This is a genomic window from Parabacteroides sp. (genome assembly GCF_977054455.1).
Genome location: NZ_CDRTCT010000003.1, coordinates 57,672 through 173,014, shown reverse-complemented (window position 1 = coordinate 173,014; position 115,343 = coordinate 57,672). Strand labels below are relative to the sequence as shown.

At 46.6% G+C, this 115,343-nt stretch carries 87 protein-coding genes and 3 pseudogenes (1 of these 90 only partly in view); 42 read left to right on the top strand and 48 right to left on the bottom strand.

Translation table 11 applies throughout. The features are described 5' to 3' along the window. Positions 1-132 precede the first annotated feature (132 nt). Positions 133-1,440: a VapE domain-containing protein gene (locus ACW6QF_RS02505; protein ID WP_456086698.1), complete on the bottom strand. Its 1,308-nt coding sequence runs from the start codon at positions 1,438-1,440 to the stop codon at positions 133-135. Between the two features lie 138 nt (positions 1,441-1,578). Between ACW6QF_RS02505 and ACW6QF_RS02500 the strand changes: the two genes are divergently transcribed. Beyond that, on the top strand, positions 1,579-1,905 hold the full coding sequence (locus ACW6QF_RS02500; RefSeq protein WP_456086697.1) for a DUF6922 domain-containing protein: 327 nt from the start codon (positions 1,579-1,581) through the stop codon (positions 1,903-1,905). Beyond that, positions 1,860-2,547 (top strand): annotated as a pseudogene (locus ACW6QF_RS02495) (nucleotidyl transferase AbiEii/AbiGii toxin family protein). The gene ACW6QF_RS02500 and the pseudogene ACW6QF_RS02495 overlap by 46 nt, the downstream one beginning before the upstream one ends. A 115-nt stretch (positions 2,548-2,662) precedes the next feature. Here ACW6QF_RS02495 and ACW6QF_RS02490 read toward each other — a convergent pair. Together ACW6QF_RS02490 and ACW6QF_RS02485 are read right to left on the bottom strand one after the other, a co-directional pair. Continuing rightward, complete coding sequence (locus ACW6QF_RS02490) at positions 2,663-3,013, bottom strand: hypothetical protein (protein WP_186931723.1); 351 nt, start codon at positions 3,011-3,013, stop codon at positions 2,663-2,665. 278 nt (positions 3,014-3,291) lie between these two features. Beyond that, positions 3,292-6,258 (bottom strand): DUF6383 domain-containing protein, encoded by a 2,967-nt coding sequence (locus tag ACW6QF_RS02485; RefSeq protein ID WP_456086696.1) that lies wholly within the window; start codon positions 6,256-6,258, stop codon positions 3,292-3,294. A 1,040-nt stretch (positions 6,259-7,298) separates the two neighbouring features. Between ACW6QF_RS02485 and ACW6QF_RS02480 the strand changes: the two genes are divergently transcribed. From ACW6QF_RS02480 to dgt, 5 genes are all read left to right on the top strand, one after another. Next, on the top strand, positions 7,299-8,282 hold the full coding sequence (locus ACW6QF_RS02480) for a GSCFA domain-containing protein (RefSeq protein ID WP_456086695.1): 984 nt from the start codon (positions 7,299-7,301) through the stop codon (positions 8,280-8,282). A gap of 21 nt (positions 8,283-8,303) precedes the next feature. Continuing rightward, the gene (locus ACW6QF_RS02475) at positions 8,304-10,769 is read left to right on the top strand and encodes a bifunctional UDP-N-acetylmuramoyl-tripeptide:D-alanyl-D-alanine ligase/alanine racemase (RefSeq protein ID WP_456086694.1); all 2,466 of its coding nucleotides are present in this window, start codon (positions 8,304-8,306) and stop codon (positions 10,767-10,769) included. A 108-nt stretch (positions 10,770-10,877) separates the two neighbouring features. Further along, positions 10,878-11,735: an enoyl-ACP reductase FabI gene (locus ACW6QF_RS02470; RefSeq protein WP_298553642.1), complete on the top strand. Its 858-nt coding sequence runs from the start codon at positions 10,878-10,880 to the stop codon at positions 11,733-11,735. 97 nt (positions 11,736-11,832) lie between these two features. Beyond that, complete coding sequence (locus tag ACW6QF_RS02465; protein ID WP_298553639.1) at positions 11,833-12,441, top strand: L-threonylcarbamoyladenylate synthase; 609 nt, start codon at positions 11,833-11,835, stop codon at positions 12,439-12,441. Positions 12,442-12,455: 14 nt separating this feature from the next. Next, positions 12,456-13,781, top strand: a complete 1,326-nt coding sequence (gene dgt, locus ACW6QF_RS02460; RefSeq protein WP_456086693.1) for a dGTP triphosphohydrolase — start codon at positions 12,456-12,458, stop codon at positions 13,779-13,781. Positions 13,782-13,791: 10 nt separating this feature from the next. Here the strand turns inward: dgt and rsgA are convergent, their stop codons facing one another. The 5 genes from rsgA to ACW6QF_RS02435 form a co-directional block, all read right to left on the bottom strand. Next, positions 13,792-14,724 (bottom strand): ribosome small subunit-dependent GTPase A, encoded by a 933-nt coding sequence (gene rsgA / locus ACW6QF_RS02455; protein WP_456086692.1) that lies wholly within the window; start codon positions 14,722-14,724, stop codon positions 13,792-13,794. A gap of 98 nt (positions 14,725-14,822) precedes the next feature. Then, positions 14,823-15,386: a ribosome recycling factor gene (gene frr, locus ACW6QF_RS02450; protein WP_021862989.1), complete on the bottom strand. Its 564-nt coding sequence runs from the start codon at positions 15,384-15,386 to the stop codon at positions 14,823-14,825. Positions 15,387-15,520: 134 nt separating this feature from the next. After that, positions 15,521-16,405: a carbohydrate kinase family protein gene (locus ACW6QF_RS02445; protein ID WP_298553630.1), complete on the bottom strand. Its 885-nt coding sequence runs from the start codon at positions 16,403-16,405 to the stop codon at positions 15,521-15,523. 34 nt (positions 16,406-16,439) lie between these two features. Continuing rightward, entirely contained in the window at positions 16,440-17,612 is a 1,173-nt protein-coding gene (locus ACW6QF_RS02440; RefSeq protein ID WP_374044525.1) for an MFS transporter, read from the bottom strand. Positions 17,613-17,624: 12 nt separating this feature from the next. Further along, positions 17,625-19,475 carry a GH32 C-terminal domain-containing protein gene (locus tag ACW6QF_RS02435; protein ID WP_456086691.1) on the bottom strand — a complete coding sequence of 617 codons (1,851 nt, stop codon included), beginning with the start codon at positions 19,473-19,475 and terminating at the stop codon, positions 17,625-17,627. Between the two features lie 201 nt (positions 19,476-19,676). Here ACW6QF_RS02435 and ACW6QF_RS02430 point away from each other — a divergent pair, with 201 nt between their 5' ends. After that, positions 19,677-22,412 carry a hybrid sensor histidine kinase/response regulator transcription factor gene (locus ACW6QF_RS02430; protein WP_456086690.1) on the top strand — a complete coding sequence of 912 codons (2,736 nt, stop codon included), beginning with the start codon at positions 19,677-19,679 and terminating at the stop codon, positions 22,410-22,412. Positions 22,413-22,433: 21 nt separating this feature from the next. On the opposite strand, the gene pyrH is transcribed toward ACW6QF_RS02430, so the two are convergent. After that, positions 22,434-23,144, bottom strand: coding sequence for a UMP kinase (pyrH, locus tag ACW6QF_RS02425; RefSeq protein WP_005867363.1), 711 nt, complete (start codon positions 23,142-23,144; stop codon positions 22,434-22,436). Between the two features lie 332 nt (positions 23,145-23,476). Continuing rightward, positions 23,477-26,668: a DUF6383 domain-containing protein gene (locus ACW6QF_RS02420; RefSeq protein ID WP_456086689.1), complete on the bottom strand. Its 3,192-nt coding sequence runs from the start codon at positions 26,666-26,668 to the stop codon at positions 23,477-23,479. 691 nt (positions 26,669-27,359) lie between these two features. Here ACW6QF_RS02420 and ACW6QF_RS02415 point away from each other — a divergent pair. Next, positions 27,360-27,584 (top strand): hypothetical protein, encoded by a 225-nt coding sequence (locus ACW6QF_RS02415; RefSeq protein WP_456086688.1) that lies wholly within the window; start codon positions 27,360-27,362, stop codon positions 27,582-27,584. Positions 27,585-27,680: 96 nt separating this feature from the next. On the opposite strand, the gene uvrA is transcribed toward ACW6QF_RS02415, so the two are convergent. The 5 genes and pseudogenes from uvrA to ACW6QF_RS02390 form a co-directional block, all read right to left on the bottom strand. After that, positions 27,681-30,467 carry an excinuclease ABC subunit UvrA gene (uvrA, locus tag ACW6QF_RS02410; protein WP_456086687.1) on the bottom strand — a complete coding sequence of 929 codons (2,787 nt, stop codon included), beginning with the start codon at positions 30,465-30,467 and terminating at the stop codon, positions 27,681-27,683. Positions 30,468-30,602: 135 nt separating this feature from the next. Beyond that, positions 30,603-33,830 (bottom strand): glycosyl hydrolase, encoded by a 3,228-nt coding sequence (locus ACW6QF_RS02405; protein WP_456086686.1) that lies wholly within the window; start codon positions 33,828-33,830, stop codon positions 30,603-30,605. A gap of 221 nt (positions 33,831-34,051) precedes the next feature. Continuing rightward, entirely contained in the window at positions 34,052-34,270 is a 219-nt protein-coding gene (locus ACW6QF_RS02400) for a hypothetical protein (RefSeq protein WP_456086685.1), read from the bottom strand. 230 nt (positions 34,271-34,500) lie between these two features. Beyond that, positions 34,501-35,523: a virulence RhuM family protein gene (locus ACW6QF_RS02395; RefSeq protein WP_298551792.1), complete on the bottom strand. Its 1,023-nt coding sequence runs from the start codon at positions 35,521-35,523 to the stop codon at positions 34,501-34,503. Positions 35,524-35,600: 77 nt separating this feature from the next. Further along, positions 35,601-35,784, bottom strand: a pseudogene (locus ACW6QF_RS02390) (helix-turn-helix transcriptional regulator); the annotation flags it as partial. Positions 35,785-36,145: 361 nt separating this feature from the next. Here ACW6QF_RS02390 and ACW6QF_RS02385 point away from each other — a divergent pair. From ACW6QF_RS02385 to ACW6QF_RS02365, 5 genes are all read left to right on the top strand, one after another. After that, positions 36,146-37,669, top strand: coding sequence for a glycoside hydrolase family 10 protein (locus ACW6QF_RS02385; protein WP_456086684.1), 1,524 nt, complete (start codon positions 36,146-36,148; stop codon positions 37,667-37,669). Between the two features lie 12 nt (positions 37,670-37,681). Continuing rightward, the gene (locus ACW6QF_RS02380; protein WP_298551795.1) at positions 37,682-38,533 is read left to right on the top strand and encodes an AraC family transcriptional regulator; all 852 of its coding nucleotides are present in this window, start codon (positions 37,682-37,684) and stop codon (positions 38,531-38,533) included. 126 nt (positions 38,534-38,659) lie between these two features. Then, entirely contained in the window at positions 38,660-39,589 is a 930-nt protein-coding gene (locus ACW6QF_RS02375; protein WP_456086683.1) for a DUF5119 domain-containing protein, read from the top strand. Positions 39,590-39,644: 55 nt separating this feature from the next. Further along, the gene (locus ACW6QF_RS02370; protein ID WP_456086682.1) at positions 39,645-40,559 is read left to right on the top strand and encodes a fimbrillin family protein; all 915 of its coding nucleotides are present in this window, start codon (positions 39,645-39,647) and stop codon (positions 40,557-40,559) included. 221 nt (positions 40,560-40,780) lie between these two features. Then, complete coding sequence (locus tag ACW6QF_RS02365) at positions 40,781-41,614, top strand: fimbrillin family protein (RefSeq protein ID WP_456086681.1); 834 nt, start codon at positions 40,781-40,783, stop codon at positions 41,612-41,614. A gap of 18 nt (positions 41,615-41,632) precedes the next feature. Here the strand turns inward: ACW6QF_RS02365 and ACW6QF_RS02360 are convergent. The 3 genes and pseudogenes from ACW6QF_RS02360 to ACW6QF_RS02350 all read right to left on the bottom strand — a co-directional run bounded on the left by ACW6QF_RS02360 (position 41,633) and on the right by ACW6QF_RS02350 (position 43,509). Further along, positions 41,633-42,318 (bottom strand): annotated as a pseudogene (locus ACW6QF_RS02360) (hypothetical protein). A 116-nt stretch (positions 42,319-42,434) separates the two neighbouring features. Beyond that, a complete protein-coding gene (locus tag ACW6QF_RS02355; protein ID WP_298548503.1) occupies positions 42,435-42,944 on the bottom strand; it encodes a DUF3868 domain-containing protein in 510 nt (169 codons plus the stop codon). A 7-nt stretch (positions 42,945-42,951) separates the two neighbouring features. After that, positions 42,952-43,509, bottom strand: coding sequence for a DUF3575 domain-containing protein (locus ACW6QF_RS02350; protein ID WP_456086680.1), 558 nt, complete (start codon positions 43,507-43,509; stop codon positions 42,952-42,954). Between the two features lie 146 nt (positions 43,510-43,655). On the opposite strand from ACW6QF_RS02350, the gene ACW6QF_RS02345 reads away from it, so the two are divergent. Next, positions 43,656-44,789 carry a clostripain-related cysteine peptidase gene (locus tag ACW6QF_RS02345; protein WP_456086679.1) on the top strand — a complete coding sequence of 378 codons (1,134 nt, stop codon included), beginning with the start codon at positions 43,656-43,658 and terminating at the stop codon, positions 44,787-44,789. A 217-nt stretch (positions 44,790-45,006) separates the two neighbouring features. On the opposite strand, the gene ACW6QF_RS02340 is transcribed toward ACW6QF_RS02345, so the two are convergent. Next, complete coding sequence (locus tag ACW6QF_RS02340; protein ID WP_456086678.1) at positions 45,007-47,376, bottom strand: lamin tail domain-containing protein; 2,370 nt, start codon at positions 47,374-47,376, stop codon at positions 45,007-45,009. Between the two features lie 132 nt (positions 47,377-47,508). On the opposite strand from ACW6QF_RS02340, the gene ACW6QF_RS02335 reads away from it, so the two are divergent. Both ACW6QF_RS02335 and ACW6QF_RS02330 read left to right on the top strand, forming a co-directional pair. Continuing rightward, positions 47,509-48,519 carry an aspartate-semialdehyde dehydrogenase gene (locus ACW6QF_RS02335; RefSeq protein WP_186928478.1) on the top strand — a complete coding sequence of 337 codons (1,011 nt, stop codon included), beginning with the start codon at positions 47,509-47,511 and terminating at the stop codon, positions 48,517-48,519. Positions 48,520-48,701: 182 nt separating this feature from the next. Further along, positions 48,702-49,955 carry an ATP-binding protein gene (locus ACW6QF_RS02330; protein WP_456086677.1) on the top strand — a complete coding sequence of 418 codons (1,254 nt, stop codon included), beginning with the start codon at positions 48,702-48,704 and terminating at the stop codon, positions 49,953-49,955. Positions 49,956-50,001: 46 nt separating this feature from the next. On the opposite strand, the gene rfbD is transcribed toward ACW6QF_RS02330, so the two are convergent. The 3 genes from rfbD to ACW6QF_RS02315 form a co-directional block, all read right to left on the bottom strand. Then, positions 50,002-50,889 (bottom strand): dTDP-4-dehydrorhamnose reductase, encoded by an 888-nt coding sequence (rfbD, locus tag ACW6QF_RS02325; protein WP_456086676.1) that lies wholly within the window; start codon positions 50,887-50,889, stop codon positions 50,002-50,004. Continuing rightward, a complete protein-coding gene (locus ACW6QF_RS02320) occupies positions 50,889-52,109 on the bottom strand; it encodes a DcaP family trimeric outer membrane transporter (RefSeq protein ID WP_456086675.1) in 1,221 nt (406 codons plus the stop codon). The genes rfbD and ACW6QF_RS02320 overlap by 1 nt, the downstream gene beginning before the upstream one ends. A gap of 226 nt (positions 52,110-52,335) precedes the next feature. Continuing rightward, complete coding sequence (locus ACW6QF_RS02315; RefSeq protein WP_456086674.1) at positions 52,336-53,559, bottom strand: DcaP family trimeric outer membrane transporter; 1,224 nt, start codon at positions 53,557-53,559, stop codon at positions 52,336-52,338. 158 nt (positions 53,560-53,717) lie between these two features. Between ACW6QF_RS02315 and ACW6QF_RS02310 the strand changes: the two genes are divergently transcribed. Beyond that, positions 53,718-55,082, top strand: coding sequence for a TrpB-like pyridoxal phosphate-dependent enzyme (locus ACW6QF_RS02310; protein WP_456086673.1), 1,365 nt, complete (start codon positions 53,718-53,720; stop codon positions 55,080-55,082). A gap of 123 nt (positions 55,083-55,205) precedes the next feature. Here ACW6QF_RS02310 and dinD read toward each other — a convergent pair whose 3' ends face one another. The 16 genes from dinD to ACW6QF_RS02230 all read right to left on the bottom strand — a co-directional run bounded on the left by dinD (position 55,206) and on the right by ACW6QF_RS02230 (position 71,067). Further along, complete coding sequence (gene dinD / locus ACW6QF_RS02305) at positions 55,206-56,069, bottom strand: DNA damage-inducible protein D (protein ID WP_456086672.1); 864 nt, start codon at positions 56,067-56,069, stop codon at positions 55,206-55,208. 159 nt (positions 56,070-56,228) lie between these two features. Further along, positions 56,229-56,639 carry a DUF3836 domain-containing protein gene (locus ACW6QF_RS02300; RefSeq protein WP_456086671.1) on the bottom strand — a complete coding sequence of 137 codons (411 nt, stop codon included), beginning with the start codon at positions 56,637-56,639 and terminating at the stop codon, positions 56,229-56,231. A 189-nt stretch (positions 56,640-56,828) separates the two neighbouring features. Further along, positions 56,829-57,041, bottom strand: coding sequence for a helix-turn-helix domain-containing protein (locus ACW6QF_RS02295; RefSeq protein ID WP_298548522.1), 213 nt, complete (start codon positions 57,039-57,041; stop codon positions 56,829-56,831). 15 nt (positions 57,042-57,056) lie between these two features. After that, positions 57,057-57,359 (bottom strand): hypothetical protein, encoded by a 303-nt coding sequence (locus ACW6QF_RS02290; RefSeq protein WP_456086670.1) that lies wholly within the window; start codon positions 57,357-57,359, stop codon positions 57,057-57,059. Between the two features lie 13 nt (positions 57,360-57,372). Further along, positions 57,373-58,002: a DUF2975 domain-containing protein gene (locus tag ACW6QF_RS02285; protein ID WP_456086669.1), complete on the bottom strand. Its 630-nt coding sequence runs from the start codon at positions 58,000-58,002 to the stop codon at positions 57,373-57,375. 14 nt (positions 58,003-58,016) lie between these two features. Next, positions 58,017-58,487 (bottom strand): DUF2975 domain-containing protein, encoded by a 471-nt coding sequence (locus ACW6QF_RS02280; protein ID WP_456086668.1) that lies wholly within the window; start codon positions 58,485-58,487, stop codon positions 58,017-58,019. Between the two features lie 13 nt (positions 58,488-58,500). Continuing rightward, positions 58,501-59,166: a DUF2975 domain-containing protein gene (locus ACW6QF_RS02275; RefSeq protein WP_298548530.1), complete on the bottom strand. Its 666-nt coding sequence runs from the start codon at positions 59,164-59,166 to the stop codon at positions 58,501-58,503. Positions 59,167-59,346: 180 nt separating this feature from the next. Further along, positions 59,347-61,122: a signal peptide peptidase SppA gene (gene sppA, locus ACW6QF_RS02270; protein ID WP_456086667.1), complete on the bottom strand. Its 1,776-nt coding sequence runs from the start codon at positions 61,120-61,122 to the stop codon at positions 59,347-59,349. A gap of 146 nt (positions 61,123-61,268) precedes the next feature. Next, positions 61,269-61,943 carry a DUF2461 domain-containing protein gene (locus tag ACW6QF_RS02265; RefSeq protein WP_456086666.1) on the bottom strand — a complete coding sequence of 225 codons (675 nt, stop codon included), beginning with the start codon at positions 61,941-61,943 and terminating at the stop codon, positions 61,269-61,271. A gap of 16 nt (positions 61,944-61,959) precedes the next feature. Continuing rightward, entirely contained in the window at positions 61,960-64,173 is a 2,214-nt protein-coding gene (locus ACW6QF_RS02260; RefSeq protein ID WP_456086665.1) for a patatin-like phospholipase family protein, read from the bottom strand. 165 nt (positions 64,174-64,338) lie between these two features. Further along, the gene (locus ACW6QF_RS02255) at positions 64,339-64,917 is read right to left on the bottom strand and encodes a hypothetical protein (protein ID WP_456086664.1); all 579 of its coding nucleotides are present in this window, start codon (positions 64,915-64,917) and stop codon (positions 64,339-64,341) included. Positions 64,918-64,920: 3 nt separating this feature from the next. After that, positions 64,921-66,132: a 6-bladed beta-propeller gene (locus ACW6QF_RS02250; protein WP_456086663.1), complete on the bottom strand. Its 1,212-nt coding sequence runs from the start codon at positions 66,130-66,132 to the stop codon at positions 64,921-64,923. A gap of 16 nt (positions 66,133-66,148) precedes the next feature. Beyond that, positions 66,149-67,294, bottom strand: coding sequence for a 6-bladed beta-propeller (locus ACW6QF_RS02245; protein WP_456086662.1), 1,146 nt, complete (start codon positions 67,292-67,294; stop codon positions 66,149-66,151). 66 nt (positions 67,295-67,360) lie between these two features. Continuing rightward, entirely contained in the window at positions 67,361-68,914 is a 1,554-nt protein-coding gene (locus ACW6QF_RS02240; protein WP_456086661.1) for a tetratricopeptide repeat protein, read from the bottom strand. Between the two features lie 33 nt (positions 68,915-68,947). Continuing rightward, positions 68,948-70,684, bottom strand: a complete 1,737-nt coding sequence (locus tag ACW6QF_RS02235; RefSeq protein WP_456086660.1) for a TonB family protein — start codon at positions 70,682-70,684, stop codon at positions 68,948-68,950. 20 nt (positions 70,685-70,704) lie between these two features. Then, entirely contained in the window at positions 70,705-71,067 is a 363-nt protein-coding gene (locus ACW6QF_RS02230; RefSeq protein WP_005633254.1) for a BlaI/MecI/CopY family transcriptional regulator, read from the bottom strand. Positions 71,068-71,685: 618 nt separating this feature from the next. Here ACW6QF_RS02230 and ACW6QF_RS02225 point away from each other — a divergent pair. Beyond that, positions 71,686-72,594, top strand: a complete 909-nt coding sequence (locus ACW6QF_RS02225) for a HEPN domain-containing protein (protein ID WP_456086659.1) — start codon at positions 71,686-71,688, stop codon at positions 72,592-72,594. Positions 72,595-72,655: 61 nt separating this feature from the next. After that, positions 72,656-73,546, top strand: coding sequence for a glycerophosphodiester phosphodiesterase family protein (locus tag ACW6QF_RS02220; RefSeq protein WP_456086710.1), 891 nt, complete (start codon positions 72,656-72,658; stop codon positions 73,544-73,546). 249 nt (positions 73,547-73,795) lie between these two features. Here ACW6QF_RS02220 and dprA read toward each other — a convergent pair whose 3' ends face one another. The 7 genes from dprA to ACW6QF_RS02185 form a co-directional block, all read right to left on the bottom strand. Beyond that, positions 73,796-74,917, bottom strand: coding sequence for a DNA-processing protein DprA (dprA, locus tag ACW6QF_RS02215; protein WP_298548558.1), 1,122 nt, complete (start codon positions 74,915-74,917; stop codon positions 73,796-73,798). Next, entirely contained in the window at positions 74,914-75,321 is a 408-nt protein-coding gene (locus ACW6QF_RS02210) for an acyl-CoA thioesterase (protein ID WP_298548662.1), read from the bottom strand. Before ACW6QF_RS02210 ends, dprA begins: the two co-directional genes overlap by 4 nt. Further along, positions 75,321-76,592 carry a peptidase U32 family protein gene (locus ACW6QF_RS02205; RefSeq protein ID WP_456086658.1) on the bottom strand — a complete coding sequence of 424 codons (1,272 nt, stop codon included), beginning with the start codon at positions 76,590-76,592 and terminating at the stop codon, positions 75,321-75,323. Before ACW6QF_RS02205 ends, ACW6QF_RS02210 begins: the two co-directional genes overlap by 1 nt. A gap of 136 nt (positions 76,593-76,728) precedes the next feature. After that, entirely contained in the window at positions 76,729-77,925 is a 1,197-nt protein-coding gene (locus tag ACW6QF_RS02200; RefSeq protein WP_456086657.1) for a 6-bladed beta-propeller, read from the bottom strand. A 67-nt stretch (positions 77,926-77,992) separates the two neighbouring features. Continuing rightward, complete coding sequence (locus ACW6QF_RS02195; RefSeq protein ID WP_456086656.1) at positions 77,993-79,228, bottom strand: tetratricopeptide repeat protein; 1,236 nt, start codon at positions 79,226-79,228, stop codon at positions 77,993-77,995. Positions 79,229-79,376: 148 nt separating this feature from the next. Further along, positions 79,377-81,149, bottom strand: coding sequence for a M56 family metallopeptidase (locus ACW6QF_RS02190; protein WP_456086655.1), 1,773 nt, complete (start codon positions 81,147-81,149; stop codon positions 79,377-79,379). A 12-nt stretch (positions 81,150-81,161) separates the two neighbouring features. Then, complete coding sequence (locus ACW6QF_RS02185; protein WP_298548569.1) at positions 81,162-81,518, bottom strand: BlaI/MecI/CopY family transcriptional regulator; 357 nt, start codon at positions 81,516-81,518, stop codon at positions 81,162-81,164. A gap of 159 nt (positions 81,519-81,677) precedes the next feature. Here ACW6QF_RS02185 and dusB point away from each other — a divergent pair, with 159 nt between their 5' ends. Then, complete coding sequence (gene dusB, locus ACW6QF_RS02180; RefSeq protein WP_456086654.1) at positions 81,678-82,709, top strand: tRNA dihydrouridine synthase DusB; 1,032 nt, start codon at positions 81,678-81,680, stop codon at positions 82,707-82,709. A gap of 317 nt (positions 82,710-83,026) precedes the next feature. On the opposite strand, the gene ACW6QF_RS02175 is transcribed toward dusB, so the two are convergent. The 3 genes from ACW6QF_RS02175 to ACW6QF_RS02165 are packed head-to-tail and all read right to left on the bottom strand — an operon-like array spanning position 83,027 to position 86,506. Next, positions 83,027-83,782, bottom strand: a complete 756-nt coding sequence (locus tag ACW6QF_RS02175; RefSeq protein WP_298548573.1) for a succinate dehydrogenase/fumarate reductase iron-sulfur subunit — start codon at positions 83,780-83,782, stop codon at positions 83,027-83,029. 27 nt (positions 83,783-83,809) lie between these two features. Next, positions 83,810-85,753 (bottom strand): fumarate reductase/succinate dehydrogenase flavoprotein subunit, encoded by a 1,944-nt coding sequence (locus tag ACW6QF_RS02170; protein ID WP_298548574.1) that lies wholly within the window; start codon positions 85,751-85,753, stop codon positions 83,810-83,812. Positions 85,754-85,786: 33 nt separating this feature from the next. Beyond that, positions 85,787-86,506, bottom strand: coding sequence for a succinate dehydrogenase/fumarate reductase cytochrome b subunit (locus ACW6QF_RS02165; RefSeq protein WP_298548577.1), 720 nt, complete (start codon positions 86,504-86,506; stop codon positions 85,787-85,789). A 305-nt stretch (positions 86,507-86,811) separates the two neighbouring features. On the opposite strand from ACW6QF_RS02165, the gene ACW6QF_RS02160 reads away from it, so the two are divergent. The 21 genes from ACW6QF_RS02160 to ACW6QF_RS02060 form a co-directional block, all read left to right on the top strand. Further along, positions 86,812-87,828: a sensor histidine kinase gene (locus ACW6QF_RS02160; protein WP_456086653.1), complete on the top strand. Its 1,017-nt coding sequence runs from the start codon at positions 86,812-86,814 to the stop codon at positions 87,826-87,828. 19 nt (positions 87,829-87,847) lie between these two features. Further along, on the top strand, positions 87,848-88,840 hold the full coding sequence (locus ACW6QF_RS02155; RefSeq protein WP_456086652.1) for a sensor histidine kinase: 993 nt from the start codon (positions 87,848-87,850) through the stop codon (positions 88,838-88,840). 21 nt (positions 88,841-88,861) lie between these two features. Next, positions 88,862-89,815 (top strand): DUF6807 domain-containing protein, encoded by a 954-nt coding sequence (locus ACW6QF_RS02150; RefSeq protein WP_456086651.1) that lies wholly within the window; start codon positions 88,862-88,864, stop codon positions 89,813-89,815. A gap of 1,398 nt (positions 89,816-91,213) precedes the next feature. Then, positions 91,214-94,510, top strand: a complete 3,297-nt coding sequence (locus tag ACW6QF_RS02145; protein WP_456086650.1) for a SusC/RagA family TonB-linked outer membrane protein — start codon at positions 91,214-91,216, stop codon at positions 94,508-94,510. 19 nt (positions 94,511-94,529) lie between these two features. Continuing rightward, positions 94,530-96,281, top strand: a complete 1,752-nt coding sequence (locus tag ACW6QF_RS02140) for a RagB/SusD family nutrient uptake outer membrane protein (RefSeq protein WP_456086649.1) — start codon at positions 94,530-94,532, stop codon at positions 96,279-96,281. Positions 96,282-96,357: 76 nt separating this feature from the next. After that, entirely contained in the window at positions 96,358-98,118 is a 1,761-nt protein-coding gene (locus ACW6QF_RS02135) for a DUF6057 family protein (protein WP_456086648.1), read from the top strand. Continuing rightward, positions 98,115-99,566: a TolB family protein gene (locus ACW6QF_RS02130; protein ID WP_456086647.1), complete on the top strand. Its 1,452-nt coding sequence runs from the start codon at positions 98,115-98,117 to the stop codon at positions 99,564-99,566. Before ACW6QF_RS02135 ends, ACW6QF_RS02130 begins: the two co-directional genes overlap by 4 nt. A 4-nt stretch (positions 99,567-99,570) precedes the next feature. Further along, entirely contained in the window at positions 99,571-101,625 is a 2,055-nt protein-coding gene (locus tag ACW6QF_RS02125; protein WP_456086646.1) for an alpha-L-fucosidase, read from the top strand. Positions 101,626-101,725: 100 nt separating this feature from the next. Then, positions 101,726-102,001 carry a hypothetical protein gene (locus ACW6QF_RS02120; RefSeq protein ID WP_456086645.1) on the top strand — a complete coding sequence of 92 codons (276 nt, stop codon included), beginning with the start codon at positions 101,726-101,728 and terminating at the stop codon, positions 101,999-102,001. After that, positions 102,002-103,162 (top strand): DUF4221 family protein, encoded by a 1,161-nt coding sequence (locus ACW6QF_RS02115; protein WP_456086644.1) that lies wholly within the window; start codon positions 102,002-102,004, stop codon positions 103,160-103,162. Between the two features lie 75 nt (positions 103,163-103,237). Beyond that, on the top strand, positions 103,238-103,507 hold the full coding sequence (locus ACW6QF_RS02110) for a hypothetical protein (RefSeq protein WP_456086643.1): 270 nt from the start codon (positions 103,238-103,240) through the stop codon (positions 103,505-103,507). 12 nt (positions 103,508-103,519) lie between these two features. After that, positions 103,520-104,698 (top strand): DUF4221 family protein, encoded by a 1,179-nt coding sequence (locus ACW6QF_RS02105; RefSeq protein ID WP_456086642.1) that lies wholly within the window; start codon positions 103,520-103,522, stop codon positions 104,696-104,698. Continuing rightward, complete coding sequence (locus tag ACW6QF_RS02100; protein ID WP_186928438.1) at positions 104,691-105,128, top strand: hypothetical protein; 438 nt, start codon at positions 104,691-104,693, stop codon at positions 105,126-105,128. The genes ACW6QF_RS02105 and ACW6QF_RS02100 overlap by 8 nt, the downstream gene beginning before the upstream one ends. Before the next feature lie 80 nt (positions 105,129-105,208). Continuing rightward, complete coding sequence (locus ACW6QF_RS02095; RefSeq protein ID WP_456086641.1) at positions 105,209-107,062, top strand: hypothetical protein; 1,854 nt, start codon at positions 105,209-105,211, stop codon at positions 107,060-107,062. A 117-nt stretch (positions 107,063-107,179) separates the two neighbouring features. After that, positions 107,180-108,277 (top strand): efflux RND transporter periplasmic adaptor subunit, encoded by a 1,098-nt coding sequence (locus ACW6QF_RS02090; RefSeq protein WP_456086640.1) that lies wholly within the window; start codon positions 107,180-107,182, stop codon positions 108,275-108,277. Between the two features lie 9 nt (positions 108,278-108,286). Then, complete coding sequence (locus ACW6QF_RS02085; protein WP_456086639.1) at positions 108,287-111,322, top strand: efflux RND transporter permease subunit; 3,036 nt, start codon at positions 108,287-108,289, stop codon at positions 111,320-111,322. A gap of 32 nt (positions 111,323-111,354) precedes the next feature. Beyond that, the gene (locus ACW6QF_RS02080; RefSeq protein ID WP_456086638.1) at positions 111,355-112,674 is read left to right on the top strand and encodes a TolC family protein; all 1,320 of its coding nucleotides are present in this window, start codon (positions 111,355-111,357) and stop codon (positions 112,672-112,674) included. A 19-nt stretch (positions 112,675-112,693) separates the two neighbouring features. Continuing rightward, on the top strand, positions 112,694-113,485 hold the full coding sequence (locus tag ACW6QF_RS02075) for an O-methyltransferase (protein WP_456086637.1): 792 nt from the start codon (positions 112,694-112,696) through the stop codon (positions 113,483-113,485). A gap of 204 nt (positions 113,486-113,689) precedes the next feature. Beyond that, the gene (locus ACW6QF_RS02070) at positions 113,690-114,253 is read left to right on the top strand and encodes a cob(I)yrinic acid a,c-diamide adenosyltransferase (protein WP_456086636.1); all 564 of its coding nucleotides are present in this window, start codon (positions 113,690-113,692) and stop codon (positions 114,251-114,253) included. Positions 114,254-114,326: 73 nt separating this feature from the next. Continuing rightward, positions 114,327-114,548 (top strand): DUF2795 domain-containing protein, encoded by a 222-nt coding sequence (locus tag ACW6QF_RS02065; protein WP_005633363.1) that lies wholly within the window; start codon positions 114,327-114,329, stop codon positions 114,546-114,548. Positions 114,549-114,659: 111 nt separating this feature from the next. Beyond that, positions 114,660-115,343, top strand: the 5' portion of a protein-coding gene (locus ACW6QF_RS02060; protein ID WP_456086635.1) for a PorP/SprF family type IX secretion system membrane protein. The gene runs 267 nt beyond the window's last position; 684 of the gene's 951 nt are visible here — the first part of the coding sequence; its start codon is at positions 114,660-114,662; its stop codon lies beyond the right edge, outside the window.

Below are 115,343 nucleotides of genomic sequence, written 5' to 3'. Positions count from 1 at the left end.
GTGGACGTTATTTTGCGTTTTCAAGACTTTATACACTATGGTTATGGTTAAAAAGAGGGGGTATGACCATAACCATAGTGTATATAAGTTTACAAAACTGCATTTTTACGTCCACCACGTCCACCCCAGCTCTCAATGCTGATGAAACAAATCCGGGTCGTCCACATCCGTATCATCCTGTTTATCTGAAAGATAAACATCTTTATCCGTTTCACGACCTTCCCCGGCATCATCGCCCGATATCCCCATTTGGCGTGCCTTCACCTGTTCAAAAGTTAGCTCAACTACGGCAAAAAGGCGTCTTCCCTTCCGTATTTTGTATTCAAAATCGTCTCTGGTCAGTAGTTTTCCGATGTTATTCACGTTCGTTCCGGTCACCGATAACCGTGCGTAGAGGCTAATTTTGGCCATTATTTCGCTACTTGACAGAAAAAGTGGAACGTCAAAACGTTCCGGACGGCGGAAATAAGTATAGAAAAGTTCCTCTTCCGGGCTGCTCTGCTGGAAGGCTTCGTTGTTTACGTTCAGATCGGTGATATCGGTATCGGAAAACCAGAATTTGAAACCGCCACGATACAACGCCAACGCCTGCGCATAAACACCGGCATGATCGACAGGGGTACTATAGTCTATGGCTTGCGCCTCGAAGCAGAGGAAACGGCGCGATCCGGTACGGTCGGTGAGCATCTGGCTGTCGTTGACCGTTGCGGCAAACGAGGCGCGGCGCACGTAAACCTCCGCATTGCGGGCATACGCCCGGCGTTCGCGCACCACATCCTTCGTGATCATCGCCTTCAGACGGTTCAACTCCATACGGCTCTGCCCCGAAAGCTCGTCGAGGAGGATCAGGAAACAGTCCGAGAGCAGAAACAAGGCGTCTTTGGACGAGGGGTCCACATTACCCGAAAAGACGTATGCGGACAGTGCGGGAGGAACCAGCCGGCGGAACCAGGTCGTCTTGCCGATCCCCTGCTCCTCGACGTGCGAATAGGCGCTTGCCACAGCCTGCCGCAACTCCTCCTCCGGCAGGTCGCCGAAGTTCGACCGGCAATAACCCTCCGTCTCTTCCTTCGGGACTCCGAGGCGGTTGCAATGCCAAGCGAAGAGATGGACATAATTGTTGCGGCTTCCGTCGGCATACTTGTATTTGCTTGTCGTACGCCGTCTGGCCCGCGCAAACAACCTGCTGACGGACATCAAAGGCTTGTCAGGCGGCACAGGAGACAGGACGGGGATGTCGCCCGGCAATTCTCCGGAGCCGTTCAGCCAGGCTTCGAAACGGGGCGAGATATACAGGGCGCTGTCGTACGAAACAAAGCACAGGCGCCCCGCATCGCTGCCCGAAGCGTCGATTTCGACTCCCAGCACTCTCTCGTAGTGGGCCTTGATCCGATCATATCCTTTCCGGTGGTTCGCGGGGTCGAGGGGTGCACAAAGCAACTTCCTTTAGAAGAATAAAATTCACTTGATCGATTTCTCCCAAAGACATATTATTAAGAAGCAATAAAAAACAGTCGCGAAATTGTATATTCCGGTAAAATATAGTAAATTTGTATAGGCATAATAAAAGGATGCAAGATGACTATCTTTGATGAATATAAGACATATACAGGTAACTCTTCGATTTCACCCTCCTTGCTTTGGGAATATGACTTATCCCATTTCGACTGGTGGAAGTCAAGAAAAATTGTAGTTCAACGAGTCATTGAAAGAGGGTGGCTAAAGGATTTCTATGCAGCATTTAATCTATATGGCGGCATAGAGGGATTTAGGGAAATAATAAAGGAAGTTCCAAACCTGTCTCCTATGGATATGAATTTTGTCTGCATCGTTTTTAATCTAAAAAAGGAAGAACTCAAATGCTACACACGGAAACAATTGCGGAACCAACTCTTAAACTCCTGAGAAAACTGGAAGCTGAAAACGAAATGGCAGGCTTTAATTTGGCAGGCGGAACTTCACTGGCTCTATATCTGGGTCACAGAATCAGTATCGATTTGGATTTTTTCACCCCTGAACCATTCAATACGGCACAATTAGAAAAATACCTTTCAGACAAATATGGATTCCGCACCGACTTTTCACACAAAAATACATTGAAAGGTTCTATTGATGGAATTAAGATAGATTGTATCACCCACTCTTATGGATATCTCGAAAAGCCATACACCGAATCCGGCATAAGATTATACAGTATGGAAGATATCATTGCCATGAAACTTTCCGCCATTGCCGACAATGGGTCGCGGTTAAAGGACTTTATTGACATTGCTTCTCTCTACTCGTTTTCCATTCAATACAATGTTAAGAATGTATGAACGCAAATTTCCTCAGTCTAATGTTATTAGGCCTTTCAAAGCCATTACTTACTTTGACGACATAGACTTCGAAGAAAATATTATCATGCTGAATGGGGAATATGATTGGAAATTGATTGAAAGAAGATTGATCGATATGACCAAAATTCAAAATAAGATTTTCGAGTCATTCCCACTCCCTCAAAAGAAACAGGAAAAGGGTACAGCCGTTCCAATCTCGAAAATATAAGAAAGTTATACATTCACTATCCAATAAGGGTGTGCCAAAATCCCGTTTTGTCATGATGGACTTAATTTGGCGCAGTTCCAAGACAGACGCCCGTAGCGACCTTCGCGGATGCCGCTCACTCTTCCGAAAGGAATCGTTTGGCTGCATCCAGGAGGCTGACGAATTTGATCGGCTCGCTTCCTTTTTCCGGCTGTATTTTCACCACGCTGTCGATCACCCTGAGAAAGGCTTCGCGGTTGCTCTTACCGTTCACCTTGCACTGGTTACTACGAAGCAGCGGTTCTAAAAGCAACAGGAACTCCTGGGTCGATCCGGTAAAGACGATCTGCTCTTCCTGCACCATGTCTTTTTCCCATACGGCATGCTCAAGAAGGCGGTTGAGACGGTTACAGTTTTTTTCGAGTTCGTGCAGCTGCCGCCTTGCCAAGAGGCAAGACTCTTTCACTGCCGCCGATTCTTTATTCAATTCGGAGGCTTGGATTTTTTTTCATCTTATAGAATTTATATGCTTACAGGGATAAATAAATAAAAAAAACGAAGCCCCGGAGATGTCGATCACCTCCGGGGCTTGTTTTTTGTATGCCTTCGTCCTTCACAGGGGAAAGGCTACTTGAACTTTTAAATTCAATATACTTTAGTATTATTAATATTAAATCCGGCCGCTTGTTCGCCTGTCGCAGGGTAATTGCCGTTTTCACGGTACGCGGCCAAACATTTTAGAATTATTGATTATAATATCTTTAGTTATTTAACGATAGCTTTTACAGCCTCTTCGCCTTCAACAGCAACTACGACTACACCTTGAGGAGCAGCGATTGCAGCGTTGTCGGAAGTAAGAACCGTATTGGCTACTACCTGGCCCAAGATATTGCTGATAACAACCTTCTTGCCGGCAGCACCAGCGATCGTTACTTGGCCTTCGCCGGCGATAACGGTTACTTCGGATGTTGCGATTGCTTCGTTAGATGTAGCATAATCAGGAGCTTTCAATGTAGCCACCATGTTTTCGTCCGAGTTAGTTTTTACAACCAACAAACCGTTAATACTTACTACATATTTATTATCCTTCAAAGACTTCATCTGATAGTTATCTGTTCCATCAATAGCGATAAACTGGAACTTAAAGTTCTCAATACCACCCAATAACAGACCTTTAGCAGCATCATCAGAATGCTTAGTTCCGTTAGCTTTAGCCGCTACTGTATCAGGAGCCATTACACCGGCTTCTTCATCAAAGTTATTAACAATCAAAGTATCTACACCATGACGTGCAGCAGTACGGAAGTACAGGCGGTTAGCATTCTGCAAAGTATACAAATCTTTCAGATCGGCAGATTTGTTAATAGAATCCTGGCTTGCGACAGTCAGATACATTCTTTCCGCAGAAGCCTCTTCAGCCTTTGTCTCTTCACCAGCAACAGCTTTAATACCCTGAGAAATGAAATATGTTGCTGTCTGATCAGCTACATAATTTACAGTATCGAACCACAATGTGAAGTTATCGTTAACAAACTTGTCAGCATCAGCTTTCAGGTCATTACCCGGTTGAGCCATCACAGCCAAATTGTTTTTACCAATAGCCAAACGGTCGTTGTTATTATAGATGTTCTGGTGAACCGGCATCGTGAACAACATTGAAGGAGCATCCAATTCTGTAACAGTAAACAAGTCGGTGTTCTTAGTATTTGCAGCCAGCTTGATTACGGCAGGAGCAGTAGATTGTGCATTGATACCCACTTTCTGTAAACCGGCAGATGTATAAGAATTTGTAGTATCGATCAAAGCATAAGTCGTTGCAGCACCCCAAGATTTCAGATAGAATACAGCTGTATCTTTAGAGGCATCTTTTGTCAGGGCATAACCGTCTGTTGTCGGAGTTACCCATTCGTCTTTGCTTGTTACCAAGATATAAGACTGACGATACAAAGTATCGATATTAGCTTCTTGAACACCAATAGCACCACCCTTTTTCAGATTGCCATCTTTCTTCGGCAATTTCAAATAGAATGAATATTCCGTTTCATCCAATACCAAAGAAGAGTCAGCTTTAGCTTTCGGTTGCATAAACAATGCATTCAGATAAGGAGATGCAGAAGCGACTTTAAATCTCTTGTTCGGCAGAGATGCTTCATCGAAGTACCCGTAACCAGTCGTAACATAATTCTTAGTACCGATCTTGATTGTTTTTTCTGTAATTTTAGCATCCTCTAAGAATAATGTGTCGCCAGCACAAACAAAAGTATTAGCAACTACTTTACCGGCAGCATCTTTAACAGCATTGAATGAACCAGAAGCCAGTTGTGCGTTGGATTCACGGTTCACAATCTTATAAATGCCCTTAGCACTGCCTGCAACAACAGCCCATTGAGAAGAAGGAATTGCCACACTACCCTTACTTTCCTGGTAAGCGTCAACGTTTGCCAAATCTAATACTTTATATTTACCATAGTTCGCATTGGCAGCACCGCCCTTTTCTTTATTCATATCCTTAATAAAGTAGATGCCTGCTGTGATTTCAGCGTCACCACCGATAGCAGTTGAACGACCGGAAGCAAGGATGTTTGCTTCAGAAAAACCTACGAGATATGCATTATTAGATACTCCTGAGAACTTAGCATCGATACCCAAAGCAACTGTAGTGCTCAACTTCTTTAAGCCGATTACAGGAGCAGCACTTGATGCGGCCAAATTGTGCATAGACAAAGAATCGCCTACAGTCCAGTTACTACCAAGTGTTTCAGCCTCAGAAGAAGCAGAAGAAGAATAAACAGGAAGTGCAATAGGAGCAATAGACAAAGAGTCGTTACCGTATGTATATTTAACTTGGAACATATACAAACTATCACTTTTTGCAATACGCAACCCTGTACTTGTTCCCCAAGCTGTTGCGTCACTACCTTGTTTTAAAGAATCTGTTTTCAAGATATACGTGCCTTTACCTGCAGCAGCAGCTTGGTCTGTACCGGCCATAAATGCTGTATCCACAGACAGATAATTTTCTTTCGCTTTACTATCCTTTACCTGGAAGAACAATGTATCAGTACCCCATTCGCTTGCTTTTGAAGCAACCCATGTTTTGGATGTCAGCAAGTTTGTTTCGCCAGTAGTAGTTGTTGCAGGATCTTTTCTGCCATTTACTGCTGCGAAGTTGAAACCTTTGATGTACTGGTTGAAATCATCAGCATTTAAAGTAATGACATTATTCATCTTACGAGGAACAAAACTTTCAGTAGAAGAGGTTGCACCTTTCGCTGACACAACTTGTACATTAGAAACAGCAACACAATAAGCAGAGTCACCTTTAGTTGCATAAAGTCCCTTATCACCAATAGCCCAAGTGTCAATACCTGTTGCTACTTCAGAAGAAGCGGCCCCTTGCCCACCTAATGCCTTTACTGATAAATAATGGCCAGTCGCTCTATTCTGAAATTTGAAAGTAGGCACAGTACCTGCTACTTTTTCTACACGCCAAGCCATAGAATCCAACACAGCGATAGTTGAATCTGTAACAGAAGTAATGTCTTTGTGCAATTTCAAAGTTCCGTCTACTGTAACGGACAAATCGTTACCGGCAGTTACGGCACTACTTAAAAATACAAAGTCACCCGTTTTCAGGTCACCTGTACCTAAGTAAACGCCATCTGTAGCATTTGCCGACAATCCACAAGCTACCAGTGCGGCAGCCAAAAGAGTAGAAAATCTCTTGTTCATAATTTAATAATTTAATTAGTAATAAAACCTATTTGTTATATAATGTGTACAACTCCGATGAATGTTAACGTATGTATTTTGATAATGAAAACGTACGTTTATTTTAGTCATTTTTGGAGGGGCAACAGGAGGTTCGTGGTAAAAAGGCGGTATGTTTGTACTCGATAAGCTATCTAATTGATAAGAAAGAATATAGAAAAAGAAATTTTCTTGGATAAAAGGGTTGCAGGTTTAAAAAGTATGCGTATTTTTGTAGCTGAAAAATGACGAATCTAAACGTACGTTTTTTTAGTCATTTCGATTTTACCTTCCTATTTCTTTTATTCCCAATAAGTTACAAGCAAAGAACAAGCCATTTTATCCTCTCAAAAACGGCCTTTTTCGTCATTTCCCATAAGCAAGCATATAATTCTCACTCCTAACAATTTACGTCCTTTTGTTCAAGTAATACTAAAAGTAGAAAAACGGCATTTTTGAGAAAACAGCGAAAAAACAGGCTAAAAACGGCAAAAAAACCTTTCCCACTCCCCAACGGTACATTTAAATGAACCGGGGTTCTCTATTTCTATGCGGTCGTCATAGATGGCAATTGCTACCGAACGAGACCGTACCGCCCATACCATTGAGAAAGACACAAAGTGAAAAACGGCTCTCAAAACAGTGTATTAAGAAACATTGATAACCAATCCATTACAGTTTCCCCCTGAAGGAAACGAAAATTCCCCCTGCAGGGAACGAGCGTTTCCTATGCTGGAAACGGTAGTTTCTTCGTTAGGAAACGAGAGTTTCCTCGTAAGGGAACTTCATGAAAGCACAACCTTGTCTATTTGCCACCCATGAATCAGCATTTATGTTTCTGCCTAATTTTGGTAGGGTTGCCCTGAATCAGATAATTTTCGCCATTGAATGGTTATCTTTGCGGCGGATATTCAAAAAACATTCCATCATGGGCATCCACGAATATGTACAGATTGGTTGCTGCAAGAATAAAAACCGAATGTCGAAAAACAGCCGTCATTCCTCAAAAACACATTAACAATATGGAATTTTATACCCGCATCTCCATCCCGAAAGCCCCGTTTGCCTTTTCCCATACGGAGCAAACGGTTCTGCTCGGTTCCTGCTTTGCCGAGAATATCGGAAAGAAGTTGGAGGAAAACAAGTTCAAGACCGACCTGAATCCGTTCGGCACGCTTTATAATCCTTCTTCCATAGCCGGGGCAATTCGCATGCTGCTTCGTCCGGAACGGTTCACAGGGGATGATCTTTTCCGGCATGAAGGGATTTACCATAGTTTCAGCCATCACAGCCGCTTCTCCTCGCCTTCGGAAACGGAATGCCTCGAAAATATCAACGGGCGGCTGTTCGGCTCTGCCGATATCATAAGAAAAGCCCGCCGGATGGTCCTGACCTTCGGCACGGCATGGGTCTACAGGTTGAAAAGTTCGGGAAAGGTCGTTTCCAACTGCCATAAGCTGCCGGAAAAGATGTTCGACCGGCAGCTACTCACCGTCGGCGAGATCGTAGCGGAATGGAAAAGCCTGCTCCTGTCGCTTTGGGAGCAGAATCCGGAGATGAAGCTGCTCTTCACCGTCAGTCCGATCCGCCATTGGAAAGACGGGGCGCACGGCAACCAGCTCAGCAAAGCCGCCCTCCTGCTTGCCATCGACGCGCTGCAAAAGGAATTTCCGGGACGCACCGCCTATTTTCCGGCTTACGAAATCATGATGGACGAATTGAGGGAGTACCGTTTCTATGCCGACGATATGCTGCACCCCTCCCCCGCGGCGGTCGAATATATCTGGGAACGGTTCGCGGACAGCATGCTTTCACCGGATTCGCTGTCGATTCTTAAAGAATGGAAGGATATCCAAAAGGCCATTAACCACAAGCCGTTTCAACCGGAAAGCGAAGCCTATAAACGATTCATCTCGCAAACTTTGTTAAAGATGGAACGACTTAACGAGAAATTCCCTTACTTTGATATGACAAATGAAGTTGAAATGATTAAAAAGAAGTTCTAAACCTAATTATAGAGAAAAAGAATGGAATATTCAATTAAAGAGATCGCCGGAATAATCGGAGCTGACGCCAAGAAATTACATGACGCTCCTGTCAGCATCCTGCTTACCGACAGCCGCCGTCTTTCATTCCCGGAACAAAGTCTATTCTTTGCCCTCCAGACAAAGACCAACGACGGACATAATTATATACAAGGTTTATATAAGTTACGCGTACGCAATTTCGTAGTCAGCACTGTCTTACCGGAGTTCGAGTCGATGCCTGAAGCGAACTTCCTTGTCGTCAAGGATACGCTGAAAGCGCTCCAGAAGTTGGCAGCCCATCACCGGAAACGTTTCAATATCCCGGTAATCGGCATTACGGGAAGTAATGGGAAAACGATTGTAAAAGAGTTTCTCTATCAATTATTACACAACGAGTTCAACATCGTCCGCTCGCCCCGGAGCTACAACTCGCAATTGGGGGTTCCGCTGTCGGTATGGCAGATGAGCGACAAGAATACATTAGGCATCTTCGAAGCCGGCATTTCCCAACCGGACGAAATGGAACGCCTGCAACCGATCATCGCGCCGACCATCGGCGTGGTCACGAACATAGGGGAAGCGCATCAGGAGAACTTTATCTCTTCCACGCAGAAATGCCTGGAAAAGCTGACTTTGTTCAACGACTGCGAAGCGATCATTTATGACGGCGACGATGCCTTTATCGGAGGCTGCGTCGAGTCGGCCTGCTTGTCCCACAAGGCGATCACCTGGAGCCGGACAGACTCGGAAGCGCCTTTGTATATCGAATCGATCAAGAAGCTGGAATCCGAAACCATCATCCGCTGCACGCTTTTGGGTTTCGACCGGACATACACGATTCCTTTTACGGACGACGCTTCTATCGAAAACGTCATCCACTGTATGGCCGTGATGTTATATCTGAAGCCGACAAGCGTAAACGATGTCGAAAAGTTCAAACGCCTCGAGCCGGTCGCCATGCGCTTGGACGTGAAGCAAGGCATCAACAACTGCCTGTTGATAAACGACACCTACAATTCGGATATCAATTCTCTGGATATCGCCCTCGACTTCCAGCAGAGCCGCCGCGTAGAAAAGGACTTGAAATGCACGCTGATCCTTTCGGACATCCTGCAATCGGGAACGCTGCCGAAGTCTCTCTATAAGAAAGTCGCGGACCTCGTGCGCAGAAAGAAGATCGACCGTATTATCGGTATCGGCCGCGACCTGAAAGAGTACGGAGCAGCTTTCGATATCGAGAAAGAGTTTTACCTGACAACGGAGGAGTTCATCAAGTCCCCGTCTTTCAAGAAGTTCAAAGACGAGTTGATCCTGATAAAAGGCTCCCGCCAATTCCATTTCGAGCGTATCTCCGAGCTGTTGGAGAAGAAAGTGCACGAGACGATCTTGGAAGTGAACCTGGATGCCGTTGTCCATAACTTCAACTACTACCGCTCGAAGCTGAAGCCGGAGACGAAGATGGTCTGCATGGTCAAGGCTTTCGGATACGGCGCCGGTTCCTACGAACTGGCAAAGACTCTGCAGGAACATCGTTGCGACTACCTGGCTGTTGCCGTTGCCGACGAAGGGGAGGAACTGCGCAAGGAAGGCATCTCGATCCCGCTTATCGTCATGAATCCGGAATTCAGCAGCTTCAATGTCTTGTTTGAAAACCAGTTGGAGCCGGAAGTGTACAGTTTCCGCCTGCTCGACGCGATGATAAAAGAGACGGAACGCAGGGGCATTACCTCCTATCCGATCCATATCAAGATCGACACAGGCATGCACCGTCTGGGTTTCCAGCCGGAGGATGTTCCGGAGATTTGCCGTCGCCTGAAGGAACAAAGCGGCGTGGTTGCCCGCTCCGTATTCTCGCATCTCGTAGGCAGCGACTCCTATATCTTCGACGATTTCACGAAAAAGCAATTGGATACGTTCACCCGCGCGGCAGCAGAACTGGAAGCCGGGCTGGAATACAAGGTGATCAAGCATATCCTGAATTCGGCCGGCATCGAACGGTTCACCGATTACCAGATGGACATGGTGCGCCTCGGCATCGGCCTGTACGGGGTCAGCGCCTCCGGCCAGAAAGGGTTGCGTAACATCAGCACGCTGAAGACGAGTATCTTGCAGATACAAAACGTTCGGGCAGGCGATTCCATCGGTTACAGCCGGATGAGCTATGTAAAGCGCGATTCCCGCATCGCGATTATCCCGATCGGTTATGCCGACGGCCTGGACCGTCATTTCAGCAATGGCGGCGGCGAAGTCGTGATCAACGGCCACCGCTGTCCGATCATCGGCAATATCTGCATGGATGCCTGCATGATCGACGTCACCGATATCGACGCGCGCGAAGGAGACACCGTCATCATCTTCGGCGAAGAACTCCCCGTCAGCGAACTTTCAGACAAGTTGAAGACCATTCCTTACGAGATACTTACCTCTATCTCGCCGAGGGTAAAAAGGGTTTACTACAGGGAATAAATATCCGGGGCCCGTCCCGCCCCGGACAAAAAGGGGGTTTCGTGTAAGCAATTGCGTATCTTGCACATTTTTACTACCTTTGCGCCGTAACATATTAAAATAAAAGGTATGAGTCATAATTTATTGAAAGGCAAGCGAGGCATTATATTCGGTGCGCTGAATGACATGTCCATCGCCTGGAAGGTGGCTGAAAGAGCCGTAGAAGAAGGAGCAACGATCACACTGAGCAACACGCCTATCGCCGTTCGTATGGGGCAGGTGGATGCCTTGGCCGAGAAGTTGCACGCCGAAGTTATTCCGGCGGATGCTACGAGCGTGGAAGATTTGGAAACGGTTTTCTCTAAATCAGTAGAAATATTAGGGGGTAAGATAGATTTCGTTTTACATTCCATCGGCATGAGCCCGAACGTGCGCAAGAAACGTACTTACGACGATCTGGACTACGGTATGCTGGAAAAGACGCTGGACATCTCCGCCCTCTCTTTCCACAAGATGTTGCAGGTTGCCAAAAAGCAGGATGCCATTGCCGAATACGGTTCGGTGATCGCCCTCTCGTATGTGGCGGCACAGCGTACATTCTTCGGATATAACGACATGGCAGATGCCAAGAGCCTGCTGGAATCGATCGCCCGCAGCTTCGGTTATATCTATGGCCGTGAAAAGAACGTGCGTATCAATACCATTTCCCAGTCGCCTACACTGACTACAGCCGGCAGCGGCGTGAAAGGGATGGACCATTTGATGGATTTCGCCGAAAAGATGAGTCCGCTGGGCAACGCCACAGCCGACGAATGTGCAGACTACTGCGTCATGATGTTCTCCGACCTCACCCGCAAAGTGACGATGCAGAACCTCTATCACGACGGTGGCTTCTCAAGCATGGGGATGAGCCTTCGCGCCATGAACCAGTACAGCAAAGGTCTGGAAGAATATACCGACGAAAACGGACACATCATTTACGGCTAAAGTCGTAATGAATGGACAATTGACAATGGATAATTGACAATTTAAGAAAAGATTGTCGCCTCCTAATTGTCAATTGTCAATTATCAATTGAATAGTCATGCTCGTAAAAATATACCCCGAAAACCCCCATCCCAGGGAAATAGCCAAGGTGGTCGATATCATGCGCGACGGCGGCCTCGTGATTTACCCGACCGACACCGTTTATGCCATCGGTTGTGACGCGTTGAATGTACGTGCAGTCGAAAAGATCTGCCAGATGAAAGGCGTCAACCCGCAGAAAAGCAACCTGTCCATTATCTGTTATGACCTTTCCAACCTGAGCGAATACGCCAAATTAAGCAACGCCGCTTTCAAGCTGATGAAGAAGAACCTGCCGGGCGCCTTTACCTTCATCCTGCCTACCAGCAGCGAGCTGCCCAAGATCTACAAGAACAGGAAAGAGGTGGGGATCCGCGTGCCGGACAATACTATCATCCGCACACTTGTACGGGAACTCGGAAATCCGATCCTGACCATGTCTTTGCATGACGAAGACGACATCATCGAATACAGTACCGATCCCGAACTGATCGAAGAAAAGTATGAAAACCAGGTGGACATCGTCATCGACGGCGGTTACGGAGGCACGGAAGCCTCGACCGTCATCGACTGCACGACAGACGACTTTGAAATCATCCGCCAGGGAAAAGGAGAATTAATCTATTAAGCAAACAAGACAAGATGAACTGGAACCAATTACTCTCCGGCAAACGCTTCGGAATGGAAGAATATCACGAACGTAAACATGAACGCACCGATTTTCAGCGGGACTACGACCGCCTGATCTTTTCCTCCCCTTTCCGCCGCTTACAGAACAAGACGCAGGTATTCCCGCTACCGGGCAGTATATTCGTGCACAACCGTTTGACCCATAGCCTGGAAGTTTCCTGCGTAGGCCGCTCGTTAGGCAATAATGTCGCCAAAGGCCTGATGCAGAAATATCCCGACGGAAGCGTCAATTTCCCGGAAATAGGTTCCATCGTCTCAGCCGCCTGCCTTGCCCACGACATGGGCAACCCGCCGTTCGGACATTCAGGAGAGCGGGCGATCTCCGCCTACTTCGCCGAAGGCAACGGGAAAAAGTTACAGGAAAAGATTCTCGCCGAAGGAGGCCGCTATGAAGATTTCCTCCATTTCGAAGGGAATGCGAATGCCATGCGCCTGCTCACCCACCAGTTCATCGGACGCCGCAAAGGGGGCTTTGCCCTGACATACAGCACGCTTGCCTCCATCATCAAATATCCGTATTCTTCCGTTTATGCCGGGAAGAAAGGGAAATTCGGTTTCTTCCAGTCGGAAGAGGAGGATTACCTGCGCATTGCCGACGAATTAGGCATTTGCCGGAACCCGGAAGACGCGAACAAGTTCGTCCGTTATCCGCTTGTCTATTTGGTGGAAGCCGCCGACGATATCTGCTACCAGATCATGGATATCGAGGATGCCTGCAAACTGCATATCCTGACGACGGAAGAGGCCATCCGGCTGCTCCTCAACTTCTTCGAAGGGGAACGCCTCGACCATATTGTCCGCGTCATGAAGATGGTGGACGATACCAACGAGCAGATCGCTTACCTGCGCTCCTGCATCATCGGCCTCTTGGTGGACGAATGTTCCCGTATCTTCCTCGAAAACGAAGCAGGAATCCTCAACGGGACATACAACACTCCGCTTATCGACAACATTTGCGACCAGGCAAAGACCGCCTATGAAACTTGCTCAAAAACCGCTTACAAAAAGATATACCGCGCCAAAGAAGTCTTAGACATCGAACTGGCCGGTTACCACATCTTCAGCCATTTGATCGATACGCTGACGGAGGCTGTCATGAACCAGGACCACGCCTACAGCAAGCTCCTGTTGCAACGCATCCCGGAACAGTACGACACGAACGCGCCGACCGTCTACGGCAAAGTACAATGCGTCCTCGATTATATATCCGGCATGACAGATGTATATGCATTGGATTTATACCGCAAGATCACAGGGATGAGCTTGCCGGCGGTATAGTCTGGCATTATCAATATTCTTCCCTGTATTTGCTCTCCTGCTTATCATCGAGGATGCTCAGGTAGCTTTTATATCGCGATTCGCTGATATAATGTTCTTCTACGGCACGCAACACGGCACAGCCCGGCTCGTGGCGGTGGGAGCAGTTGTTGAATTTGCAATCGGCGGAGAATTTGAATATTTCGGGGAAATAATGGGCGATTTCCGCACCTTCCATCTCGATCGTGCCAAAACCCTTGATACCCGGAGTGTCGATCAGGTAACCGCCATCCGGCAAAGGGATCATTTCGGAAAAGGTAGTGGTATGCATCCCCTTGTTGTGATATTCGGAGATATCGCCGGTACGAAGGCCCGCACCGGGAACCAGTTTATTGATGATAGTCGATTTCCCCACACCGGAATGACCGGACAACAGGGTGATCTTCCCTCTAAGGTCTTCTTTCAACGCGTCCAGGCCCTCTTCGGTACGGGCACAAAGCATGGAACAAGGATAACCGATCGTCGTATAAAGATTGATCAGGCCGTCCAGCAATTCCCGATCCCCGCCATGATAACGGTCTATTTTGTTGAAGACCAGCTTCACCGGCACACGATAGGCCTCGGCAGTGGCAAGAAAACGGTCGATAAAAACAGTGGTGGTAATCGGATAGTTGACCGTCACGATCAGCATCGCCTGGTCTACGTTCGCGGCAATGATATGCGACTGCTTGGATAGATTGGAAGCACGGCGGATGATGTAATTCTTCCGGTCTTCGATCTCGGTGATGAAGGCGGTCCCTTCGGCGTTGATATCGATATCGACCCGGTCCCCGACCGCAACAGGATTGGTGGTGCGGATATCTTTCAGGCGGAAATTCCCTTTGATCTTACTTTCTATATCGCGACCATCATCGGTGCGTACGGTATACCAGCTACCCGTATTCTTAATAACCAATCCCCTCATGTTAATTGAAAATTGAAAGTTGAAAATTGAAAATTAAAGACTGAAAAGAAGCGGAGTATTCCTTCATTTTCAATCTTCAACTTTCAATTTTCAATTTATTATACTGTCATTATTTCTTTTTCTTTTGCAGCGTAGAGTTCATCCACTTTCTTGATATACTTATCATGAACCTTCTGCACTTCCGCTTCTGCGTCTTTCTCGACATCCTCAGGAGTTCCGTCGGTCTTGATGCTCTTCTTCAATTGTTCGATGGCATCACGGCGGGCGTTACGGACACTGATCTTGGCAGTTTCCGCTTCCTGCTTGGATTGCTTAGCCAACTGGCGACGACGTTCTTCGGTCAGAGGAGGAATGCCCAAACGGATCACTTCACCATTGTTTTCAGGAGTGATACCGACTTCGGAATCCATGATTCCTTTTTCAATATCCTTGATAATCTTCTTCTCCCACGGGGTGATCATGATCGTTCTTGCATCCGGAACAGTTACGGTAGCCACATTTGTCAAAGGGACAGGAGCACCGTAATACATTACTCTCACGCAATCCAAGATTTTCGGATTCGCCTTACCGGCACGGATATGAGACAACTGTTCGTCCAAATATTCGATCGCGAAAGTCATCTTCTCTTCTGCCGCCTTTACATACTGTTTTATATCTGCCATTGAGATTTATTGATTTATGATTTTTGACTGATGATTTTTAATCGACAAACAAAAATAGTAATTTTTTTCGTGGGGCAAAACTGTTTACGGAAATATGTACAAGTTTCTCCGAAAATCCGGTTTACATGTCTGGGCTACCGCATCTGAAGCAACGCTTCGGGCAATACAGGCATCGCCCCTTTTTTCGTACAGACAAAAGCCGAAGTCTGTACCGCAAGGGAATGCGCCTCAGCTACGCTCTTGCCTTTAAGAAGGGAGGAGATGAAAGCCGCCGTAAACGAATCGCCCGCCCCTACGGTATCGGCCACCTCCACCCGTGGAGTAGGCTGGAAAGAGACATTGCCGGGGGTGAACACATAACTGCCGTTGACACCACACGTGAGGATCAGCATCTTGAGATTGTACTTGCCCAATAAAATCCAACATTTGTCCTGAAGGTCGATACCCGGATAACCGAACATACGGCTCACGGTGACAAGCTCTTCGTCATTTATCTTCAAGATGTTGCAACGCTTCATCGAATTGCAGAGAATTTCCTTATTATAGAATCCCTGGCGCAAATTCACGTCAAACACAATCAGGTTGTCCTCCTTGTGAGGCATCGCATCAAGAAAACGACCAATCGTATCGCGCGACACCACGTTCCGTTGTGCCAATGAACCGAAACATACCGCCTTGGTCTGCTTTGCCAACGCTTCGAGCTGAGAAGTGTAAGGGATGTTGTCCCAAGCCACATTTTCCTTGATTTCATATCGCGGTATGCCGGCCTGGTCAATCTCGACCTGTACCGTTCCTGTGGGATAAGGGACTTTCCCGATCAGGCAATTCAGCCCTTTCGACGTGAAGTTTTCCAGGATTTCATGGCCAAGCGGATCATCACCGATGGCACTGACCACACAACTGGACAATCCGAATTGAGAGACATGATAAGCAAAATTGGCAGGCGCCCCTCCAATTTTTTTTCCTTCGGGAAGCACATCCCAAAGTGCTTCGCCCATTCCTACTACGATATCATTCATGATGATTGGATAACTATTTAATTATAAGGTTATTTTATTTGATTTTCAACGTATAATAAAGCAGATAAAGGACTCCCAGGGTCATGATGCCCACAGCCCCCGCCTGCCCGGTCGCATCGGCGGCATACCCCATGGCAAGCGGGAAAATCGTCCCGCCGAACAGCCCCATGATCATCAAGCCGGAAACCTCGTTCTTTTCACGGGGGGCAGAGATAAGCGCCTGCGAGAAGACAACCGAGAAGATATTGGAGTTTCCGAATCCGATCAAACCGATTCCTACATAAAGGGGAAGAAGCGTGTCGCACACGAAAAGGACGCCCATTCCGGCGAACATCATCAACGCGCTGATCGCAAAGAAACGCTTGGGCGATACAAAACGCAAGATGAACGTCCCTAAAAAACAACCGGCCGTACGAAAAATAAAATAGATACCAGTCGCAAATCCGGCTTCTTCAAGCGGAAGTCCCAAACGCTCCATAACGATTTTAGGGGCGGTCGTATTCGTCCCCACATCAATCCCTACATGGCATACAATACCTAAGAAACAAAGCAAGATAAACGGTCGGCTCAACAATTTCAACGACTCGCCTATGCCGGATGCCTTATCGGGCTTTTCCTCCTCGATGGGAGTCGCGGCCAACAGAGAAATCGAAAGGAAACCGATGATCGCATAGATCACAAACAAAGCTCTCCACCCCAAACCGAAAGTCGGGAAAACAGTCGTAGCTCCCCAAGCGGCTATGATAGGCGCAAGAAAAGAAGCGATCGCCTTGACAAACTGACCGAACGTAAGCGTGGATGCCAACTTGTCGCCGGCAATCAGGTTTGTCACCAACGGATTAAGCGAAGTCTGCATAATGGCATTGCCGATACCCAACAACGAGAAAGAGACTAACATAACCGGATAAGTATCTCCCAAAACCGGAAGGAACAACGACAGCGCCGTTACGATCAAGCTGATAAGCACGGTCTTCTTACGTCCTATCTTATTCATCAACATACCGGTCGGCACCGAAAATATCAAGAACCAGAAAAAGACGAGCGAAGGGAAAAGGTTCGCCTCGGAATCAGTAAGGCCCAAGTCTTTCTGCACATAGTTGGAAGCGGTCCCCACGAGGTCGACAAACCCCATGGCGAAGAAGCAGAGCATAACCGGGATGATTTGAAGCAACAAAGATTTGCGTCCCGTAATAGTAGTTTGTGTCATAGCCTTTTTTATTTAGTCATTAATTAGAGAATAAACCTTCAGATTACTCAGACGGGCATTGCCGCCTTCCGAAGAAAATGATAGCTGCGAATAGGGCCGGCGAGGAAATACAAGATTGGTCATCACAAAACGCCCGCCATCGCCAAACACCTCTATGCTTGAACGGTCGATGAAAAGACGGAGCGAGATGGCGCCTTTGTCCTCAAAGGTCGGAGAAACGGTAACAGCCGGGAAGTTTTCACTGAAATCCACAAGGCCGCTTTCCCGCCGGTCGAAAGACAGGGTATGGCGTTCAGCATCATATTTCATCACCACCTTATCGCCCTCCTCATTGGAAAGCGTCATCGCCACCACCTTCGATTTACGAGCATCCATATCAAACAAGATCTCACAAATGCCATCGTGGACAGCGGGGAGTGAATACGCACACGACTTCCTGCCGATATTCGCCTTTTCGGCCTTCCGAATCTGCTTATCCCGCAAGCCCTCCAATTCAGGCGAAGGAGTACAAGAAGCATATATCTCGCCATCCGCCCCACGGAATAAGCCGACTTCGCGCGGAAGGGTATTTGCACTCCGGTACTGCAGGGTCGGGACATCGGCCGCATATTGCCAGTTGCTCATCCAACCGATCACGGTACGACGATTATCAGGAGCATCGCTCCAGCTCACAGTCGCATAATGGTCCTTGCCGTAGTCGAGCCACTTGGTCGGGATGTTACCGTCTTTACCGGTATCCGCCTTAAAGGTCTTGCCATCGAAATCACCGACAAAATATTGGGTGGCGCTGCCACCGAAAGGACCTCCGGGATTGATATTGCACAAAAGCACCCACTTCGTCTCGTCGGAACCGGCCACGGGCAGTTCAAACAGATCCGGACATTCCCATACGCCGTCTTGCGCACCGATGCCTTTGCCGAAACGGCCTTGCCATGTCCATTTCTTCATATCCGGAGACGAAAAGAACAACATCTCATGATCGAGGGCATGCGCCAGAACGAGGTTCCATTCACCGAGCTTTTCGTTCCAGAACATATTGGGGTCACGGGCTTCGCTCTCTAACGTCAGTGTCGGGTTGCCGGCATAGATGTCGAACGTCATGCCATCGTCGGTGCTGGAAGCAAGGCTCTGCATCTGGCTTGTGCCTGCCGATGTGTACATGGCGACCACGGCATCTTTTCCGAAACCGGCAGTATTACGGGCATCTATCGCGCAACTGCCGCTGAACACCGTCCCCAATCCGTTCGGCTTAATAGCATTCGGCTTATGCTCCCAATGGATAAGATCCGAAGAGACAGAATGCCCCCATGTCATATTCTGCCATTTGGAACCATAAGGATTACACTGGTAATAGAGATGCCATTTGCCGTCCTTGTAAAACATCCCGTTGGGATCATTCATCCAGCCGTACAACGGAGTGTGGTGAAAAGCAGGACGATATTTCTCACGGTTGATGGTATCCAACGCATCCACAAGTTCCAACCCTTTCCAGCAGGCATCCTCCTTTGCCTCGCGAAGGGATTCCCGGCCTTGCGGCGTCACGATTTCAAAAACGACATGCTTCCCTTTATAAGGGGTCAGGTCGTAAGGCACCGTGTAGTCCGTTTTGCTCCGGGCAAGACGGACATAGATTGTTTCGACGATATTGCCATCTACCAATACATGGATACGGGCATCATCGTTGGCTTCTTGAACCGGGAACAGCAGGTAATTTCCGTTTCCCGTCACCCGGACAAGGGTGTTGTTCACGCCCAGATGGTTTACCTCCACCCCATCCGAAGCTGCCCATGCTGCCGGTGTAAAGAAGGTCGCTCCACACAGCATCAGGGTTGCCAAACGTCTCGTTATTTTTTTCATATTCATCAGAATTAATATATATATATGGATTATTAAATCAGTTTGCCTGTCCGATACCGCAAAGCTACTACAACCGGAGAGGAAAGGATATAAAAATTCGTGCTTTCGTTATCAAATTTGTTGTATCGCTCGTTTTTTCATAGCTTACACACTCTTTTTCATAGGATTATGTTTTAATTTTGCGAAACACTAAATTGAATACCATCGATGTACAGAATATTCTTGTATAGCTTTTTGCCGCTCCTTTTACTGGTCGGATACGGATGTACCCAAAGCAAAGTCTACAAAATCGGAGTATCGCAATGCAGCCAGGATGACTGGCGGACCAAGATGAACGAGGAGATCAGCCGGGAGATCATGTCTCACGAAGATGCCATCGTGGAAATACGATCCGCCAATGACGACAACGCGAAACAGATAGAAGACATCCGGTATTTCGTCCAAAACGATTTCGACATCCTCATCGTGTCGCCCAACGAGGCGGCTGCCCTCACCCCTATTATCAAAGAGGTATATGAGAAAGGCATGCCGGTCATCATCTTCGACCGGAACATCATCGGTGACACCTACACCGCCCGGATCGGCGTGGATAACGTGGGATTAGGTAAATCGGCCGCCCATTACGCACTGCACCTGTTAGGGAAAAAGGCCAACGCTATCGAGATTTTCGGCCGTAAAGGCTCGACGCCTGCCGAAGAGCGCCACAACGGGTTCGCTGCGGAATTGACGGCAGGAGGAGGCCGCCTGCTGGCAAGCGTGCCGGGCAACTGGAACAAGGAGGAGGCGATACCCATTGTCGATTCGTTACTCAAGCTCCACCCGGACGTCAACCTGATTTACGCCCACAACGACCGTATGGCTATCGGGGCGTCGGAAGTGGCCGTACGGCATGGACGCGATTCTATCAAGATCATCGGTATCGATGCCGCTCCCAATATCGGAATCCAAGCAGTCGCCGACAAAGTAATCGATGCCACGTTTCTCTATCCGACGGAGGGACACCGCCTGATCCAGACCGCACTCGCCATCCTCAAAGGTGAACCCTACCAACGGGAAGTCCTTTTGCCCGTTTCTTCGGCCGTGGACCTGACAAACGCTGATATCCTGCTTTTGCAAAACGAGACATTGAAACAAGAAACAAGCAAAATGAAAATACTAAAGAAACAGATCGATGATTATTGGACACAACATTCCGCCCAAACATCGCTGTTCTATGCAAGCATTGCCATCATCCTCTTGTTGGCCGGTGTCGGTTTCCTTTTGCTCAGGGCCTATTGGCAGCATGTCAGACATCAAAAAATCTTATTGGAACAAAACAAACTGCTCGAAGAGGAACGCGACAAACAAAAGCGGCTCAACGAACAACTGGAACATGCCACACAATCCAAACTGATGTTTTTCACCAATGTTTCGCATGACCTGCGCACTCCGCTGACTCTCATTGCCGAACCGGTCGCCCAACTGGCCAGAGCCGGCAATCTCACTCCGCAACAGCACACTTTAATCAATATGGCCGACAAAAACGTCCGCATCCTCCAACGTCTGATCAACCAGATTTTGGACTTCCGTAAATATGAAAACGGGAAACTCAACCTGCACTTATCCGAAACAGACTTCTGCCAAGCCGTCCATGACTGGATAGAGTCATTCTACACGATTGCCCGAAAAAGAGATATCAAACTGGTATTGGAAACGCCCGAACCGGACGTACCCTTGTCTCTGGCCTTAGACCCGGAGAAAATGGAGCGTGTCTTTTTCAACCTGCTTTCCAATGCATTCAAATATACGCCCGACAACGGGACGATCACCGTCTCATACGCATACGACGAGCAAAACCTGACCCTCAAGGTGGCCGATACCGGCGAAGGAATCAGCGAACGCGATCTTGGCAACATCTTCGACCGGTTCTATCAGGCCGACCGTGTCCACCCGAACGGCTCCGGTATCGGGTTGGCACTTGCCAAGGCGTTTGTCGAACTTCACGGCGGGACGATTTCCGTAGAAAGTGAATGGAAACGAGGTTCGGTATTCACCGTCACCTTACCGCTCAAGCACATAGCAGACACACCCGTTGAATCGACAAAGAGGATCAACAGCCAGGAAGTGGAGACCGAACTCGATGCCCCGGACATTCCCCTTATTGCCGACCCCGACAAACCCATTCTTCTTATCATAGATGATAACAAAGATATGCGGCAACTTGTCGGAGAGTTGTTGAATGCCGACTATAACATCCTGGTCGCCTCCAACGGTAAAGAAGGGATAAAGGCGGCGGTAAAATATACCCCGGACCTGATTGTCTGCGATGTGATGATGCCGGTCATGGACGGCCTTGAATGTTGCAAGCGACTCAAAAACGAAATGTCCACCTCCCATATCCCAGTCCTGATGCTGACCGCTTGTTCGATGGACGAACAAAGGGTACAAGGATATGACAGCGGGGCAGACGGCTACCTGTCGAAACCGTTCAACAGCACGGTCCTCAAATCCCGCATATCCAACCTCATCGCCAACCGGAAACGCATCCAGGAACTTTGGCAGAACGAAATGCCGGCAACGGTTAAAAGCGAAAAATCCTCCCAACACACCAATACATTGCCGACTTCCGACATCGACAATGCGTTCTACAACCGTTTCCTCGAACTGTTCAGAACGGAAATGGGCCATTCAGACCTCAATGTCGATACGATTGCCGGAAAAATGGGACTCGAACGCAGCCAGTTCTACCGCAAAATTAAAGCACTCACCAACTATGCTCCGGTCGAACTGATGCGTCATTTACGCCTCAAACAAGGGAAGTTGCTGATCACGACCACCGAGAAGAACATCAGCGAGATCGCCTACGAAATCGGTTTCTCCACTCCTGCCTATTTCACGAAATGCTATCGCGAAGCGTATGGGGAAACGCCCACCGAAGCTCGCAACAGACTTACAAAGGCGTAGTTCACCACAATATTCATAGGCTTAATTATGTACCAGTGTTCCGATGTTTTCACCGCTCATCACCTTTTTCAGGTTACCGTTGGTGTCCATGTCGAAGACGATGATCGGGAGGTTGTTTTCCTTACACATCGTGGTTGCCGTCAGGTCCATGACCTTGAGGCCGCGCGTATAGATTTCATCGTAAGTGATGTCCGAGAATTTGGTGGCCGTCGGGTCTTTTTCCGGATCGGCAGTATAGATGCCGTCTACGCGGGTTCCTTTCAGCATCACATCCGCTTCGATCTCGATACCGCGCAGGGAAGAACCCGTGTCGGTCGTAAAGAACGGATTGCCGGTGCCGCCCGACATGATCACGACATTGCCCTGTTCAAGCAATTCGATCGCACGCCATTTATTATAAAACTCGCCGATCGGTTCCATACGGATAGCAGTTAGCACTTTGGCTTTCACACCTTGAGCGACAAGGGCAGAACTCAAAGCCAGACTATTGATGACCGTTGCCAGCATCCCCATCTGGTCGCCCTTCACACGGTCGAAGCCTTTGGAAGCCCCGCTCAGGCCACGGAAGATGTTGCCGCCACCGATCACAATTCCGATCTGGACACCCATTTCGGCGATCTCCTTGATCTGCGCCGCATATTCGTTCAGACGAACTTCGTCTATACCATATTGTTTACCTCCCATAAGCGATTCGCCGCTTAATTTCAACAGGATACGTTTGTACTGAGCCATATTGTTATTCGATTTGATTTGTCAGATCACAAAAGTAAAGCATTTCAACGATTTGAACAATAACGTTCTCTTAAAATACCGGATTTGTTAGCGTAGGAGGATAAACGTCCTCTTCTCCCCATAACAAAACGAGGCTCCGGAGGTGATCGACATCTCCGGAGCCTGTTTTGTGTACGCCTTCATCCTTCACAGGGGAAAGGCTACTTGAACTTTTCAATTCAATACTTTAGTATTATTAATATTAAATCCGGCCGCCTGTTCGCCTGTCGCAGGGTAGTTGCCGTTTTCACGGCACACGGCCAAACATTTTAGAATTATTTGATTATAAATTCTTACTTAACGATCGCTTTTACAGCATCTTCGCCTTCGACAGCTACTACCACCACACCTGCCGGAGCAGCGATTGTTGCATTGTCGGAAGTGAGGATCGTGTTAGCCACTACCTGGCCCAAGATGTTGCTGATGACAACTTTCTTGCCTTGTGCACCGGCTACAGTCACAGCACCTTGGGTTGCCATCACCTTGACAGATGATTCGGTACCTGCGATCTCTTCGTTAGCCACGTTGTTGCCTTCCTGGTCTTTCAGCGTATAGAAAGCAGCATCAGGAGATGCAACTACGAAACCGTTCAGATAAGTAAGATACGAATTTGTTGCAGGGTTGAAGATGGCATATTCTTCCGCGTTATCCATGTTTACACGGAATGCGAACAGAGCTTTGTTTTCAAGATTCAACCACTGATCCTGCATCTGTTCTACAGTTGCATTGTCTTTAATCTTACCGGCCTTCAATGTATCGGTAGCAATAGGATGAACACGGTTCACGATCAATGTATCGTTGATGTGCTTAGCGTCGATCATCTGAAGTTTTGCATAGAAACTTTCGTTATAAGTATAGCCATACTTCAAATCGTTAGCTCTTGAAATACCCAGAGAGTCGCGCATCACGAACAGGAACTTACCGGAAACCGTGTCATTTACTAACGGAGCCGGACATACATGGTCTTTGCCATTGTCGTGGATGTGAGCAACAGGAACGGAATCACCGCGGACAGCATCGTAAGTGATGTAATACAACGGCTTTGTGTTACCCGGACGATTTACGTAAGCAGTATCCAACTTGAAGTCGAATGCGGCCTTTTCGTATTCAGCACCACCGGCTTTCAACTCTGTTACACCTTCATACAAGAAGTCGTCAGCACCCTTCGCCAATTTCCAACCCAAGTTTTCAACAGAGTGGAAGTTTACTTTTACCAAAGTGGTATCAGTATTGCCCAATACTTCAGCGAAGATACGGTTAGCCGGTTCTGTCAGTTCGAATGCGTGACGCAGGTCGCTATCCAAAGCGACACGTACTGCGTTTCCGTTCTGGCTGTCGATAGCCAATTTTTCTGAAGATGAATTATATAATGTCGTGAGAGGAACCAGAGCGACATTTCCACCTGCAAGTTTTGTTATAACGAAACGATCACCATAATACGGTTGACCTGCTTCAGCATTAGCTTCATTATATTGTTTATTCGTGAAGCGATATACTTTCTTTTCAGAATCATATGCCAAGAAATAACGCCCCACCTTAACAGTGTAAGGAACAACCGTCAATTTATGATTTTCTACACCAATCTTGATAGTATCATTCATGTCATACAATGTTGACATGGCAAAGAAACGAACTTCAGCTGCATTGTCCTTATTACCTACAGCAACCGTCATAGTAGAATCTGCATCCTGCTGTACATAAGCATCGTCACCCAACAAGTCGCTGATGAAACGCAAGCTGAATACTTTGTTCATCTGTTCTTCTTTCGTGATATGGCGATAGCCGTCGAACGGAGACAAAGTTTTAGGATCGATCTTCACCATCTTGATAGTATCGGCCTTAGCACCGTAAGTGTACAAGTTTTCTTTAGCATCCACAACATACAACTGGACGTCTGTCAAAGCAGTACCAACTGTTCCATAAACAGAAGCAGCAGCATTCGCACCCGTTTCGCGGTTTGCAAATGAATAAACATTGACGTTGTCTTTCTTCAGGGCAACCCACTGATGAGACGGAAGAGTCTGGTCCAATTTATCTGCCTTCACGAATAACTGAGTGAATCTGTCCTCCATATTGTCGATAATCAACGCTTTTCCATAATCAGGATTAACCGTTTTCTTATCTGCTTTTGTTTTGTTCATGTCGTAGATGACATAAACATCACCTGAAGTAAACTGGGCAATCTCTGTGTCGATCAGTTCCCATGTCGGGAATTCGGAAGGAGTAATAGACGGAGTTGCAGTCGCATCGCCATTATAACGGGTCGTTAAAACGGTCTTATTACCGAATTTCTTAACGATGATCTCTTCGTCTGCATTTGCGTTTACATCGATAGGAGCAGCAGCTTGTGCAAAGTAGCCATTTGTTACTTTCGGTGTATTCTTCGCTATTACAGTGATTGAATCATTAACGAAAGATGCTTTGATATCGAATTTGTAAGCCTCTACATTGCGAGTCCAATCAGCAGCAGCACCAACTTCAGGCAGTGTATCCAAAGCCAACTTATAATTCTGGGCATTAGGTACATCATAATAGAAAGTATCGACAGTCAGATACAAGTCACGACCCGTTTTTTCCTGTTTTGCACCGATAGCTTTCAAATAACCGTTAGCTGTATATTCCCAGTTGTAAGCAGCCAACAGGTTGTCTTCACCTTCTGATACATTCTTTGCAAACTTGAAGCTCGGTTTTTCGTAACCGATGGCGTCTTTGATGTTATTTGATGCAACAGTTATGTCTAAATTCTGCGCGATCTGCCCTGTGATTCTAAATAATTTATAAGAACCTGAACCTATTGTTCCCAATCCGGTAGTCGAGTTGAAATCTACGAGAACTTCATTAGTATTCTGCAGTTCTCTGTCGAAAGCAGCATTATAGTTAACTTCCATCACCTCCATTGCACCAGAAGGATTCACCACCAAAACATAGACAGTCTTAGGAGTATCATCCGTAGCAGATACACGTGTAGCAACCACAAACGGTACATATCCAAAACCGGAACCAGAGATGCCACCATCTGTCAAATATTTTTTAGACAGTACCCATTTGTTCAAATCTCCATTTGTATTCAGATAAGCCGGAGCTGTTTTCTTTGCTGCCGGTTTTGCAAACGCGAACTTTCCAACCTTGTTTGTAAAAGTAAATGCATACTCGAATGTGGCAGTTCCATTATAATCCAATGCTGTTTTTTCATAATCAACTTTAAACAACAACGAATCAATATGAGCTTTAGAACGGCCGGCAACCGCAGTTCCATTCCAAATCAAACTGTCCTTGTGAGAGTTTGCTGTCCAAGCACCTGTAAAATCAATCTGCCAAGAAGCATTATAATCCAAATATACCACGTCCCCGGCATCCAATGGTTGCGCCGGATTTGCAACAGCAGTAGCTGCAGGCTTGGTCGTCACCGGAACCTGCTGCGCATTAGCAGACATTGCCCCCATCAGCGCAACACCTGCCAAAAGAGTAGAAAATCTCTTGTTCATAATCATTAAAAATTAATTGTTAATAAAATAGAGTTAAAAAATCCAACAACTAATTTCACGAAGGGGAAAAACAACCCCCGCGAATGATTATGAACGGGCATAAAAAAACGCGGGCCTATTGTCTATTATCAAACATAAGGCATCTGCAAAAGCCCGTATACCAATAATAGAACAATAGCCCGCGCCTTATACGATATAACACACTCTTCCCATAACAATGGTAGATGAATTTATACGTAACCAGCGCAAGCATTTACTGTCCATTATTCCGGTATACTAAAAAATTTTGCAGATTTTTATGTTCAGAATAATCTTCGTAAAATGCTTACAATATGTAATTGACCCCGCGCCCTGTGAGCCGCTGCCCACTACGGAATCGTTGCAAAGGTAAATAGGTTTTCCGAATCAACAAGTAAAAACACTCATAATTTTCCAAAACATATGGGTTACAGGACAAAACAAGGCCGTTTATGTAACATCCTCTCCGGTTTCGTGGATAAAAACGCTTTATTGTCTGTTGGCAATGCCCCGGCAACAGCAGTCCTTTGTTTTAGTAAAACATTTTGACAAGACTGTACCTCTGCAGTGGAGCGCAATACTTATAAATACGTTAAAAACCGGAACAATACGGATTTACCTCTTGTTTTGAGGAGACAAAACTAAAGTAGTAATCATTTAAAAACGTAATGGTATGAAAGATTTATTAATCGGTATGGTAGTCGGAGTCGTAGCAGGTTATGTACTCCGCAAGATGGAAGATGACGGTAAATTCCGTTGCCTTCATGCAAACCTCCACGACCTTGCTTCAAAAGCGAAAGAAGAAGCAATGAACCTGAAAGACGCAGGACTGAATAAAGTAGAACATGTCGCCGACCGCGTTCATCAGGTCGCAGAGCAGGAAAAGAGCAAAAAATAAAAAAAGCAGACAGCAATTTGAACGGAGGTGTGTCAACATCGCCTTGCTACCGTGCCAAGCGCGGGAACAGGAGCGTTTGGCACACCTCCATTCTTATCAGAGTTTATCTTTTAAATACCTTCCCGTGTAGGATGCCTCGCACATCGCCACCTCTTCCGGCGTTCCGGCGCAGACCAGGTTGCCTCCGGCATTTCCCCCTTCGGGACCAAGGTCAACCAGATAGTCGGCACATTTGATCACATCCATGTTATGCTCGATAATGACGACCGTATGGCCTTTATCGATCAGGGCGTTGAAAGCCTTCAACAAAGTCTTGATGTCATGGAAATGCAAACCGGTCGTCGGCTCGTCAAAGACGAAAAGCGTCGGTTCCTGCTTCTCCTGGCCAAGATAGTAGGCAAGTTTCACACGCTGGTTTTCACCGCCGGACAAAGTAGATGAAGTCTGGCCGAGCTTGATGTACCCCAGCCCGACATCCTGAAGAGGTTTCAGCTTTTTGACGATCTTCTTTTCCTGTGACCCCGGATACTGCCCGAAAAACTCGATCGCCTGGTTCACGGTCATTTCCAGCGTGTCGTAGATGCTCGCGCCGTGATATTCGACATCGAGCACATCCTGTTTGAAACGCTTGCCGTGGCAGGTTTCGCATTCGAGGGTGATATCGGCCATGAACTGCATCTCGACCGTGATCTTCCCTTCTCCTTTACATTCTTCACACCGTCCGCCTTCCTTGTTAAAAGAGAAATAGGCAGCCGAATAGCCCATCTGCTTGGCAAGAGGCTGTTCGCCGTAAAGCTTACGGATTTCGTCGTAGGCTCCGATATAGGTCACCGGATTGGAACGGGAACTCTTTCCGATGGAGTTCTGGTCGACAAACTCGATACTTTTGATCATGTGCATATCGCCCTCCAGGCCGGAACAGTCTACCATCAGTCGGGCGGCCTCATCCAAATAATGCTTGACTCCTTCGTAGAAGATATCACGCACGAGCGAACTTTTACCCGAACCACTGACGCCCGTCACGACTGTCATCACGTTCAGGGGAAACTTCACATCGATACCTTTCAGGTTGTTTTTGCGGGCGCCTTTCACCTCGATATAATTATTCCAGGGACGACGATAAAGGGGCACTTCTATCTGGTCCTCCCCTGTCAAATAGCGGACGGTATAGCTGTTGCTGCTGGTTTTCAGGTCATCCACATTCCCCTGGTAAACCACTTCTCCGCCCAGGCGACCGGCTTTCGGACCGATATCGATAATGTAATCGGCCGCCCGGATAATCTCTTCGTCATGTTCCACCACGACAACCGTATTGCCTAATGCCTGCAATTGCCGGAGAACCTTGATCAGCAAATCGGTATCGCGCGAATGAAGTCCGATACTCGGTTCATCCAATATATAAAGAGACCCGACCAGGCTGCTACCCAAAGAAGTCGCCAAATTGATGCGCTGGCTTTCCCCGCCAGAGAGGGAGGCGGACAGGCGGTCGAGCGTCAGGTAGCCCAATCCCACATCCAGCAGGAATTGCAGGCGGTTGGTGATCTCCGTCAGCAACCGTTTGGCGATCGACGCCTCGTTCTCATCGAGTCGAAGGTGATCGAAAAAGGCTTTTGCTTCCGTGATCGGAAGGGAGACCAGTTCCGCGATATCTTTCCCTCCCACCTTTACATACAGGGCTTCGGGACGCAGACGGGATCCTTTGCAGGTCGGGCAAACGGTCTTCCCGCGATAACGTGCCAGCATCACACGGTACTGTATCTTATAGAGGTTCTCTTCCACAAACTTAAAAAAGTCGTCGATGCCGTGCAGTCCGCGGGCACCGTGCCAAAGCAGGTCTTTCTCCTTTTGCGTCAGGTCGTAATAGGGGCGGTGGATCGGAAAGTCGTATTTTTCGCTCTTCACGATAAACTCTTTCAGCCACTCTCCCATCACATCGCCTTTCCAGCAGACTACCGCTCCCTGGAAAACGGACAGGCTTTTATCCGGCACGACCAGATTCTCATCGATACCGAGCACCTTCCCGAACCCTTCGCAAGTCGGGCAGGCGCCTAACGGATTATTGAAGCTGAACATCATATCGGTCGGCTCCTCGAACACCCTACCATCGGCCTCGAATTTCTTGGAATATTCTTTTACAACCGTCCCTTCGGGTGTGTAGATACGGATGATACAGGTATCGTGCCCTTCGAAGAAAGCCGTTTCGGCAGAATCGGCAAGACGGCTTTTCAAGGTCTTGTCATCCGATACGACCAGGCGGTCGATCAACAGTTCGATCACGGGGGAAGAAAGCAATGCGTCGTCCGCCAGCACTTCACCGATACGGTAAACGGTCTCGTTGATGGACAAACGGGTGTACCCTTCTTTTTGCAGGATTTCCAATTGCTCCTTTATGCCACGCCCATCCGGCAGGACGACAGGGGCGTACACGGCAAAGCGCGTTCCGGCGGGATAGCCTAAGACTTCTTTCACGATATCGCTTACCTGATGTTTCTTCACTTCCAGCCCGGAGACGGGAGAGATGGTTTTCCCGATACGGGCATACAGGAGGCGAAGGTATTCGTATATCTCCGTAGAAGTTCCCACCGTCGAGCGCGGGTTGCGGGTGTTCACCTTTTGTTCGATGGCAATGGCAGGGGGAATACCTTTGATATAGTCGCACTCCGGCTTACTCATACGCCCCAGGAACTGGCGGGCGTATGCCGAAAGGCTCTCCACATAGCGGCGCTGCCCTTCCGCATACAACGTATCAAATGCCAATGATGATTTTCCACTACCGGAAAGGCCGGTTATAACGACCAGTTTATCTCTGGGAATCTCGACATCGATATTTTTCAGGTTATTGATTCGAGCTCCCTTGATGAATATAGAATTGTTTTCGGACATAATGATGATTTATCAGCCTGACATATAGGCACGGATCACACATACGTGTGACCCGTGCCCAATATAAACATCGCAAAGGTAAAAAAGGATTGCCGTTTTGCCAAGTAAACGATTGACATTCACATTCGGAAACAATCAATTCACACTTTCTATATAAACGGGACCGACCAGGCCGGATTTCTGCAACGTATCGGCAGGTTTCCAACTGTTGCAAGGCGTCCAGGTTTTCCGTTCGGACTCCGGTAAACCGCTGTCGCCGATCAAGCGGTTCATCCAAGTGGTAACGACCTCTATTTCGACTTTATTCTTTCCTTTCCGAACCCAATCCGTGACATTTACCCGGTAGGGAGCCGTCCAAACGCCTCCGGCATACCGGCCGTTGATCTTCACCTTTGCCATTACACCGACATCGTTCAGATTCAGATACAATTCGCCTTCCGGTTTCTTTTTCAGCTTAAATTCCGTCTCGTACCAAATCGTACCGGAGTAATAGCGGATATCGGGGTCCTCGTTCTTGCTGATATCTTCCAGGCGGGCGAAAGTCCGGGTCGCCGGGCCCCTCCTCTTTTCCTCGAAGGAGACTTTCCAGGGGGCATCCAAGCGAACAAGCGTCTGCGGAACCGGATAGTTCAGCCGCAATCCCGTTCCCGCAGCCTTTACGGCAGGCCGACGGAACACGACAAAAGCGCTCTCATAGGGACACAACTTCAAAGGGACGACCGTTCCCGCGACTGTCTCTTCATAAGCCGGGAGCGTACGGATACGGCCGGTTATCGCATCCCACAACTCCGGTTGTCTCGAACGGATACGGAATTCCGGACGGATCTCGACCGTCTCGTCTTTCTGGTTGGAGATAAAATAGATCTCGGCATCTCCGGCAGAACGGTGTCCGTAGAGCACCGGAGCATCCGCCGGCAATCCGCAGTCCGGTACACAACCGATATGCTTCAAGGCCTCTTCCATTGTCATGCCAAACAGCAATTCTCCTTTTCCTCTTTTGACCGCCTTCACGCTTCGCCCGTCCAGGCCGGACCATAATTCGCCGGCCAACTTCTTAACCTGTCCGTCAGCCGCCGGGAAAGATTCGCCGCTCGGCGAACGTTTCGGGGCAGGTCCTAAGACCACCGCCCCGTCTTCGATCAGTTTCCTGATCTTGGCAAGCAGTTCGGGCCGCATGGTTTCGAGCTTGGGAAGTACCAGTATCCGGTATTGCGTGCCGTGAGGCAACGTCAGCAAACCGTCTTTGACAAAGAGGTCGCGTTCGATCACCTCGGCATTGATATAATCGAACTGGTAACCTTTCGGCAGTTCCGGTTCCGCGATACCGGTCATCTTGGGGGCATCTTCGCCGATGAAATAAGCGACATCGGCAATATTCAAACCTTGCTGCAACATATAATTGACACGTTTCAGATAAGATGTAAACAAATCCATCTGCGGATACCAGGTGTTCAACCGATTGAATTCGCTACTGAACCAGGCGTTCATCCCCGGCTCCCGTTCTTCCGAAGGTTGCGAGATGTAGACGTGCAACAACGTATTGTTGATTCCTTCCGTAAAGAAACGGTCGCCACGCTGTTTCATCATGGCGGGATAGCAGCTGAAAGGCGTCCCGCCGCTAGTGAACGATTCGGCCGAAATCTTCCGTTTTCCATAAATATGTCCGCAGGAAGAGGCGGCACGGTTCTCGATATTCCCCAAATCGCCAAAGCTCCAGAACTCGCCTCCTATCTCGTCCGACTGTCCGCCGTATTGCAGGAATTCACCGGGGAACCCCCAGTGCCCGTAGTTTTCCAACCAGGTCGTCAAGCCATATTTATGGCAGACATCCCGCAAACCGCCGACATAGTCGTATGCAACCTTATCTGCGATCAGGCGCCGCAGGTCCCACAGGAAACGGTCGGAACGGTCCTCGCTCTTGACCACATATCCTTCATAGACGGGAAGGAACGGTAACGGGTCATAGCCGTAACGCGCCTGGAATTCCGACAAGAAATCGTCGGTAAAGTTTTGCCCGCCTGTTTCGTAGCTGTCTTGTACGACTACTTTCCAACAGGCACGGTCTTCTGCCGGAATACGACGGTATATTTCCCCCATGAAAGCCTCGAAGTGCGCTTCGACATGCTTGCGGCTCATCTTATCCGTCTCCAGTCCGGTCGCTTCGGGATCGGCCGGGCTGTTTGTCACGCCTGTCGGGAGCATACCGGTACGCAAGATCGTCCATTCTCCCGCCGGAGCTTTCCAGACAAGGCGGTCTCCCTGCAAGAAGGCTGAAATATCCAATACTTCCCCCGGATCGATCACCATAGAGGGCTCATCCGTTTCCGGTTGTACCGGCCACTGGTATTCATGCCAATAGGGAAGCGGTGCCTGAAACATCTTGGCCAATGTCTTTTCAGGATAACGTTCGACGGCAGGAAGGGAGGAAAACTCCACCTCTCCCAATCCCGTACCGGATTCCGTGTTGGCCAGTTCCAGCCGGAACTCGCTCGCCGTCGTTGCCGGGACAGAAATGACGACCGGAGCATACGGATCAAAGCCGACATTCGGATTCGCATTGAAACGGTCGATCTTAAATTCGGACAGCATCCGGTAGTCCCCGTCTTCTTTCACCAATAAGCGGGCATTGGTTTGAATCGGCTGACGGGCGGGGAAGATTTGCAAGCTGCGTAAAGTAAACGGTTCGTCCGTCTTGAAATCGATCGCCACCGGCTTTTCGCTCTTCTCCGTAAAAAGCATGGCTGTTTCCTTATCACCGTCAATCAAACGGTCCGGATGCTGCAAAGACATAGCAGATGCCACTTTTGTATTTGCCGCCGACAACCGGGTGGCTTTCTTTTCGACAGAAGGAAAGGCGATCACCTTTACATCCTGAAAATCCTTATCCGGCTTCGCCAAAACCACCTCGACCTGTTTTCCTCCGCTGACTTCCGCCTTTACCGATGCCAGATAACGCATCGCCTGCTCCGGTTTCACCCACGGTCCGCCCGACTGGCTCCATCCGGGTGAATTAAAGATGCCGATCTCTATGCCCAACTCCGTAGCGGTTTTAAGGGCCGCATGCAGTATCTTCCACCATTCCTCACTGTAAAACGGCACAGTCTTATAAGGTGTATGGATTCCTTCCAACCCGATATTCCCGATAAAAGCCCGGTTGATCCCGGCTTCTTTCATCGAATAGAGGTCCTTTTTCACGCCTTCTTCCGAGATATTCCCCGAAATCCAATACCAATAAACGGAAGTTTGTACCTTTTCAGCCGGATTCACAAAGCCGGATTCAAGTTCCTTCTCATCCTGGGCATTCCCCGTAAAAGAAGCCGATAGCAAAAGGCAAAGCAATGTTTGAAGCAGAGGTTTTCTCATGGTCTGTTCTTTTTTAAGATTCTGCCGGTAAAAATAGCAAGATTATCTTTCACCTCTGTTTTCTATATTGATTTATATCTTTTCAAAAATGCTTTTTCAAATTGACAAGATTTCCCCTTGTTTGACGACTATCTGATTTGTTAAAATATATTACCCGCTATAGTAATACCATTTATATGGGGTATTAAACCCGATTACATGCAGAAGCAGTGACATTTTGATTATTTGCTTTTCTCATAAACAATCCGGAATGCTTGCTCCGCCAGTCTCTCACCAACGATTTTTTTATTTCTCGGATGCACATCATACGGATCACCGATATCCAGGGAATAGACCATACCGGTATTGGGTAATGCGACATGCTGCTTTTCCCGGAATAACTGATAGGGCGGCTCACCAACCTCCGGATCTATCTCCGGTAACAATGATATTTGCTTCAAATAAGATTTTTTCTTGTATCTATCTGACTGATAGGCTATAATTGAGAAGTAACAAGTTGTTGGTAACGATTTAGCGAAAGTCAGGCCGCACTAGTTATCAATGCTTTACCTTCCCTAAAACAACTCTATGTAAATATAAAGGGGATTTTGTTAATAACCAAGATATTCAGGAGTATTATACACGGAGACCAAAAATCCTTCTCAGTCTCCATTATAGCTTGAAGTTTAAGTTATTCTCTTTTTTTCTTATTCTTATTCAGTTTTTGAATATCTTTCTCCAACTCTTTGATACTTTCCAGTCGCTCCAACTGTTTTTGCACCTCCTTGTATTTATCATACTCATCAGTGGCTTTTTGCAGTGCCAATTTATGAGAAATTGACCCGGCGTGCTCCAATATGTTTTTATCATTCATAGTAAGTACTTGCTTCAGTTTCTCAATCCAATCCCGCATATACATCGGTTTGTGTTGGATGGCCTGAGTCTCTGCATAAGCAAGAAATTGTTCCACGATCAATTTCAAAAGCCCGATCTCCTCTTCATTCAGATAGTTCTTTCCAATTTCCACATCTGCCTTACGAACCTTGTTGGGCAAAGATGTTGATGTCAGTCCCATTTGTGGCAATGCGGCATTTGCCCGATAATAAATCAGCTCCGCCGCAGTTTTCCCGCTGACCGCCCAAAGAAGTTTGTTTTGTACTTCTTTATAAAAGGCAAGGGTCATCTCATCGGATGGATCGTAATCAATACTTGTGGCATAAATATCTTTGATTTGTTGATAGAAAAGCCGTTCAGACAAGCGAATCTCCCGAATCCTGTCTAACAGTTCTCGAAAGTAGTTCATGGATGAACCGCTCTTGAATCGCTCATCGTTCAGAGCAAAACCCTTGATGATATAATCCCTCAAACGCTGCGTTGCCCAGATACGGAACTGCGTGCCTTGCATAGATTTCACTCTGTAACCAACTGAGATTATTACATCCAAGTTATAATAATTAACCTCGTGGCTCTGTGTTTTATCTTCAATTGCACCATGCTGAGTGGTTGTTCGGAATTTCCGAACAACCATATTCTCATTCAATTCTCCTTCTTCGAAGATATTTTTGATATGCTCACTTATAGTAGATTTGGCCTTTCCAAACAGAGAACCGATCTGCGTCTGTGTTAACCAAACCGTCTCTTCCGAGAATAGTACATCGACTTTTATCGTACCATCCTGAGACTGATATATGATGATTTCATTTTGTTGTTCCATGTATACTCCTAAATATTAGAATCGCTCTTCACTCCTTGATTATTATTTATTCTATATCTTTACTTTGCACAATATGCCTACTTGCTACTATTAAATAACTCTTTCATATCAACATTCAGCAACTCGGCTATTTTAGCGAAAGTTTCAACGGGTGGTCGGATAGAATTGGAGCACCATCTCGATACTGTAGCTGGGTCTTTGCCCAATTGCTCGGCAAGCCATTTTCCTGTTTTTTTGCTTCTCTACTAAAACGACTTTTAACTATTGATATGCTTCATTCTAACTGATTTAACTTGACATTTTATGCAAAGCTATTGATTATTCTCGAAAATGGCACAATATTTAGCAAAAAACAGAGCTGTTATATGGGATTGGAATGTCGGGGCGGTCGTTGCCATTTCAGAGGTTATCCCGGCCTGGCCTTTTACCAGCCAAAAGAAAGTAACGAGATAGTAATGCAACTTTGTCGCTTTCTGTTCTCTCCTTTCTCTCGCCTAAACCGCTATTCATCAGCCTTATTACTGCGTTCTGTACTAAGTCTCAATTTTATTTTATATCTTTGTGTCGAATTGTACAAAGTGTATAGGACAACAAACAAAAGAATCTCAAACTCACAGACTTCATGATGGCAAAATACCTCCGTCTGCTACTGATCTTGCTGCTTGGTGCAGTAACGTCATGTAAGACGACGCAACAAATACCGCAGCAACCGGCTGGGAAAGAAGCGAAACGGGAATTTCGCGGGGCTTGGATACAGACGGCTTTCCAGGGAGAATATAAGGATATGACACCCGCACAAATGCGGAAAGACTTCATCCGCAAGCTCAACTATCTGCAGAAATGCGGGATCAACGCGATCATCTTCCAGGTGCGGCCGGAAGCCGACGCCTTCTATAAATCGGATATCGAGCCTTGGAGCCGTTTCTACACCGGCAGACAGGGACTCGCCCCGGCAGGGAACTTCGACGTGATGGCTTTCCTGATCGAAGAATGCCATAAACGGAATATGGAATTCCACGCCTGGCTGAATCCTTACCGGGCAAGCACAGCCGGAAATACCCGTTTTGCCGATTCACATATATATAATAAGCATCCGGAATGGTTCGTGACCTACAACAAGCAAATCCTGTTTGACCCCGGATTACCGGAAAGCCGGCAGTTCATCTGCCGCGTGGTACGGGACATCGTGAGCCGTTACGATGTAGACGCGATCCACATGGACGACTATTTCTATCCCTATCCGGTAGCGGGCATGCCTTTCCCGGACGACAAGAGTTTTCAAAAACACGGCTTGAACAAAGGATACAAAGCATCGCAGCGTGCAGACTGGCGAAGGGAGAACGTGAACAAGCTGATCCGCGAGATCAAGCGCACCATCCTGCTGTCCAAACCGTGGGTAAGATTCGGCATCAGCCCGTTCGGCATCTACCGCAACAAGAAAAGCACACCCGACGGTTCAGGCAGCAACACCAACGGGCTGCAGAACTACGACGACCTGTATGCCGACGTGACACGCTGGGTGAAAGAGGGGTGGATAGACTATAACATTCCACAGATATATTGGGAGATCGGACATCCGGCAGCCGACTATATCACGCTGGTCAAATGGTGGGACAAAAACGCCAATGGCGGACACCTGTATATCGGCCAGGATGTAGCCCGCACCATGAAAGCCGGAGAACTGACCCGCAAGATGCGCTATGAACGCGCACTGCCCCATGTCAGCGGAAATTGCTTCTGGCCTGCAAACGAAATACTCTGGAACAACAAGGGAGTGGCCGACAGCCTGAAACGGAACTACCACCGCTATCCGGCATTGATCCCGGCCTATACCCATCTGCACAACCGGGCTCCGCAAGAGGTCAAGAAGCTGAAAGCCGAATGGACGGCCCAAGGCTATCTGCTGCACTGGCAGGCGGAACAAAGCAAGACCAATCCCGAACTGGCAAGCTATTTCGTCATTTACCGCTTCGAAGACAAGGAGCCGGTCAATCTGGACGACCCTTCGAAGATCGTAGCGGTCACACGCGAGACGAACTACCTGCTGCCCTACAACGACGGGAAACGCAAATACCGCTACGTGGTCACAGCCGTAGACCGTTTCCATAACGAAAATCAAGGTAAAAGCAAAAAGGTAAAACTCTAAACACAGCCGCGCATGTCGGATTTCATCTGTCAGAAATATACAGACTGTTCTTCCTGCTCCCGCTACCAGAAGCAACTGTTCAAATACCGCTCCTTCCCGAAAGGGATGATAATCCCGAAGGAACGGTGTTCGCAGAATACGATCTACTTTTTGGTGAGCGGCCAAGTCCAGGTCGATAGCGAGGAACATCCCGGCACGATCTTCCACGACGGACAGTTCATCATGCAGCCGATCGGTTCGCGTGTGGAGTTCCGCATGCTCGAAGCGACGGAATGCATCCTGTACCTGTTCGAAACTCCCTTGTCCATTTGCAGCGACCGTTTCAACAAAGGGCTCGAACTGGCAAAAGAATCGCCTTTGCTTCCTACCGTCATGGACATGTGTTTCCCGCTCCGCCTTTTCATCAACGGGCTGAAGATGTACCTCAACAACGACCTCCTGTGCACCGAGTTTCTCAAAGCCAAACAGACGGAATTGTATTTTCTGCTCAACTGCTATTACACGCTTAAGGAGATCGCCACTTTTTATGCACCTATATATAGGTATAGCAAGACATTCCGCTATTTCGTCATGCAAAACTACCTGAAAGTAAAAGACGTGGAGGCTTTTGCGCAATTAGGCGGATACAGCACGCCCACCTTCCGACGTCTTTTCAAAGAGACTTTCGGGGAACCCGCCTACCAGTGGATGCTCAAAAAGAAATGCGAGGACATACAGAACGACCTGATCGCCACCAACCTCAGCATTTCCGAAATCTGCTACAAGTATGGTTTCGAGTCACTCTCCAACTTTTCCCACTTCTGCCGCGCCAATTTCGGCAAGTCTCCACGCGCCGTCCGCAACGAAAGAAACGAAATCATATAACAATCAACAGATATTGCAAGTTTTGCAACTTTTTGATTAAAAAAAGCAATTTCACCTGTTTCCAATCTCTCTACATTTGCATCATAACAGTAAGGGAGTATCGGCAATCGATACTTATTAGTAGAAATGGACATTCAGAATTGTATAAAAACAGGGATCGCCTTTACCATTTGTTGCATCATAACCACGCTGATAAAGTGCAGCAAGGAAAAGACTCCGGATTTGGAACAGCAGGGACACGTGCAATATTCCTTCAAATGGGAAAAATTGTTGAAAGGATATCCGGTTCCGGGACAAGTAAGGTACTGTTTTTATCCGGCAGACGGCGGCTCGGTCATCCAGATGGACGACGATGCCAACGGAATGAGTTTCACGTTGCCGCCCGCCCGCTACAAGCTTTTGGTGTTCAACTGTGATGCAGACGGCATCGCTTTCAGGAATACGAACAAGTACGAAACGGCGGAAGCGTATATCCAAACGACGAAAGCCGCCGACGAACTTCAAGCGGGCCAGGTCCCCTTATACGGAATCGCCCTGGAGGAGTTGGAAATAAAAGCGGGAGACAACGAGTTGGTCGAATTTGTCCCCGAACCGTTAGTCCGCAACCTGTCCATCAAGATCAAGGTCGACGGAATGGAAAAGATGGTAAGTTGCAAAGGGACCATCAGCGGGATGTCGACCTCGATCAACCTGAGCAAACAGGAGATCATGGTAGAAGAGACGGCAGACCTGACATTCGAAACCACTCCCTCGGAGGAAGGAGTTCAAGCAAACATTCTGATGCTGGGAAAACCTAAAGAACAAGGAGAGGAGCCGCCGGTACAGCCCGGAGAACCCGGACAACCGGAAACGCCCGCCCATGAGGTAACATTAGACTTTACCTTATCCGACGGCAGCAACAGCTCTTCCACGATCGACTTAGGAACATCCATCGACGAAACCGAAGGTCACGACATAGACGTAGCCATAGAAGCCACCGTCGTTCCCGGTCCCACCTTCACAGTCAAAATCAACCACTGGGAAGTCGCCATCGGAGACAGCTTAATCATCGAATAGACAAATAAATAATAAGCGATTATAGGGTATAACAACAATTAAAAAAAGGAATATTATGAAAAGTTTAGTATTAAGCATGCTTGCAATTGCAAGCATGGCAGCTATGAGTAGCTGCTCGAATGAGAATGATCCAGTTGACGAAGTTATTAATGCTGGGAATCAGGAGAAGGTGGAGATTAAAATTGCAGCAGGAGTTCTTAAAGCTGAGACTAAGGCTCCTATAGGAGATAGTGATCCAGTTGATGTCGCCATATTAAGAAAAGATGGAGAAGGGGCATGGAGCACAACTCCAATTGAAGTATCAATCACAAAAAATACAGATGATCTCTTCAAAAATAATGTACAATATTACAATGCGAATGGAGATAAAGCTGTATTTTTCGGATTTTTCCCAAAAGGGACAATAAACGAAACCTCTACTACGTTTAATGCGCCAGATGGTAAAACAGATGTTTTATTATCTAACGAACTTGATGCAGGTACAAGATTAGCTCCTACAGCTAATGCATCTTTAACTTTTAGTCATCAACTTGCGCTCATAAAATTCACTTTTATAAAAGGAGATACCTATGATAGTAGTGACGAAGTAACTTCTGTCAAACTTATGGGAGCAGAACTTCCTTCAGGCATTGATCTTACAACAAAATCATTAACATGGACTAAAGACAAATCAAATGGTATAGAAGCTTTTACAAGTGGGAATTATGAAATAGTTGCTACCCCTGGTACTACAATTGGTGATAATGATGCTCTAATGATTCAGCCTGGTAAGAAAATATCATTAGAAATAATTACAAAAGACAATGGGACTTTTACTGTTGACAACATAAAAATAGCAGGAGAAGACAAAAATCCTGAAAAAGGGAAACAATATAATATCAAATTAACATTCAACAAGAAAAGCGTAAGTGCAGCAGCATCCATTGAAGGTTGGGGAGAACTGATTGAAGGATCAGGTACTGTTGAATAATAAAACAATCCTTGATGTTGCATCAAAGTCATGAAGTTATGTAAAAATCCTCTTGTTCCCGCGCTTGACGCGCGGGAACGGGACACTATTGACACACCTTCAATATATTTTGATTCCCCATCCCTCTTACAAATCAATTACAACACATGCAAATCATCAAATACACATTTTGGTTATTATTTCTTATATTTTCTGGTTGTAATGAAACAGACACGCCACTTGTGGAAGCAACGCCATCGCAATCCATCCACTTCTCCACCCATATCCAAACCCTTACCACCAAATCCATCATCACCGAGACCACCCTTCCCGACAACTCACAAATCGGAGTCTTTTCTTGGGGGCATCATAAAGATGACGGAAGCGTCAATACGACGCTCCGTAAGGATCTGGCCAACCATCTCTATACCAAAGAAGCCGGCAGTGCCGAACTGACAACTTCGACAGACGCCCATTATCCGATCAATCCCGACACCTTGCTAAACTTCTACGCTTACTATCCTTATACACAATCGGCCACCCATACGCCCGGAAGTATTCCGTTCGATCTAAGCAAACAAGAAGATATCATGTGGTCCACTCCCGTATTGAACCGGAGTAAAGCCACAAGCGAAGAGACGGTCAACCTCTCCTTCAACCACCTCCTCTCGGCTATCACCATCAAATTCCAGAAAGCCGACGACATCAAAGAAGAGATGATCTTGGAAAGCATCTCTTTAGCCAATTACTCCCCTGCTCTGCAACTCAACATTCAGACAGGCAAGCTGACGCAGGCGGTTTCCACAACGGCCTACACATTTATCAAGGACTTAAAAACCCCTGTCACCCCGGCACAACAGACAATCGTTGCCGACCACCTGCTCTTCCCGGTTGCCCAGCCCGTCTTTATCGTCCGTATGAGCGGTAAAGACTACCGCATCGAATCCTTCAAAGCATTCGAACCCGGCAAGAAACAAACCTACGAATTCACCCTGCAAGCAAAAGACATCCATCTCTCCGGCAGCATCAACCCGTGGGTAGACGGCGGTTCAAGCAACGAAACGGTTTACTTTTAAACAAGAGTGCAGCCTCTCTTATAAAGACCGGATTGTTTCCTCGCTCAAGCCGGTGCACTTTGCGATGGTGGCCATGTCTACGCCCGTCTCTTTCATCCTGACAGCGACTTGGCGCATGCCTTCGGCAAAACCTTCCGCTTTTCCTTCGGCGATTCCTTCCAGCTTGGAAGTATAGATCGCGTTGTTCTGGATGTTGATGTCTTCGAGGTGACGGATGTAGACGAGGCGTTCGTCGGGCGACATGGAATAGAATTTCAACTTTTCGCGGGCTTCCTTCAGGCCGGGGACGGTCGTGTCCGGGCGGATCGTGCCGTCTTTCAGGTATTCCATCCATTCGTCCAAGGGCGTGAGAGCCACTTTGTCGAACTCGTTCACGCGGATCAGGATATATTCGGGGAAGATTTCGGCGGGGAGGCGCGAGACGAGGACATTGCGTTCGCGCTCATTGACACGCAACTGGTCACCCGTATGCACGCCGACGAAATGGTTCTGGCCGTGGTAGATATAGTCCGTCCCGATACCGATGTCGAAATAGAGGACGCTGATGGAGTAGACTTTCTTGATCTTGTCGTAGTCTTCACCCAAAGATTGGCCTTCTGGCGCAACAGACGCTTGATGGCCCAATCAAAACGGATATACCTGTCCTGCAACTCTCTTCTTTCCATCTCTTCCATGATTTTCAGATCCGACTCTTCCTTTTTCATAGTTACTGTTTTTTATTTGTTATGTAATCCACAAATATACATATTATTTATGAATGGGAGGACGAAACGGGAAGAATCCTCTACATCCGATTGTTTTGGACGGTCGCACCCGGATGTCAGAAGGAATAAAAGGGCAGGCTATCCGTCAAGACATTTATATACACCTTCTTTGTAACGCCATCATAGTTTTTCAGTTCGCCGACCAAGACGAGTTCCGCGCCCTTCATCCAAGGTTCAAAAGGAACCGCTTTCCGATAGATAATTTCGCGAAGCAAGGACGGCCGGTTTTTCACGACCAGATAAGCCCCGTCATCCGCTACGACTTTGCCTTCGAAAGCGAGCTTCCGTTCGTACATCTTCTGCTTATTGGCCCCGTTGACGACGATCGGTTGAAGCATCAGCGAGTCGCGTCCTTCGCGAAGCATCGGTGCGATCGCCAGGCTCTGGTAACGGCCTACGGACAATCCGGACAAGTCGATTTGCAGGTCCAACACCAAGTTGTCTCCCTGTCGTTCGATACTATTCTCCTTCACATGCACCATCCCCCGGTAATCGGACAGAAGTTCCTGGGCATGGCCGGACAGGGCGGCAAAAAGGAAAAGCAGGATATACGGAATTGTTCTCATAAGGCTCTTATTTAATGATATACATGATACTTATCCCTAACTTGGTAGGCCCGAAATAATCGTTGCGGTAATTGCCCGACTCATCCCGGCTTCCGGGGAAAGGGCTTTTGTCGTATCTAAACCGGACATACCCGATTCCGGCTGTAAACTCGATGTTCCAACGAGGTGAAAGATAAAGCTGGTAGCCATACGAAAGTCCCCCTCCAAAAGCATTGCCGTCGTAGGCATAACGGGATTTCATCACATTCAACAAGGACTTGCCCGCCACCTCATAGTCGGCATACAGGGCATGGGCGCCAAAGAAATGCCCGTTGAACCGTTCGTGCAGCCAGTAGCGCAACTCCGGTTGCACGAGCCAGTGCTTGAGGGATTTATCGTCCCGGAGAGTCCAGGGATTGTAATTGCCCGAAACATCGAGTGAAAGATGTTTATTGAATGCCACTTCCGCTCCGAGGTTGAAAGTCGTGGTCGCGTCATACAATACGTTCGTCTTTACGGCAACCATCTGCGACCGGGCACAGAAAGCGCAACACAGACTGATTAGGACAAGATAGATTCTGTTCATCGACATTTATTGATTTACATCCTGAATTAGAAAACAAAGATATGCAAAATCTATATGTCTATAAACAGATTTGATACTTAAATGCACGCGCCGGACAGATTAATTCCTTATCTTTGCCTGCATAAATTATTTAGTATTGGGGGTATATGAAATTTAAACTGATCACTCTGTTTATCATCTTTTGCTTAGGACTTGCAAGTTGTTCCGAAAATGAGACTCCGGAACCCCGGACAACCCGCACCATTTTAGTCTACATGATGGCCAATAACAGCCTGAACAGTTTCGCATCCAAGAACATAGAGAGCATGATAGAGGGGGCGACCGGCAAAAACCTCAACGGCGGGAACCTGATCGTGTATTATGCCCCTGTCGGTTCGAACCCGGAACTTCTTCAGATAAAAGAGGAGAACGGTGTCGTCAAGAAATTCCACCTGAAAGATTACGAGAAACAAAATTCGGCAGATCCCGACGTGATGCGGAGCGTGATCGGCGAAGTGGTTTCGCAGTATCAGGCAGACAGCTACGGATTGGTCTTATGGAGCCACGGGACCGCCTGGCTGCCTTCGGATTACCAAAACAAGCTGAAAGCGTTCGGGCAGGACGGCAACAACTGGATGGAGATAGACGACCTGGCAAAGGGACTGCCGGACAACGTATTTAATTTTATCTTGTTCGACGCCTGCTACATGGCAAGTGTCGAATGCGCTTACGAGCTCAGGAATAAAGCGGAATATATCTTGGCTTCCCCCACCGAGACACTGGCGGACGGATGGCCTTACGCGGAGATGATGCCGCAACTGTTCGCCACCGGCCTGCAACTGGAAAAGGTGGGCGAAACGTTCTACAACTATTACCAGAACAACTCCTATCCGTATGCGACCGTCTCGCTTACGAAGACAAGCGAACTGGAGAACCTGAAAAGCGTAACACATGATATCTTGGCAGATAAGACCGAAAGCGATATCTACGGCCTCGACCTCAAGAAGATGCAAAGGCTGGAATACTTGTATCGCAGCTCTGGAATGTTGTATGACATGGCAGACTATATCAAACAGTTGGCGACAGACGAACAATACGACCAGTTCATCAGCTGCCTGGATAAAGCGGTTGTCTACAAAGCACATACTCCTAAATCCTATTATTACTACGGCACCCCCCAGCAGGCATTACCGGTGGACAGCTATTGCGGCCTGACCGTTTTCGTCCCGCAAGAATCCTTGCCCAAAATGCTCGAATGGTATAAACAAAGGGTTAGCTGGTGTAAGGCGGTTTATGAATAAGCCTATTCCCGCATCATTTCTTCAATCTGTTCATAAAGGACAAACTCAGAACAGATCTCTATGTTGTTGCAAGAATTTTAATTCATCTTCTTCCATAAGCATTACAATTTATTTAGGTAATGTTTCATGCTTATAGAAGATATGACAAAGTTAAAGAATCAAGAAATCTTCCACAAGCATAAAGCCATTTATTAATCAACTACTTATTGACAGTTTATCACCGGATCAGGAAAGCCTTCTTAAAGCGTTTTACCGTACCTTCGGGGTGATATATTTCAGCATAAAAGATATAGACGCCTGTTTGTAGCGGGCTTCCGTTGCTGGCAATGCCGCTCCAAGTAATTTCGCCGGACGTTCCTAATAACTCATGGTTGGCTATCTCGGCGACACGCAGGCCGGAGGTATTGAAAACAAAGGCACGGCAGTTATATCCCGGACGGTCGAGCAGGTAGGAAACGGTATAGCTGCCCGATTCTTCTATCCAGACAGGAGGCTCTATCCCCGTAGCACCTCCAGGCGAAACATTTTTATATTGGGAGTTCCGATAACCGGGCGTGCCGTAACCTGCCGTTTCGGAAGCAGAGGTCCAGTTTGCCGGGTTTTGCGTAGCGGCATCCGGATCAATGCGTTCAAGGGCGACTCCTTTTTTATTTTTGACGGAATGAGCGTGCCATTTCGACGAATAGGCGACTTCATCTATTACTGTTTCATCCGCAGCACGGAATAATACCAAAGTAGAAGATGTATTGGCAAGAATAGGAAGTTTGGCCATCCCGCAAAGAGCGGACGGATCGGATATATCGTAGAAAGAGGCAACGCCTTCCAGGCTCTTGGTCAAGAGGAGGTAGCTTTTTGCTGTCAGGTTGCGCGGGACAGAGGCCAAAGGATACCGGGTGCCGAGCGTCCCGTCCGATTTACGGATGGCGACAGAGAGAGCAGACAAGGACAAGGGGTGATCCGAACGGTTATACAATTCGATATATTCGCTGCCTCCAGCATACGGGTCGGGGAGCAACTCGTTAATAACGATTTCTCCGGGCTGGACAGGATCTGCGGTTACGGGGATGTCGGGATCAGCCGGATTATCCGGGACATCGGGTTCGTCCGGATCGGCAGGATCCACCGGCGGCTCTTCCTCATTACCCGGAGAGGAATTAACCGAGCCGGGCGTTCCTCCACGGGGATCAACGCTGAGATGCCAGCCCGAAGCGGAACGTTCCCAGGATTTGCCGGAAGTGGCTTTGGCATAGGTTACTTTGTCTACCACTTTTCCCGAAGCATCCCATAATTGCAGTTCTTTACCTGCATTAGCCAATTGTGAAGGGAAATTATCCATCGGGACAGCTATGCCTCCGTCATCAATATTTATTTCCCTACCCGAACGATATAAAACTAAATAACCTGCTGCAGGGACGCTTACATTTCCGATCGTTTTCGGCTTTTCCTTTCCGTATATAAGCTGCCAACCTTTAAGCGACAGTTCCTTTCCCGACGCATTATACAGTTCTATATATTCCGTTTTCTCTAACTCTTTCAGCCCAACAGCATCAGCCATAATTTCATTAATCAAGAGCGTGCCTGAACGTCCTGGTTCCTGTTTGTCCTCTCCGTAAGCAGATATAAACGTTGTATCACCTTTACATTCACCACCCGACTTGTTGAATATACCAGAATAAGACAGAGTATAGGTTTTGCCCTTCAACATGGCTTCATTCCATGCAACTTTCAGCACCTTTTCGTCTTCTGAGATATAAACATCATCGGCATCGCCTATCTCTGATAAAGATATTTGGTATTGGGCAGGATCTACGGGATCATCGAACACCATCAGAAGTTCTGTCGCACTCTCTTGCTCCAAATCCTGCAAAGACAGAGTTTTTACATCTTCATCAGATGTCCCCGGCTTTTCTTCCGGTTCAAGCGGAGTAGAAGTGACATGGTCAGAAATAATGATATTATCAAAAGAAGTAATCATATTATCCTTTGATGCAGCCATATACCTACATTGCAAATTTAAAACGCCACCTTTCCTAATTCCTAAAGAGACAACTTTACATTCTCCTTCTTTATAAAAACAACTTTCTGTGTCTAAACGTGTATACAAAACCAATTTAGAATTATTCTCCAAAGTCAATTTAACGCGAATGTTATTACTCTCCTTCGTTAAGATACCACCTCTCCCTTTTATTTCCCTTTGTGAATCGGAAGAAGAAAGAGGCCATGAATACAAAGATACATTTCCCTCGTTATGGCCCACTTGTATAAAATAAGCGACATTTGTAGGTTCACCGGTAGCATAGACAAAAACTCTTACATTATTATTGTTTGTAGGCTTATAAGAAAAAGAAACATCAAACATCCATTCCATGCTGTCAACATTGTAAGGGATGTCCAATTTGATCGTATGAATGCCTTTAACCCTTCGGCTTGCATCGAACTGCAACCGTCCGTCTTTCACAAAGAATCCGGCTGAATCTTCACGCCAAGGATTAGCCGAATCGATCTCCGGCCCGTCAAACGTCTCATTTACCTGTGAAGTCACACAAAAAGGAAGTAATACGAAGAGAAAAAGAATAAATTGTTTCATAGCCTTACAGTTTTGTTTATAATTTGTATATCTTTGCACCCCAAAGCGTTGTAACGGAGGAAGCGCAGTGCTTTTTATACACGCTGTAAAGTTATACTATTTTTTTTATAAACAAATTAATTAGTGCTCAAAATGAAAGTAGCAATTGTTGGAGTGAGTGGAGCCGTAGGACAAGAGTTCCTGCGCGTACTCGACGAGAGAAACTTCCCGATGGATGAGCTTGTGCTTTTTGGCTCATCTCGCAGTGCCGGACGTGTTTATACTTTCCGTGGTAAACAGATTACCGTCAAGGAGCTTAAGCATAACGACGACTTTAAGGGAATCGATGTTGCTTTTGTTTCGGCCGGTGGCGGTACTTCTGTCGAATTTGCAGAAACCATTACGAAACATGGTACTGTGATGATCGACAATTCCAGTGCATTCCGCATGGATAACGACGTACCTTTGGTTGTTCCCGAAGTGAACCCGGAAGATGCACTCAATCGTCCGCGCGGTATCATTGCCAATCCGAACTGTACCACCATCCAGATGGTCGTTGCATTGAAGGCAATCGAAGGCCTGTCGCACATCAAGCGCGTACACGTATCGACTTACCAGGCAGCCAGCGGTGCAGGCGCAACAGCTATGGCCGAACTGGTAAAACAATATGAACAACTGCTGAAAGGCGAAGAACCGACTGTCGAGAAGTTCGCTTATCAGTTGGCTTACAACGTCATTCCGCACGTAGACGTATTTACGGACAACGGCTACACGAAGGAAGAGATGAAGATGTATAACGAAACACGCAAGATCATGCACTCCGACATCGAAGTGAGCGCCACCTGTGTACGTGTCCCGGTCATGCGTGCCCACAGCGAAGCGACTTGGGTCGAAACCGAACAGCCGGTCAGCGTAGAAGAAGCCCGCAAGGCGTTCGCCGAAGCCGAAGGTGTTATCCTGCAAGACGAACCGGCAAAGAAAGACTATCCGATGCCGTTGTTCATCGCCGGAAAAGACCCTGTTTACGTGGGCCGTATCCGTAAGGACATCACGAACCCGAACGGCTTGACTTTCTGGACAGTGAGCGACCAGATCAAGAAAGGCGCAGCCCTGAATGCCGTGCAGATCGCCGAATATCTGTTGAAGGTAAAGAATATCGGATAAAAAGTTTTACCATTTTCCACCATAAAGAAAGGGACGGTCTCCAGTGGATCGTCCCTTTTTCGTTTAAACATCTTCCCCATCCTTTGCACATTTATCTTCTATAATCGATAAAGTCATAGGCATTTTATCTTTTATAATCGATAAAAAGCCTTATATTTGTCGATTACAAAAGGTAAAATCGTATGGATAAGAATACAATAAAGTCTCTAATCATTGAATACCAGAATTTTGTCAGCGAAATAACGCTGATAGAACGAAACATTCATTTATCAGATCAGCTAAACTACGTATTCGTCGGTCTCCGTCGCGCCGGTAAATCCTATCTGATGTATCAACAGATACAACATTTGTTGAAAGAAGGGCATCGGATAGAAGAAATCCTGTATTTCAATTTCGAAGATGATCGTTTGGTCAACCTGACTGTTGAAGACCTCGATCTTATAAAAGTCTGTTACGAGGAGTTGTATGCACATCGTCCTATCTTTTTTTTGGACGAAATCCAGATTGTGGAACATTGGGAAAAGTTCAGCCGTCGGCTGGCAGACCAGAAATACAGGGTGTACATAACCGGAAGCAATGCCAAAATGTTAAGTAGCGAGATCGCCACGACACTCGGCGGACGGTTTATCATTCAAAATGTATATCCTTTTTCATTCCAGGAATACCTAAAGGCCAATCATATAACTGTCGAGCCGGTTTGGTATTTCAAAAACCGTACTGAAATAGTCCGTGCGTTCTCTGCCTACTTCTACTTTGGCGGATTACCGGAATTGGAGCTGATAGAAGAGATAGAAAAACGCCAATGGCTAAGCAGTTTATTCAACAAAATATTTTTTGGTGATTTAATAACACGTTATTCCATCCGAAACGATTTGGCAATGAAAGTCCTGATCCGCAAGTTGGCAGAAAGCGTAAAACAACCTTCTTCCTTCAACCGGTTATCAAACATCGTTTCATCCACAGGAGTTAAAGTCACGACAGATACCATCATCGATTATCTGGAGTTTGTACAAGCCACCTGGTTGATATTTTCCATTGAAAACTATGCCAGCAAATTAGTAGAGAAAGTTTCCAACCGGAAATACTATTTTATCGACAATGGCCTACTGAACCTATTTTTGATAGATCCGGAAACATCTCTGTTAGAAAACATAGTGGCTATCAGTTTAAAAAAGAAATACGAAGACGAACTTTATTTCTACCTTCAGAATATTGAAGTCGACTTTTATATACCGACACAAAACTTAGCCATACAAGTATCATACAGTCTGAAGGACGAACCAACACGCAAGCGTGAAATTAGCGCCTTACTGAAAATAGCCAAAGTCTTGGATGCAGATAAACTGCTCATCATCACGCGGGACGAAGAAGAAACGATTGTCGAAGAGGAGAAAAAGATCACTGTCGTCCCGATCTGGAAATGGCTGTTGGAATAAGAGACTTTTGCAAAGGCGAATAACGTAGAGAAAATCGAGATTCCCTTTATCCCATTTCCCTTAGTCCCTCTTCCAGCGTATGCGGGCGATAGCCTAATTCGCGTTTCGCTTTTTCGATGGACAATCCGCTATTACGCGGACGCGGGGTTGCCTCCTGCATCTCCTCTGTCGTGACGGGACGGATCAGGGAACGGTCCAGTCCGAAGTAATCGGCTACACGGTACGCCATTTCGGCGATCGAGAGATGCTCCGGGCCACAGATATGATAAATGCCGGAATTGTCGGAATGCACCAGCCTCTCCACTCCATCGGCAATGTCCGCCACCCAGGTCGGCGTACGGTACTGGTCGGAGACGACGCGGATCTCCTGCCCTGCCTCCAGGCGGTTCTTGACCAGTTGAAGGACATTGCCATGCTGCCCCGGCAATGCCTTTCCGTAGACGACAACCACACGGGCAACCGCATAGTTGCGGCAAATACTCGCTACCGCCTGCTCTCCCTGATACTTGGTCACGCCATAGTAGTTGAGCGGAGCGGGCACGTCTTCTTCCGTATAAAGGCTACCGCTCTTCCCGTCAAACACAAAGTCTGTCGACAGATGGATGAAGCGACTCCCCTGATGCTCGCAACAATGAGCCAGGTTTTCTACCGCCGACACGTTAAGGGCATACGCCTCATCGTGGTGCTGCTCGCAATAATCCGGGACCGAAAGAGCCGAGCAATTGACGACGGCATCGGGGCAGATATGGTCGAACAAGGCCTCCACCGCCGGATAGTCGTTGATGTCCAGCCGGACGAACGTATGGTTCCCTTCCGGACGGATATCCGGATGGAGGGAACAGCCGAATACCTCGCAAGCCCCGTTCCCCGAAAGGTTATCCAGGATCCTCCGCCCGGCAAACCCGTTTGCTCCTACAATCAATATCTTTTCCATCAGAACATATAGATCAGGACGCCCAGCACGCGGTGGTTCGTCACCGAATGGGTATCCTCTATTTTACCGTTTTTTGCATTCGTTGTGCCATACCAGGCAAGAGAAGGACTGTACTCCACTCCCAACTTCCAGTGAGGCAGATTATAAGAGAGCTGGAGGTTGGTGGTAAACAGCCGGTCCACATCCAGCCCAACGCCGTATGCCGGTCCGGCGATCGCCTTTCCCGTCCCGAGGTTCTTCAAATATCCGACAAAGATCCCCGGCTTCCATTTCTTGCCATAGACCACATTCAGCCAGGTCATGGAATGGCGGTAAGGCGTGTACTCCTGTTCCCCGGTACGCGGGTCGACGGAGGTAACGGCATACCCGCCCAACATGGAGGCTTGTGTCAGATTGGAAGCCAGCAAGGTCTTACCGGCAATCAGCCAGTTCGGAGCCGTATATTTGGCATGCGCCTCGAAAGAGAGCGAGGTGACCCGCTCGTCTACTTTATACACACGGCCATCCACCGTCGCCTGCCGGCGGGGTTTCAGGGACAGCACTTCCATGCCGACGCCGGCAATCAAACCGTCCGCCTTATAATCAGCCGAAACGTAGACTTCCGGGATACAGCTGTTCTTGATATACTCCTCGCTCTTTCCGTTCGGGCCGGCAGACAAATACTGCAACTGCCAAAGTACCGCCCCCGTCAGCTGCAACCCCTTGCCGGACGTGTACCGGTAGCGGATCTGCGGGCTGCGGTTAAACGGCTGGAAAGGCGCACCGGTCGAGAGGTTCAACATCTGCGGAGATACATCGCCGAAGAGCGGATGCCAGGTTTGTCCCACCAGCACCGCCGACTTCCCCCAATCCAGATTGACGTATGCATGGCGGATACGCAAGACCGCCCAATTGCTGCCGGAACCCCGGAAGTCCGCCTCCAGCTTGGCTGTCGTCACGGCTTTCCCGATATCCGGTCCCTTCACGTCCACTCCCAGGCGGGAATAGAGCAAATAGAAACTCCCGTTTGCCGTGGCATTCAGGTCATTCCCGTCGGCATCCGGGTCCTTGTCTTTCGGATAAAGGTGGAACAGCCCGTCCACCGTCTCGGCATTGGCGCGGGAATTGTAAAACAGGTCGCCACGCACCTGTCCGTAAAAGGTATAAGAAAAATTCTTTTTCTGAGCATAACCGGCCATCCCCATACAAAGGGCTGTAAGGAGCAGTAAGTATCTTTTCATTTTTTGTCCATTCAAATAGACTGCAAAGGTAAGGAAGTTTAAGATTACTACAAAACCCGTCAGCAGACGGGCTGGCATGAATGACAATTCTCATGCGAGTGAGAAAGTCTTCCCATCAGCATGAGAAAGTTTTCCCACCCGGTTGAGAATCTTTTCTCACCTGCATGAGAATCTTTTCTCACCCATATGAAAACCCGTGAGAAAAGCATACGAAAATATCGTATCATTAAAAGTAATACATCACAAGCCCCAGTATGCGATGATTCGTGACGCTATGCGTGTCCACGACCTTGCCGGAAGCCATCTCCGTATCGCCGTACCAGGCTGTCGTCGGCATATATTCCAGGCCGATCTGCCAATGGGGCAAGTTGTAGGAGAAGGCGATATTGGTCGAGAAGACCTGGTCGATATCCAACCCCATGCCGTACTTGGTGGGGGAAGCCAATGCGTCGGCCGTTCCCAGGTTCTTGGTATAACCGGCAAAGAAATGCCCTTTCCACTTCGTCCCGCAGGTGAAATTGACCCAGGAAGTGGAATGACGGAAAGGCGTATATTCCTGTTCGCCGTTGTCCGGGTCGATGGAGCTGATGCCATAACCGCCGATCAGCGCCGTATGGTCCAGGCAGGAAGCCATCAGGCTCTTGGCGGCAAAAGTGAAATTGCGCCCGGTATATTTGACATGGGCCTCGTAGGAAAGCGTCGTCATGCGCTCGTTCACCTTATACGTCTTTTCATTCCAAAGGGAAGACGTACGGGGTTTCAGGGAGATCAGATGCACGCCGCCACCCGCCAGCCAGCCACCGACGGAGGCATAATCGGCTCCGACATAGAACTCCGGCACGCAACTGTTCTTGATATATTCCTCGCTCATGCCGTTCGGGCCGCTCGAAAGGTATTGCAATTGCCAAAGGGCGGAAGCCGTCAGCTTCACTTTCCCCGCCTTGTACTGGTAACGTATCTGCGGTTCGCGGTTGAACGGCTGGAAAGGAGCGCCGGTAGAAAGGTTCAGGATATCCGGGCAGACACTCCCGAACAAAGGGTGCCAGGTTTGTCCGATCAGGACCTGGCTCTTTTCCCAATCCAGGGCGACATAGGCCTGCCGGATACGCAACATGGTGTTGCTGGAAGAAAAGCCTCCGAAGTCGACTTCGATCTTCGCAGACGAACGTGCCGCACCGATATCCGGACCGGTCACGTCCACGCCGAGGCGCGAAGTGAAGGTGTAGAAACTGCCGTTGGGACCGGCATTCAGATCCTTGCCGTCCGCATCCGGCTTCTTGTCCAGCGGGTACAGGTAGAAATTCCCGTCTACCGGAGCCATATTGGCACGTGTATTATAGAAGAGGTCTCCGCGGACAAAGCCGTAGAATTTGTAAGCGAAGTTCTTCTTCTGCGCTGTCGCCTGAAACGTCATGCAGATGCCGGCCAGCAGTAATATCAGCTTTTTCATTCTTATAGTTCGTTACCTGTTTAACAGAGTTGTGAGCCGCAAAGATATATATTTTCCTGTATTTCATTTGAAGAACGAAATATTATTTGTTACTTTGCTTCCAAGTTGTAAGCCTTAGAGGCCAAATCGATCAATAATGTAAACTACATAACAACATCATGGAAAGTAAGAAATTTTTACTGCAGGAGAAAGATATCCCTACAGCCTGGTACAATATCGTAGCAGACATGGAGAATAAACCGCTTCCTCCGTTGAACCCCAAAACAAAGGAACCGCTCAACCCTGAAGATCTCTATCCTTTATTTGCCAAAGGATTGGTAGACCAGGAGATGAACCAGACGGATGCTTGGATCGAGATACCGGAAGAAGTTCGCGAGATGTATAAAATCTGGCGCCCGACCCCGCTGGTACGCGCTTACGGACTTGAAAAAGCGCTCGACACGCCGGCCCACATCTACTTCAAGAACGAAAGTGTCAGTCCGGTCGGCTCCCATAAACTGAATTCCGCCATCCCGCAGGCTTATTTCTGCAAGAAGGAAGGCGTAACCAATATCACGACCGAAACAGGCGCCGGACAGTGGGGCGCTTCGATGGCTATGGCTGCCAAACATTTCGGATTGGAACTGGCCGTTTATATGGTCAAGGTCAGCTACAACCAGAAACCCTATCGCCGTTCTATGATGCAGACATTCGGAGCCGAGGTGATCGCCTCGCCGAGCATGAGTACACGTGCAGGCCGCGACATCATCACCAAGCATCCGAATTACCAGGGTAGCTTAGGAACAGCTATCTCCGAGGCTGTCGAACTGGCTATGCAGACTCCCAACTGCAAATATGTATTGGGTAGCGTGCTGAACCATGTGATGCTGCACCAGACGGTGATCGGCCTGGAAGCAGAAAAGCAGATGGAGATGGCCGGAGAATATCCGGACGTGGTGATCGCTTGCTTCGGAGGCGGTTCGAACTTCTCCGGCATCGCATTCCCGTTCCTGCGCCATAAACTGACAGAGGGAAAAGACCTCCGCGTCGTGGCGGCGGAACCGGCTTCGTGCCCGAAACTGACACGCGGACAGTTCCAGTACGACTTTGGCGACGAAGCCGGCTATACGCCGCTTCTGCCGATGTTCACCCTGGGACACAACTTCGCCCCGGCCAATATCCACGCAGGCGGTCTGCGCTATCACGGTGCAGGCTCTATCGTCAGCCAGCTGAAAAAAGACGGGCTGATGGATGCCGTAGATATCCAGCAGCTTGAAACATTCAAAGCTGCTACGCTGTTCGCTCAAAGCGAAGGCATCATACCGGCTCCCGAATCTTCCCACGCTATCGCTGCCGCCATCCGCGAAGCTGAACAGGCCAAGATCGAAGGCAAACCGCGCACGATCCTGTTCAACCTCTCCGGTCACGGCCTGATCGACATGGCCGCTTACGACCAGTATCTGGCAGGCGATCTGACCAACTACGAGGTAACAGATGCAGACGTGGAGAAGAATCTTTCGGAGATCGAGAAGATCATCAAGTAAAGACGAGATAAAAGCTGATCATTTTCGTGAGGTCACGAAAATGATCAGAAGTATTAAAAATCAAAATATCCGATCATTTTCGTGAGGTCACGAAAATGATCGGATATTTTCAATCAAAAAGCATTATTCTTTAGGCAGCTTTGGCGTGTTTTTCTCTATCAACTTTTCATCTTTTGCGACTTTTCGTTCCAGCTTCTTTATATCTTCCGCAACAGGTAATTCTTCCGGCTTGATGCCTCTCGCACCCAACATTTCCCTTACGCTTATATTATTTTGAATATGTTCTTTGGTGATAGGCGGCTCTCCATACAAATCTTTACTCGCGACATTATAATTTGTCATCTCCGTTGCAAGGTTTTTCGCTGCAATAGTAAGTGTAGGTAAGAAATCAGCCAAAGGGCGGCTGGCTTTTACCCCAAGTCTCAATTTCATATCTTCCGTTGTAAAACCTCCAAACAAAGCGGTATCGCCCTTCGAACGAATCCGGGCAAATCCTTTATCATCGACTCCCCGTTCATAAATATTCTGTGACAATAACTTCTCGGCAGTCCGCAATCTGTCTCGCGTTTCCAAACGGGACAATAAATCCAGTCGTTCTTCTATTAACTCGGCTTTACGAGTTTGAATCGCAAAATAGCTTTGTGCAAAAGCGATTTCTTCTTTCTTTGGATCACCATTTTGAGCAATCAAGTAACAAGCATAACGAGTCAACATAAAATCCTGAACTTCGCGCTTGCCTCCCTTTCCTAATCCGATCATTTTCGTGACCTCACGAAAATGATCTTCCTGATTGATTCCCTGCGTTGTACAGGAATCGACTGCCCGATTGATTGCGACAATAAAATTCTCCCATCTTGCATATCCCAAAATGGATTGCAAATCGCGGGCGAACCAGATCTCGACTTGTTCACCGTCTTCTTCGTTATTTACAGAGTGAGTAATGCTGTTGAAAGAGGTCAATAATTGTTGTATTCTTACTTTATCCATAGCTATGGTTATTTAATGTTTCAACAAAGATAGAAACATTTACAGATAAACACACATATTTCCGTAAAAAGATGAAAATGGCGCTAATAACAGGGACTCACGTCTTTTGTTATTCGCGCCATTTACGGTTGTGTCTATGAAATATTATAAAAATAGGTATTATGAGAAAATGTCGTTATAACTTGTTGCCGGAGCAACCATATTCTGGACATTTAAGCTAAAGTTTTTCTTCTTTTTGTCCCACATGCCGTATGTGGTATTGATCTCCCCTGTTTCTGCGTTATATGAATAAGTCGTCAGATAATAGGGAATCCACTCATCCTTACTCTTATCCCAGCGATATGCCTTCTTTTCCGACACTTTGCCGTTTTCATTGTAAGAAAATTCATATTTAACTTCTTTATTCAAAAGACCATTGTCATTCAAGAAAATGACTTTTGAAACGACTTTACCATTCTCTTCCTTCGTATCATACATGTACTCTCTGGGAGAGGCTGCGCTCATTGCAAGATTACATAAGAACATAACTGCAAGAACAAGAATACTTTTACTTAAAATTGAAGTTTTCATATAATTATTACTTTAAGATTACTTTCAAATTGCGGTGCAAATGTAGATACCATCCCATAACAAACCAAACTTTTACTTACATATTGTTAGCATATATAACTTATTTAACAATATTCAAACTTTTATTCACCTCCGCCTACTATAATACACTTATATATTGTAAGCGCACGGTCATTCCTATCCCGAACATCACGATTTATCCTCCTTAAATTCGAGTATATCCGCCGGTTGGCAATCGAGCTCCTTACAAATTGCTTCAAGAGTAGAAAAGCGTATGGCTTTGGCTTTACCCGTCTTCAAGATCGAAAGATTTGCCGCGGTAATACCAATACGATCGGCCAAATCACCCAGTGCAATCTTTCGTTTTGCCATCATCACATCCAAATTCACTATTATAGCCATATCTTATCCCTTTGATTATTCATTAATTACAATATTACCGGTTTCACCATCCCTGTTCTCCGATATTTGCCAAGCCGGAACCTTCAGACTCCGGTTCAAATAATATATACAAATAGCAGACAATATTACGCCCAGAACAGCAAGTCCGGCAAAAGGCTTTGTCCCTATTATTTCATATACGGAACGGACATCCGGGTAATAAATTATAAGCAATGCCGAAATACCGTTCACAATCATATCCGAAAGAACAGCCCCCAAAATAATTCCCAAAAACACAAATCCTATCTGGGCAATCAGTAATTTTACAATCCTATCCATATCCGTTCCTCCTTTAAACCGTCAGGTCTTGTTCTTCTTTCAATTTGACCCCTAATGCAAATATCTCGGCAAAAAGGCCGAACAAGAGAGCTAAAAAGAATGTGCTATATTCAAACTCGAAACCCGCAATCTTATAGCCGGGAAAAGATACATCGCCATCTTTTAACAACAGGAAGTAGTCCACCCCTGCAAACACGTTTTTCATAATCCCGGCCAACAACAACATCCAGCAGATAACACGAAGTCTCTTGACATTCGAACGAATAAATATCTGTTGCCGTTGCACATCCCTGATAAAACGGAAGAAAGACAATCCCGCCCAAATGATCAGAAGCAGAAAGACCGGTGTGAAAACCAATCCTATAATGACGGAAAAAAGCTCATAAACCTTATCGGTCTTCATTCCCAAAGTAATACTTCCTATCTGATAAGGTATTTTCCGGTTATCCGCCAGTTGCAATGTATCAGGCAAACTATACGCGACAGCAGGATTCAACGACACATTTACCCGATGTATTTTCTTATCCAAGTCACCGTCTGCACTGTTCCATCCGTCTTTTCCTCCCCGAAAGCTGTCACCCAACACCACCATAGAAAGAAGCAGTATCAAAATGCTCAATATCCTTATACTTTTCGATTTCATTTTCATTCCTTTTATTAGACCGTCAAGTCTTGTTCTTCTTTCATCCGTATTCCGTAACGGAAAATTTCTGCGATGATAAGCAGGAATGTCCCCATTGCACTCCAAACAGGAACTTCCATAGGAATAATTTTCCAATCATGGGCTGTATCCAAAGCATCTCCTAATTCATGAAATACAGGTAAAAAGAATAATGCAACCCCCATATAATAGAAAAGCATATAATTTATCTTCACAAAAAACTTTCGTTTATTGATATTACTGATCACCTTGCAAACACCATAAGCAACAAAAAGAAGGACTGCCAATTCCAACGAATAGAATAAAACGGCATGTATATGTTCGTCTACAACACTATGCTTCAATTGTATATAAGCCTCATTGAACGTATTGATACCAATCAGGGTTAAAAAGAATAGAAACACACCTGTTATTGCTCCTAAATTTGTATTTTTAGATAGCTTGCTCATAACTTGTATCTTATTCATTATTATCAAATCTTTAAATTGTCAACTCCTGTTCCTCCTTCATCTGTAAGCCGATCGCGAAAATACGGCCTACCAATAAAGCGATCAGTCCCATTATCAACGTCATCGACTGAAAGTCACACCAGAAATTATGTTCATAACCTTCCAGTTCGAACAGGCGGATTGCCGCCCAGTAATTCATTAGCGTATAGGTCTGTGTCATCACAAAAGAGATCAGCAGATTACGTCCGATGCGATTCAAACGGCGCACATTCATCCAATCGAATATCACCTCGTGGTTAATCGCATTGATCAGCTTGTAGAATTGGATGATTGCTTTTATAATAAAGAACAGGCCGATCAGTGCAAGGAAACTTACATATCTCGCTATTCCGACATCTTTGGATTTCGCCCAGACCAATGCCTTGATATGTGAAGCCGGATACCACTCCTGGTCCTTCTGGTTGAACAATTTATCAGAGGTGGCAGCCAAAGACTTCGGCCATAAATTAAGAGCCAGCGGACTTAATACTTCCGCACTGATATATGTTGTTCCCTGCTCATGTGCTTCTTTCGCTTGTGACATTCCTTCTTTGAAACCGTCTACAAAAGCATTACCCATCGAATAGATGCTCGGAACCAAAGACAGACCGACAAAGAAAAATATCAATACGCAGATTAAATTCAATTGCTTTTTCATAACCTATAGCTTTCTTGCTTAATGGCGGTGTGTCAAAACTCCTTTATCACGATCTTTAAGGCACGGATTTCACGGATTTACACGGATAAATTTATTATCTTTCCGTGTAATCCGCGTAATCCGTGCCTAAATTGTGTCTATTGTAAGCAGGATTTTCTTTTTGACACACCCTCATGTTTATTATAAACCTTTTATATCAAACGGCATGCGGGCAATAATACCGGATTCCGTTTCAGCCCGACGGATAGTCGAGAACAGTTTGAATTGCTCTTCACCCATTACAGATTTGGCGATGGAGATTTTTGCTTCATCCATCTGCTTCTCCATGAATTTGGTAAAGAAATCTTTCGGACCGTCGGCAACCGTTACTGAATAGTCAGTCAGTTCCGCCAATGTTGCAGCTTCTTTGATCGCGTCGTCCATACCGCCCAACTGGTCGACCAGGCCTCTCTCCAACGCCTGTTCGCCTGTCCAGACACGTCCTTGTCCGATCGAGTCGATCTCCGCCTTTGTCATGCCGCGGCCATCTGCGCAACGGGTCAGGAACAAATCGTAAGTCTGTTCCACGCCACGCTGGATCAGCGCCTTTTCATCTTCACGCATCGGACGGCTGATGTCTCCCAGGTCAGCGAATGTATTTGTCTTTACGATATCCGTAGTTACACCTACTTTGTCAAATGTTCCGGTGAAATTGCGGACTACACCGAATACACCGATCGAGCCGGTCAGTGTCGTACGCTCTGCGACAATCTTGTTTGCGGCACAAGAGATATAATAGCCACCGGAAGCGGCATAGTTACCCATTGAAACGACAATCGGCTTCTTGGCTTTCAGTTCTTCGACTTCTTTCCAGATCTGTTCGGAAATATAGGCGCTACCACCCGGAGAGTTCACACGGAAGACTACGGCTTTTACATCGTCATCGTCTTTCAGCTTACGCAACTTCTTTGCCATTTCTTCCGAAATCACCTGTTCATCGGCACTGAAAGGAGAAGAAGAATCTTCGTCTCTGATTTCACCTTCCGCATACAGGACTGCGATCTTATTCTTACTGTCTTTTTCTTTTACTTTGATGGAGGCGACTTTATCGACACCGGCCGTTTTCAGTTTGCCTTTCACATCCTGTCCGGCCATTTCTTTCACACAGTTTTCCACCTCATAACGATAGCGGAGCCCATCCGCCAATTTATAATCAACGGCATTGGAAGCCTGGCCCATTGCAAGACCTTCGTTCAGGTAACGGTTCAATTCGTCGGAAGAGATATTACGGCTTTTCTCGATAGCGGTTGTCAGGTTTCCCCATACGCTGCCTAAGAAAGAAGTCAGCTGTTCACGGTTGGCATCACTAAACTTTTTCAGGAAAAACGGTTCTACGGCACTCTTATAAGTTCCTACCTTGAAGATATAATGTTCCACGCCTAACTTTTCAGCCAATCCGGTAAAGAACATGCCCTGTGATGCAAGTCCCACCAATGAGACACTACCCTGCGGATTCAGAAAAACAGAGTCGGCCACGCTACACAGGTAATAAGAACCTTGCGTATAAAAATCGCCATAAGACACGATAAACTTACCGCTATCCTTAAAGTCCACCAGCTCGCGACGGATCGCTTCGATCCCGGCAAAGCCCGTAGAGAGGGAGCCGGCTTCCAGATAAATACCTTTAATGTTATCGTTTGCCTTTGCACGGCGGATCGCTTTGATCACATCCGACACAGCCATTTGGTTGCCACTTTCTCCCATGAGCTCTGAAAAAGGATTCTTCACAGCCTGATCGACCAAGACACCATTTAAAGAAAGTTTAAACACCGTATTCTTATCCGGTTTGTACTCGGAAGAACCGTCAGCACTGGCAGCTACTCCTATGATGAAAAAGATGGAACCCATTGTTACGATTCCCAAAGCAACCAGCACGCCCAGTGTGGATGCAAATACTGTTTTGAAGAACTGTTTCATAATGTTTTTATGTATTTGTTGTTTGTTTCTCAAATAATATTTATCGTTTTTCGATATGCAAAAGAATATATTATTTTTGACTCCACCAAATATTTTTATTGTTTTTCGATAAAATATTTATGAAACACGGAAAATATATATTGAAATCAGACTCTTCCTAAATACTCATCCACCGTATAATTCAGGAATTGGTTAAACGGATACAAAAGCTTGAAATCTTCAATGGCCTTATCCATCCAGTCGGGTGCGAAAAAGAATTCATCCGGTTTATAGGAGACGACACTGAAATCCTTATGGCGGAGAATCTCGTCATATTTGAAATCGGAAGGATAGCCGACAGGCATACGCTTCAGGACTTCGCCCTCCAACGTCGGATATGTCTTCTTGAAAGCCGGCTTTTCCATGATGGCGACAAGATCTTCTATATTTTCATAGATATCTTTACGGAGCGCTTTCAACAGGGCCGGCGGCGGACACCAAACGCCCCCCGAAAGCAGACAACCGTCCGGTTCCAGATGGATATAGTAGCCGGCCCGCTCGCTGCCCCGTCCGCCACAAGAAGCCATATAGGCGGCAAAATGAATTTTATATGGAGTCTTGTCCGGTGAAAAGCGGATATCCCGGTAAATGCGGAACAGGCAATCCTTCGCCTCCAATCCGGCTATTTCCGGATCGAACAGGGCAATCCGATCAATCAATTGTTGTACTTCGTCGATAAAGCCTTTTCGAAGAGAATCGTAACGGCTTTTATTTGCTTGGAACCATTCCCGGTTATTGTTCTGACGCAGTTCCGTCAGGAATTGTATAATTTCTGCATTCATACCTTGATATATTATATTAAAACATAAATCCCAAATTCAGATAAAACTGCAAATGCGAATTACGGTTAGACATGCCGAACGTTGCACTCAAAGGGCCGGCCATGCTGTTATAAGCATATCCCAGGCTACCGCCCCAAAGGCTTCTCCCCTCCAGCAGATGGAAAAAGTCGTCGTTGTGGATGCCATAATTGCCGGTCAGCGTGATATAATTGTTCCCCGCAATGCGTTGCCGGAGCTGGAGACGGGCCGCCACGACCGAATTATCCAGAATTTCCACATGATTGATCCCTGCAAAAGGCAATTGCTGGGTCAAATAGCGTCCGAACGTCTCTCCCCCGATCACATTCAGGAACGGATAAGCCGTATTCCCTCCGATCAGGACACGCCCGTAAAGCGCAGGCAGCAAACTCAAACGTGAACTGATGGGACAAACCGTCATAAACTTCAGACCGACAGCCGAGAAAGGAGAACTGCCGTTATATTTCACAAAGTTATCCGTATAGAGTGAATAGTCCGCTTCCAAAGAAACCCCTTTGTTCGGGAAATACCGCCGGTCCAATGTTTCAAGATGTGCCGACGCGAAATAGCTGAAAAACCCTTCCGGTTTGACAGTGTACAGCTCATCACTCCCCGCGTAAAGGAAGGAATTATAATTGAAATACTCATAACGCAGTCCGGCTTTCACCTTGAAGCTCAACCAGTTCATATCCGAATAAGCGAATTCGGCAAGATGGTGCGTATAGGTAGTGTTGAACCGCTTATCCCCCTTCTCATAAATATCCAAGTCGTTATAGCTGAACTTATACGACAAATTGAAATTGCGCAGCGGAGAACGTTCGATCGAGTAATCCAGCATCGCAGAGGATATCTTGCTTCCCACACGCCCAGTAAAAGCAAACCGGGAATGATTCCGTTTTCCCTTATGATAGGTGGCATTCACCAGCACCCCGATGATTTCCTCCGAATCGAAACGTATGCCTAAGTTCACAGAGCTTTCCGATTTAGGCTGCAAGGTCAGGACCAGGTCCTGCTGGTTCTCGCCGGTCAGTTTGTAGTTCACATAGGCATAAGCATTTGTCCCGACCAGGATAGACATGGATTTGCGCAGTTCCTTCAACGTGATATGGCTGTTCTCCTTCAGCGCACAGATACGATGCAACCAGTTGAGGTCGCGCGGATCGGCTCCATCGAAACGGATATGGCGGACATAGAAAGTATCGGCAGGTAAAACGGGACGATGCGTCAGGCGCCGTGCCTGTATGGAAAAGGTATCGGTATCCGAAAGGCCGATCTTACGCTTCAAAGCCATGATTTCATCCCAACGGCGGCGGGCATCGGCTTCTCCCCTGTGCAGCATCGTGTCGAGAGCGGCGGGAGCAAAACTGGCGGAACGGTAGGGTTCCATATCCGGGCGGAACAGCAGGTCGGTCCGGTCACGGTTCCGCGCATATTTGTCATAGCCGTGCAAAGCGATGATCTGCGTCGCGATATCACCGGGAGAATGCAGGCGGTCGTAGGTACGCAGATCGCTCGTTGCCAGATCCACTCCGATAATGATATCCGCACCCATAGCAAGTGCGACATCCACCGGATAGTTATTGTTCAACCCGCCGTCGACAAGCACCATGCTGTCCAGCCGGACAGGTGTAAACACTGCCGGAATCGCCATACTGGCACGCATGGCAAGCGGAAGGCTGCCTTCGTGGAATACATAGTCTTTGCCACTGACCATATCGACCGCCACGCAGGCAAAGGGAATCCGGAACGAATCGAAATCGACCGAATCATGATAACCGATCGTCAGGTCCGAAAAGAGGTTTTGCAGGTTCTGCCCTTTCACAACCCCGTCGATCACCCGGTCTTTCTTCTCCAGCCCAAAAGGCAGGGAGACGATATAACGTTCCGCCTTCTCTTTTTCAGGGAAAAGCAAATGGCTGCGTTTCACTTTGTCGCTCAGCAACATCTCCCAGTCCTGCGACTCTACCATTTCCTTGATCTCGTCCGGGCTGTAACCGATGGCATACAAACCTCCGACGATCGCTCCCATACTGGTCCCGGTCACGATATCGATCGGTATGCCGGCATCCTCCAACACTTTCAATACCCCGATATGCGCCACACCTTTTGCGCCTCCACCGCCCAACACGACAGCGACTTTCTTACGTTCCCCCGCCATCGCAGGCCAGGCAAGCAAGCATATAAGCAAAAGAGAGAGGTATTTCTTCACCATCACGATCCCTTTATTTAGTTGTTACTTACGGATATCTTCTTCCACGAGCAGGCTGTTAGTAATCGTTACTACTTCATAACGGATATCTTATTTGTTTCCAATGGCAAAGATATATTTTGTTATCGCCTCACGCAATAAAAGGATTAAAAATTCACGTCATGCCGCCTACTTTCCGGTAAACAACAACTCGAACCAGATATATTCTTTCATATCAAAAGTCTTATGCCATTCTTGCGGCGGCAGTTTGGCATTCCGTACATCGCAATAGCTGCCGCCCTGTAGTAATTTCCCGTCTACCAGTATTTCACGCAAAGCACCACTGGTATAAGACGTAAGCGGGATCGTATCTAAAGTAGAAAAAGGGCGGTCGGGATAGGTCTCCAATAAGATACAGTGCAGGATATCTTCCAGTTCAACCTCCTCGACTATTTGTAAGGAATCGACATTCAAGGTAAAACGTGCCGTATGTTTGTGAACAGGCTCGACTGCCACCTGTAGGCGCAAAACCGTATCTTGCATAATGCAAGGCGTCTCGTTCAACTCTTTATAACTCACCTTCCCGTTTTGGGAATATGCCATCCGTAGCTGATACGGCCGGCCTTGGAAAGCACCGGTTATTTCCACACATTGGTTACTTGACGGAACATCCGTTTCCACATACCCGATACGGACCGGGACCGGCTGCTTGAGCGAGCAACCGGCAATCAACCCGATCAATAGTACTAATCCAATAAAACGCATCATAGCTTATTTCATATAAACGACCATCAGTACCGGATTATCATCTTCAGTCAATTTTTTCAATTGGGGATGATCCAGGACAGCCGGATTCTTTTCTGCTTCTTTCATAAGATCACCGACCTCCCAGACAGAGACCAGAGTGTTCCGGTCCAAAGAAGTCGCCGGACGCAAAGGCAACGCACCGGGAAAGTCGTTCTTGATATAACCTCCGGGAATGGAATAACATTCCTTCGTTCTCTTGTCATACAGCACCATATGACGCTCCCGCTGTTTTTCTCCCGCCCAGTAATTATAGGGCATAAACAGCAATGAATCGGTTTCTATCACTTGGTTGCGGATATATGGAGCAGCAATCGTGTTGTAGGTCTTCCAGTCACCGTCGCAGGCTTCCATGCGGCAGTCAATGGGGATGGAATATTTGCCTAAGTCGAAGATATAACGGGGTTGGAGCTCCTTTTCCGTCACAACGAACAAAGTATCATTGTAGAACTCTTTGTAGCAAATCAAATCTTTATAGCGGAACATATATCTGTCTATGCCACTCATCATCAGCCACCGAGTTCCGCTTTTGACTTCAAACAGGTCCGAACGATAAAAGGTATTCAATATATTCTCTTTTTGACTGGAGATATAGATACGTTCTTTTTGCTGCCCGCTGCTATTCAACATGAAGGTCGCCACCAAGGTATCATTCAACATGGCAAATTGCGCCGTTTCCTTATCCGGCGTCTTTATGTCATAAAGGAATTTCCCGGTTTCCATCTCATAGACATTGATCTTCCCGGAAGTCGTCAGCATGAATACCAATCCCGTGTCCTCGTTCACATCTATCTGCTGGAAATAGTTGAACTGTCCGGGACCACCGCCCCTCGAACCGATGTTCCTGACAAACTTCCCATCCGTCGTATATTGATACAACCTCGTATTACTGGAGACAAACCAATATTTACCGGTCTTCACCACCTTCCCTGAATTTATAAAATCAATCAGGCACTTATCATTCGTTTCCAACGGGACATACTGTACGGAATCGGCAATATCGCTCAACTTAATTTCCCGCTCGACACCGACTCCCGCCTCGAACGGAACAGTTATCGGATATTCCGGCTCCACAGGTTCGACTTCGGCAGTTACCGGTTGTTCGGCATTCTTTCCCGCACAGGCCGAAAAGAGCACGACTACACTCAACAGGAGTACTTGATTCTTTATGATCATCATCTATCGTCAAATCTTTTTAATTAACCAATACCAACACCGGATTATCATCCGGCTTTAAATCAGATGCGAGATCACCGGACGGGGCTTTTTCGAGAACATATTCTGCGTCCACATACATGACTTTCGTTCCATCCTCCCGAATAAACCGGGGAAAGAAAGGAATTCCGCCATCAAGGTCATTTACCATGCCCTCTTTTCCGACATTCCTGATTTCGCCATTACGTTTGTCAAAGAGGATGTATTGCATATTATCGGTCACTCCCCAGCGAAGCGTCAGATACAGATACCGGTCGTCCTCACAAACGTTTTCCATCAGTACCTTCGAAGACAGTTCTTCCATTTGTCCAGGAGTAAACCCGTGAGTATCTACCTCACGTTTCATCGAACCCAAATTACAGATGGCATAGGGGCGCCGGTCTCCATTTTCGGAAAAGGTGAACAAGGTATCGTTGCCATAATCCATATATCGCACGGTTTCCTCATATTTATAGAAAGGAATAGGAGCGTAAATCATCCCACGATAGGTCGAAACAATAGGAGACGGATTCGGTATCTTTCCGATCACTTTTGCAGACGTATCTATTTCTGCAAAAGAATAGACAGTAGACGTATCGCCCACCAATTTAAAAGAGCTGCTCAGATACATAAAATAGCTTCCCCACGGAGTGGTTAATCCTCCATAATAGCGGTCAACCAGACGTATCGATTCCAGATAGTTCATATCTTTATCATACCGGTTGACCTTTCCGCTCGTAAATACATTCAAGATGTTCCGGATATCATCGTTAACGATCGAATTGACATTAACATAGTCTCTCGGCCCGTTTCCATTCTGTCCGATCGTCTTTATAAACTTGCCTCGATCATCAAACTGGAACAGGTTGGAAAAGTCACTTACCAAAATCGTATTATTGAAAAAGGCCAACTCATGGACCCTCTTCAACAAACAACTTTCAGAAGTCTCCAGAGGTACATATCTGATTTCACCGGCCACCTCCGACAGTTTCACAGGCGTAACCATCGACAGAATCTTTTCCAGATTTATCGAGTAAGGAGGCTCGATAGAAACTTCTTTATCTGCTTTCACATCATCCGCAGGCTTCCGCTTCCCACCGAAACAACTACTCGAAACAATGAGGACCAAACACATCCCAACCATCATTCTCTTCCGTATTGTTTGAATCTGCCTTCCCATATTTATATCAATTATATTGTTCAGATACTCTGCCTATTCCAAGCCGGCGTCTTTCAGCATTTTCCGCGCTTTCTCTTCTTCTTCCTTACTCAGGGCGAGCGTGTCGAGTTTAGCACCGCTTTTACGCAAATCCTTTTCTCTTTTCTGCACTTTGAGCATTTGTTCCTGCATCTTCTTGCGCCTCAGAAGTTCCTCTTCCGGCATCTGCGGCAGTTGGGCGACCAATGCACGCAGATCGGCGACAGCCAGCTTCGTTTTCTTCCCGTCAGGAGCCAACATCGTCACCTCGTCGGCATTCCGGAAAAAGGCATCTTCGCAAACCGCCTCCAGGAAAGGACGGTAATTGTACAAGTACTTTTGCGACTTATCCGTCTTCATATAGGCCATCAGGTAAGTATATTTGCTGAAAAGAGTCTTTTGCAATTCCTTCTCATCCCGGAACAGTCCCGGATCGACATCCCAATAATGCCTGCTGATCTCATACAGGAAATTCAACTGATCCGGGTCTTTCTTCCAAGCGGCATAATACAGCTTTTCCGCTTCAGGCCAACGCCCGTCCCGTTTCAACGCGTCTCCCCGGAAGGTCGTCAGCAGATTAACGAGGAACTTCTTCGGTTGCATGTTCGTTTCCGCCAGGTCGAAAAGTTCGTAAGCCCGTTTGCGGTCGTATGTTTTTCCCAAGGAAGCGCCATACAGCATAGCTGTTTCCACATCCGTCGAATCTATTTCATAAGCTTTCTCCAACAGCTCGACCCCATCGAGCGCATGGCCGGACATATAGCGGGCCGCACCAGCATATTTAAGATTCAAGAAAGAAGAATCGCCGTCGGCCAACAGATCGGTATAGACCGAATCAGCCTGCTTATAATCTTTCGTCATATAAAGAGCCATCCCTTTGCTCTGCCGTATCTGGCTGTTATCCGGATTATAGAACAAGGCGGTATCGCACACCTGCAACGCCCCTTTCCCGTCTCCCATCCGGAGCAACACATTTATCAGAGAAGAAGCCACACGCACATTTTCCGGGTTCAGCTCCAAGGCACGGGCATACAAAGAGAGGGCGATCATCGTATTAGGCCCGGTCCCCTTTTTGATATGGCAGTCAGCCAGACCGGTCAGGATAGAAGGATTCTCCCCTTCAATGGAAGCGAGTATATGATAGTGTTCCGTCGCTTTACCGAAATCTCCTAACTGATAATAAAGGCGTGCCAGCTGGTAGTTGGCATAGAAATTCATGCTGTCGGCCTCCAGCACTTTATGATAGCAACGTTTAGCTTCGGCTATTCTTCCGAAATTGATCGCATTCCGGGCAACGGCATTCAACGCATCCACATTGTTCGTATCCATTTTCAGGCAATGGGAAAAGCACCGATAAGCATCTTTATAGCGCAGCAGCCCTTCATAGGCCTGTCCGATTGCCGACATCGTGGCGTAATCGGCCGAGTCGGAAGGGGTAAGGCTGTCCGCACGTGCCATCACTTCCTGGAATTGTTTTTTGTTGACCAATTCCTGGAGTGTTAAACTCTGCGCCTGTCCCCAAAGGGACAGTACGCAAAGAAACAGTAATAGAGAAAACTTACATTTCATAATGGTATCGTATTTTATGACCTATCCGGTCAATTACTGCAAATGGAAAGTAACCGGAACCGTATATTTTACGGCTACAGCCATATTATTTTGTACGCCGGGTTTCCACTTCGGCATTTCCCCGATCACCCGGACAGCCTCTTTATCCAGCGAAGGATCGATTCCACGGAGCACTTTGATATCCTTCAAACTTCCATCCGTATCGACAACGAAAGAGCAAGAGACACGCCCTTGTATTCCATTCTCCTGGGCGATAGTCGGATATTTTATCCGTGTTGCCAGGAATTTCAACAACGAAGCCTGGCCACCCGGAAACTCCGGCATCTGCTGCACGACCGTAAAGACACGGCCGGACGTATCGGTTCCTTTGACCTGGTTCTGCCCGACACGCGAAGAGGTCTTTTTGTCGCCACCGGAAAGCCTGAAAGTTACCGGTACCGTATATTTGACATTAACCGCTTCGCCTCTCTGTTTCCCCGGTGACCATACCGGCATGGAGTTTATCACGCGCAACGCTTCCTCATCCAGAGCCGGACTTACCCCGCGGATCACTTCCGCCTCCGAGATAGCTCCGTCTTTACCGACAACGAAAGAACAACTGACCCGTCCTTCTATGCCGTCCTTCAGAGCCGATTCCGGATATTTGACATTCGTTTTCAGGAATTTCAGCAAAGCGCCCTGCCCGCCCGGAAATTCCGGCATCACCTCTACAACCGTAAAGATCTGGTTACGGGCACGCTTGACAGCCTCCGCCCCTTCCTCGGATAGGACATACTCTTCACGCTTTTTACCCGGAGCGACATGACTGGCCACCGGAAATGGCTGGATGGCGTCAGGCAGCAGGACATCGGCAAACGTACTTTCCGTCAACTCGTCCGTGATCCGGGCCAATGCATCGACATTGCTCAGGATCAGCAAAGCCCCCACAACCGGTATAAAAATCAGGTATTTCGTCCGCCCGATACTCCGGGAACGTTTCTTATTCATCATGCTGATCCGGTTTTTCAGATGCAGCATATTAAAGCTATTGGATAAAGAGGTCACCGATTTAGGGGTATGTGCCAACCCCAAAAGGTGGTACTGGTAGCTACGGCTGTCATAGCCCGACTCAAGCACCGTATCGTCCGCCAGATATTCCAGGTTATGACGCACCTCTCTTTTCAACAGCCAGACAAACGGATTCGCCCAGCAGATGATGCAAACCAGTTCGCAGATAATCACGTCGATCGAATGCCACTGGTTGACATGCGTGCACTCGTGTGTCAGAATCTCATCGATCTCCTTCTCGGAATGGCTGTCGGGATGCAGGAATACCAACCGGAAAAAGGAAAAAGGGCCGGCCGGCCTATTTAATAGATGTACACGTACGTTACGGATCAAAGTCACTTCCGACCGCCGTGCCAGCAACAATATGCTGCTCAACTGCACTAAAAAACGGAGCAACAGGGCGATAACCCCGCCCCAATAAAGACAAGAAACACCGGAAAGCAACAGATCATGCCAGTTGGTTTCGGGGACATCGCCAGATGTTATCGTCGTTTCGGGCAAAATAGCCGAATACATTTGTATGACTTCCACCATCGGCTCCTGCTCCCGGATCCAATCCTGAATATTCATCAACGGATAAAGCAATGACACTCCGAAGAATGCCAGCAAGATGGTGCGGCGCAGTTTGAAGAAGGTGTCCTTGTAAAAGAACAGCCGGTAGAAGGCATAAAGGAGTATAAAAGCTACATTCACCTTCAAGAAGTAGGCAAATTCCGGTGTCATGGCAGTATGTATTTAACGGTTTATTCTCGTCCTTTCTCGATCATGTCGATAATCTCTTTCAACTCGTCGGTCGAAATCTTCTGTTCCTTGGCAAAGAAGGAGACCATTTCCTTGTAAGAGTTCTCGAAATAGTTGTTCACCACACTTCCCATAAACGTCCGTTTATATTCTTCCTGTGGGATCAGCGGCCTGTATTCGTAAGTATTCCCGTAACGTTTCGCTTTCACGTATTTCTTACGTTCCAGATTCTTCACAATAGAAGCGAGTGTCGTATAAGGAGGCTTAGGCTCTTCATACTTCGCCAGGATGTCTTTGATAAAACACGGCTCGATCTGCCAGATCCAACGCATCACATCCTCTTCCTGTCTTGTTAATCTTTCCATTTTCTATATTATTTTTACGATCGTATCGCAAAGCTACGAATCTATCGTAAATATGCAAGAGATAATGCGTTAATTTGTATTAACGAGCCGATACCGGAATCCATTTCCTGCAACTCCGCCAGCAAAAGGGATGATTATATAATCGTAACCGGAAATGAAAGAATAGTATGGCAGTAAAATAGTTTCATATGCAACAAGGGGATATTTTCGGAAGCACGAGGGGAATATTTTCCCGGTAACGAAGAGGCAGAGGGAACGTTAAAATTAGCAGTTTTTGCACGTAATCTGTATAGTTTCATAATAGCTAACATTTTTTGGCAAAATAGCCGCGAGGGCTTAACATATATTGTCCGAAAAAGGCTTGACAAACGGTCTTGACGCATGTATCTTTGCATTGTGGTTTTTTCATAATAGTATTAGATTTAAGGTTAACAAAGTTGGTTAGGGGTTGTCGTGATGACAATCCTTAATTTTTTTATATACCTGCCTCTTCTCGTCCGCTCCTTGTTTCCGACCCTATTTTGGCTTACCCGATATTTCATGAGGATAACTTGTTATCTAAATAGATGGATTTCGTTTTAAATATGATTACATTTGTTGCGCATAGATAAACGAAGCATGAAAACATCCATCAACTACCTTCCCGAAGAAAAGCGGGATGACCTCAGAAGAATCGTAAAGTGCGTACTGGAAGTACTTCCTGAGTGCGAGATGATCATTCTCTACGGAAGTTATGCCCGTAACACATATGTTGACTACGACCAGCGCATCGAATATGGCGTACGTACCTGTTTTATGAGTGATTATGATATTTTGGTCGTGACCGCTACCCGTTTTCCACGCTATAACATCAATTATATACTGAACAAGGCTTTAGATAATTATTATAAAGGAATGAACCGGAACGAATCGACGACCGTCCAGTTTATTGATGAAAGCATCGAGGACCTGAACAAAGCCCTCCTTAAAAACCGGTATTTCTATGCGGATATCAAGCGCGAAGGCGTCATGCTTTATAACAGCGGGCGTCATAAATTGGCCCGTCGCCGTAAACAGAACTTTCAGGAGATAAAAGAGTTGGCAGAGGAGTATTACACGGAAAAGTTTGAACGTGCAAATAGCTTCTTGCAATCAACCAAACTTATCTATGAAAAAATGTGTGATTATAAACTCTGTTCTTTTAATTTGCATCAAGCCTGTGAGAATTTCTATAATAGTATCATTCTGACTTTCACGCTATATAGCCCGAAAGAGCACAGCCTGATAAAATTGTCAGCCAGAGCCAAAACGCATTCCCTTGAATCATCCCAAGCCTTTCCCAGGGATACGGAAGAAGAAAAACGCCTTTTTGATTTGTTGCAGGAGGCGTATATCCAAGCTCGCTACAATAAACTCTTCCGTGTCACCAAAGAAGATATCGAAGCGCTTATCCCCAAAGTAGAACTGCTCCGGGATATCGCGAAGCAAAGCTGTGAGGAGAGAATCAAGGCCTATGCGGAAAGAAGGGTACAGGCTGATCCGAAATAGCCGCACTCATGCCCGGCCGTGTAATCGATAAAGAATCCATGTAAATACGAACATCATGAAAATGCTATCTTTTTTTCTTGTACTCCTTTTAGGAGCCTTTATGCCGGCCGGTAACCTTTCGGCTTCGGGCAATGTACAAAATCCTCATTATATTCCGGTGAAGAACAGCAGGGATCTTCATGCCTATTTCCGGTATGCTCCCGACCGCCCGATTGTGATCAGCGGGCATCGTGGCGGAATGCTGGACGGCTATCCGGAGAACTGCATCGAATCATTCGAGAAGACTCTGTCCTATATGGAATCGTTTTTCGAGATAGATCCGCGTTTGACAAAAGACGGGGTGATCGTGTTGATGCACGACGAAACCATCGACCGGACAACCACCGGAAAAGGAAAAGTTTCGGATTACACCTATGCAGAGCTGCAACAATTCAATCTGGTAGACCGGAACGGCAACGTGACTGCTTTCAAGATTCCGACCTTGAAAGAATGCCTGGAATGGAGCAAGGGCAAAACAATCCTGAATCTGGATATCAAGGATGTCCCCTTGGAGGTCATGGCTGATTTCATCGAAAAGGAAAAGCCTGCCAACGTCATGTACACGGTGCATAACGCCGCTCAAGCCCGCTATTATCTCGACCGTGAACCGGATGCGATGTTTTCCTGCTGGTGTAAGAACCGGGAAGAATTCGATAAGTATGAGAAAGCCGGCATTCCCTGGGGACAAATGATGGCTTATGTCGGCCCGAAGATGAAGCCCGAACAGCAACCGTTGTATGACGCCCTGCACCGGAATGGAGTCATGTGCATGATTTCCGTTGCTCCGACACACGACCGCGCGAAAACGGAAACTGAGAAAATCGCCGGTTATCAGTCGGAGATCGGCACTCGTCCCGATGTGATCGAAACGGACTATCCGTACCTGTTCCAGGGCCTCGATTTAACAAAATAGCGCTGTTTAAAAGACTCTTTAGGGCTGATTAAAATCTTTTTGCTATTAGCACCCGTCCGGTTAACAAGTATTAGCGGTAAAATGCTTGACAAATGCTCTTGACGGGCGTATCTTTGCAATGTGGTTTTTTCATAATAGTATTAGATTTAAGGTTAACAAAGTTGGTTAGGGGTTGTCGTGAGACAGCCTTTAATTGTTTATAAGGGTTTCGTTTCTTCTCTCACACACAAACCGTATATGAAAAGGCGGTCAGGACAGTTTATAGAGATTTCCCGGCAACGCTTTTATCTTCCCGTTTATTTCCAGTTCGAACAATAGCGTCGAAAGTTGATGTACCGGCATTTCCAATGCCAGGGCAAGCTCGTTGATATGGATCTCATTCCGCGTTCGCATGATGGCCAAAACCGGATTTTGCTCCGGGGCGGGAACATTCGTATCCGTATCGGAGAAAAACAGTTCCGTTTGTACGGGAGCAGCCGTTGCCTGGACATCCCAACAAAGGGCGGAGAGCAGATCGTCGGCAGAAGTGATCAAGCCGGCTTTGTTTTGCCGGATAAGATTGTTACAGCCTTTGGAATGAGTGTCGCCGACACGTCCCGGAAAGCTGTAGACATCCCGCCCATAAGAGAAGGCAATATCGGCAGTCACCAGAGAACCTCCTTTCTCGGCCGATTCGACCACGATCGTACAGTCCGACATTCCGGCGACAATCCGGTTACGTCGGAGGAAATTAGGGCGGTCCGGTTCCGTCCCGCTGGGAAAGTCGGTCAACAACCCGCCCGATTCCAACATCTCGACAGCCGTATTCCGATGGCTGGAAGGATAGATCCGGTCCAGGCCGTGCGCCAGCACGGCAACGGTCGGCAACCGGTTACGCAAGGCGCTTCGATGGGCACAGATATCGATACCGTAAGCCAGTCCGCTGACAACCAGCAGATCCGGGATCGCCATTGCCAAGTCTTTTATAAGAGATTCGGTAAGTTCCCGCCCGTATTCAGTCGCGTTGCGGGTACCTACGACACTGATGATACGGGTTGCATCGAGATCCGCCTCTCCCTTGAAATAGAAAAGAACAGGAGCGTCCGGGCATTCCCGGAGGCGTGCCGGATAATCCGTATCGGTCAGGAAATAGCAGGAGATGTGGTTTTTCTCGATAAAAGCCAATTCTTTTTCCGCCTGTAAGAGGATTTCCGGCCGCTTGATTCCGGCAGCGATATTGCAGCCGATACCTGGGACCCTGCTTAATAACTGTTGCTTTTCAGCAAACACGGCCTCTGCATCTCCCAAAGTCTGCAGGAGATGACGCGCCAGGATATCTCCCACGCCGTTTATCATAGTAAGGCCGATTTGGTAAATCCGTTTGTCTGTCATGTATGTTCTATTCTTTTTAGCATTTCGTCGAAATATTCGCCGCGTGTCAGCTTTCCGTTCTCAACGATAACCGACTCGACAATCCCTTTCGTTGCCAGCGCATTGTCGGAAGCCCTGTAAATGTCCTGTTCGAATACGAGCTTGACACCTTTTTTATAAACGTTGAGGCAGGAGATATAGCTGTCGCCGCTCTTGAGGGAAGTCTTATACTGGATTTCCACCCGCGAGACAAATCCGTCCACCCCTTTCTCGTGCATCTTTCCGAAATTCTCGCCGAGCGCTTCCAGGAATTCATGACGGGTATGCTCCATATAATGCTGGTAGTTGGAGTTGTTGACCACTCCCTGCAGGTCGCATTCGTAATCGCGGACCTTATCTGTCAGTTTAAAAATATACGCTTTCATCATTCAAATACTTTTTCAAGTTGAACCTTTTCCATTTTATACAACCGGTCGGACGGACGGACTTTCTCGTTCACCTTGAAGGAGAATCGTTCGCCTTTGACAGTCTCGGCCACCGGCTTCAAGTCTACACGGATTTCTTCTATCGTCTGCATGACCGCACCCGTTGTCGGCCCTGTAATTAGGATCTCATCGCCCGTTTTCAGGCTGCCGGACTCCATTTCGAACTCGGCCACGCCGATCTTATCGAAATATTTGATTCCTTTGGCGACATACACTTTCTTCTTAGTCGCGCCTGAACCATATTTGCTGCTCCATTCGCCCAACCGTTGCCCCAGGTAATAACCGTCCCAGAACCCCCGATTGAACACGCTGCCGAGGCGTTCGTCCCAAGCGGCAACCTTCTCTTCGTCGAAAGTACCGTTGCAGTAAGCACGCACGGCCTCCTTATAGCATTCGGTCACCAGACGGACATATTCGGGGCCGCGGGCACGCCCTTCGATCTTGAATACCCGTACGCCTGCATCCATCATCTTATTCATGAAATGGATCGTCTTCAGGTCTTTGGGCGACATGATGTACTGGTTTTCGATATCCAGTTCGATATTGCTGTCTTTGTCTTTTACCGAATAAGCGCGGCGGCAGATCTGCATGCAGGCTCCGCGGTTGGCGGAAGCGTTCATCTCGTGCAGGCTCAGGTAACATTTGCCGGAAACAGCCATACAGAGGGCTCCGTGGGCGAACATTTCGATGCGGATCAGTTCTCCTTTCGGCCCTTTGATCTGTTCATCGACGATCTGCCGGTAGATTTCATGCACCTGTTTCAGGTTCAGTTCGCGTGCCAAGACGACGACATCGGCAAAACGGGCATAGAATTTCAGCGCTTCCGCATTGGAGATGTTGAGCTGTGTGGAGAGATGCACTTCCTGCCCGATGCTGTTGGCATAGCTCATGGCCGCCACATCGGCCGCAATGATCGCCGAAACCTCCGCCTCCTTCGCCGCGTCGATAATCTCGCGCATCAGAGGCAAGTCTTCCCCGTAAATAACCGTATTGACGGTCAAGTAGCTTTTAATACCGTGCTCACGACAGATCGCAACGATCTTGCGCAAGTCGTCTGTCGTAAAGTTATTGGAAGAGCGCGAACGCATATTCAACCCTTCGATACCGAAATAGATAGAATCGGCTCCTCCCTGGATAGCCGCCATCAGTGATTCGTACGAACCGACAGGCGCCATTATTTCAAAATCTTTCTCGTTCAAGTTCTTATACATTTACTGGTTCGTTCGCAAAGGTAAACATTATATCCGAAAAGAAAGGCATAGGTATCCGTTTCCGCTCTCATACTTATGAAACTAAAATTCCATAAGTATGGGATTCGGAGTGGATGCTTATGCTTGTTTATCCGGATCAGCGCATATGATAAATCGTGACGAGCGGATTCGAATCTTCCGTTACCTGCTGCAAAACCGGGTGCTTCTTCAGGCCGGGATATTTCTCTTTGAGATATTCGATTTCTGCGGCTGTATTAAACTGCACCATTTGTTTTTTGCTGGGATAAGACAGGTAAGGCCAGACAGGTAGACCGTTGTCTTTCGTATTCCGGATGCCTATTCCTGCCAGTGTCCAGTTGTTTTTGAATAATTCCTGCGCATTGAGCGGAGAAGTTTCACGCTTCAACTCACCGGTTTCCTTATCCAAACCGTATAGATAGAATTGGGACTGGTCGGAACCTTTGAAACACTTGACGAAATAATGCCGGGGTGTCTCGAAGAAACTGAAGACGCTATATTTCCCGTCTACCGCCTCGTTTCCGGTCTCGGAAGAGCGCGTTTCTTTCTCCTCCTCGGCAGAATAGCCCGTGTTGATCAGGAAAGCCGGAGCGATACTTCTGGCATTCACATTCCAGACCGTGTCTATCCCGTCCGAATAGCAAAGCACTCCGTCCATGCTGCCGCTGTAGATCCAACCTTTCAGGCTCGTTTCTTCCAAAGGCATCAGGTCCGTATTACCGATCGTATGCCTGAATGCGACCGTATCTCCCGTAGCCCAGTTGAACACTCCGAGACTGAACATGCCCGGTGTATTCATAGGAACATACATCCTACCCAATTCAGCCATCGTATTCGGCCCGACCGAAAATTGGTAAGAGTAAGGACGGGGATTCTCTATTTTTTTGATAAATTCTCCATCAAAAGAGTAGAAAGAGGTGGAAAAGTATTCACTGACACAGAAAAGGCGGTTCTCTTCGTCTACAGTCAACGAAATGATCTGTCCCGTCTCTCCCGGCCCATTTCCCGTCTTGGCTATGCAGCGAAGGAACTTTCCTTTCCGGTCGAACTGCAGGACACCGTCCTGACGGGTGGAATAGACGAAGATGTATTCGTCGGAAACGCATAAGTCCAACACATCTGCGATCAACGATTCATCCGTCAGCTCCAACGGGACATATTCGATGGAATCAATTTCGTCTGCAATCCCTAACTGGCCGGAAGCAAAACTTGTCGCTGTCAGATCGATCCGAGGTAATTCTCCGGTGGATGGATTCGATCCGCATCCGGTAAAAGTGGCAACGGCTGTCATAAGCCCGAACAACATCTTTTTCATACGCTTTTTTTCAGACAAAAGTAGAAGATACGGCTACTTTTCCGGTTTCACATCCGTTCACATCTGCTTAAAAATCACGAATAAAGGAGTCACATAGTTCAGGAGTACCCTTTTCGCCTGTGATTTTCTGATATAGGCGTACGCGGCGCATCGAAATAGCCTGGTTGGTGCAGCAGAGAAGCATGGCGGCGGTCGAAGGAGGGACTTCCATTTTGATCAGGCAGCACATCCGCCATTCCTGTTCGCTCAACTTCGGAACTTCTTTCTTCAGCCGTTCCCGAAATTCCGGATAGGCCCGGTTGAACGCCTGCAATAATTCTTCCCAGTCTTTGGAAGCCGGTTTCCATTCCTCTTTGCTGTGGAAACGCAGGTAGATTTCCGAAGAACGGAAGTCCGCCTCGGACAGAGAAACGACAGCTTTCTTCTGCCGGTAACGGGAATATCCCCAGATTCCGGTGCTACAGGAGATAAGCAGAGTGATCCAGACATATACCTGTCCTTCGTGCGTCTTCCGGGTATCGGACAAACGCCTCTCCCATTCTTTGTGCTCCGAAGTCCAAAGGAGTCGGGTGATTTGCTTTTGTTCTCTTTCCTGTCGCAGTTCAGATAAGTGGTGAAGGTAGCTTTTGTGGTAAAAATCAGCCTGCAAACTGTCTCCACGGCTTTGAGCGATGCGTGACAGGGCGGCATACAAATGCGGGTGGGAAGGCGGCACCCGGTTTAAGTTCTTTTCGGCTTCCTCCCATTTCCCCAAAGAGAGCTGCAAATCGGCCAATGCCAAACATACCTCCGCTCTCTCTTTCGAGCCAATCGCTTGTTCCAGCTCCGCTTTTAATAAAGATTCTGCTTCTTTGTCTCTTCCAGTCTGCCGCAGGATCATCGCCTGTTTTATCCGGCAACCGGCCATTTCGTAATAGTGAAAGGCACTGTCTGCCTGTCCGGACAAGGTGTAAACATCCCCTATTTCCCGATAAAGCTCCAGCCGCAACGAGTCAGCGGCAGGGCTTTTGATATAGCTTAATGCTTTCTGCCCGTTTTCCAGCGCTTTCCGCTTCAATGATTGCTTCCGGTAAATTTTCCCCATTTCCAGATAGGCAACGGAAAGGGCAACGCTGTCTTTTTCCTTCCCCGCCTGCCTGATTGCCAGCCGATAAGTCTCCAACGCCGGCTGAAACTGCAACCTCTCTCCATAAAAAGCCGCCTGCCGGAGAAGTTCACCGGTGGTCGCAACTTCTTTCTGCCCGGAAGAAGAGCAAGCCGTAAAAAAGCAAACGAGAAAAAGTAGCTCTATTTTATGTATCATCCGAATCCTTCTTTTGAAGGAGTAAAGATACTAACATTCTGTAATAGACAATCCCTTCCGTGAAAAGGTTATTCCTCCCCGTCCACGCTCCCGCAATGGGTTTTGCAAACGGAGAGGATGATAAATATAGACTCTATGCCACTGCCCCTTAGTCGACGTATTGCAATATTTCGTACTGAACAGGATAATCGATCTTTTTCTTCAGCTCTTGCTTAACAGTTTCCACCAGATCTTTAGGAGCCCTTTTGTTGATCCTGACGCTTACCTTCACAATATTATCCCTGTAAATCTTGTCTATGCGTTGTCCGAGATTAGGCCCCGGTTTGGCATGGCGATCATATAAAACGAACTGCCGGTCCGGCTGTCCGTCCCGATAACTGAAAATAACCTGTCCCGCAGGAGGTGGTGGCGGAGGAGGTGGAGCTGCAGCATCCCCGATCTTAAAGACATTCATATTGATTTCACCGGTCACCCCTTTTTTCTCCAACAGTCCTTTGAGTTTTTCCATCTCTTGCCTGGATACTTTGGAGTTCTCAGGTTGAAAAATCAGAGGAACCGACTTGGATATCCGATCCAGTCGAGGATCATTCTGGTTCGCACTGAACTTGCTTACACTGAGTCCCATGACGATCTTTTTATTCTGAATCAAATAAACTACATCATCATATTTGCGATGAGGCTTGGCAACATCATCCATGATCGTGTTCGGAACAGTCTTATCGATCTTGCATTGAATCCCTCTTTCTTCCAAAACCGCTTTTACCTTCTCCAGATAAGAAGCCGGGACATCCTCAAAAGCCGGATTAATTGCCACTTCCTGGGCGTTCTTGAATTGCCCTTCCGCTACTCGCGTTCTGATCCTGTCCAGATTTTTACATACTATACTGTTCAGATCCTCCGAACCCGATTCTTTGTAGGTAAGGAAAACTACATGATCTTGTTGCATAGTTTCCTGATTTGCCGTACTTTTGTTAGCCGATAGACGAATGTCTCCGATCGCTGCCGACGGCGGACTTGCCTCCGGACGGGCGAACGCACTTAAGGCCGCAAGGCCTACCGGGACCAGGAGCGCAAGCTTCAACCGGGCCCAATTGTTCGATTTCTTTTTTAACATCATAGTAATACGTTTTTTAATTTTACTGTGATTGAAGCTGTTGGCAAGAGTGTAGAGGCTGGAGCCGACAGCTTTTTTCACGAGCAATAGTTGATATTTTGTTGCATCGATGCCTTGATTGAGTACGCCTTTATCCGCCTGGTATTCGTGTATATCCCGTAATTCCCTTTTCAACAGCCATACGGCGGGATTAAACCATTGCAACAGAAGGATCGTTTCCATATAAACCAGATCGACCGAATGGTTATGACGAAGGTGCATTTTCTCGTGTGTGAGGATTTCGTCCGGATGATTCCGGTAATCGTCTTCCGAAAGGAAAATATAACGCCCCCAACTGAAAGGGGACACAGAACCGGAAAGCAGGATCAACGTGTACTTCCCCTGCTTCAATTTCCTGCCACTCCCCGCCAGTTGATACATTTTCCTGAATGACAGGGATGTTGTGGCCAAACATATACAACAGCCTGTAAAATAAGCAATCCCGATGATCCCAGTCCAGGGGACGGAAGTCTTTTCCTGCTCCGTCACACCCGTAATCATTTCTTCCTTTTCCGGAACCGGAAGCACCATCGCCTCTTCTTCTTCATGGAAAACCATCTCCAGCTGACTGACCGGACGGCTAAGAGGAAGAGGCCGGGACGTTTTGATCCGGCAGAGTGGCAGGAGCATGCAAATCCCTGTTCCCGCCAGCAGCATCCAGCGGTTGAAGCGGAAAAACGTGTCATTGCTGAACAACGCCTTGAAACAGACGTAGAATACAGCCAGACAAATGCCGGATTTTAATATGTATAGCAGAAAGGATTCCATAAACGTTGGCTTTTATTTGTTTTTGATCTGCCGGATCAGCTCCTGCAACTCGTCGATCGTGAGCGCCTCTTCTTCTATCAACGTCGAAACGACACGGGTGTACGAGTTGTCATAATATTTGCCGATCACCTGTTTCAGAAAATTTCGCCGGTAATCGTCTTCCGATACCCGTGCATAATATTGGTGCGTATTGCCATACACCTTGTATCCGATATATCCTTTTTCTTCCAGCGAGCGGACAATCGTGGACAAGGTGTTATAATGCGGCTTGGGTTCTTCCTGCAAGTCGAGCAATTCGCGAACGAACAAAGGACCTTTTGCCCAAAAGTAGCCCAATATCTCTTCTTCTTTTGATGTTAATCTGACCATAATCCGTTTTTTATTAGAGGAATGCACAAATATAACTATATTATTTAGTAATACAACTATATCATATAGTTATTTTACTATATTTTTTAGTAGACACTCTTTTATCCCTGTTTTTAGCAGGAAATCAATACCTTTGTACCCGTTATTGATGATATAAACATGAAAATAGGTACAATAGATTTAGGCGAACGCCCCGTCTTCCTGGCCCCGATGGAAGATGTTACAGATATTTCTTTCCGGTTGATGTGTAAACATTTCGGTGCCGACATGGTGTATACCGAATTCGTTTCGGCAGACGCCCTGATCCGTAGCGTAAATAAAACACAGCAAAAACTGAACGTGGCGAACGAAGAACGTCCTGTCGCCATCCAGATATATGGCCGCGATGTCCCGACCATGGTCGAGGCCGCAAAGATTTGCGAAGCCGCCCATCCGGACATACTCGATATCAATTTCGGTTGTCCGGTCAAACGGGTGGCAGGCAAAGGTGCCGGTGCCGGCATGCTGCGCAATATTCCATTGATGCTGGACATTACCCGCGAAGTCGTAAAAGCGGTGAACCTCCCTGTCACCGTAAAGACCCGTCTGGGTTGGGATGCCGACAACCGGATTATCGTGGAATTGGCCGAACAGTTGCAGGATTGCGGCATTGCCGCCCTTTCCATCCACGGACGTACCCGGGCGCAGATGTACACAGGAGAAGCAGACTGGACACTGATCGGCGAGGTAAAAAAGAACCCCCGCATGCAGATCCCGATCATCGGCAATGGTGATGTAACCTCCGCCGAAATCTGTAAACAACGTTTCGAACAATATGGCGTAGATGCCGTTATGATCGGTCGCGGCAGTATAGGCCGTCCCTGGATTTTCAAGGAAGTAAAACATTACCTGAATAGGGGCGAGCTATTGCCTGCCGAATCCTTCTCCTGGTATTTGGACATACTGAAAAGGCAGGTAGAACAAAGCGTGGAACGTTTGGATGAGCGCCGGGGAATCCTCCACATCCGCCGTCATTTGGCTGCAACCCCGTTGTTTAAGGGCATTGCCGACTTCAAGCAGACACGTGTCGCCATGCTGCGTGCGGAAACAGTGGAAGCGTTGTTCGACATCCTGGATTCCATCCCCGGAAAATTTCATACAGAAAGTGGATTTCAAAGCGACTCTCAAGTGACAAAATCGATAGATTTTTGATATAATAACAATGTGAATCCGCACACAGTATCAAATTTAAAACAAAAAGTGGCAAATTTGCAATAAAATGCAACAAAAACTCTTGCATATTCAATAAATATACTTTATATTTGCAGTGAGTTTTTTTCATAGTATTTTAGATCTAAGGTTAACAAAGTCTTTGCAGAGGGGGAATCGAGAGACTGTTTCACTGGAAAGCAACAAAAAAGCCGCATCCGTTTATTATAGGGAGTGCGGCTTTTTTGTGGACTTGAACAGGCATAAAAAAGCCCGTTGCCGATGGCAACGGGCTTTTCCATATACATATATATAATGTATTAGTCTTGCAACTTAGCAGAGATGAACTCGCGGTTCAAGCGGGCGATGTTGCTAACAGAGATGTTCTTCGGACATTCCATTTCACAAGCGCGGGTGTTGGTACAGTTGCCAAAGCCCAGTTCATCCATTTTAGCCACCATAGCTTTTGCACGGCGTGTAGCCTCTACTTTGCCCTGCGGCAACAAAGCCAGCTGGCTCACCTTTGCAGAAACGAACAGCATGGCTGAACCGTTCTTACAAGCAGCAGCACAAGCACCGCAACCGATACAAGCAGCAGCATCCATAGCCAGATCGGCATCCGCCTTAGGAATAGCGATTGCATTAGCATCAGGAACACCACCGGTATTTACGGAGACGAAACCGCCTGCCTGGATGATCTTATCGTAAGCATAACGGTCAACCATCAAGTCGCGGATAACCGGGAAACCGGCAGAACGCCACGGTTCGATCGTAATCGTTTCGCCATCGTGGAAACGACGCATATAAAGCTGGCAGGTAGTGGCACCTGTAGCCGGTCCGTGAGGATGTCCGTTTACATAAAGTGAACACATACCGCAGATACCTTCACGGCAGTCATGATCGAATACGATCGGTTCCTTACCTTCGTTGACCAACTGCTCATTCAGAATATCCAACATTTCCAGGAAAGAAACACTCTGATTGATGTTCTTCATTTGGTAGGTCTCGAATTGCCCTTTTTCTTTCGGACCTTTCTGACGCCAAACTTTAAGTGTTACATTTATATCTTTATCCATGATTCTAATTTTTGTGATTGATGATTATTACTTCTTGTAGTTACGTGTTTGAGGAACAACGAACTGATAGTTCAAATCTTCCTTCAGCATAACCGGATCCTTGTCTTCGCCCTGATATTCCCAACAAGACACGTACATGAACTTGTCGTCGTGACGCAAAGCCTCTCCTTCTTCCGTCTGGTGCTCTGTGCGGAAATGTCCTCCACAAGACTCCGCACGGTCCAAAGCATCGTGCGCCATCAGCGTACCGATCTCGATAAAGTCGGCCAGACGCAGAGCTTTGTCCAATTCCGTGTTCAGGGTTTCTGCCTCTCCCGGAATAAACACATTGCTCCAGAACTCTTTCTTCAAGTCTTTCAACATCTGGATCGCTTCTTCCAATCCCTTGGCGTCACGTGCCATACCTACATGTTCCCACATGATACGGCCCAATTTGCGGTGGATGGAATCGACCGTTTCTTTACCTTTGACATTCATCAATTTCTGGATACGAGCCTTAATCGCCTTTTCCGCCTCGATAAATTCAGGAAGATCGGTACTGAAACGCGGAACCTGGATCTGGTCGGACAGATAGTTCTGGATCGTATAAGGCAATACGAAGTAACCGTCGGCCAATCCTTGCATCAAAGCGGAAGCACCCAGACGGTTCGCCCCGTGGTCGGAGAAGTTTGCTTCACCGATAGCAAACAGACCCGGAATAGAAGTCATCAATTCATAGTCTACCCACAGACCACCCATCGAGTAGTGCAGAGCCGGATAGATCATCATCGGAGTTTCGTACGGATCATCATTCGTGATCTCTTCGTACATATCGAACAAGTTACCATATTTCTGTTTTACGACTTCCTTACCCAAACGATTAATGGCATCGGAGAAATCCAGGAATACAGCCAAGCCTGTGCTGTTTACACCGAAACCGGCGTCGCAACGTTCTTTGGCGGCACGTGAAGCCACGTCACGCGGAACCAGGTTACCGAATGCCGGATAACGGCGTTCCAGATAGTAGTCGCGGTCTGCTTCGGGAATATCCTTCCCTTTCTTAGTTCCTGCCTGCAAAGCCTTCGCATCTTCCAGCTTCTTCGGGACCCAGATGCGACCGTCGTTACGCAGAGACTCGGACATCAGCGTCAATTTAGACTGGAAATCACCTTTCACCGGCACGCAAGTCGGGTGGATCTGTACCATACAGGGGTTAGCGAAGTAAGCGCCTTTCTTATAGCATTGCCATGCAGCAGAGCCGTTGGAAGCCATCGCGTTGGTAGACAGGAAGAAAGTATTGACATAACCACCTGTTGCAACCACTACGGCATGGGCGGAGAAACGCTCGATCTGGCCGGTGATCAAGTTGCGGGCAATGATACCGCGAGCACGGCCATCCACCTTAACAACATCCAGCATTTCGTGGCGAGTGTACATCTTCACCTTGTTCAAACCGATCTGACGGCTCAACGCGGAGTAAGCGCCCAGCAACAACTGCTGTCCGGTCTGGCCGCGGGCATAGAACGTACGCGATACCTGAGCGCCACCGAATGAACGGTTGTCCAGCAGACCGCCGTATTCGCGTGCGAAAGGTACGCCCTGTGCCACGCACTGGTCGATGATATTGTTGGAGACTTCTGCCAAACGATAAACGTTAGCTTCGCGGGCACGATAGTCACCACCTTTGATTGTATCGTAGAACAGACGGTAGACGGAGTCGCCATCATTCTGATAGTTCTTTGCGGCATTGATACCACCCTGCGCAGCGATAGAGTGTGCGCGACGGGGAGAGTCCTGAATACAGAAGTTCAGCACGTTGAATCCCATTTCAGCCAGAGAAGCCGCAGCAGAAGCTCCAGCCAGACCCGTACCTACTACAATCACGTCCAAACGACGTTTGTTTGCGGGGTTCACCAATTTCTGATGATCTTTATAATTTTTCCACTTCTCAGCCAACGGGCCCTGAGGGATTTTAGAATCTATTTGAGTCATAATGATTTATTTTCAATAATGTTACACCTTAAATTAATGGCCTGCACAAACAGCAGCACAATCGCCTCCTACACCGTTCACGTAGAAAACAACAGTAATGATAGCAAACAGTACGCAGATGACAGTCGCTACAATCTTAGAGATGCAAATCCAACGGTTCATCCAGATCGTGTTATTCCATCCGATTGTCTGAATAGCGCTCCAGAAACCGTGAGTCAGGTGAAACCACAAGGCTGCATACCAGATCAGGTAAAGAACAGTAATCAAAATGTTTCCCTGGAAATAGTAGTTGATAAATGCCGCGCCATCCTGTGGAGATACCGTAGCAGCGCCTAAAGCGACCTCATGATGGCCCAATAATTCGGCGAACATCATCTTATACCAGAACTGGCTGAAGTGTAGTACCATGAACAGGAGAATGATAATCCCCAGTACCAGCATGTTCTGAGATGCCCATTCCACTCCTTTCGGACGAACGTTAACTGCATAACGGTCGTTTCCGCGAGCCTTACGGTTCTGAAGTGTCAGAATAAGAGCGTACACGAAGTGAATCACAATGCCTGCAGCCAAAACCAAAGTGGCAGCGACGGCATACCAGTTTGCTCCCAACAATGAACAAATCATGTTATAGGCCTCTCCAGAGAAAGCAGCCGCCACATTCATTGACAAGTGGAACAATAAGAACAGAACAAGAAAGAGACCTGATATACTCATTATCAGCTTCTTCCCGATAGAAGAATTAAGTAACCACATAAGATAATAATTTAAGTTATTTAATTGTATTTAGAAATTTCTTCCAATCTATGGTTATTATCGTGCAAAGGTATGCTAAATCCCCATATAACGCAAACGATTAAAGAAATATTTCGCCAATCGCGATACGGCTTTACGGCATGTTTTTTATTTCCATTAAAATTGAAGGCTTATCGGATTATTTACTTGTTTTTCCAATTCTTTTATTACATTTGTAAATTGATTAGGATAGGCAACTATTTGATCAGAATCTGCAACTTGCGTGATAGGGTAAAAGTAAGGTTGATGATTACTTAAAGGAGTGAATGAGTACTATTGTTAAATATGCAATCTCCTTGTTATTATTGTTCTACACAACAAGTATGGCTTGGGGGCAGGTAGAGGGCGCGGTGGAAACCATCCATCCTTTACCTCACGATACCGTATGCCCGGCTGCCGGCGACACATGCTTTGCCGAACCCTCCGGACTGTTCCGCCCGGCCTACGACATGGACCGCCTGGAGGCGGAAAGCGAAAAACGGATCTTCATTATACGTATCCAGATCGTTCTGGTATTGGCTCTGTCCATTACCGTCCTCCTGTTGTTCTATTATCTGTTCCGCTTTTACCGGATAAAGCAGGAACTGGCTGTTGCAGCAAAGAAAGCTTGCCGGGCCGATAAGAAAACATCCGGTTTCCTGCAGAACATGAGCCACGAAGTACAGGTGTTCCTGCAGGAGATATCCGGCCTGTCAGATGCTCTGATCCTGGAATCCGACCCCGGCAAGAAACAGGAATACGCCACCGAAATCTGTTCGCGTAACGAGCGGGCGCAACGTGTCATATTCGATATCCTGGATGTCTCCAAAATCGAGTCCGACAGAATGCAGTTCCAATATGAAAAAATCAGCTTGAACGGATTGGTCGAAGAGGTTTGCAGCAGCATCCGGCAACAGATTCCGGACGATGTGGAAATCCTCTTGCTCCCTTGTGAAGACAGGCCGTTTACGACGGATCCGGTACGGTTGAACCAATCCTTGTCCAATCTGCTCCATTATGCTGCGACCCACACGGCCGGAGGGCGTATCCTTATCAAATACGAAAGCCTCGCGAATGAGGTCTGCTTTACGATATCCGGTGAAAACTGGACGATGACACAGGAGGAATATCAATTCCTGTTTGACCGCCTCGTCCAAACTTCCGGCAAATTGGAAGATATGAAACTCGATATGCTGATCAGCAGAGGTCTGCTTGTCAAGATGGGCGGTGCTTTGACTGTCTTTCCGGATCCGTCGGGAGGAACCCGTTTTGAATTCATATTGCGGGACCATCCATTAAATTAACCAATAAGCGAAGTCTGGAATGAAACGGTTACTGTCCTACATATTAATATCCCTGCTGATGTCGGTTTTTCCCGGATCCGGTTTACCGGCATACGGGGAAAGCCTGCAGGATCCTGTCCGGCAGGAGTCTTATACTGAAACAACCGGCAAGTTCGAAACCGGCAACGAAGCCGCCCTGATCCAGATGGAGAACGAACAGCTTACATCAAGATCCCGTGAACTGTATTTGATGATTTTGGGACTGGCCCTGTTTTGCATCTTCCTGTTTGTCCTGGTTCAAATAAACCGCCGTTTGAAAGAACAACTTGTCAAGGCAAAAGACAAAGCCGAACGTTCCGATCATTTGAAATCGGCTTTTCTGGCAAATATGAATCATGAAATCCGTACGCCCCTTAATGCGATTGCCGGTTTTTCGCAACTACTGGTAGAAGAGGAAAACCCGGAAACCTGCGAGCAATACATCCGGATCATTAAAGAAAACAACGAACTGCTTCTCAACTTGTTGAACGATGTGCTGGATATCTCCCGGATCGAATCGGATACGATTTCGTTTACATACTCGAAGGTCTTTCTCCCCGATATCGTGAACGGATTGTACGAAACGGCGAAATTGCAAATCCAGCCGTCCGTCGCATTGCAGAAAGGCCCGGTTCCCGATATTTCCATCTATACGGATCGCCATCGTTTGGTCCAGATTTTGTCGAATCTGCTGTCTAATGCTATCAAACATACGTCGAAGGGAGAAATACGGATCGGCTATAATTGGGATGGAACGGAAAAAATTCGTTTTTTTGTAGCCGATACGGGCAAAGGCATTCCGGAAGCGATGCAACAGAAGATATTCGCCCGTTTCGTGCAGGCTGTGGAAAGCCATTCCAAAGGCGTAGGGCTCGGACTTGCTTTATGCAAAGGTTTCGTAGACCATTTAGGAGGCCAAATCGGACTGGAATCGGTCGAAGGCAAAGGTTCCACTTTCTGGTTCACGCTGCCTTGCCGCATGCCGGATAACTGATTACTATTTAATTGTCATATTATGAAAACTGCTATTTTTTCTATCGGTGTTTTTTTGATTTCTCTGTTCTTAGGCTCTTGCCGGCCATCCGAAACATCCTGTTCCGTTGTCGATACAGGAAAAGCCCTGGACTATAAGATGGGGGATAAACTGCTGTTCTCTTACAACTATGCCACGGTTTACCCGGCTCCGGGCGTCGACTCGGTTTATAAACGCAGCGGTTTCATCCATCCCTTGAAGACGTTGAAAGGCGAAGTGATGACCAATTGTTCTCCCGCCGACCATTACCATCATTTCGGTTTGTGGTACGCCTGGACGAAAACCACGTTTGAAGGTCATGAGATCGACTTCTGGAATCTCCACAAAAAACAAGGAACGGTCCGCTTCCGCAACTTCGAACGCGTATCCGACAACGGTTTTGTTGCGACGCTGGACCATGTGGTCTACCCCGATTCTCCCGCAGAAAAGGTAGCGATGAACGAACGTCTGGAAATCAGCATCGGAACGACATCCTTACCGGGCTATTATATCGACTATCACACCACTGTCCGCCTCGCCGGTTTCAGCCCGATCACCATGGAGGTTTACCGCTATGGCGGTATATGTATCCGTACGCGCGAAGACTGGAACGACCAGACAGCCGAAATGCTCACTTCGGAAGGCCTTTCCCGCGACGAGGCTGACGGTTCGAGAGCCCGTTGGTGCTATTACCAGGGGAAAGCGGGAAACGAAAAAGCCTGTATCCTGATCGTTGCCGACCCTTCCAACCTGAACTATCCCGAACCTTTGCGCGTATGGGACAAGACCGTCAACGAGCCTGCCGGCGATGTCATGTGGAATTTCTCGCCGACCAAGCAGCAGGCGTTCACCTTGGAACCCGGCAAGGAACTGAGCCTGTCTTACCGGATTTATGTATTGGACAAAAAAATCAACGCCACTACGGCAGAAGTGCTGTCCGATTTCGAACGCGATTGAATTTCCCCCACCCCAGGCAACTTGTTTTTGTCACTTTATCTTCAAAATCATTGTCTAAGAGGGGGGGGCATTTTTCTTGTCTTATTGTCTGTTTTTCCAAAATACCCGTTGGTCCAAATCGAAATACTACCCCATAAAAATGAGATTTTCATCCCATATTTTTCGGTTTTCTATCGCGGGTAATATTTATTAATAATCTTACACATACTATAACACTGATTGCCAACAATATACAAAAAGCCCCTTTTAAGGGAGGTTATTGTCTGTTTTTTTGTTTAGAAGATAAGGAATTATGTCATCAACATCACCAAATTAAATGACAATAACCCCAGATTGGCCCGGATTCTATTTCGGGTAAAATTCCGGATCGTTTTGATTTGACTTTTTGCCGGCTTTTTACCGGAATTGGTAACGATTGAAAAAACGTCGTAGGCAGAAAATGAAAAAACGATGTCTTTTTGTAATCAGATAGAAGAAAGACCGGATATTGTGGAAAACCTGAACTCCCGGAGAATCGCCTGTAATAAAAAAAGTCGAGGGATTTCCCGTATATCTCAAACCGATTCCGGGGCTTTCCCGCCACGACGACCGTCTTCGTTCCCTTTACGACCGTCTTCATCGCCATCAAGACGGTCGTCATGCTATCTACACTGCGTACCTCAGAACAATTACGACCGTCTTCGTGTCAAAAAACTGCGCACCTCAGCCGACAAAGTCCTTTTTGCCCGCAAAAAAGCCGGATTTCAGCTCTATTATTAAAGATTGTATTTTGTTGTCAAGAAACCGGTATTATACAATAAGCCCTCTGCTTTACCATAGATAAATTAACACAAGCATTAGGTTTCATCACTTATCGTTCTTACACCTTTTTTTGATGGGTACAGAATCATGTTTTGCACAGATAAAAATGCACATAACTACAAAATATTCAGATGAATATATAATATTACAAAAATAAGATTATTTTTAAATCGCAAGTATCGGGAAGAGGCATGAGTTCTATCAGAACTATGGTTCTTGGATCTTTCATATCCGGGTCAAAGATATGAATTTTTAATTTCGTTGTGTGTTTTTTGTTTAAAAAATTTTGCACTGGACTCGATATTAACAATTAGGCATTACAGATTCCTTGCAAACATTGAGCAATATCAAGTATTAGCATCCATTTTCCTATGAAAACCGACTTGTTGCTTATTCGTAAACTACATTAATTGCAAAAATTTCACATATATCGTATATAATTCTTTGCAAATGCATGAGTTCTGATAGAACTAATTACAAAAACACAGAAAAACGCTATAAAAGTATGCCCAATCTAATGAGCCTGATCTAACAAGACACTCAACGGATGAAAGCCATTTTTCGTAGGATGTATTATTTCTTTTAAATATATACTCTATGTTGAAAAAAACTAAACTAATTAGTCTGATTTTGCTTTCGGGAGCCTTAGCTGTCCCCGCAGGTGCTTTTGCAGAAACTGCACCGTTTAAGCAAGAAACGAACATTTCCCAACAAAACGGGAAAGTGTCCGGTGTTGTAGAAGATGCCTTAGGCCCTGTTGCCGGTGCATCTGTTATCGTGAAAGGCACAACTAATGGTAGCGTTACCGATATGGACGGTAACTTTACATTGGAAGGTGTAAACAAAGGAGCCATTATCCAGATTTCGTTTATCGGATATGTTACTCAGGAGATCAAATACACTGGACAGTCTGTCTTGAAAGTGAATTTAAAAGAAGATTCACAAGCTCTTGAAGAAGTAGTGGTTGTGGGTTATGGTACGCAAAAGAAAGCCAACCTGACCGGTGCTGTAGCGCAAGTGGCTGGTGATGTTTTGGAAAACCGTCCTATCGCCAATATCGGACAAGGTTTGCAGGGAGTCGTTCCAAACCTGAATGTAACTATCAAATCCGGTGCTCCGGGTAAAGGATCCGATTTCAACGTTCGTGGTACCACATCTATCAATGGCGGTAGTCCGTTAGTATTGGTCGATAACGTGCAGATGGATGCAAACTTGGTTAATCCGGATGATATTGCGTCTATCTCCGTATTAAAAGATGCTGCATCTGCTGCTATCTATGGTGCGCGTGCTGCCTATGGTGTAATTTTGATTACAACTAAACAAGGAAAGAAAGAACGTAAACCTCAGGTTTCTTTAACTGCTAATGGTTATTGGCAGAGTCCTTCTAAGCGAATCCAGAATGCAAATTCGATGGAATTCCTGACAATGAAGGATTTGGCTTACCAGAATGGTGGAGGTAACGGCCATTATTATAATGAAGATGTTTATAAATATGCAGAAGCATACGCCAATGGCGAATATGCTTATCCTGAATTTTATAACGAATCTTCAGATCCGAACAAGTGGCAGTATTGCGGTAATACAGACTGGTTCCGTGAATTATATAAAAAGGCAAGTTTCTCCCAAATGTATAATGTCAATGTTAATGGAGGTAGTGAAAAAACAACTTATTATGCTTCTGTCGGCTATAATGATGTTGGAGGTTTGCTGAAAGAAGCAGATGATAGTTACCATAAATTTAACGTAAACATGAACATCTCGACTGACGTTACAAAATGGTTGAATGTTTCTGCTAAAGTTATGCATACTTACACGAAAGAGTCTCACCCTTCAGGTGGTACGACAGCTATGAACTCTACGGCGTGGTCCGGTATCGAGGCTTATAGCGGTATGATGAAGAATGACTTGAGTCCGTTAATGCCTGTTTATCACGGACACACCGGACTTTTATATAATACAGCCGGAGCTGCTGCAATCAATGATCCGACATTAGGTATTACTACGCTTGGTGGTAAGCAATATGTAGATAACGGCCAACGTTATTATGCAGGTATGGGTAGTTATACAAACCCAATCGCTCTACAGGCACAAGGCGGTAATAACGATTATAAGCAAAACGACTTATGGATGACAGGAGCTATCCGTATTACTCCGTTGGACGGATTGATTATCAATGCAGACTATACATTCAATATGTATAACAAAGGCTCTAAACAGCATGTGCAGAGTTTTACCGAGTATAAGGCGGTCGCAGGAACAGAGGGAGTCTATCCTTGGACAAACCCAAGTAGTGTAGTCATGACAAACAATGAAGATTATTATACTGCTTTCAATGCTTTTGCCGAATATACAAAAACATTCAATAGCTCTCATAATTTCAAAGTGATGGCCGGTTACAACCAGGAATATAAGCATAATAAATATTTTTGGGCAGGTCGTAAAGGATTGATCGACGATTCTAATCCAGCAATGAACTTAGCTACAGGTGAAAAGAACGTCGGGTATGAAGAAACTCACTGGTCTATCAACGGTTTCTTCTTCCGGTTGAATTATAACTACGAACAACGTTATCTGATTGAATTTAACGGACGCTATGACGGTTCTTCTAAATTCCCGAAAGATGACCGTTATGCATTCTTCCCTTCAGTATCTGCAGCTTGGCGTATTTCCGGGGAATCATTCTGGGAACCACTGAGAACATGGTGGGATGATATGAAGATCCGTGCATCTTATGGTTCGTTGGGCAATCAGGTTACAGGTGATTTAGGCAATTTCCCTTATTTGGCATCCTATGGAACAAACACGAGCTATGGTATGATTTTAGGCGGTGCTCGTCCAGTAGCCGTTACACCGGCCGGCTTGGTTAGTGCTGCATTTACTTGGGAAACTGTTAATCAGATGGACTTTGGCTTCGATGCTCTTTTCTTGAACCAGCGCTTGAGTGCCGGTTTTGACTGGTATCGCCGTGATACAAAAGACATGCTAACTGCCGGACAAGCATTGCCTGCTGTATTGGGAGCCAATGTTCCAGTTGAAAACGCTGCCGATTTGAAAACGACAGGATGGGAATTGTCGCTTGGATGGAATGACCGTTTGGAAAATGGATTAGGCTATTGGGTAAAAGGTGTTTTGTCTGACTATCAATCAGAAATTACTCGATTCGCTAATCCGACAGGAACTCTTCGCGATAAAGACAATAAAAATATGTATTACGAAGGCTATAAGATAGGGACTATTTATGGTTATGAATCCAATGGTTTGTATCAAACAGATGCCGATGCACAAAAATTAGACAAATCCGAATTATATGGCGGGACATGGGCTGCTGGTGATGTAAGCTACGTTGACCGTAATAATGATGGTAAAATCACGAAGGGCAAAACATTAAGTAATATGGGGGATGAAAAAATCATCGGTAATGATACTCCTCGCTATAGCTACGGCTTTACTGCAGGTTTCGAATATAAGGGATTTGACTTTGAAATGTTCTGGCAAGGTATTGGAAAACGTGATTACATGTGCGGTGGCAATGCTTTCTGGGGAATCACTTCAGAATGGGATACTCCTTTGAAAGAGGCTTTGGACTACTGGACACCGGAAAATACAGGGGCATATTTTCCGCGTCCGACGTGGGTAAATGGTGGAAATAGACAGAATACAGATCGTTATCTACAAAATGCCGCTTATTTACGTTTGAAGAACTTGACTATCGGCTATACAATTCCACAGAAGCATCTCTCTAAAGTTGGTATTAGCCGTCTGAGAGTATATGTATTGGGCGAAAACTTGTTAACATTCACTCCTCTTATCGATTCATTCGATCCTGAGACTTTAAATAATATGTCTTATCCGATTCAGAAGAAGTATTCGATCGGACTTAATTTAACATTCTAATAAAAAACGAGGAACATATATGAAACTGAAATATATTTTTGGAATGGTTGCAGCTGTAGGATTGATGAATTCCTGCGATGTGACTGATAAAAAGCCGATCGATTCTTTTACGGACGAATCGTATTGGACTAAAGTTAGCGACCTGAAATATTATGCAAACGGTTTATATGACAATTTGGATAAACCAGGTGTAGACAAGGACAACACAAGTGACAACTGTGTTACCACTAATTATAGTTCTACGTTATTCAATGAAATCGTAATTCCGACAACAGCCGATAATGCCGATTGGAAATGGAACAATATCCGTGCATGTAATTTTTTCCTTCAACGTTATCAACGTGTGGAAGGTCTTGAAAGTGAAATCAACCTGTATGTAGCCGAAGTTCGCTTCTTCCGTGCATTGGATTATTTCGGCAAGATAAAGAAGTTTGGCGATGTGCCTTGGTATGAAAAAGATTTGCAGACTTCTGATGCGGATGAACTTTATAAAGGCCGGGATTCTCGCGATTTCGTATTGGGCAAGGTCATAGAGGACTTGGAATTTGCGATCCAGTGGTTACCCGATTATGGACAGCAGGAAAGTGGCCGTTTGACTAAGGATGCAGCCCGTACTCAATTAGCACGTGTATGCCTGTATTTCGGCACATACAAGAAATATCATAATGAAAGCGGCACTCCATCTTCAGAAGAACTATTGAAAAAGGCAGTCAGTCTGACAAATGATGTTATTGCTACAGGCAATTATGAAATTGTCAAAGGTTCGGATGCCGGCTGCGGTCAAGATCCGTTTACGGATTATCCTTTGTATTATTCAAATCAGTTTGTTCAGGAAGATTTGACAAAGAACAAAGAATGTATTTTGGCACGTATTTATGAAACTGGTGTTTTAATGCATCAGACAGGCCGTCAAGCAGGAAGTAGTGGAACCGGTTTGTCTAAAGATTTTGTTGAATCATTCCTTTGTAGAGATGGAAAGCCTATATCTGTAAGCGATCAGTATGAAGGTGATGAAACTTTGGAGGATGAATTTGTAAATCGTGATCCGCGTATGTATCAGATAGTAGACAACCAGCATAAACCTTACACGATCATTAATGGAGAACGACAGACGAATCCTTATCCGGATTGTAGTGCTACAAGTGCTGTAACAGGTTATCCATGTGTAAAATATCGTTCTCCGTTGCAGGCACAATGGGAAGCTAATCAGACTTCTTATGACTGGTTTGTATATCGTTATGCAGAAGTTTTACTGATTAATGCAGAAGCAAATGCAGAATTAGGACAGTGCACGCAAGCTGTGTTGGATCAGACTATTAATCTGTTGCGTGATCGTGTAGATATGCCTCATTTGACAACCACCCCGGTTGCCGACCCGGCTGCCATCAATTATGGTTATTCAGTATCTCCTCTGATTTATGAAATCCGCCGCGAACGTCGTATTGAACTGATTGCAGAGGGTTTCCGTTTAGACGATTTGAAACGTTGGAACGGTATGACCGCTTTGGAAAATCCAAAAACGATGTTTGGTATTCGAGTTACCGATGCTGTTCGTGAACAATATAAACCAGGTAATATCACGTTTGGAGGAGAAGAAGGCCGTCCGGTTATTGAATATCAAGGCAAAACTTATTTGTACCAATATCCGAGCAAGAGCTTGAATGATGCAGGTCGTAAATGGTCTGCCGATGACAAGCGTTGGTTAAGCCCATTACCGACAGACGAATTGACATTGAATCCGAATCTGGAACAGAACCCGGGTTGGAAATGATAAATAATTGACAGGAAAAGACTGTGTCAGAAGTAATTTTGGCATAGTCTTCCTGTCTTTTTCATTATATATCTATATGAAATATAAGAACTTAATATCCGGATTTCTTTTGTTCCTTCTGCAAGTCGCAGTCTTTTATTATGCCTTTTGCTACTTGTTTCCTTTTAAGGAGCAATTGCAAATGTTCCAGTTTACGGGCCAATATGCAGCTATGACGTTGGGACAGGCCGGTGGTGTGGCTCTTTATATTTCAGAGTTTCTTTCCCAGTTTTATGTCGTAATGGGTACAGGGCCTGTTATCGCAGCATTTATTCTGACAGGGATTGCTTTTTTCTCTTCCCTCTTTTTAAAGAAAATATCATTACGAGACGATCTTCCTTTCGTAAGCCTGCTTCCCTGGTTATCCTTATTTATTATGCAATTGGATTATGACTATCAGGAGCAAGGAACGATTGCCTATTTGTTTTTATTGTTTTTTTTATGGCTGTACACCAATCTGAAACCTGGGATTCGGCTGATATACGGGATTTGTATGATCCCTGTTTTATATTGGATTGCCGGGCCGATTGTACATTTATTTGCTCTTTCCGCTTTGTTATTTGAATTCCTGACCAATGGAAGTAAGAAATACGCAAGTTTGGTTTATCTGCTTATAACCATTTTGTCTGCTGTTATCGGGACTTATTTAGGATTCAGTAGAAATTTGAAGTTTGCTTTTTTACCGGATGCTTATTATGATCCAATGTTACATACTTCCCGAATCTATTACTCCTGGTATGCTTTACCGGTTATGATGGTATTGGGCGCTTATTTGAAAAAATGGAAAGAGCCGGCATCTTCAAAGAAAAAATGTATTTGGATCGGGATTCAGTGGGTGGCGATGGGATTCGTCGCTTATCTGGGAATTATACATTGGGGACGATTAGATACGATCGATCATCTCGAACAGGACTATTATATTCGCAATGAAAAGTGGGATAAGGTGATAACGTCGTTTAATCAAACCACTCTGTCTAAACGGCGTATGTGCGGTTTAAACTTGGCGCTTGCGCATAATGGAATACTTTCGGAAAGATTATTGGATTATCCCCAACGCGGTATCGAAACATTGATGCTACGTTGGGATCAGTCGGTATTCACAGCGGAACTGCATAGCGACCTCTACTATTGCATGGGAATTATCAGTACGGCTCAGAAGTTTGCTTTTGAAGCGTTCGTAAGTTCTCACCCCTCCGGTAATCCCCGGATGCTGAAAAGGCTGGTGGAAACCAACCTTATTACGGGAGCTTATCCGACTGCCGAAAAATATATCCGGCTATTGGAAAATACCTGGTATTATAAGGATTGGGCGGCTGCACATCGCTATTTCCTTTATAATGACCAAGCTGTCGAAAGAGATAAGGAATTAGGAGCGAGACGCCGTTGTTGGAAAGCGGAAACGCTTATTCCCGAATTATATACGGACCCGGTCAGCACTTTGATTCATCTGGCTCCTGCTTGTCCGGAAAACAGTGCCGGCTTACAATATTTGACTTCGTTTTTACTGCTGAACAAAGATATAGAGACTTATAAAACCTTGCAGGAAAACCTGTACCGTTCTCCCGCCTGGCGCGATATGACCGAATGCCAGCAGGAGGCAATCGTGATTTGCAGTCCTAATGATCCGCATTTCTGGCTGGAGCACGGGGTGAGCATCAAAGTGAGGAACAAGGCGCTTGCTTTTATGCAGAAGGTACAGGAAGTTTCCCGTTCGGGTCAGAATCCTGCGGTGGCTTTGGCTTCCGAATATGGCAAGACGTATTGGTATTATTATATGTTTAATACGATGGACAAATGAAACAATTGTTTTTCTACATATTCCTGTTGTTGATAGGATGCTCTTCCGACCGGCCGCCAGCCGTCTCCGTGCAAATAGATGAACTTCCGGCCATCTATCCGGATTATACCGGTGTGACTGTGCCGCAATCGATCGCTCCTTTGAATTTTGCCATACGGACGGATGGGAAAGCGTGTGCGGTATTTACGACCGAAGGATATACATTTGCCGTTTACGCCTCCGGCGGAGCCTTTTCCATTCCCGGTGCAGACTGGAAAAAGGTATTAGCTGCGGCAAAAGGCAAACAGGTGGAGGTATCTGTCCTGACAGAAGAAAAGGGGAAATGGAAGGCCTTTCTCCCGTTTCATATCCGGGTTTCCGAAGATCCGGTCGATCCGTATATCGCTTACCGCCTGATCGATCCCGGTTACCAGCTATGGAATGAAATGGGAATCTACCAACGCGAATTATCCTCTTTCGATCAGGAACCGATTCTGGAAAACCGCCTGACGGATAATAATTGCATGAACTGTCATTCGTTTTGCATGCAGGATCCGGATAAAATGCTGTTCCATGTCCGTGCAAAGTATGGCTGCACCGTGTTGGTGGATGGCGACCGGGTGGAAACGCTCGATACGAAAACCGACCAGACGATCTCGGCCCTGGTCTATCCTTCCTGGCATCCTTCCGGAAAGTTTGTTGCTTTTTCCGTCAACAATACGACGCAAGACACGCATCCAGTGCACCGTACGGAAGTATATGACAAGGCATCGGATGTAGTCGTCTACGACGTGGAGAAACAGGAAATTGTCACAACGCAAACTTTGTTCTCGAAAAGCCGTTTTGAAACGTTCCCTACCTTTTCGCCGGATGGGAAGGAGCTTTATTTCTGTTCCGCCCCGGCATTGAAAGTTCCGGGCCAATTGCGCGACCTCCGCTATAGTCTTTGCCGCGTCTCCTTCGACCCTGAAAGCCGGACGTTCGGTTCGGTTGTCGACACGATCTTTCAAGCGGAAACAGAAGGGCGAAGCATCCTGTTCCCCCGCGTCTCCCCGGACGGGAAATATCTGCTCTGTACAACGACTTCCTACGGAACGTTCCCCATCTGGCATAAAGACGCGGATCTGTGTATGTTCGACTTGGACACAGGTGAACAGGTCCCGACGGAAGAAGCAAACAGTTCCGATACCGACAGCTATCATTCCTGGTCGTCCAACAGCAAGTGGGTGGTATTCAGCAGCCGTCGCTTGGATGGCTTATACACACGTCCTTTCATCGCACACGTCGGTGAAGGCGGCGTCCTCTCCAAACCGTTCGTCTTACCCCAAAAATCGACGGATTATTATACGTTTCTCACCAAATCGTATAACATCCCGGAGTTTGTCAAGGGCAAAGTGAAAACGGATACATACAAATTTGCTTCTCTGATAAAAGAAGGGAAGAACCGGAAAGTCTCATTTATAAAATAACAACATGAACACAAAGAATCTTTTAATCGCCGGTATGTTTGCCGGGCTGTTCCTTTCCTGCAAGGAAGCGGAGCCGCCTGCACCTGTTTTGCCGGTTCCGACGCCGGAACAGATCGAGTGGCAGAAAATGGAAAATTATGCATTTGTGCATTTCGGGTTGAATACGTTTAATGATTTGGAATGGGGGTACGGAAATACGCCTGCCGAAACATTCAATCCGACAGACCTGGATTGCGAACAATGGGTGCGGATCATCAAGGCAGCCGGCCTGAAAGGGGTGATCCTGACAGCTAAGCATCATGACGGCTTTTGCCTCTGGCCGACAAAAACCGTCGATTATAATATCTCCAACTCCCCTTATAAAAACGGAAAGGGTGATATGGTCCGGGAACTGTCCGATGCCTGCAAAAAGCACGGCTTGAAGTTCGGACTTTATCTCTCTCCCTGGGACCGCCACAATGCCGAATACGGACGGGAAGGATACCAGAAAACCTATCACGAGCAGATCGACGAACTGACTTCCAATTACGGCCCGCTGTTCGAATTCTGGTTTGACGGGGCGAACGGCGGAAACGGCTGGTACGGCGGAACGAACGAAACGCGTTCGATCGATCCGAAAACCTATTATGGCTATGAGGAGGCACGCGAAATGATCAAGTCGAAACATCCGGGAGCGATGATCTTCGGCGGTACGGTTCCCGATATCCGCTGGATCGGCAACGAGTCCGGTTGGGCTGGCGAAACGAACTGGTCGCCTTATTCTCTGGATAAGGAAACCCATTATACTCAGAACCAATGGGGAATGAAAGACGGGAATCTATGGTTGCCCGGAGAATGTGACGTCTCCATTCGTCCGGGGTGGTTCTATCACCATCGTGAAGATCATCAGGTGCGCACCGTTCCGAATCTGGTCGACCTGTATTACCGCAGCGTGGGACATAATGCCAACTTCCTGCTGAACTTCCCTGTGGCATTGAGCGGACAGATTCATCCGGTCGATTCGGCACGTGCCGTCGACTGGTATCATACGATCCAGGCAGAGTTGAAAGACAACCTGTTGGCCGGTGTCAAGCCAAAAGCGAGCGAAACCCGTGGCGGCGCTTATAAGGCGTCGAATGTGACGGATGAGAGTTGGGACTCTTACTGGGCCACTTCCGATGGTGTAACGTCAGGCTCGCTCACTTTTCCGCTGCCGGCGGGTACTTCGCTCAACCGGGTGATGGTCCAGGAGTATATCCCGCTCGGACAACGTGTATGCGCCTTTACGATTGAAGTGGAAAAGGATGGCAAATGGCTACCGGTGGAAACTGCCGATACGCTTTCGACAGTAGGTTACAAACGTATCGTCCGTTTCAAAACGACCCCGGCTGATGCTTTGCGCATCCATTTCACGGAGGCAAAAGGGCCGTTGTGCATCAATAACGTGGCAGCTTTCCTGGCTCCCCCGCTGTTGGAACAACCGCGTATCATGCGGAATACGAAGAATGAAGTACGCATAGACGTGGAAAGCGAAGGAGCTGATATTTATTATACGACAGACGGAACGGAGCCGACGGCGCAGTCTGCAAAATATGAAGCCCCATTCACACTCGACAAGAAAGGGACTGTCAAGGCGATTACTTACGACGCCCAGTCCGGTAAAACCGGTCCTGTTGCTATTCGCGATTTTGATTTGCCGGCTGCCGACTATAAGGTGGTGAGTCCCGTTGACGAACGGACGAATCTCATGTTTGACGGGAATGGCTATTCTATCTATTATCTGCCCGAAGGCAAGAATGAAATAGCTGTGGAACTGGCTGCACCTCACACGATCAGCGGTTTTATCTATACTCCTAACCAAGGGCGCGACTCGCAGGGGCATATCTCGAACTACCAATTGCTGGTGGACGGCAAAGTCGTAGCTTCCGGTGAATTTTCGAACATCAAGCACAACCCGATCGAACAAGAAATACGCTTTGCGCCTGTCAAAGGCCAAAAATTAGTTTTTAAGGCAACACGCATAGTGGATAACGTAAAACATGTTGGAATTGCTGAGTTTTCCGTTATCACGGAAGACTAAACGATTTTCAACATAATTTGTGTTTGACAGCAAGCGCCTGTGAAGGTCCTTGCTGTCTTTTAAAAGGAAAAATATTTATTCACTTTATAAAGTATTGAAAATGAAAAAGAATGTATTGAAAATTGGAGTAATTGTTGCAGTTGCTTCGGCAGCAGTATGGAATGTAGGAATAAATGAAACAAAAGTTTTGTTTACTGATTTTTTCACTCTGGAGGCCATTGCTAAAATAGAGACTGTTTGTTTAGGAGAAGGTGACCATAATACGGGAATCTGTAAAAAAAATGCACAAACAGAAACAGGATCTTCATGTGTCGTTCCGACAGAGAGCGAAACTAAAAACTGTTATAAAACCGTACACGCTTCATTTCCCGAATAAATGAAAAAAAAGATTTACTTTTTGACTATATTACTTCTTTCTTCTTGTATATACAAAGGTACAGAGAAAAATCCCTTTTATGGGAAAATGAAGAATAAATGTGAGGTTCAATGTACCGCGAAAAAAAATATTCCAATAGGAGATAGTGTTTCTGTGATGTCTAATTACATGCAATACATAGAAGAAGAAAATTTACTTTTAGTGTATAATCAGTATGACAATTCCATTTATGCTTTTAATTATAAAGAAGGAACTTTGGATTGGAATGTTCGGCTGATGGAAGAAGGGAGTAACGGAGTTGGAGATATACAAGGATTTGATTATGTAAATAAAGATAGTATCTTTGTTTATAACTACAATCTGTTTTCTATATTCTTAGTAGACTCTACAGCAACAGTTTTATGGAAGAAACGTTTGCCAATGGATGAGATATGTGAGAGAGGTTTTTTACCTGCTTACCCTTGGCTTCAAACAGATTGTCCAATGACATATTGGAATCACAAATTAATATTAGGCGGATTCGGATCAACTGAATCAGAAAAAGAATCAGTATCCAATTTACCAGTTACTACAATTTATGATTTTCAGAAAGATACTGTATTATTGGCAAACAATTATCCACCACAATATCAAAAACACAATTGGGGTGGTGCATTTTTTAGAATGCCTTATTTTGATGTAAATAAAGAAAATGGAACGGTAATTATAAGTTTTCCACAGGATCATAATTTGTATGTATATTCATTATCTGAATATTCTCAATACAAATACTATGCGGGTAGCAATCACATAAAGCAAATAGATTCTTACGATCAAAAGAAAGGTGAAGAAATAGATCAAGATCGTGCTGCGAGGTGGTTTTTTTCTACTTCTTCATATCGAGATGTTCATTATGATCCTTATAGAAAATTATATTACCGATTTGCATGTTTAGCAGCAGAAGAAAAGTTGCAAAAAAAATTTGTAGCAGGAATACATCCTATCATATTAATTATATTAGATGAGAATTTCAATTATTTGGGAGAGGGATTATTACCTAATGATGTTGACTTACGATACATGAATAGTTTCGTAACAAAGGAAGGATTGAATATGCAAGTCTTAACCGACAACGAAGATCTAATGACATTTTATCAATTCAAAGTAAATATTCATAAATAAAACATTCCAAATCACACAACTTTAGAATCAGTCATAAAATGAGTAATATGGTAATTTATATAATGTCTATTGAAAATGAAAAAGAACATATTAAAAATTGGAGTAATTGTTGTAGTTGTTTCGGCAGCAGTATGGAATGTAGGGTTGAATAATACTAAAATATTTTTCACAGATCTTTTCACATTGGAATCAATGGCCAAATTGGAAACTGTATGTGTCGGAGATGTCGATAAAAATAGTGGAGTATGTAAAAAAGATATCAATCCAGAAGCAGGATCTTTTTGTGCCCGAAAAGAGGATTATTCAGATCCGATTAATTGTTTTGCGACAGCATCTTATGAATAAAAATATTTGGCTATGTTTCAACTTGGTTTGGCATATGATCGCATGTGCTATTTTTACTTATTGCTTTTATTTATGGTTTCATGCCGTTTCGAAGGTGTGAAGAACGACCAGTGTGATCTGCATGAAAACAGATGTGTTTTACATCTTGTCGGCAAGAAAGAGTTTCATGTTAATGAGAACATATCGGTTTTGACGCAATACATCCAATATATCGACACTTTGAACATGTTTTCTTTGTATAACAAATACGACAATGCGATTTATTTGTTCGATTATGCCGACGGGGAACAAAAGAGAAAAATACAACTCATGCGGGAAGGTGATAACGGAGTAGGTCTGATTCAGGGATATGATTATGTGAATGAAGACAGTATCTTTGTCTATAATTACGATACAGGGTATACCTATATGGTCAATTCGGAAGGGGAACTTTTATGGAAAAAGAGCTTACCGGTATTGGACGCCGCTTGGAGTGACCTCAGACCAGCTTTCCCATATGTGGAAACGGACAGCCCTATTGTCTACGCAGATCGTAAATTGTTTTTTTGCGGCATGAGAAGTTCTGAGTCACCTTTAGAAACTTCAACGAATAGTCCGATCATGACGATATATGATTTTCAAACCGATTCTGTTATTTTCCGTTTGAACTACCCTGAACAATATCAAAAATATAGTTGGGGTGGAGGATTTTGCCGCAGGCCTTATTTTACAGTGAACAGACATAAGTCTCTTGCTGTTGTCAGTTTTCCACAAGACCATAATCTGTATGTCTATTCCTTACAGGACGGAAAGCAAAGCAAATATTATTCCGGTAGCCGGTTGATCGACAGGATTGAAGCCTATGATGAGAAAAAAGGAGTCCAGTCGGATGAGAACAGGGTGCTCCGCTGGTTTTATTCCGTACCTTCTTATAGATGTGTTATTTATGATAAAAAGAGAGATTTGTATTATCGTTTGGCGTGTTTGCCAGAAAAGAAGAATGCAGATGAATTTATTTCCGCAACGCAACCAATCGTACTGATCGTATTAGATGGTCAATTTAATTATATCGGTGAAGCTGTTCTGCCTGAAGATGTAGATTTTCGCCGAACAAATTGCTTTTCAACGGATGACGGCTTCTTCATACAGGCTCTTACGGATAATGACGATCTAATGACATTTTATCAATTTAAGGTGGACATCCATGAATAAAGCAATCTTTTATATTTTAGGTCTGTTATTGTTTATCGGCTGTCAGCCGACAAGCTTTGAACAAGCGGTGAAGAAAGGTTTTGATAATTATTTGGATACGGCAGCCGTTAGGTATCAATATATCATGCTGATACCTAATTCCGGCTGTACAGGCTGTATCTCTGATGCGGAATATTTCTTTAAGGAATATAATGATCATGAGGAGATACTATTCATATTTACTCGTGTCATATCAAAGAAGGATTTACGCATACGTTTGGGGAAAGATAACTTGCAAAGAAAAAATGTCTTGATAGACAATGATAACAAGTTTTATTTTGAGAAATTTCAAGAATCGATCTATCCTATCGTCGCCGTGATAAAAGATAAAAAAGTGGTAGCATTAAAGGATCACGTTTTCCTGCGGGAAAAATATCCTCCGAAAGACTGATATTAGCTAAAATGAAATACTTTATCTTTTTTCTACTATGTTATTTCTTTTATTCTTGTCGAAGTTTCGAGGAAAGGCAATTGGCTTATGCATTGGATTTCGCAGGAGAAAATCGTAAAGAACTTGAAAAGGTATTGGATTATTATGCAGAAGATTCTCAGAAACTGGAAGCAGCCCGTTTTCTGATCCGTAATATGCCCCGGTATTACGGATATGGAGGATGGCGGCTGGATTCGATTCAGAAAATTTTGATAACAGCCGAACAGAAACACTTCATAGATGATTCCATTCTTCGGAAATGGACAAAACAATATTTGTATTCCCCCCCCAAAATATATGATGCCCATATTATTAAAGCTGATTATCTGATAGAGAATATAGATTTATCGTTCAAAATGTGGAAAGAACGTCCCTGGAATCAGGATCTGCCTTTTGAGGATTTTTGCGAGTTGATCTTGCCTTACCGAATTGATGACGAACCGTTGAGCAATTGGAGACAGAATTATTTCGAAGTTTACTTTTCTGCCCTCGATTCTTTGAGTAATTGTACGGATCCATTGCGAGCATGTAACGCCTTATCGAAAGAATTAAGCAAGAAGGATTTTTTTTATACGGTGAATTTTGACATGCCGCATTTAAGTGCCCACTTTTTATTGGAGCATCATGTCGGTTTCTGCCGTGAGATATGCGATCGGGCTGTTTACGCAATGCGGGCTTGCGGCATTCCGGTCACAGTCGACATGTTTGTCTATTCTCCCGAGTATCAAGGAAGCCATCAGTGGAATGTGGTAAGAGGAAAGAATGGGGTGTTCTATCCTTTTTGGACAAGTTGGTACGAGATGGATAATAACATGAAGGGAGATGGACGAAAAAAAGGGAAGATCTACCGGCAATGCTTCGGCATGCAAAAAGAGGCGATTGAAGGTATAACGAGTCGGAGAAATGTCCCTCCATTATTTAAAAACCGATTTATAAAAGATGCGACAACTGATTACATAGGGACAAATAAAATAACGGTAGAAGTGGAGGTGAAGGAACCTTATATTTATTTAGGAGTATTCAGTCCGAACGGATGGATTCCTATAGATGTAGGAGAAAATATGGGAGGAAACGTAACCTTCCATAACGTAGAGCAAAATTTAATTTATCAAACCTTGTATTCGGATAGTGATACTTTGAAAATGGCTGGTTATCCTTTTTTGTATACACAAGATACAATACACTCTTTTATCCCTGAAACGAAACATACAGAACGGGCGGCACTTCATCGTAAAATGTCATTGGTTAAAGGAATAAAAGCTTTTTTGTATCGGTATATCATTGGGGTTAGGATTGAAGGAAGCAAGAATTTGTCGTTCAGGAATCCAAGACAATTGCTTGCATTACAAGATACGCTAACTTCCAATTATCATGAATTTGTGTCATCAGATACGTCCTTGGTACGCTATATACGATATAATTCACCATTGGAACGTTCGATAGAACTGGCCGAAATCGCCTTTTGGGAAGATTTGGACATGAAAAAAGAAATTCCTGCAAAAGTCATAAATGATCTTGTACCGCTTCATCCTGCTAATTCGATTGATAAAATAAACGATAAAGAAATATTGTCTTTTTTCGAATCTCAGGATACGACTTGTCATTTGTTATTTGATTTAGGGAAAGAAGTCTCTGTGAAAAAAATCTTGCTTTGTCCCCGTAATGATGACAATTATATATGGCCCGGTGATGAATATGAATTATTTTACAGTGATGGGATAAATGGCTGGCTTTCATTGGGAAAACAAAAGGCAAAGGAGCGAGTCTTATATTACGATGTTCCGGCAAATGCTCTGTTTTGGTTAAGGGATCTGACTAAAGGAAAAGAAGAACAAATCTTTTTTTGCCGGGAAGGAGTTCAATATTTTGTCACGAATCTCCCTCGATCTTTGTAGCCATCTAAAAAAAAGTGCAAAAGATTAAACCTTTTTGCTCCTAATTCGTCTATAATTCCGCGTACTTGTATATATTTACGTGTCGATAAGTGTTTTTAAGTAGAATACCTGGAAAATATGACGAAGAGAGTGAAGTGGAGCGTGACGGCCGCAATTGTTCTGATGATTGCCGGAATGATCGCTTACCCGCAGATTAAAAGCCGTATGAAAGCATCCAAAGATGCTGCCGAAGTGGTTCCGCCAGCCGGAAGCCAAGTTCGGAAACAAGTGTTGAATATTAATGCGGAAGTACTGAAATATCAGTCCCTTACCGATAAGACCATTGTAACCGGCAGCACGATCCCGGATGAGGAGGTAGACCTCTCGTTCGAATCGTCGGGCAAGATCGTGGCCATCTATTTTACGGAAGGAACGCATGTGAAAGCCGGTGACCTGCTTGCCAAGATCAACGACAAGCCGCTGCAGGCGGAACTGAAAAAGTTAGAGGCGCAGGTGCCGCTGGCAAAGGACCGCGTGTATCGCCAGCATACGCTTTTGGAAAAAGATGCAGTCAGCCAGGAAGCCTATGAACAGGTGGCGACCGAATATGAAAAACTGATGGCGGATATCGAACTGGTGAAAGCGAATATCGCCCAGACCGAACTTCGGGCGCCCTTTGACGGGATCATCGGCCTTCGGAATGTCAGTGAAGGCGCCTATGCCTCCCCTTCGACCGTTATCACCAAATTGACAAAGATCTCTCCTTTGAAAATCGAATTTTCCGTTCCCGAACGGTACTCTGCGGATATAAAGGACGGTACGCCGATCGTATTCAGGATGAATTCGTCTGTCGGCATGATGCAGGATTACAAAGCGACTGTCTATGCGGTGGAAAGTAAAATCGACGAGGCGACCCGTTCGCTGAAAGTGCGTGCGACCTATCCGAACCGGGACGAATCGATCGTGCCGGGACGTTATACCTCTGTCGAAATTACCCGTCGTGAGATAAAAGATGCGTTGGCGATCCCCAGCGAAGCGTTGATCCCGGAAATGGGAAAGAATATCGTTTATCTGTATAAGAGCGGAGTGGCAGAGCCTGCCGAGATCATCCTCGGTCTTCGCACGGAGAGCCAGGTGCAGGTCTTGAAAGGATTGAGCGTGGGTGATACGGTAATCACTTCCGGCGTGATGCAGCTTCGGACGGGAATGAAAGTGTCGATTGATAACCTGAAGTAACGAAATGGCATGGCGAATATTTCTGAAATAAGTATAAAGAGGCCGGTTCTGTCGACCGTGATGATGCTGATCCTCCTGTTGTTCGGGATGATCGGCTATAAATTCCTGGGGGTTCGTGAGTTTCCGAGTGTGGACAACCCGATTATTTCGGTAAACGTGTCCTATCCGGGAGCCAACGCCGAGGTGATCATGAACCAGATTACGGAACCGCTCGAACAGAATATCAACGGTATTCCGGGGATTCGTTCATTAAGCAGCGTCAGCAGCCAGGGAAGTTGCCGTATTACGGTAGAGTTCGAACTGTCCGTCGATCTGGAAACGGCGGCAAACGACGTGCGCGACAAGGTTTCGCGCGCCCAGCGTTACCTGCCCCGCGACTGTGACCCTCCGACGGTTTCGAAGGCAGATGCCGATGCAACCCCGATCATGCAGATCGGTATCCGAAGCAGCAAGCGTTCGTTGATGGAGCTGAGCGAGATTGCCGAACTGACGGTGAAGGAGCGGCTTCAGACCATTCCGAACGTGAGTGGCGTGGATATCTGGGGACAGAAGCGCTACTCCATGCGTTTGTGGCTCGATCCGATCAAGATGGCCGGTTATGGCGTTACTCCCTTGGATGTGAAGAACGCGGTGGATGCCGAGAACGTGGAACTTCCTTCCGGCAGCATAGAAGGTAATACGATCGATTTGTCTATCCGTACGCTTGGGCTGATGCATACGGCAACGGAATTTAATGATTTGATTATCAAACGGGATGGCGATAACATCATCCGTTTTCAGGACGTCGGGCGCGCCGAGGTCAGTCCGGAGGATTTGCGAAGCGTGATGCGCAAGAACGGCGAACCGATGGTCATCGACGTCATCATCCCGCAGCCGGGTGCTAACCAGATCGAGATTGCCGATGAGGCCTACAAGCGTATCGAGCAACTGAAGAAAGACTTGCCGGAAGACGTGACAGTCGAGATGGTGTACGATAATACCCGTTTTATCCGTGCCTCGATCAAGGAGGTGGAAGAGACCATTTATGTGGCTTTCCTGCTTGTCGTGTTGATCATCTTCCTGTTCCTCCGCGACTGGCGTGTGACGATGGTCCCGGTGGTGGTAATTCCGGTGTCGCTCGTGGGAGCTTTCTTCGTGATGTATATCTCCGGCTTCTCCATCAATGTGCTGACGATGTTGGCGGTAGTGCTTTCGGTCGGATTGGTGGTGGATGATGCGATTGTGATGGCGGAAAACATCTATGTCCGCATCGAGCAGGGAATGGAACCGAAAGAGGCGGGTATAGAGGGATCGAAAGAGATCTTCTTCGCCGTCGTGTCTACGACGGTGACATTGGTGTCCGTATTCCTTCCGATTGTCTTTATGGAAGGGATGACAGGGCGTTTGTTCAAGGAATTCAGCATTGTGATCGCCGGTTCGGTAACGATTTCTTCTTTTGTAGCGTTGACTTTTACACCGATGCTGGCGACTAAACTATTGAAGAAACGTGAAAGCAAAGGATGGTTGTATGTGAAGACCGAACCTTTCTTCGAAGGCATGAATACGATCTATGCAAAATCCCTGAATGCATTCCTGGACCATAAGTGGTGGTCCATACCGGTTGTCGCGATCTTGTTCGGCTCCATCGGCTATTTCTGGCGGACCATCCGTACCGAACTGTCCCCGTTAGAAGACCGTTCTTCCATCTCTATCCGCATATCGGCCCAGGAAGGTGCTACCTTCGAGTTTATCCGTGATTTCACGGATCAGATTGCAGCGATGGCGGACACGTTGGCTCCGGAGCGGCAGGCCTTGACAGTACGCGCGAATAACAGCATGGGATTCATAACCGTTCTGCTTCCCGACATCAAGGAACGTGAACGTTCGCAGATGGAGATCGCCGATGTCCTCTCCAAACATGTGCGCGGCAAGACGGAGGCGCGTGCTTTCGTCCAGCAGCAGTCCACTTTCGGCGGACGTCGCGGGGGAATGCCTGTGCAGTATGTCTTGCAGGCGACAAGTCTGGAGAAACTGCAAGAGTTTCTGCCCGCTTTTATGCAGAAAGTGAACGAAAGCCCGGTGTTCCAGATGGCGGACGTGAACCTGAAGTTTACAAAGCCTGAAGCCCGTATCGAGATCAACCGCGACAAGGCTTCCTCATTGGGCGTCAGCACCCGTACGATCGCACAGACGTTGCAGTACGCGTTGAGCGGCCAGCGTATGGGATATTTCTACATGAACGGGAAACAGTATCAGATATTAGGTGAGATCAACCGCCAGCAACGCAACACGCCGTTGGACTTGAAATCCATTTATGTCCGCAGCGATGCCGGGGAGATGATCCAGCTGGATAACCTCGTCACGTTGAAAGAGGACGTCGCGCCGCCCCAGCTGTACCGTTATAACCGCTTTGTGTCGGCAACGGTTTCCAGCGGCCTCAACAAAGGTTATACGATCGGCGACGGCCTGGACGAGATGGACCGTATCGCCGCGGAAACGTTGGACAACAGTTTCCGTACGGCTCTGTCGGGCGAATCGAAAGAGTTCCGCGAAAGCTCGTCCAGCCTGATGTTTGCCATGATCCTGGCGCTGTTTATGATCTATCTGGTCTTAGCGGCGCAGTTCGAGAGTTTCAAAGACCCGTTGGTCGTGATGTTCACGGTTCCGTTGGCTATCGCGGGGGCTTTGATCTTTATGAGTTATTCGGGTGTGACCATGAATATATTCAGCCAGATCGGTATCATCATGCTGATCGGCTTGGTGGCGAAGAACGGTATCCTGATCGTGGAGTTTGCCAATCAGCGCCAGGAAGCCGGCCAAAAAATGGCGGAAGCGATCCGTTCGGCTGCCACGCAGCGCCTGCGTCCGATCCTGATGACCAGTATTTCAACGATCCTCGGACTGGTTCCGTTGGTATATGCATCGGGCGAAGGGGCACAGGGACGCATTGCGATGGGTATCGCCGTAGTGGGCGGTATGATCGTTTCGACATTCCTGACGTTGTTCATCGTCCCGGCGATGTATAGCTTTATCTCGACGGACAGGCAATCAAGAATTAAAAATTAAAAATTAAGAATTAAAAAATAAGGCGATTGAGGATGAAGAGGTTTCTTTTATTAATATGTATAGCATTTGCGGTCGTTCCGGCCGGGGCGCAACGGGTATTCAGCCTGGACGACTGCATCCGGACCGGATTGGAGCATAATTACTCCATCCGCATCATCCGCAACGAACAACAGGTCAGCGCGAACAATGCGACCCCCGGCAATGCCGGCTATTTGCCGACAGTCGATCTGAGCGGCGGCTTCAGCGGGACGCTTACCGATACCAATAATAAGTTGTCCGACGGAACGACCGAGAAAACGAACGGTGTCAACAACGAGACGGCAGATATCGGCCTGAACGTGAACTGGACCGTCTTCGACGGATTGGGCATACAGGCCACTTACGACAAACTCAGAGAATTGCAGAACTTGGGCGAACTGAACACCCGGCTGACGATCGAGGACTTCGTTGCCGACCTTTCGAGCGAATACTACAACCTGATCCGCCAGAAGATCCGCCTGCGCAACCTCCGTTCCACGCTCGAACTGTCCCGCGAACGCCTGCGCATCGTGGAAGAGCGGTATTATATCGGCTCGATGTCCCGCCTGGACCTCCAGCAAGCACAGGTCGACTTCAATGCCGACAGTTCGAATGTCCTGAACCAGTTGGAACAAGTGCATACTTCCCGTATCCGCCTGAACCGGCTGATGGCTTTGGAAGATGTAGAGGAACAGATACAGATCAAAGACTCCCTGATTACCCCCAACCCGTTCTTAGACGAGGTGGAACTCTGGAAGAGCACGCTTGCCTCCAATTCATCTTTGCTGATCGCCAAGAAGAACCAGGTGATTTCCGAACTGGACTATAAAAAGATAAAAAGCCGTAACTACCCGTATGTCAAGCTGAATGCCGGATACGGCTATACGACGAACTGGTACGAGGTGGGAACGACCGACCTCCAGCGCCGCCTCGGACTCAATTACGGGGTGACGGTCGGCATCAACGTCTTCGACGGTTTCAACCGCAAACGCGAACAGCGGAATGCGCGGATACAGATTCAGAACCAGGAATTGCGTACGCAGGAACTGGAACTGGGACTGCGGGCCGATATGAGCAATTTCTGGATGGCCTATCGCAACAACCTGGATTTATGGAGCCTGGAAAAAGAGAATTTGGTCGCGGCACAGGAGAATTACCGGATTGCGATCGACCGCTATAAACTGGGTGACCTGTCCGGTATCGAACTGCGTGAAGCCCAGAACAGCCTGCTGGAAGCAGAAGAGCGCCAGTCCATCGCCGAATATTCCACCAAGATATGCGAAATATCCCTTTTGCAGCTTAGCGGAAAAATCATGGACATGTTTCATGATTAAAACAATAAAAAGTTAGGATATGCAGATCATTCCCAAAGCTAATACACTAAGAAAAGGCGTACTTTTATACCGGGGCATCCGTTACCGCAAAGGCTTCGGGGTTCACTCCCCCTTCGTTTTCAACCTGATCACGAAAGTGATCGAGGAGCGTTGCCAATACTATAGCTTCTATGACATCGAACTGATCCGTAAGCAGCTGCTTTTCCAGAATGGCGAGATCACTTATCCCGACCGCCGGCAAAAGGGGAAGATGCGTCGCCGCACGATCGGCCGGATTGTCGAACGGGAAGCGATCCGTCCCAAGCACGGTGCCTTGCTTTTTCGTCTTGCCAACTATTTCAAATCGAAGTATATCCTTCAGATTGGCCCCTCTATGGGCCTGTCTACCTTGTATCTGACTTCATATGCATCCGATCTGAAATGTATCGCCCTGGAAAACGTACCGGAGTTTGCCTCCATCGCCCGTATCGCTTTCGGCAAAGCCGCCCGTAACCCGGTCGACCTTCGTGTCGGAGAATATAAGGATTTACTACCGAAAGCCTTGAAAGACATGGAGCGACTCGATTTTGTCTTTTTCAATACCCTCTATGAACAGCAAAACAATAGCTGGCTGTTTGAAACCTGTCTGAAACATGTGTACGGCGATACGGTTTTTGTCTTCGAAGGCATCAAAGCCAGCCGCAAAATGCGCGAGTTCTGGCAGGAAGTATGCGCCCATCCCGAAGTAACGGTGACGATCGACCTGTATTCAATGGGAATCGTGTTTTTCAACAAGAGGCTGCATAAGAGGGATTATATCGTTTACTTCTGACTTTTTATCCGGATACAAGCGAAATGTAATACAGATATATCCATCAATCGGAATAACATGTTAAACCTGACAATTCGCTTTTTCCATCAAAATAAATAATCCGAATCCTTGCACAAATCCCGGAATCTGACGAATATTGTACTCCTTTTTGCAACATCCGGCAAGGATGTGCGATTATATAATAAAACGATAAGTTATTGTCATATGAAAAAGAGCATTATATACACAGGGACCGGCGACAAGGGAACCACTTCCCTGGTTGGCGGCGAACGGGTGTCGAAAGCGCACCAACGCATCGAGAGTTATGGTACGGTCGACGAGCTGAACTCATTTATCGGGTTGTTGATCACTTCGCTCGAAGAGAAAGCGGATCAGGATTTCCTGCTGTTTGTTCAGCATAAGTTGTTCACGATCGGTTCCTACCTGGCGACCGACCAGGAAAACACGGAACTGAAAGTAGAAAGCAAGGTGATGCCGGAAACCATCAGCCGTATCGAAAGGGAAATAGACCGCCTGGATAACGAATTGCCCAAGATGCGCAACTTCGTTTTGCCGGGAGGAAGCCGTTCGGCCTCTTTGGCGCATGTATGCCGGACGGTCTGCCGGCGTGCCGAACGGCAGATCTACCGTTTGGCGGAGACGATCCCCGTTGAAGAGCCTGTCCTGGTTTTCATGAACAGACTGTCTGATTATCTGTTTGTTCTGGCACGTAAGGAATGCATACGGAATAATGGCAAAGAAATTATCTGGGATTATACTTGCATCTAAAGAATATTGTTTTATTTTTGCGGAAAATTTGAGAACCTGACCGCCGCAAGGTGGTTATTAATACTTGACAGCTATGTATTGGACATTAGAGTTAGCTTCAAAACTGGAAGACGCACCCTGGCCTGCAACCAAGGATGAATTGATTGACTATGCACAACGTTCTGGTGCGCCACTGGAAGTGATTGAGAATTTGCAGGAAATGGAAGACGAAGGCGAGATTTATGAATGCATGGAAGATATCTGGCCCGACTATCCAAGTAAAGAAGACTTTTTCTTCAACGAAGAAGAATATTAATGTGCGATAAAAACGTACAGGCATGAAATAATAACGAGGTGGCAGGGCTATGTCCCGCCGCCTCGTTTGCTTTTTATACAATTTATTCGGATTTATTCCGTTTCTTGATATATGAACAAATATCTCCTGCTTATTATCCTTTTGGTAACCGGCCTCACGGGAGCGCGGGCACAATACGACTCGCAGCTGAGCCAGTATTTCATGGCATTGGGTTATTATAATCCGGCGTATGCGGGTGTTGCGGGAGATTTGAATATGTTGGCGCTGTCCCGTTTGCAATATGTCGGGATCGACGGGGCGCCGACTTCCTTCTTCATCAATGCGGATATGCCGCTGAAGATCGGGAAAACCAATCATGGCGTCGGGCTGGTCGTCTTTACCGAAGGGATCGGGCTTTTCGTCAATACACATGTCAATTTGCAATATGCCTATAAGCAGAAACTGTTTGGCGGCACGCTCAGTATCGGAATGCAGTTCGGAGTGGTAAACCAGTCGTTCGACGGAGAAAAGGTCTTTTATCCGACCAGCCAGTTCCATCAACAGGAAGACCAGGCGATTCCACAGACGCAGGCAAGCGGAATGGGCTTCGACATGAATGCCGGACTTTACTATCAACGCAAGAATCTCTATGCCGGTTTGGGCGTCACGCACTTAAACAAGACAGAGATCTCATTGGACGATTATTCTTCCATGTATCTTGCCAGTACATATAATTTGATAGCCGGATACAATATTCAGTTTCGGAACCCGTTGTATGAATTACAGCCGTCTGTATTCTTGAAAACAGACATGCAG

Coding starts and splice junctions, on each gene's coding strand:
- ACW6QF_RS02155 (WP_456086652.1), top strand. CDS start 87,848: ATGAAACGGTTACTGTCCTACATATTAATATCCCTGCTGATGTCGGTT.
- ACW6QF_RS02245 (WP_456086662.1), bottom strand. CDS start 67,294: ATGATGGTTGGGATGTGTTTGGTCCTCATTGTTTCGAGTAGTTGTTTC.
- ACW6QF_RS02320 (WP_456086675.1), bottom strand. CDS start 52,109: ATGAAAAGATACTTACTGCTCCTTACAGCCCTTTGTATGGGGATGGCC.
- ACW6QF_RS02395 (WP_298551792.1), bottom strand. CDS start 35,523: ATGGAACAACAAAATGAAATCATCATATATCAGTCTCAGGATGGTACG.
- ACW6QF_RS02220 (WP_456086710.1), top strand. CDS start 72,656: ATGCTATCTTTTTTTCTTGTACTCCTTTTAGGAGCCTTTATGCCGGCC.
- ACW6QF_RS02315 (WP_456086674.1), bottom strand. CDS start 53,559: ATGAAAAAGCTGATATTACTGCTGGCCGGCATCTGCATGACGTTTCAG.
- ACW6QF_RS02470 (WP_298553642.1), top strand. CDS start 10,878: ATGAGTCATAATTTATTGAAAGGCAAGCGAGGCATTATATTCGGTGCG.
- ACW6QF_RS02445 (WP_298553630.1), bottom strand. CDS start 16,405: ATGAATGATATCGTAGTAGGAATGGGCGAAGCACTTTGGGATGTGCTT.
- ACW6QF_RS02435 (WP_456086691.1), bottom strand. CDS start 19,475: ATGAATATGAAAAAAATAACGAGACGTTTGGCAACCCTGATGCTGTGT.
- ACW6QF_RS02145 (WP_456086650.1), top strand. CDS start 91,214: ATGTTGAAAAAAACTAAACTAATTAGTCTGATTTTGCTTTCGGGAGCC.
- pyrH (WP_005867363.1), bottom strand. CDS start 23,144: ATGGCTCAGTACAAACGTATCCTGTTGAAATTAAGCGGCGAATCGCTT.
- ACW6QF_RS02185 (WP_298548569.1), bottom strand. CDS start 81,518: ATGGTCAGATTAACATCAAAAGAAGAAGAGATATTGGGCTACTTTTGG.
- ACW6QF_RS02415 (WP_456086688.1), top strand. CDS start 27,360: ATGAAAGATTTATTAATCGGTATGGTAGTCGGAGTCGTAGCAGGTTAT.
- ACW6QF_RS02110 (WP_456086643.1), top strand. CDS start 103,238: ATGAAAAAGAACATATTAAAAATTGGAGTAATTGTTGTAGTTGTTTCG.
- ACW6QF_RS02465 (WP_298553639.1), top strand. CDS start 11,833: ATGCTCGTAAAAATATACCCCGAAAACCCCCATCCCAGGGAAATAGCC.
- ACW6QF_RS02380 (WP_298551795.1), top strand. CDS start 37,682: ATGTCGGATTTCATCTGTCAGAAATATACAGACTGTTCTTCCTGCTCC.
- ACW6QF_RS02480 (WP_456086695.1), top strand. CDS start 7,299: ATGGAATTTTATACCCGCATCTCCATCCCGAAAGCCCCGTTTGCCTTT.
- ACW6QF_RS02255 (WP_456086664.1), bottom strand. CDS start 64,917: ATGATGCGTTTTATTGGATTAGTACTATTGATCGGGTTGATTGCCGGT.
- ACW6QF_RS02140 (WP_456086649.1), top strand. CDS start 94,530: ATGAAACTGAAATATATTTTTGGAATGGTTGCAGCTGTAGGATTGATG.
- ACW6QF_RS02065 (WP_005633363.1), top strand. CDS start 114,327: ATGTATTGGACATTAGAGTTAGCTTCAAAACTGGAAGACGCACCCTGG.
- ACW6QF_RS02405 (WP_456086686.1), bottom strand. CDS start 33,830: ATGAGAAAACCTCTGCTTCAAACATTGCTTTGCCTTTTGCTATCGGCT.
- sppA (WP_456086667.1), bottom strand. CDS start 61,122: ATGAAACAGTTCTTCAAAACAGTATTTGCATCCACACTGGGCGTGCTG.
- dgt (WP_456086693.1), top strand. CDS start 12,456: ATGAACTGGAACCAATTACTCTCCGGCAAACGCTTCGGAATGGAAGAA.
- ACW6QF_RS02385 (WP_456086684.1), top strand. CDS start 36,146: ATGATGGCAAAATACCTCCGTCTGCTACTGATCTTGCTGCTTGGTGCA.
- ACW6QF_RS02135 (WP_456086648.1), top strand. CDS start 96,358: ATGAAATATAAGAACTTAATATCCGGATTTCTTTTGTTCCTTCTGCAA.
- ACW6QF_RS02080 (WP_456086638.1), top strand. CDS start 111,355: ATGAAGAGGTTTCTTTTATTAATATGTATAGCATTTGCGGTCGTTCCG.
- ACW6QF_RS02085 (WP_456086639.1), top strand. CDS start 108,287: ATGGCGAATATTTCTGAAATAAGTATAAAGAGGCCGGTTCTGTCGACC.
- ACW6QF_RS02225 (WP_456086659.1), top strand. CDS start 71,686: ATGAAAACATCCATCAACTACCTTCCCGAAGAAAAGCGGGATGACCTC.
- ACW6QF_RS02125 (WP_456086646.1), top strand. CDS start 99,571: ATGAACACAAAGAATCTTTTAATCGCCGGTATGTTTGCCGGGCTGTTC.
- ACW6QF_RS02090 (WP_456086640.1), top strand. CDS start 107,180: ATGACGAAGAGAGTGAAGTGGAGCGTGACGGCCGCAATTGTTCTGATG.
- ACW6QF_RS02300 (WP_456086671.1), bottom strand. CDS start 56,639: ATGAAAACTTCAATTTTAAGTAAAAGTATTCTTGTTCTTGCAGTTATG.
- ACW6QF_RS02350 (WP_456086680.1), bottom strand. CDS start 43,509: ATGAACAGAATCTATCTTGTCCTAATCAGTCTGTGTTGCGCTTTCTGT.
- ACW6QF_RS02190 (WP_456086655.1), bottom strand. CDS start 81,149: ATGGAATCCTTTCTGCTATACATATTAAAATCCGGCATTTGTCTGGCT.
- ACW6QF_RS02130 (WP_456086647.1), top strand. CDS start 98,115: ATGAAACAATTGTTTTTCTACATATTCCTGTTGTTGATAGGATGCTCT.
- frr (WP_021862989.1), bottom strand. CDS start 15,386: ATGGCAGATATAAAACAGTATGTAAAGGCGGCAGAAGAGAAGATGACT.
- ACW6QF_RS02160 (WP_456086653.1), top strand. CDS start 86,812: ATGAGTACTATTGTTAAATATGCAATCTCCTTGTTATTATTGTTCTAC.
- ACW6QF_RS02235 (WP_456086660.1), bottom strand. CDS start 70,684: ATGACACCGGAATTTGCCTACTTCTTGAAGGTGAATGTAGCTTTTATA.
- ACW6QF_RS02205 (WP_456086658.1), bottom strand. CDS start 76,592: ATGTATAAGAACTTGAACGAGAAAGATTTTGAAATAATGGCGCCTGTC.
- ACW6QF_RS02165 (WP_298548577.1), bottom strand. CDS start 86,506: ATGTGGTTACTTAATTCTTCTATCGGGAAGAAGCTGATAATGAGTATA.
- ACW6QF_RS02290 (WP_456086670.1), bottom strand. CDS start 57,359: ATGGATAGGATTGTAAAATTACTGATTGCCCAGATAGGATTTGTGTTT.
- ACW6QF_RS02295 (WP_298548522.1), bottom strand. CDS start 57,041: ATGGCTATAATAGTGAATTTGGATGTGATGATGGCAAAACGAAAGATT.
- ACW6QF_RS02260 (WP_456086665.1), bottom strand. CDS start 64,173: ATGGTGAAGAAATACCTCTCTCTTTTGCTTATATGCTTGCTTGCCTGG.
- ACW6QF_RS02275 (WP_298548530.1), bottom strand. CDS start 59,166: ATGAAAAAGCAATTGAATTTAATCTGCGTATTGATATTTTTCTTTGTC.
- ACW6QF_RS02075 (WP_456086637.1), top strand. CDS start 112,694: ATGCAGATCATTCCCAAAGCTAATACACTAAGAAAAGGCGTACTTTTA.
- ACW6QF_RS02175 (WP_298548573.1), bottom strand. CDS start 83,782: ATGGATAAAGATATAAATGTAACACTTAAAGTTTGGCGTCAGAAAGGT.
- ACW6QF_RS02370 (WP_456086682.1), top strand. CDS start 39,645: ATGAAAAGTTTAGTATTAAGCATGCTTGCAATTGCAAGCATGGCAGCT.
- ACW6QF_RS02485 (WP_456086696.1), bottom strand. CDS start 6,258: ATGAACAAGAGATTTTCTACTCTTTTGGCTGCCGCACTGGTAGCTTGT.
- ACW6QF_RS02195 (WP_456086656.1), bottom strand. CDS start 79,228: ATGATACATAAAATAGAGCTACTTTTTCTCGTTTGCTTTTTTACGGCT.
- ACW6QF_RS02355 (WP_298548503.1), bottom strand. CDS start 42,944: ATGAGAACAATTCCGTATATCCTGCTTTTCCTTTTTGCCGCCCTGTCC.
- ACW6QF_RS02280 (WP_456086668.1), bottom strand. CDS start 58,487: ATGAATAAGATACAAGTTATGAGCAAGCTATCTAAAAATACAAATTTA.
- ACW6QF_RS02475 (WP_456086694.1), top strand. CDS start 8,304: ATGGAATATTCAATTAAAGAGATCGCCGGAATAATCGGAGCTGACGCC.
- ACW6QF_RS02265 (WP_456086666.1), bottom strand. CDS start 61,943: ATGAATGCAGAAATTATACAATTCCTGACGGAACTGCGTCAGAACAAT.
- ACW6QF_RS02375 (WP_456086683.1), top strand. CDS start 38,660: ATGGACATTCAGAATTGTATAAAAACAGGGATCGCCTTTACCATTTGT.
- uvrA (WP_456086687.1), bottom strand. CDS start 30,467: ATGTCCGAAAACAATTCTATATTCATCAAGGGAGCTCGAATCAATAAC.
- ACW6QF_RS02150 (WP_456086651.1), top strand. CDS start 88,862: ATGAAAACTGCTATTTTTTCTATCGGTGTTTTTTTGATTTCTCTGTTC.
- ACW6QF_RS02340 (WP_456086678.1), bottom strand. CDS start 47,376: ATGAAACAATTTATTCTTTTTCTCTTCGTATTACTTCCTTTTTGTGTG.
- ACW6QF_RS02420 (WP_456086689.1), bottom strand. CDS start 26,668: ATGAACAAGAGATTTTCTACTCTTTTGGCAGGTGTTGCGCTGATGGGG.
- dinD (WP_456086672.1), bottom strand. CDS start 56,069: ATGGATAAAGTAAGAATACAACAATTATTGACCTCTTTCAACAGCATT.
- ACW6QF_RS02105 (WP_456086642.1), top strand. CDS start 103,520: ATGTTTCAACTTGGTTTGGCATATGATCGCATGTGCTATTTTTACTTA.
- ACW6QF_RS02170 (WP_298548574.1), bottom strand. CDS start 85,753: ATGACTCAAATAGATTCTAAAATCCCTCAGGGCCCGTTGGCTGAGAAG.
- ACW6QF_RS02230 (WP_005633254.1), bottom strand. CDS start 71,067: ATGGAAAGATTAACAAGACAGGAAGAGGATGTGATGCGTTGGATCTGG.
- dprA (WP_298548558.1), bottom strand. CDS start 74,917: ATGACAGACAAACGGATTTACCAAATCGGCCTTACTATGATAAACGGC.
- ACW6QF_RS02345 (WP_456086679.1), top strand. CDS start 43,656: ATGAAATTTAAACTGATCACTCTGTTTATCATCTTTTGCTTAGGACTT.
- ACW6QF_RS02250 (WP_456086663.1), bottom strand. CDS start 66,132: ATGATGATCATAAAGAATCAAGTACTCCTGTTGAGTGTAGTCGTGCTC.
- ACW6QF_RS02240 (WP_456086661.1), bottom strand. CDS start 68,914: ATGAAATGTAAGTTTTCTCTATTACTGTTTCTTTGCGTACTGTCCCTT.
- ACW6QF_RS02440 (WP_374044525.1), bottom strand. CDS start 17,612: ATGACACAAACTACTATTACGGGACGCAAATCTTTGTTGCTTCAAATC.
- ACW6QF_RS02200 (WP_456086657.1), bottom strand. CDS start 77,925: ATGAAAAAGATGTTGTTCGGGCTTATGACAGCCGTTGCCACTTTTACC.
- ACW6QF_RS02210 (WP_298548662.1), bottom strand. CDS start 75,321: ATGAAAGCGTATATTTTTAAACTGACAGATAAGGTCCGCGATTACGAA.
- rsgA (WP_456086692.1), bottom strand. CDS start 14,724: ATGAGGGGATTGGTTATTAAGAATACGGGTAGCTGGTATACCGTACGC.
- ACW6QF_RS02100 (WP_186928438.1), top strand. CDS start 104,691: ATGAATAAAGCAATCTTTTATATTTTAGGTCTGTTATTGTTTATCGGC.
- ACW6QF_RS02500 (WP_456086697.1), top strand. CDS start 1,579: ATGACTATCTTTGATGAATATAAGACATATACAGGTAACTCTTCGATT.
- ACW6QF_RS02335 (WP_186928478.1), top strand. CDS start 47,509: ATGAAAGTAGCAATTGTTGGAGTGAGTGGAGCCGTAGGACAAGAGTTC.
- ACW6QF_RS02310 (WP_456086673.1), top strand. CDS start 53,718: ATGGAAAGTAAGAAATTTTTACTGCAGGAGAAAGATATCCCTACAGCC.
- ACW6QF_RS02285 (WP_456086669.1), bottom strand. CDS start 58,002: ATGAAATCGAAAAGTATAAGGATATTGAGCATTTTGATACTGCTTCTT.
- ACW6QF_RS02430 (WP_456086690.1), top strand. CDS start 19,677: ATGTACAGAATATTCTTGTATAGCTTTTTGCCGCTCCTTTTACTGGTC.
- ACW6QF_RS02070 (WP_456086636.1), top strand. CDS start 113,690: ATGAAAAAGAGCATTATATACACAGGGACCGGCGACAAGGGAACCACT.
- dusB (WP_456086654.1), top strand. CDS start 81,678: ATGAAAATAGGTACAATAGATTTAGGCGAACGCCCCGTCTTCCTGGCC.
- ACW6QF_RS02330 (WP_456086677.1), top strand. CDS start 48,702: ATGGATAAGAATACAATAAAGTCTCTAATCATTGAATACCAGAATTTT.
- ACW6QF_RS02115 (WP_456086644.1), top strand. CDS start 102,002: ATGAAAAAAAAGATTTACTTTTTGACTATATTACTTCTTTCTTCTTGT.
- rfbD (WP_456086676.1), bottom strand. CDS start 50,889: ATGGAAAAGATATTGATTGTAGGAGCAAACGGGTTTGCCGGGCGGAGG.
- ACW6QF_RS02120 (WP_456086645.1), top strand. CDS start 101,726: ATGAAAAAGAATGTATTGAAAATTGGAGTAATTGTTGCAGTTGCTTCG.